This is a genomic window from Pseudomonas boreofloridensis (assembly GCF_030580795.1).
GTDB lineage: Bacteria > Pseudomonadota > Gammaproteobacteria > Pseudomonadales > Pseudomonadaceae > Aquipseudomonas > Aquipseudomonas boreofloridensis.
The window spans coordinates 1-114,821 of sequence record NZ_JAUQOQ010000005.1 but is presented as its reverse complement, the minus strand read 5'-3'; the positions used below and the strand labels follow the sequence as shown (position 1 = coordinate 114,821).

The 114,821-nt window shown below is 63.5% G+C and carries 107 protein-coding genes (1 of these 107 running past the window's edge); 56 read left to right on the top strand and 51 right to left on the bottom strand.

The features are described 5' to 3' along the window. On the bottom strand, positions 1–431 hold the 5' end (the start) of the coding sequence (gene zwf, locus Q6A47_RS08035) for a glucose-6-phosphate dehydrogenase (RefSeq protein ID WP_029613366.1). It extends 1,039 nt beyond the left edge of the window; only the first 431 of its 1,470 coding nucleotides appear in the window; it begins with the start codon at positions 429–431; the stop codon falls past the left edge of the window. A gap of 210 nt (positions 432–641) precedes the next feature. On the opposite strand from zwf, the gene hexR reads away from it, so the two are divergent. Continuing rightward, positions 642–1,505, top strand: a complete 864-nt coding sequence (gene hexR, locus Q6A47_RS08030; protein WP_295484247.1) for a DNA-binding transcriptional regulator HexR — start codon at positions 642–644, stop codon at positions 1,503–1,505. Here the strand turns inward: hexR and Q6A47_RS08025 are convergent. The 11 genes from Q6A47_RS08025 to edd all read right to left on the bottom strand — a co-directional run bounded on the left by Q6A47_RS08025 (position 1,498) and on the right by edd (position 14,698). Then, the gene (locus tag Q6A47_RS08025; RefSeq protein WP_304483882.1) at positions 1,498–2,352 is read right to left on the bottom strand and encodes a D-hexose-6-phosphate mutarotase; all 855 of its coding nucleotides are present in this window, start codon (positions 2,350–2,352) and stop codon (positions 1,498–1,500) included. The two genes, hexR and Q6A47_RS08025, sit on opposite strands and share 8 nt — an antisense overlap. A gap of 114 nt (positions 2,353–2,466) precedes the next feature. After that, on the bottom strand, positions 2,467–3,810 hold the full coding sequence (locus tag Q6A47_RS08020) for a carbohydrate porin (protein ID WP_304483880.1): 1,344 nt from the start codon (positions 3,808–3,810) through the stop codon (positions 2,467–2,469). Positions 3,811–3,851: 41 nt separating this feature from the next. Then, entirely contained in the window at positions 3,852–5,006 is a 1,155-nt protein-coding gene (locus Q6A47_RS08015) for an ABC transporter ATP-binding protein (RefSeq protein ID WP_304483878.1), read from the bottom strand. Positions 5,007–5,009: 3 nt separating this feature from the next. After that, positions 5,010–5,855 carry a carbohydrate ABC transporter permease gene (locus Q6A47_RS08010; RefSeq protein WP_029613367.1) on the bottom strand — a complete coding sequence of 282 codons (846 nt, stop codon included), beginning with the start codon at positions 5,853–5,855 and terminating at the stop codon, positions 5,010–5,012. Further along, a complete protein-coding gene (locus Q6A47_RS08005) occupies positions 5,848–6,756 on the bottom strand; it encodes a carbohydrate ABC transporter permease (protein ID WP_029613368.1) in 909 nt (302 codons plus the stop codon). The genes Q6A47_RS08010 and Q6A47_RS08005 overlap by 8 nt, the downstream gene beginning before the upstream one ends. Positions 6,757–6,829: 73 nt before the next feature. After that, entirely contained in the window at positions 6,830–8,116 is a 1,287-nt protein-coding gene (locus Q6A47_RS08000; RefSeq protein ID WP_029613369.1) for an ABC transporter substrate-binding protein, read from the bottom strand. Positions 8,117–8,220: 104 nt separating this feature from the next. After that, positions 8,221–9,477 (bottom strand): D-mannose isomerase, encoded by a 1,257-nt coding sequence (locus tag Q6A47_RS07995; RefSeq protein WP_304483875.1) that lies wholly within the window; start codon positions 9,475–9,477, stop codon positions 8,221–8,223. Positions 9,478–9,613: 136 nt separating this feature from the next. Then, positions 9,614–11,008, bottom strand: coding sequence for an ATP-binding protein (locus Q6A47_RS07990; RefSeq protein ID WP_369811446.1), 1,395 nt, complete (start codon positions 11,006–11,008; stop codon positions 9,614–9,616). 52 nt (positions 11,009–11,060) lie between these two features. Continuing rightward, positions 11,061–11,834: a response regulator gene (locus Q6A47_RS07985; protein WP_369811437.1), complete on the bottom strand. Its 774-nt coding sequence runs from the start codon at positions 11,832–11,834 to the stop codon at positions 11,061–11,063. 84 nt (positions 11,835–11,918) lie between these two features. Then, a complete protein-coding gene (locus Q6A47_RS07980) occupies positions 11,919–12,875 on the bottom strand; it encodes a glucokinase (protein ID WP_295484162.1) in 957 nt (318 codons plus the stop codon). After that, positions 12,872–14,698, bottom strand: coding sequence for a phosphogluconate dehydratase (edd, locus tag Q6A47_RS07975; RefSeq protein WP_304483870.1), 1,827 nt, complete (start codon positions 14,696–14,698; stop codon positions 12,872–12,874). The genes Q6A47_RS07980 and edd overlap by 4 nt, the downstream gene beginning before the upstream one ends. Positions 14,699–14,964: 266 nt before the next feature. Here edd and gap point away from each other — a divergent pair, with 266 nt between their 5' ends. Next, positions 14,965–15,966 (top strand): type I glyceraldehyde-3-phosphate dehydrogenase, encoded by a 1,002-nt coding sequence (gene gap / locus Q6A47_RS07970; RefSeq protein WP_304483868.1) that lies wholly within the window; start codon positions 14,965–14,967, stop codon positions 15,964–15,966. 6 nt (positions 15,967–15,972) lie between these two features. Here gap and Q6A47_RS07965 read toward each other — a convergent pair whose 3' ends face one another. The 3 genes from Q6A47_RS07965 to Q6A47_RS07955 are packed head-to-tail and all read right to left on the bottom strand — an operon-like array spanning position 15,973 to position 18,275. Then, positions 15,973–17,061, bottom strand: coding sequence for a DUF3396 domain-containing protein (locus Q6A47_RS07965; RefSeq protein WP_304483866.1), 1,089 nt, complete (start codon positions 17,059–17,061; stop codon positions 15,973–15,975). A gap of 15 nt (positions 17,062–17,076) precedes the next feature. Then, positions 17,077–17,778, bottom strand: a complete 702-nt coding sequence (locus Q6A47_RS07960) for a VRR-NUC domain-containing protein (protein WP_304483864.1) — start codon at positions 17,776–17,778, stop codon at positions 17,077–17,079. Then, positions 17,775–18,275 carry a PAAR domain-containing protein gene (locus Q6A47_RS07955; RefSeq protein ID WP_304483863.1) on the bottom strand — a complete coding sequence of 167 codons (501 nt, stop codon included), beginning with the start codon at positions 18,273–18,275 and terminating at the stop codon, positions 17,775–17,777. Before Q6A47_RS07955 ends, Q6A47_RS07960 begins: the two co-directional genes overlap by 4 nt. 361 nt (positions 18,276–18,636) lie before the next feature. Between Q6A47_RS07955 and Q6A47_RS07950 the strand changes: the two genes are divergently transcribed. The 6 genes from Q6A47_RS07950 (at position 18,637) to Q6A47_RS07925 (ending at position 25,545) form a co-directional block, all read left to right on the top strand. Next, positions 18,637–19,149 (top strand): RNA polymerase sigma factor, encoded by a 513-nt coding sequence (locus Q6A47_RS07950; RefSeq protein ID WP_029613376.1) that lies wholly within the window; start codon positions 18,637–18,639, stop codon positions 19,147–19,149. 62 nt (positions 19,150–19,211) lie between these two features. After that, positions 19,212–20,171 (top strand): FecR family protein, encoded by a 960-nt coding sequence (locus Q6A47_RS07945; protein ID WP_029613377.1) that lies wholly within the window; start codon positions 19,212–19,214, stop codon positions 20,169–20,171. A 146-nt stretch (positions 20,172–20,317) separates the two neighbouring features. Beyond that, complete coding sequence (locus Q6A47_RS07940) at positions 20,318–22,906, top strand: TonB-dependent receptor (protein WP_304483861.1); 2,589 nt, start codon at positions 20,318–20,320, stop codon at positions 22,904–22,906. A 159-nt stretch (positions 22,907–23,065) separates the two neighbouring features. Next, entirely contained in the window at positions 23,066–23,671 is a 606-nt protein-coding gene (locus tag Q6A47_RS07935; protein ID WP_304483860.1) for a biliverdin-producing heme oxygenase, read from the top strand. Then, positions 23,646–24,140: a DUF454 family protein gene (locus Q6A47_RS07930; protein ID WP_029613378.1), complete on the top strand. Its 495-nt coding sequence runs from the start codon at positions 23,646–23,648 to the stop codon at positions 24,138–24,140. The genes Q6A47_RS07935 and Q6A47_RS07930 overlap by 26 nt, the downstream gene beginning before the upstream one ends. 55 nt (positions 24,141–24,195) lie before the next feature. Continuing rightward, a complete protein-coding gene (locus Q6A47_RS07925) occupies positions 24,196–25,545 on the top strand; it encodes a CoA transferase (protein WP_304483858.1) in 1,350 nt (449 codons plus the stop codon). 18 nt (positions 25,546–25,563) lie between these two features. Here the strand turns inward: Q6A47_RS07925 and arcD (Q6A47_RS07920) are convergent, their stop codons facing one another. Continuing rightward, positions 25,564–26,991 (bottom strand): arginine-ornithine antiporter, encoded by a 1,428-nt coding sequence (arcD, locus tag Q6A47_RS07920; protein WP_304483857.1) that lies wholly within the window; start codon positions 26,989–26,991, stop codon positions 25,564–25,566. Between the two features lie 446 nt (positions 26,992–27,437). On the opposite strand from arcD (Q6A47_RS07920), the gene arcD (Q6A47_RS07915) reads away from it, so the two are divergent. From arcD (Q6A47_RS07915) to Q6A47_RS07865, 11 genes are all read left to right on the top strand, one after another. Then, positions 27,438–28,865 (top strand): arginine-ornithine antiporter, encoded by a 1,428-nt coding sequence (arcD, locus tag Q6A47_RS07915; RefSeq protein WP_304483855.1) that lies wholly within the window; start codon positions 27,438–27,440, stop codon positions 28,863–28,865. Between the two features lie 26 nt (positions 28,866–28,891). Next, complete coding sequence (gene arcA / locus Q6A47_RS07910; protein WP_039575671.1) at positions 28,892–30,145, top strand: arginine deiminase; 1,254 nt, start codon at positions 28,892–28,894, stop codon at positions 30,143–30,145. A gap of 51 nt (positions 30,146–30,196) precedes the next feature. Next, a complete protein-coding gene (locus Q6A47_RS07905) occupies positions 30,197–31,207 on the top strand; it encodes an ornithine carbamoyltransferase (protein WP_304483853.1) in 1,011 nt (336 codons plus the stop codon). Between the two features lie 88 nt (positions 31,208–31,295). Further along, the gene (gene arcC, locus Q6A47_RS07900; protein WP_295484273.1) at positions 31,296–32,225 is read left to right on the top strand and encodes a carbamate kinase; all 930 of its coding nucleotides are present in this window, start codon (positions 31,296–31,298) and stop codon (positions 32,223–32,225) included. A 55-nt stretch (positions 32,226–32,280) separates the two neighbouring features. Then, positions 32,281–32,649, top strand: coding sequence for a DUF5064 family protein (locus tag Q6A47_RS07895; RefSeq protein ID WP_029613575.1), 369 nt, complete (start codon positions 32,281–32,283; stop codon positions 32,647–32,649). Positions 32,650–32,737: 88 nt separating this feature from the next. Further along, a complete protein-coding gene (gene gcsR / locus Q6A47_RS07890) occupies positions 32,738–34,246 on the top strand; it encodes a transcriptional regulator GcsR (protein ID WP_039575665.1) in 1,509 nt (502 codons plus the stop codon). Positions 34,247–34,526: 280 nt separating this feature from the next. Then, complete coding sequence (gene gcvH / locus Q6A47_RS07885) at positions 34,527–34,910, top strand: glycine cleavage system protein GcvH (RefSeq protein ID WP_039575662.1); 384 nt, start codon at positions 34,527–34,529, stop codon at positions 34,908–34,910. An 11-nt stretch (positions 34,911–34,921) separates the two neighbouring features. After that, positions 34,922–37,777, top strand: coding sequence for an aminomethyl-transferring glycine dehydrogenase (gene gcvP, locus Q6A47_RS07880; RefSeq protein WP_304483851.1), 2,856 nt, complete (start codon positions 34,922–34,924; stop codon positions 37,775–37,777). Positions 37,778–37,868: 91 nt separating this feature from the next. Further along, entirely contained in the window at positions 37,869–38,990 is a 1,122-nt protein-coding gene (gene gcvT / locus Q6A47_RS07875) for a glycine cleavage system aminomethyltransferase GcvT (protein ID WP_304483849.1), read from the top strand. A 344-nt stretch (positions 38,991–39,334) separates the two neighbouring features. Continuing rightward, a complete protein-coding gene (locus Q6A47_RS07870; RefSeq protein ID WP_029613578.1) occupies positions 39,335–39,547 on the top strand; it encodes a cold-shock protein in 213 nt (70 codons plus the stop codon). Between the two features lie 89 nt (positions 39,548–39,636). Beyond that, on the top strand, positions 39,637–40,125 hold the full coding sequence (locus Q6A47_RS07865) for an RDD family protein (protein WP_304483848.1): 489 nt from the start codon (positions 39,637–39,639) through the stop codon (positions 40,123–40,125). A 283-nt stretch (positions 40,126–40,408) separates the two neighbouring features. Here the strand turns inward: Q6A47_RS07865 and lptG are convergent, their stop codons facing one another. Next, entirely contained in the window at positions 40,409–41,470 is a 1,062-nt protein-coding gene (lptG, locus tag Q6A47_RS07860; RefSeq protein WP_304483846.1) for an LPS export ABC transporter permease LptG, read from the bottom strand. Further along, on the bottom strand, positions 41,463–42,578 hold the full coding sequence (gene lptF, locus Q6A47_RS07855; protein WP_029613581.1) for an LPS export ABC transporter permease LptF: 1,116 nt from the start codon (positions 42,576–42,578) through the stop codon (positions 41,463–41,465). Before lptF ends, lptG begins: the two co-directional genes overlap by 8 nt. Positions 42,579–42,912: 334 nt before the next feature. Between lptF and Q6A47_RS07850 the strand changes: the two genes are divergently transcribed. The 5 genes from Q6A47_RS07850 (at position 42,913) to rlmF (ending at position 49,325) form a co-directional block, all read left to right on the top strand. Then, positions 42,913–44,406, top strand: a complete 1,494-nt coding sequence (locus tag Q6A47_RS07850) for a leucyl aminopeptidase (RefSeq protein ID WP_304483845.1) — start codon at positions 42,913–42,915, stop codon at positions 44,404–44,406. A 54-nt stretch (positions 44,407–44,460) separates the two neighbouring features. Continuing rightward, positions 44,461–44,889 (top strand): DNA polymerase III subunit chi, encoded by a 429-nt coding sequence (locus tag Q6A47_RS07845; protein ID WP_304483844.1) that lies wholly within the window; start codon positions 44,461–44,463, stop codon positions 44,887–44,889. Positions 44,890–44,894: 5 nt separating this feature from the next. Beyond that, complete coding sequence (locus Q6A47_RS07840; protein ID WP_304483843.1) at positions 44,895–45,257, top strand: DNA polymerase III subunit chi; 363 nt, start codon at positions 44,895–44,897, stop codon at positions 45,255–45,257. A gap of 138 nt (positions 45,258–45,395) precedes the next feature. Next, complete coding sequence (locus Q6A47_RS07835) at positions 45,396–48,242, top strand: valine--tRNA ligase (protein ID WP_304483841.1); 2,847 nt, start codon at positions 45,396–45,398, stop codon at positions 48,240–48,242. Positions 48,243–48,371: 129 nt separating this feature from the next. Next, positions 48,372–49,325, top strand: coding sequence for a 23S rRNA (adenine(1618)-N(6))-methyltransferase RlmF (gene rlmF, locus Q6A47_RS07830; RefSeq protein ID WP_295484303.1), 954 nt, complete (start codon positions 48,372–48,374; stop codon positions 49,323–49,325). A gap of 50 nt (positions 49,326–49,375) precedes the next feature. On the opposite strand, the gene Q6A47_RS07825 is transcribed toward rlmF, so the two are convergent. Then, positions 49,376–49,657 (bottom strand): HU family DNA-binding protein, encoded by a 282-nt coding sequence (locus tag Q6A47_RS07825; protein WP_029613585.1) that lies wholly within the window; start codon positions 49,655–49,657, stop codon positions 49,376–49,378. A gap of 390 nt (positions 49,658–50,047) precedes the next feature. Here Q6A47_RS07825 and yejK point away from each other — a divergent pair, with 390 nt between their 5' ends. Next, positions 50,048–51,055: a nucleoid-associated protein YejK gene (yejK, locus tag Q6A47_RS07820; protein ID WP_039575640.1), complete on the top strand. Its 1,008-nt coding sequence runs from the start codon at positions 50,048–50,050 to the stop codon at positions 51,053–51,055. Here yejK and Q6A47_RS07815 read toward each other — a convergent pair. The 13 genes from Q6A47_RS07815 to Q6A47_RS07755 form a co-directional block, all read right to left on the bottom strand. Then, on the bottom strand, positions 51,036–51,356 hold the full coding sequence (locus tag Q6A47_RS07815; RefSeq protein WP_029613587.1) for a GIY-YIG nuclease family protein: 321 nt from the start codon (positions 51,354–51,356) through the stop codon (positions 51,036–51,038). The two genes, yejK and Q6A47_RS07815, sit on opposite strands and share 20 nt — an antisense overlap. An 11-nt stretch (positions 51,357–51,367) precedes the next feature. Next, complete coding sequence (locus Q6A47_RS07810) at positions 51,368–51,835, bottom strand: nuclear transport factor 2 family protein (RefSeq protein ID WP_304483836.1); 468 nt, start codon at positions 51,833–51,835, stop codon at positions 51,368–51,370. Between the two features lie 99 nt (positions 51,836–51,934). Next, positions 51,935–53,215: a CynX/NimT family MFS transporter gene (locus tag Q6A47_RS07805; protein ID WP_304483834.1), complete on the bottom strand. Its 1,281-nt coding sequence runs from the start codon at positions 53,213–53,215 to the stop codon at positions 51,935–51,937. Continuing rightward, positions 53,212–54,261, bottom strand: a complete 1,050-nt coding sequence (gene hisC, locus Q6A47_RS07800) for a histidinol-phosphate transaminase (RefSeq protein ID WP_029613590.1) — start codon at positions 54,259–54,261, stop codon at positions 53,212–53,214. The genes Q6A47_RS07805 and hisC overlap by 4 nt, the downstream gene beginning before the upstream one ends. Positions 54,262–54,263: 2 nt before the next feature. Further along, positions 54,264–55,586 (bottom strand): histidinol dehydrogenase, encoded by a 1,323-nt coding sequence (gene hisD, locus Q6A47_RS07795; protein WP_304483831.1) that lies wholly within the window; start codon positions 55,584–55,586, stop codon positions 54,264–54,266. Between the two features lie 127 nt (positions 55,587–55,713). Beyond that, entirely contained in the window at positions 55,714–56,349 is a 636-nt protein-coding gene (gene hisG / locus Q6A47_RS07790; protein ID WP_029613592.1) for an ATP phosphoribosyltransferase, read from the bottom strand. A gap of 102 nt (positions 56,350–56,451) precedes the next feature. Then, positions 56,452–57,717, bottom strand: a complete 1,266-nt coding sequence (gene murA / locus Q6A47_RS07785; protein ID WP_039575629.1) for a UDP-N-acetylglucosamine 1-carboxyvinyltransferase — start codon at positions 57,715–57,717, stop codon at positions 56,452–56,454. Positions 57,718–57,742: 25 nt separating this feature from the next. Then, positions 57,743–57,982, bottom strand: a complete 240-nt coding sequence (locus tag Q6A47_RS07780; protein WP_029613593.1) for a BolA family protein — start codon at positions 57,980–57,982, stop codon at positions 57,743–57,745. Positions 57,983–58,101: 119 nt separating this feature from the next. Next, positions 58,102–58,404 (bottom strand): STAS domain-containing protein, encoded by a 303-nt coding sequence (locus tag Q6A47_RS07775; RefSeq protein WP_304483828.1) that lies wholly within the window; start codon positions 58,402–58,404, stop codon positions 58,102–58,104. Further along, a complete protein-coding gene (locus Q6A47_RS07770; protein ID WP_304483826.1) occupies positions 58,401–59,054 on the bottom strand; it encodes an MlaC/ttg2D family ABC transporter substrate-binding protein in 654 nt (217 codons plus the stop codon). Before Q6A47_RS07770 ends, Q6A47_RS07775 begins: the two co-directional genes overlap by 4 nt. 9 nt (positions 59,055–59,063) lie before the next feature. Then, positions 59,064–59,549: an outer membrane lipid asymmetry maintenance protein MlaD gene (gene mlaD, locus Q6A47_RS07765; RefSeq protein ID WP_039575620.1), complete on the bottom strand. Its 486-nt coding sequence runs from the start codon at positions 59,547–59,549 to the stop codon at positions 59,064–59,066. After that, complete coding sequence (gene mlaE / locus Q6A47_RS07760) at positions 59,549–60,346, bottom strand: lipid asymmetry maintenance ABC transporter permease subunit MlaE (protein WP_039575617.1); 798 nt, start codon at positions 60,344–60,346, stop codon at positions 59,549–59,551. The genes mlaD and mlaE overlap by 1 nt, the downstream gene beginning before the upstream one ends. Next, on the bottom strand, positions 60,346–61,155 hold the full coding sequence (locus Q6A47_RS07755; protein ID WP_029613597.1) for an ATP-binding cassette domain-containing protein: 810 nt from the start codon (positions 61,153–61,155) through the stop codon (positions 60,346–60,348). The genes mlaE and Q6A47_RS07755 overlap by 1 nt, the downstream gene beginning before the upstream one ends. A gap of 245 nt (positions 61,156–61,400) precedes the next feature. On the opposite strand from Q6A47_RS07755, the gene Q6A47_RS07750 reads away from it, so the two are divergent. The 10 genes from Q6A47_RS07750 to Q6A47_RS07705 all read left to right on the top strand — a co-directional run bounded on the left by Q6A47_RS07750 (position 61,401) and on the right by Q6A47_RS07705 (position 68,403). After that, positions 61,401–62,375, top strand: coding sequence for a KpsF/GutQ family sugar-phosphate isomerase (locus tag Q6A47_RS07750; protein WP_029613598.1), 975 nt, complete (start codon positions 61,401–61,403; stop codon positions 62,373–62,375). A 1-nt stretch (position 62,376) separates the two neighbouring features. Then, complete coding sequence (locus tag Q6A47_RS07745) at positions 62,377–62,901, top strand: KdsC family phosphatase (RefSeq protein ID WP_116887625.1); 525 nt, start codon at positions 62,377–62,379, stop codon at positions 62,899–62,901. Between the two features lie 8 nt (positions 62,902–62,909). After that, on the top strand, positions 62,910–63,482 hold the full coding sequence (gene lptC, locus Q6A47_RS07740; protein ID WP_304483822.1) for an LPS export ABC transporter periplasmic protein LptC: 573 nt from the start codon (positions 62,910–62,912) through the stop codon (positions 63,480–63,482). Beyond that, positions 63,469–63,993 carry a lipopolysaccharide transport periplasmic protein LptA gene (gene lptA / locus Q6A47_RS07735; protein ID WP_029613600.1) on the top strand — a complete coding sequence of 175 codons (525 nt, stop codon included), beginning with the start codon at positions 63,469–63,471 and terminating at the stop codon, positions 63,991–63,993. Before lptC ends, lptA begins: the two co-directional genes overlap by 14 nt. A gap of 3 nt (positions 63,994–63,996) precedes the next feature. Further along, entirely contained in the window at positions 63,997–64,722 is a 726-nt protein-coding gene (gene lptB, locus Q6A47_RS07730; protein WP_029613601.1) for an LPS export ABC transporter ATP-binding protein, read from the top strand. A gap of 174 nt (positions 64,723–64,896) precedes the next feature. After that, positions 64,897–66,390 carry an RNA polymerase factor sigma-54 gene (locus Q6A47_RS07725; RefSeq protein ID WP_039575611.1) on the top strand — a complete coding sequence of 498 codons (1,494 nt, stop codon included), beginning with the start codon at positions 64,897–64,899 and terminating at the stop codon, positions 66,388–66,390. A gap of 79 nt (positions 66,391–66,469) precedes the next feature. Next, complete coding sequence (hpf, locus tag Q6A47_RS07720; protein ID WP_029613602.1) at positions 66,470–66,778, top strand: ribosome hibernation-promoting factor, HPF/YfiA family; 309 nt, start codon at positions 66,470–66,472, stop codon at positions 66,776–66,778. Between the two features lie 12 nt (positions 66,779–66,790). After that, positions 66,791–67,255: a PTS IIA-like nitrogen regulatory protein PtsN gene (ptsN, locus tag Q6A47_RS07715; protein ID WP_039575609.1), complete on the top strand. Its 465-nt coding sequence runs from the start codon at positions 66,791–66,793 to the stop codon at positions 67,253–67,255. A gap of 2 nt (positions 67,256–67,257) precedes the next feature. Then, on the top strand, positions 67,258–68,112 hold the full coding sequence (gene rapZ, locus Q6A47_RS07710; RefSeq protein ID WP_029613604.1) for an RNase adapter RapZ: 855 nt from the start codon (positions 67,258–67,260) through the stop codon (positions 68,110–68,112). A gap of 18 nt (positions 68,113–68,130) precedes the next feature. Continuing rightward, a complete protein-coding gene (locus Q6A47_RS07705) occupies positions 68,131–68,403 on the top strand; it encodes an HPr family phosphocarrier protein (protein ID WP_029613605.1) in 273 nt (90 codons plus the stop codon). Between the two features lie 24 nt (positions 68,404–68,427). On the opposite strand, the gene Q6A47_RS07700 is transcribed toward Q6A47_RS07705, so the two are convergent. From Q6A47_RS07700 to pmbA, 6 genes are all read right to left on the bottom strand, one after another. Beyond that, positions 68,428–69,321 (bottom strand): ZIP family metal transporter, encoded by an 894-nt coding sequence (locus Q6A47_RS07700; RefSeq protein ID WP_295484349.1) that lies wholly within the window; start codon positions 69,319–69,321, stop codon positions 68,428–68,430. Between the two features lie 11 nt (positions 69,322–69,332). Then, entirely contained in the window at positions 69,333–69,944 is a 612-nt protein-coding gene (locus tag Q6A47_RS07695; protein ID WP_304483818.1) for a superoxide dismutase, read from the bottom strand. 1 nt (position 69,945) lies between these two features. Continuing rightward, positions 69,946–70,407 carry a DUF2753 family protein gene (locus tag Q6A47_RS07690; RefSeq protein WP_029613607.1) on the bottom strand — a complete coding sequence of 154 codons (462 nt, stop codon included), beginning with the start codon at positions 70,405–70,407 and terminating at the stop codon, positions 69,946–69,948. Positions 70,408–70,434: 27 nt separating this feature from the next. Beyond that, positions 70,435–71,811: a class II fumarate hydratase gene (locus Q6A47_RS07685; RefSeq protein WP_304483816.1), complete on the bottom strand. Its 1,377-nt coding sequence runs from the start codon at positions 71,809–71,811 to the stop codon at positions 70,435–70,437. Next, a complete protein-coding gene (locus Q6A47_RS07680) occupies positions 71,804–72,205 on the bottom strand; it encodes a FagA protein (RefSeq protein ID WP_304483815.1) in 402 nt (133 codons plus the stop codon). The genes Q6A47_RS07685 and Q6A47_RS07680 overlap by 8 nt, the downstream gene beginning before the upstream one ends. Before the next feature lie 127 nt (positions 72,206–72,332). After that, positions 72,333–73,679, bottom strand: coding sequence for a metalloprotease PmbA (gene pmbA, locus Q6A47_RS07675; RefSeq protein WP_304483813.1), 1,347 nt, complete (start codon positions 73,677–73,679; stop codon positions 72,333–72,335). A 109-nt stretch (positions 73,680–73,788) separates the two neighbouring features. Here pmbA and yjgA point away from each other — a divergent pair, with 109 nt between their 5' ends. Next, the gene (gene yjgA / locus Q6A47_RS07670) at positions 73,789–74,310 is read left to right on the top strand and encodes a ribosome biogenesis factor YjgA (protein WP_037027981.1); all 522 of its coding nucleotides are present in this window, start codon (positions 73,789–73,791) and stop codon (positions 74,308–74,310) included. A gap of 113 nt (positions 74,311–74,423) precedes the next feature. Here yjgA and tldD read toward each other — a convergent pair whose 3' ends face one another. From tldD to mreB, 8 genes are all read right to left on the bottom strand, one after another. Then, complete coding sequence (tldD, locus tag Q6A47_RS07665) at positions 74,424–75,863, bottom strand: metalloprotease TldD (RefSeq protein ID WP_029613611.1); 1,440 nt, start codon at positions 75,861–75,863, stop codon at positions 74,424–74,426. Between the two features lie 2 nt (positions 75,864–75,865). Further along, positions 75,866–76,717 (bottom strand): carbon-nitrogen hydrolase family protein, encoded by an 852-nt coding sequence (locus tag Q6A47_RS07660; RefSeq protein ID WP_304483812.1) that lies wholly within the window; start codon positions 76,715–76,717, stop codon positions 75,866–75,868. A gap of 14 nt (positions 76,718–76,731) precedes the next feature. After that, positions 76,732–80,541 carry a YhdP family protein gene (locus tag Q6A47_RS07655; protein WP_304483811.1) on the bottom strand — a complete coding sequence of 1,270 codons (3,810 nt, stop codon included), beginning with the start codon at positions 80,539–80,541 and terminating at the stop codon, positions 76,732–76,734. A gap of 79 nt (positions 80,542–80,620) precedes the next feature. Further along, positions 80,621–82,078 (bottom strand): ribonuclease G, encoded by a 1,458-nt coding sequence (gene rng / locus Q6A47_RS07650; RefSeq protein ID WP_039575586.1) that lies wholly within the window; start codon positions 82,076–82,078, stop codon positions 80,621–80,623. A gap of 59 nt (positions 82,079–82,137) precedes the next feature. After that, positions 82,138–82,728 (bottom strand): Maf family protein, encoded by a 591-nt coding sequence (locus Q6A47_RS07645; protein ID WP_304483809.1) that lies wholly within the window; start codon positions 82,726–82,728, stop codon positions 82,138–82,140. A 29-nt stretch (positions 82,729–82,757) separates the two neighbouring features. Continuing rightward, positions 82,758–83,246 carry a rod shape-determining protein MreD gene (gene mreD, locus Q6A47_RS07640; protein ID WP_039575581.1) on the bottom strand — a complete coding sequence of 163 codons (489 nt, stop codon included), beginning with the start codon at positions 83,244–83,246 and terminating at the stop codon, positions 82,758–82,760. After that, a complete protein-coding gene (gene mreC, locus Q6A47_RS07635; RefSeq protein WP_369811436.1) occupies positions 83,246–84,247 on the bottom strand; it encodes a rod shape-determining protein MreC in 1,002 nt (333 codons plus the stop codon). Before mreC ends, mreD begins: the two co-directional genes overlap by 1 nt. 224 nt (positions 84,248–84,471) lie before the next feature. Further along, complete coding sequence (mreB, locus tag Q6A47_RS07630) at positions 84,472–85,509, bottom strand: rod shape-determining protein MreB (protein ID WP_039575577.1); 1,038 nt, start codon at positions 85,507–85,509, stop codon at positions 84,472–84,474. Positions 85,510–85,711: 202 nt separating this feature from the next. Between mreB and gatC the strand changes: the two genes are divergently transcribed. The 5 genes from gatC to Q6A47_RS07605 all read left to right on the top strand — a co-directional run bounded on the left by gatC (position 85,712) and on the right by Q6A47_RS07605 (position 90,482). Further along, positions 85,712–85,999, top strand: a complete 288-nt coding sequence (gatC, locus tag Q6A47_RS07625) for an Asp-tRNA(Asn)/Glu-tRNA(Gln) amidotransferase subunit GatC (protein WP_029613616.1) — start codon at positions 85,712–85,714, stop codon at positions 85,997–85,999. A 15-nt stretch (positions 86,000–86,014) separates the two neighbouring features. Then, a complete protein-coding gene (gene gatA, locus Q6A47_RS07620) occupies positions 86,015–87,466 on the top strand; it encodes an Asp-tRNA(Asn)/Glu-tRNA(Gln) amidotransferase subunit GatA (protein ID WP_039575575.1) in 1,452 nt (483 codons plus the stop codon). 11 nt (positions 87,467–87,477) lie between these two features. Then, the gene (gene gatB / locus Q6A47_RS07615; RefSeq protein ID WP_039575572.1) at positions 87,478–88,923 is read left to right on the top strand and encodes an Asp-tRNA(Asn)/Glu-tRNA(Gln) amidotransferase subunit GatB; all 1,446 of its coding nucleotides are present in this window, start codon (positions 87,478–87,480) and stop codon (positions 88,921–88,923) included. 77 nt (positions 88,924–89,000) lie between these two features. Beyond that, entirely contained in the window at positions 89,001–89,378 is a 378-nt protein-coding gene (locus tag Q6A47_RS07610; protein ID WP_039575570.1) for a septal ring lytic transglycosylase RlpA family protein, read from the top strand. Positions 89,379–89,438: 60 nt separating this feature from the next. Further along, positions 89,439–90,482 carry a calcium/sodium antiporter gene (locus tag Q6A47_RS07605; RefSeq protein WP_295484396.1) on the top strand — a complete coding sequence of 348 codons (1,044 nt, stop codon included), beginning with the start codon at positions 89,439–89,441 and terminating at the stop codon, positions 90,480–90,482. 18 nt (positions 90,483–90,500) lie between these two features. Here the strand turns inward: Q6A47_RS07605 and Q6A47_RS07600 are convergent, their stop codons facing one another. The 4 genes from Q6A47_RS07600 to Q6A47_RS07585 all read right to left on the bottom strand — a co-directional run bounded on the left by Q6A47_RS07600 (position 90,501) and on the right by Q6A47_RS07585 (position 94,855). Further along, positions 90,501–91,862 carry an amino acid permease gene (locus tag Q6A47_RS07600; RefSeq protein WP_116887619.1) on the bottom strand — a complete coding sequence of 454 codons (1,362 nt, stop codon included), beginning with the start codon at positions 91,860–91,862 and terminating at the stop codon, positions 90,501–90,503. 52 nt (positions 91,863–91,914) lie between these two features. After that, positions 91,915–92,856: an AEC family transporter gene (locus tag Q6A47_RS07595; protein ID WP_039575563.1), complete on the bottom strand. Its 942-nt coding sequence runs from the start codon at positions 92,854–92,856 to the stop codon at positions 91,915–91,917. A 182-nt stretch (positions 92,857–93,038) separates the two neighbouring features. Continuing rightward, positions 93,039–93,599: a response regulator transcription factor gene (locus Q6A47_RS07590; protein ID WP_029613619.1), complete on the bottom strand. Its 561-nt coding sequence runs from the start codon at positions 93,597–93,599 to the stop codon at positions 93,039–93,041. Continuing rightward, entirely contained in the window at positions 93,596–94,855 is a 1,260-nt protein-coding gene (locus tag Q6A47_RS07585; RefSeq protein ID WP_039575560.1) for an ATP-binding protein, read from the bottom strand. Before Q6A47_RS07585 ends, Q6A47_RS07590 begins: the two co-directional genes overlap by 4 nt. Positions 94,856–95,070: 215 nt before the next feature. On the opposite strand from Q6A47_RS07585, the gene Q6A47_RS07580 reads away from it, so the two are divergent. From Q6A47_RS07580 to Q6A47_RS07530, 11 genes are all read left to right on the top strand, one after another. Beyond that, positions 95,071–95,787, top strand: coding sequence for an SIMPL domain-containing protein (locus tag Q6A47_RS07580; RefSeq protein ID WP_039575557.1), 717 nt, complete (start codon positions 95,071–95,073; stop codon positions 95,785–95,787). A gap of 366 nt (positions 95,788–96,153) precedes the next feature. Next, the gene (locus Q6A47_RS07575) at positions 96,154–97,782 is read left to right on the top strand and encodes an ABC transporter substrate-binding protein (RefSeq protein WP_029613620.1); all 1,629 of its coding nucleotides are present in this window, start codon (positions 96,154–96,156) and stop codon (positions 97,780–97,782) included. A gap of 200 nt (positions 97,783–97,982) precedes the next feature. Then, positions 97,983–99,590 (top strand): ABC transporter substrate-binding protein, encoded by a 1,608-nt coding sequence (locus Q6A47_RS07570; protein WP_369811434.1) that lies wholly within the window; start codon positions 97,983–97,985, stop codon positions 99,588–99,590. A 147-nt stretch (positions 99,591–99,737) separates the two neighbouring features. Then, positions 99,738–101,120, top strand: a complete 1,383-nt coding sequence (locus Q6A47_RS07565; RefSeq protein WP_304483802.1) for an OprD family porin — start codon at positions 99,738–99,740, stop codon at positions 101,118–101,120. A gap of 68 nt (positions 101,121–101,188) precedes the next feature. Further along, positions 101,189–102,784 carry an ABC transporter substrate-binding protein gene (locus Q6A47_RS07560; RefSeq protein WP_304483801.1) on the top strand — a complete coding sequence of 532 codons (1,596 nt, stop codon included), beginning with the start codon at positions 101,189–101,191 and terminating at the stop codon, positions 102,782–102,784. A 73-nt stretch (positions 102,785–102,857) separates the two neighbouring features. Continuing rightward, entirely contained in the window at positions 102,858–103,868 is a 1,011-nt protein-coding gene (locus tag Q6A47_RS07555) for an ABC transporter permease subunit (protein ID WP_039575547.1), read from the top strand. A 10-nt stretch (positions 103,869–103,878) separates the two neighbouring features. After that, the gene (locus Q6A47_RS07550; protein ID WP_029613623.1) at positions 103,879–104,805 is read left to right on the top strand and encodes an ABC transporter permease subunit; all 927 of its coding nucleotides are present in this window, start codon (positions 103,879–103,881) and stop codon (positions 104,803–104,805) included. A gap of 10 nt (positions 104,806–104,815) precedes the next feature. Next, positions 104,816–105,784, top strand: coding sequence for an ABC transporter ATP-binding protein (locus tag Q6A47_RS07545; protein WP_039575545.1), 969 nt, complete (start codon positions 104,816–104,818; stop codon positions 105,782–105,784). Next, positions 105,784–106,752, top strand: a complete 969-nt coding sequence (locus Q6A47_RS07540; protein ID WP_304483799.1) for a peptide ABC transporter ATP-binding protein — start codon at positions 105,784–105,786, stop codon at positions 106,750–106,752. Before Q6A47_RS07545 ends, Q6A47_RS07540 begins: the two co-directional genes overlap by 1 nt. A 596-nt stretch (positions 106,753–107,348) precedes the next feature. Continuing rightward, positions 107,349–108,203, top strand: a complete 855-nt coding sequence (locus tag Q6A47_RS07535; protein WP_304483798.1) for an alpha/beta fold hydrolase — start codon at positions 107,349–107,351, stop codon at positions 108,201–108,203. A 306-nt stretch (positions 108,204–108,509) separates the two neighbouring features. Then, positions 108,510–109,340 carry an MBL fold metallo-hydrolase gene (locus tag Q6A47_RS07530; RefSeq protein WP_304483797.1) on the top strand — a complete coding sequence of 277 codons (831 nt, stop codon included), beginning with the start codon at positions 108,510–108,512 and terminating at the stop codon, positions 109,338–109,340. A 284-nt stretch (positions 109,341–109,624) separates the two neighbouring features. Here the strand turns inward: Q6A47_RS07530 and Q6A47_RS07525 are convergent, their stop codons facing one another. Beyond that, positions 109,625–110,560: a hypothetical protein gene (locus Q6A47_RS07525; RefSeq protein WP_304483796.1), complete on the bottom strand. Its 936-nt coding sequence runs from the start codon at positions 110,558–110,560 to the stop codon at positions 109,625–109,627. Between the two features lie 228 nt (positions 110,561–110,788). On the opposite strand from Q6A47_RS07525, the gene Q6A47_RS07520 reads away from it, so the two are divergent. The 4 genes from Q6A47_RS07520 to Q6A47_RS07505 all read left to right on the top strand — a co-directional run bounded on the left by Q6A47_RS07520 (position 110,789) and on the right by Q6A47_RS07505 (position 114,598). After that, positions 110,789–111,613, top strand: a complete 825-nt coding sequence (locus Q6A47_RS07520; protein ID WP_304483794.1) for a helix-turn-helix domain-containing protein — start codon at positions 110,789–110,791, stop codon at positions 111,611–111,613. A gap of 67 nt (positions 111,614–111,680) precedes the next feature. Beyond that, the gene (locus Q6A47_RS07515; protein WP_304483793.1) at positions 111,681–113,087 is read left to right on the top strand and encodes an NAD(P)/FAD-dependent oxidoreductase; all 1,407 of its coding nucleotides are present in this window, start codon (positions 111,681–111,683) and stop codon (positions 113,085–113,087) included. A gap of 33 nt (positions 113,088–113,120) precedes the next feature. Beyond that, complete coding sequence (locus Q6A47_RS07510; RefSeq protein WP_029613627.1) at positions 113,121–113,462, top strand: cupin domain-containing protein; 342 nt, start codon at positions 113,121–113,123, stop codon at positions 113,460–113,462. 56 nt (positions 113,463–113,518) lie between these two features. Next, positions 113,519–114,598 carry a polyamine ABC transporter substrate-binding protein gene (locus Q6A47_RS07505; RefSeq protein ID WP_304483790.1) on the top strand — a complete coding sequence of 360 codons (1,080 nt, stop codon included), beginning with the start codon at positions 113,519–113,521 and terminating at the stop codon, positions 114,596–114,598. Positions 114,599–114,821 lie beyond the last annotated feature (223 nt).

The window sequence follows — 114,821 nt, the reverse complement described above, 5'->3', positions numbered from 1 at the left end:
TCCAGCACCACGCGGGTGCGCTCGGCCAAACCGACCTTGTCGAGGTTTTCGCAGATGGCGCCATACACCGCTGCCGCCGTGGCGAAATAGGCGATCAGCGGCAGGCCCTCGCCGGCCTGCTCGGCCAGCGCGGTATAGCCCTCGGCCTGGACGAAATCCAGGTGCAGGTAACTCAGGCGCGCGATGAAGCGCTGCAAGGTCTGGGGGTCGATATCGGCATCCGGCACGAAGCGCCGCAACTGGGCTTCGATGGTCGCCAGGTGATCGTCGGCGCTGCCCGGCTCACGGGCCAAGGCCAACAGGCGCGTGTCGGCGTGCAGCAGGCCGGCGCGATCGAGCTGATAGAGGGCAGGAAACAGCTTGCGCAACGCCAGGTCGCCGAGGGCGCCGAATAGGGCGAAAGTGCAAGGTTCTACGCTAATGGCCGCCATGATGTTGGTTCTTTTATTAAAGTGGACGTAGGAATACCGTTTTCAGGCGTACTTTTCAAGAAGAATGTAGTAAAAACAACAACATTACCCCTAAGTGGTACAGACGTGTGGTATGACACACCCACCCTCAGTACGATAGACAACCCTGCAACATGCCGGCAGTTCCCGCAGCCGGCCGCGTTTCCGACCCAAGGACAACCCATGGACCGTGTGCGAAACCTCCTGGAGCAGATCCAGGGACGCCTCGACGAGCTGAACAAGGCCGAACGCAAAGTCGCCGAGGTCATCCTCCTCAACCCGCAGCAGGCCACGCGCTTCAGCATCGCCGCCCTGGCCCAGGCGGCCAAGGTCAGCGAACCGACCGTCAACCGCTTCTGCCGCTCCTTCGGCGTCAGCGGCTATCCCGAACTCAAGCTGCAACTGGCACAGAGCCTGGCCAGCGGCGCGGCTTACGTGAGCCGCGCGGTGGAAGCCGACGACGACCCGGCCGCCTACACCCAGAAGATCTTCGCCAGCGCCATCGCCTCGCTCGACAGCGCGTGCCAGCAGATCGATCCGCAGCAGGTCAGCCGCGCCGTGGACATGATGATCCAGGCGCGCCAGATCCACTTCTTCGGCCTCGGCGCCTCGGCCCCGGTGGCCATGGACGCGCAGCACAAATTCTTCCGCTTCAACCTGGCCGTGTCGGCCCACCCCGATGTGCTGATGCAGCGCATGCTGGCATCGGTCGCGCACACCGGTGACCTGTTCGTGATCATCTCCTACACCGGACGCACCCGCGAACTGGTGGAAGTAGCCCGCCAGGCTCGGGAAAACGGCGCCTCGGTGCTGGGCATCACCGCCGCCGGTTCGCCGCTGGCCAGCGCCTGCAGCCTGAGCCTGCACTTGCCGCTACCGGAAGACACCGACATCTACATGCCCATGACCTCACGCATCATCCAGTTGACCGTGCTCGACGTCCTGGCCACCGGCATGACCCTGCGCCGGGGCTCGGACTTCCAGCCGCACCTGCGCAAGATCAAGGAAAGCCTCAACGCCAGCCGCTACCCCGCCGAGGACAACGAGCTCAACTGAGCCGATGGGCCTGCAGCGTCAACTGTGCGCGCTGCCCTGGCGCCAGTCTCAGCCCCTCGGCGCTGCCGCTGGCGGCCTCGACGCAGACGAAACCCTGGCTCTCGCGACCGCTAACCCCCATCAGCGGCCGATTGCCGGGATGCCAGACCACGGTGTCGTCGCTGTCGCTGGTGTCGATGTACAGTTCGCGCTCCCAGGCCGGGTCGTGCAACTGCACCTTCGGCGTGCCCGGATACACCTTCTGGCAGCCCCCGTTGAGGGTCAGCGCGCCTTCTTCGCGGCAGGCCTGGCGGTTGAGCCGGTCATAGCCGTCGATGTCCTCAAGACCCGACAAGGCGACCTGCGACACGTCGCTGATGCGCCAGAACGCCAGCAGCGCATGGCTCAACTGGCATGGCTGGCTGTCCTGGTGCTCGGTGCTCAAGCGCAGCTCCATGCTCGCACCCAGCCGCGCATGCAGGTCCACCTGCCAATCGCACAGGTCCAGGCGCCAGGTGAGACTCACCCCCTGCTCGTCCTCGCAACTGTCCAGCAGCTTCCAGTCCAGCAGCCGGCCCCAGCCGTGGGCCGGCCACAAGTCCTCGCTGGGATGACGGCCATACCACGGCCAGCACACCGGTACCCCACCCCGAATCGCACCCACCTGCGGCCACTGCTCGGCGCACCACAACCACGGCTTCTCACCGGTCGGCTGGAAGTGCAACAACTGCGCACCCTGGCGACTGAACACCGCCTGGCAGCGAGGATGATCGATGATCAGGACATCGCGCTGCTGGTGACGCTCCCACTCGAAAACCGGTCTCGGCCGTTGCGAGGTGAAGAAGCGCTGGAGCGGATGTTCGGACATTTCAGAGACACTCTTGTTGTTGAGACAGCGCTATCTCGGAGGTGAAAAAACATCCACTGCCAGGCAGTGGATGTTGGGGTGAGAGGCGATGGCGTAAATTTACAACAATCGGTCTCAGAATGACGACTGAATCTTCAGGCCGGCGACCAGTACGTTGTCGACTTCGTCCACGCCGCCCGGACGCTTGATGTACTGCAGGTTCGGGCGCACGGTCAGCCAGTTGGTGACGTGGAAGCCGTAGTACAACTCAGCGTTGTACTCGGTGCGCTGCAGCGGCAGGAAGGCCGGGTTGTCATAGTCGTCGATGCCGTTGAAGGCATTGATCTGCTCGGCGCGCTTCTTCACATCGTCGTTGACATGGATGCGGGCGATGCCGAAGCCGATGTCATCCTTGGGCCGTGCATCGAAGGCGCCTTTGTAGACCATGCCCACTTGCTGGTAGTTGTCGACCACGTTGGTGGCCTTGTCGTGCACGGTGAAGTTGGCGAACAGGTTCAGGCCGCGGCTGGCGTCGCCGTTGTGCGCAGTGACCTGTTGCTGGGCCACCACCCACCAGCCATGCTTGCTGGAATGCGACTTGAAGTCGGTGCCCGAGATGCCCTGCGGGTTGCCATTGATGTCCTTGTACACGTCGGTGGCGTCGGCGGTGCTGTAGTAGTAGCCCAGGCGGTACTCGCCCGGCAGACCATTGACCTTCGGCGACCAGACCATCTCCACCGGCAGGATCGCGCCCTTGGTGCCACTGCCGCTGAGCTTGAAGCCGTTGCCGGTCTCCAGGTTCGAAGGGTTCTGCTCGAAGGCGCCGACCTGAACGAAGAACTCCGGGGTGATGTTGTACTTCACGCGCAGCGCCCACTGGCTCACCGGCCAGTTGTACCAGATGCCGCCCACCCAGTTGCCCACCTGCGAGCCGCAGAACGCCAGGTTCTGGAAGTCGCAGGGGAAACTGTTGAAGTCTTCGCCCGGACCGTAGCGCCCGAATTTGACGTCCAGCGCGCCGTCGAAGTACTTCTGCTTGACCCACATCTGGGTCAGGCGCCAGGTCTGGCCACGGCCCCAGACTTCCTGCACCGAGCTGAACTGCCCGGCGCGTGGATCGCTGATGCGGTCGTTGGACAGGTTGCGCCCGCTGCGCTCGGTGATCGCCAGCTTGAACTCGGCGTCGTGCCAGCCCAGGATCTTCTGCAGGTCCAGGTGCGCGCCGAGGGCGAACTGGTCGCTGTAGCGCGCGGTCTTGTCGTGGTTGTAGCCACCGCGCAGATTGCCGGCCACCTCGCCGACATAGTCCACACTGAAGTCATAGCCTTTTTCCAGCAACTCGGTGCGCGTGCCGCCCCAGTCGCCGGTCATCCATTTCGAGTCGCTGGAAAACGCCTCGGCGGCGTGCGCGCCGGTGCTGCCGAACAGGGCAAGCAGGGTCAGCGATCCCAGGGCCTTGATACGTTTGCGATGTTCCATCCGTTGGTTCCTCTTTTCTTGTTATCGATGGGGGGTGTACTTCAGCGGCCTTTGAAACGCGCGACGTTGTCCTTGATCGTCGCGTCGGCCGCCGGCAGATCCAGGCGCTGGCCGGTGCCTGCGTCGAACAGCAGGACCCGTGCCGGGTCGAACTGCAGGTTGAGGCTGTCACCGACACGGCAGGCGACATCCGGCGCCAGTCGGCAGCAGACCTTGGTCTGGTTGAGGGTGACGAACACCAGCAGGTCCGGGCCGGTGGGCTCGAGTACCTGCACCTCGGCGCGCACGGCCGGCAAGCCATTGCCCTCGGTGGCGCCCAGGGCGATCTGTTCAGGCCGTACGCCGAGAATCACCTCGCGTCCTTCCAGCCCATCGCCGTGCACGCCCAACGGCAGTTCGCAGCGGGCCTGGCCGCTGTCGAGCTGGGCGAACAAGCGACCGTCCTGGCGGCTCAGATGCACCGGAATGAAGTTCATCGGCGGCGAACCGATGAAACTGGCGACGAACAGGTTCGCCGGATCGTTGTAGATTTGCTGCGGGGTGCCGAACTGCTGGATGATGCCGTCCTTCATCACCGCCACCTTGTCGCCCAGGGTCATGGCCTCGATCTGGTCGTGGGTCACGTACACCGTGGTGGTCTTCAGGCGCTGGTGCATCAGTTTCATTTCGGTGCGCATCTCGACCCGCAGCTTGGCGTCGAGGTTGGACAGCGGCTCGTCGAACAGGTAGATCTTCGGTCGCCGCGCCAGCGCCCGGCCCATGGCCACGCGTTGCTGCTGACCACCGGAGAGCTGGCTCGGCTTGCGCGTGAGCAGGTGCTCGATCTGCAGCAGCTTGGCCACCCGCGCCACCTCTTCGTCGATGGCGGCCTGGGGCATCTTGCGAATCTTCAGGCCGAACTCGATGTTCTCGCGCACGCTCATGGTCGGGTACAGCGCATAGGACTGAAACACCATGGCGATGTCCCGGTCCTTGGGGCTCATGCCACTGACGTCCTCGCCATCGATCAGGATCGCACCGCCGGTGATCTGCTCGAGCCCGGCGATGCAGTTCATCAGCGTCGACTTACCGCAGCCGGAAGGGCCGACCAGGATCAGGAACTCTCCGTCGCCGATGGCCAACTGGATGTCCTTGAGGGTATCCGGCAGGCCGCTGCCGTAGGTCTTGTTTACATTGCGAAGTTCGAGCGTTGCCATGACTTACCCCTTGACTGCGCCGGCGGTCAGGCCGCGCACGAAATACTTGCCCGCCACCACGTAGACCAACAGCGTCGGCAGCGCGGCGATCATCGCGGCGGCCATGTCGACGTTGTATTCCTTGGCGCCGGTGCTGGTGTTGACCAGGTTGTTCAAGGCCACGGTGATCGGCTGCGAGTCGCCGCTGGAGAACACCACGCCGAACAGGAAATCGTTCCAGATCTGGGTGAACTGCCAGATCAGGCAGACCATGATGATCGGCGTCGACATCGGCAGGATGATGCGCCGGAAGATGGTGAAGAACCCGGCACCATCCAGGCGCGCCGCCTTGACCAGCGCCTCGGGAATGCTCACGTAGTAGTTGCGGAAGAACAGTGTGGTGAAGGCCAGGCCGTAGACCACATGCACCAGCACCAGACCTGACGTGGTGCTGGCCAGGCCCAGCTTGCCGAGGGTGAACGAGGCTGGCAGCAGCACGGTCTGGAACGGCAGGAAGCAGCCGAACAGCAGCAGACCGAAGAACAGCTGCGAGCCGCGAAAGCGCCACATCGACAGCACGTAGCCGTTCAGCGCGCCGATGGTGGTGGAAATCAGCACGGCCGGCACGGTGATCAGGATCGAGTTGAGGAAATAGCCGTTGACCGTGGCCCAGGCCTTGGTCCAGCCGATGGCCGTGAACATCTGCGGCCAGCTCAACAGGTTGCCGGTGCTGATGTCTTCCGGGGTCTTGAAGCTGGTCAACAGCATGACCACCAGCGGCACCAGATACAGCAGCACGGCCACCAGCAGCACCGCGTGGATGGCCACGCGCCCCAGGCTCAGGCCGGGTTTGGCGACGACGTCAGTCATGGCGTTTGCTCCGCAGCTCGGAATACAGGTAAGGCACGAGGATCGCGAGGATCGCCCCGAGCATCAGGATCGCGCTGGCCGAGCCCATGCCCATCTGCCCACGGCTGAAGGTGAACGAGTACATGAACATCGCCGGCAGGTCGGAGGAGTAGCCCGGACCGCCAGCGGTCATGGCCGCCACCAGGTCGAAACTCTTGATGGCGATGTGCGAGAGGATCATCAGCGAGCTGAAGAACACCGGGCGCAGACTCGGCAGCACCACGGACCAATAGATGCGCGGCAGGCTCGCGCCATCGATCTGCGCGGCGCGGATGATCGAGGGGTCGACGCCGCGCAGGCCGGCGAGAAACATTGCCATGATGAAGCCCGACGCTTGCCACACGGCAGCGATCACCAGGCAGTACACCACTCGGTCAGGGTCGATCAGCCAGTCGAAGCGGAAACCGTCCCAGCCCCAGTCGCGCAGCAGCTTGTCCAGGCCCATGCCTGGGTTGAGCAGCCATTTCCAGGCGGTGCCGGTGACGATCATCGACAGCGCCATGGGATACAGGTAGATGGTGCGGATCATGCCCTCGCGGCGGATGCGCTGGTCGAGAAATACCGCCAGCAGCACACCGATCACCAGGGTGACGCCGATGAACAGGCCACCGAACACCAGCAGGTTCTTGCTCGCCACCCACCAGCGGTCGTTGTCGAACAGCCGCATGTACTGGGCCAGGCCCGCCCATTTGTAGGTGGGCAGGAAGGTCGAGGTGGTGAACGAGAGAACGAAGGTCCACAGGATGTAGCCGTAGAAACCCACCAGCACGATGAACATGCTCGGCGCCAGCACCAGCTTGGGTAGCCAGCGCTGCAACGCGTCCAGGGGTGAGGCCCGCAGGCGGGCGGTGGTCGTGGTCATGGAAGGGATACCCCGATGGAAGAAAGCACGCACGCTGCAGGCGCGGCGATTGGCCGCCCCTGCACAGCCTCAGCTATTGGGCAGACTTGATCGCTGCCGCCAGCTTCTTCGCCGCGTCGGCCGGCTCGGCTTTCGGGTCGTTCATGTAGTTGGTGATGACATCGAAGAAGGCGCCCTGCACGGCGAGCGTGGTCGCCATGTTGTGCGCCATGCTCGGCTGTAGGCCACCGGACTTGGCATCGGCCAGGAAGTCCTTGGCAGCGGTCTGCGCGCAGCTGTCGAAGCCGAACGTGTCCATGTGCTCGAGCATGTCGTTACGCACGGGGATCGAGCCCTTGTTGATGCTGAAGGTCTTCTGGAAGTCCTCGCCCAGCACCTTGCGCGCGATGTCTTTCTGGCCCTCGGCGGTGCCTTTGTCTTTCTGCTTGAACACCGCCAGCGAGTCGATGTTGTACAGGAAACCCTTGCCGGTACCGGGGAATGGCACGCACTGGTAGTCCTTGCCCGCGACCTTCTTGGCCAGGGTCCACTCGCTTTTGGCCCAATCGCCCATCATCTGCATGCCGGCCTTGCCGTTGATGACCTTGGCCGCTTCCAGGTTCCAGTCTTGGCCCTTGCCGTCCGGGTCCATGTAGCTGGCGACTTTCTTGAGTTCGGTGAGCGCCTTGATCATCTCAGGGCCAGTGAGGGTCTTCTCGTCGAGGTCGACCATCGCCTTCTTGTAGCCGTCCGCGCCCATCACGGCGAACACGACGGTCTCGAACACGGTGCTGTCCTGCCACGGCTGGCCACCGTGGGCCAGGGGAATGAAGCCTGCGGCCTTGAGCTTGTCGGCGGCGGCATAGAACTCTTCGAGGGTCTTGGGCGGCTGTTCGATGCCGGCCTTCTTGAACACTTCGGGGTTGATCCACAGCCAGTTGATGCGGTGGATGTTGACCGGAACGGCCACGTAGTCACCGTCGTACTTGACGGTGTCGGCGACCTTTTTGTCGAGCAGGCTATCCCACTTTTCTTCCTTGGCCACATCCTTGAGCACGTCGGTGTCGAGCAGGCCCGTAGACGCCCATTCCTGGATGTCGGGACCTTTGATCTGGGCGACGCCGGGCGGATTGCCGGCCACGGCGCGGCTCTTGAGCACGGTCATGGCCGTGGCGCCACCGCCACCGGCGACCGCGCCGTCCTTCCAGGTGAAACCGTCCTGCTCGACCTGGGCCTTGAGGACATCGACGGCGGCTTTTTCACCGCCCGACGTCCACCAGTGAACCACCTCCACACTCCCTTTGGAGTCGGCGGCCTGGGCACTGAGCGGCAGAAGCGAGGCGAGGGAAATAGCGGCGGCGAGACAGAGCTTGGAATTCATTGGAGTACCTTTCTTCTTGTTATGCAGTGCAAGACTGGCGCTTGCGTTGCATCGATTCTAGAGAGCGAGGCCGCCCCGTCAGGTAACGAAGCGATGCCTGAATGTCATCGTTTGGTGACATTCGCCTGGGCCAGGGCTGTAGTCAGGCTTGGCGCCAGGGCCAGGCGCGGCAGCAGCACGGCCTGATAGGCATGGTACAGGTCCGGTTTTCCGCCCCAGATGCTTGCGCCAGGGCGGTTCTGCGGATCCAGCTCATGGTGCCAGCTACCGTGGACCAGATCGATGAAATGCACCGCGATGAAATCCCAGAAGCGGCGATACCACTGCTCATAGTCGGTTTGTCCGGTACGGCGCAGCAGCGCGGCGGCGGTGGCGCAGGCTTCGGCGTGCACCCAATGCAGACGCGCGCGCACCACCGGGCGATTGTGCCAGTCGAGGGTGTAGACCAGCCCTGGCGCACCATCGACGTTCCAGGCGTGGCGGCAAGCCCCGGCGAACAGTGACCGGGCAGCCTCGCACAGCCAGGCCGGCACTTGCAGCCCGGCGCGCTGGCGCGATGCCTCCAGGTGCAGCAGCAGGCGTGCCCATTCGAAGGCATGGCCCGGCGTGCTGCCAAAGGGCCGGAAGCCGTCGGCGGGATTGTCGTGGTTGTAGTCCGGCAGCGGCTGCCAGTGGGCATCGAAGTGCTCGACCACCACGAAGTCATGAGCCGCGGCGTGATGCTGGATCAGCCGCTCGGCGATGCGCAGGGCGCGATCCAGCCAGCGGGTCTGGCCGGTGACATCGGCCAGGGCGAGGAACGCTTCGGTGGCGTGCATGTTGCTGTTGGCGCCCCGATACGCCTCGGCCTGCGACCAGTCCTCGGCGAAGGATTCGCACAGTGCGCCCTCCTCCTCGCGCCAGAAGTGCGCCTCGATCACCGCGATGGCATCGTCCAACAAGGGCCGGGCACCGGCAGCACCGGCCACCACCGCCGAACTGGCGGCCAAGGCGACGAAGGCGTGCAGGTAGGCGGTCTTGCTGCGCTCGCCTTGCTCACGCGCATCGATGTACCAGCCGTCGTGGCGCGTATCGCGCAGCGGGCCATCGAGCAACTCGGCCACGCCGTGGGTGACCAGCGGCAGGCAGCCGGGAATGCCCTGCACGTGGGCCATGGCGAAGCAGTGGATCATGCGGGTGGTGTTGAGGGTATCGGCCATCGCTGCGCCGGGCAGCGCACCGCGGGCATCGAGGCCGGCGAAGCCGCCGGGCAGGCGCGAGGCCTTGGCGAAGCTGACCAGACGCTGGCCTTCGCCCAGCAGCCAAGCCTGGTGGGCCGGCGAATCGAGCCAGCGGCCGGTGGGAAAATCGAGGCTGTCCATCAGCGGCGTGGTCCTTGCCAGGGACAGGCCGGGTGCCTGTCGTCAGCGGATTCTAGCCAGCCCTCTGCGCGAGCATGTCACGAAGGCCAGCGCGAATGTCACCAGGTCGTGACATCCACGCCTCGCCCCTGTCAGCTCACTCCATCAGCCGCGGCAGGCACAGCGTCACCCGCAGCCCGCCTTCGCGCAGGTTCAGCAGGCTTACCTCGCCGCCGTGGCTGTGGGCGATATTGCGGGCGATGCCCAGGCCCAGGCCATAGCCCTGCTGCTGCGCCGCCAGGCGAAAGTGCGGCTCGAATACCTGTTCCAGGCGCTGTTCCGGCACGCCCGGGCCCTGGTCGTCGACCTGCAACACGAAAGCCTCCGGGCCGTCGATGATCCGCAGGTGCGCGCGCTCGCCGTACTTGATGGCGTTATCGATGAGGTTGCCGATGCAACGGCGCAGCGCCAGTGGCTTGCCCTGATAGGGCGCCAGCACTTTTCCCTCGACGGTGATGCGTCCGTCGCGCAGGTAGGGTTCGGCAAGAATCTCCAGCACCTGGTTGAGGTCGACCGGCTCGATGTTCTCGTGAATGTCGGTGTCCTTGACGCACTGCAGCGCCCCCTTGACCAGCAGCTCCAGCTCGTCGAGGTCACGGCTGAACTTGGCCTGCAGCGCCTCGTCCTCGAGCAGCTCGACACGCAGGCGCAGGCGGGTGATCGGCGTACGCAGGTCGTGGGAGATGGCGCTGAACAACTGCGAGCGTTCGGTCAGGTAACGGCTGATGCGCTCGCGCATGGCGTTGAACGCCCGCCCCACTTCCACCACTTCGCTGCCGCCCGCCTCGGCCACCGGCGGCACGTCGGCGCCCAGCGACATCTCCCGGGCGGTACGTGCCAAGCGCTTGAGCGGCAGGCTCTGCCAGTGCACCAGCAAACCGATGAACAGCAGCAGCAAGGCGGTGGTCAGGACGATGAAACCGATCTGCTGACGCGGCAGGCCCTGGGGTTCGAGCCCCGTGTAGGGCTCGGGCAGCAACGAAGCGATGTACAGCCACTCGCCCTCGTCCAGGCGAATCTGGGTCACCAGCACCGGTGGATTCAGCGGTTCCAGGGTCAAGGCGTAGTGCGCCCAGGAGCGCGGCAGCTCATCGAGCTTCAGACCGCTGTTGAAGATGCGCAGGTCATCGGGGCTGACGAATTCGACGGAGATTTCCATGCCCTGGCCCAGGCGCTCATGCAGCACCTCACTCACCACTTCGATCACCGCCTGCTTGCGCGAGGTGACGGGCAGCACCGACATGTCCAGCGGTTTGTCGTTGAGCGAAACGAAGAAACGCGTGCCGCCCATGCTGCGCAGTTGATCGAGCACCATCGGCCGGTAGGCCACCGGCAAGGAGCGGAAATAGCTGACGCTGGCGCTCATGGAATGGGCCAGGCTGCTGGCGCTGGCGCGCAGCCCCTGTACCTGGCTGGCGCGCAGTTGGGCCAGCCAGATCAGGCTCGACAGGCCTTGGGCGATCAGCACCACCAGCAAGGTGAGCAGCAGCATGCGCCCCAGCAACGAGCGCGGCAGCAGGCGCCAGCGGCGCTCGACGCCCTGTTCAGCCGGCACAGCAGACATTCGCCGCGAGCAGGTAGCCACTGCCGCGCACGGTGCGGATCAGCCGAGGCGGTTTGTCGGTGTCGCGCAGCCGTTGGCGCAGGCGGCTCACCGCCATGTCGACGATGCGGTCCAACGGCATCGGTTCACGGCCACGGGTGGCATTGCCGATGGTGTCGCGGTCGAGGATCTGCTGGGGATGATCGAGAAACAGCTTGAGCAGGGCGAAGTCGGCACCGGAGAGAATCACCTCCTCGCCGTCGCGGTGGAACAGCCGGTGGCTGACCGTGTCCAGGCGCCAGTCGTCGAAGGCCAGCACTGCGCTGACGGGGCTCGCCGTGGTGAAGTCGCAGCGGCGCAGCAAGGCTTTGATCCGCGCTTGCAGCTCGCGCGGGCTGAACGGCTTGCCCAGGTAGTCGTCGGCGCCGAGCTCTAGGCCGATGATGCGGTCGGCCTCATCGGAACTGGCGGTCAGCATGATGATCGGCACCCGCGACTGGCGTGGATGCTGACGCACCCAGCGGCACAGGCTGAAGCCGTCTTCGTCGGGCAGCATTACGTCGAGGATCAGCAGGTCGTAGTTCCCGGCCTCCAGGGCACGGCGAAAACCCTGTCCGTCGGGTTCGGCCTGCACCTGCAAGCCGCAGCGGCTGAGGTAGGTTTGCAACAGCTCGCGAATATCCTGGTCGTCGTCGACCATGAGGATGGTCTTACCGGCAGTGCTCACAATGGAATCCCTTTGGTGGGGGCAGGTCTTGGTGCCTGCTGGGGGCATTGTATAAGCGCTGAGGCGGGCGCGGGGCAAGTCCGTGCGGTGTTGCGCCGCCAAGGACCGCCCCGCGCGATGGGGTTCACGGCATCAGTGGGCGAGCACCTGCTGCAACGCGACGCCGGCGCCGAGAAGCCCCGAGAACTCGGCTGTCACCAGCCACACCGGTACGCCGGGGAAGTAGCCGCTCATGCAGCCTTTGTCGGCGAAACTGGTGGCGAAGCCACTGCGCAGGAACAGCTCGACGAAGCGCGGGATCACGCCGCCGACGATGTACACGCCGCCCCGCGCGCCCAGGGTCAGCACATTGTTGCCCGCCACCCGGCCGAGGAAGCGCGAAAACTGCTCGATCACCGCCAGCGCGCGCGGCTCGCCGCCCAGCGCCGCCTCGGTGATCTGCGCTGGGGTCTTGTGCTGCGCCACGGCGCCGTCCAGCGCGCAGATCGCCTGGTACAGGCGCACCAGTCCGCCACCGCTGAGCACGGTTTCGGCACTGACGTGACCGATCTGGCCCTGGATGTGCTGGTGAATCGCAGCCTCACGGGCGTTGCCCACCGGCAGGTCGACGTGGCCGCCCTCGCCCGGCAACGCCATCCAGTGCTTGTTCAGGTTGAGCAAGGTGCCCACCCCCAGGCCAGTGCCCGGTCCGATGATGAGCGCCGGACGCGCCTGATCGGCCTGGCCCGGACACACCTCGACGAACTCGCCCGGCTTGAGCCGGGTCATGCCCAGGGCCATGGCGGAAAAGTCGTTGAGCAGCAGCAGGCGCTGGACCTGCAAGGTGTTGCAGAACGCCGTGCGGTTCAGCCGCCAATGGTTGTTGGTGAAGCGAAAGTCGTCGCCGTCCACCGGCCCGGCCACCGACAGGCAGACATCCGACACGCCGCCACGGGCGATGCCCTGCTCGTGCAGATAGGCCTCGATGGCCTGCTCGGGGCTGGAATAATCCGCCGTGGCCAACACCTGCACCGCGTGCAGGTCGTTGTCGCGCCACAGGGCAAAGCGTGCGTTGGTCCCACCAATGTCGCCGACCAGCAAGGCCTTCATTTGAATCGCTCCAAAGCCGAGGTAAAGGCGCTGGCGCCCTGCTCTGCCGGGCTGAATGCCATGCGCATGAAGCCGAACAGCTCGCGGCCGCAGCCCAGGTCATTGCCCTGGGGTGCTTCAGGCTGATCGCGCCCGGCCAGTTCTTCGGCCGACACCATCAGTTGCAGCGTACCTTCGACACCGTCGACGCGCACGATATCACCGTCGCGCACCTTTGCCAGCGGGCCGCCATCGAAGGCTTCCGGGCACACGTGGATCGCTGCCGGGATCTTGCCCGAGGCGCCGGACATGCGCCCGTCGGTGACCAGCGCGACCTTGTAGCCACGGTCCTGCAGCACCCCGAGGAACGGCGTGAGCTTGTGCAGCTCAGGCATGCCATTGCAGCGCGGGCCCTGGAAGCGCACCACGGCGACGAAATCACGCTCCAGTTCGCCGGCCTTGAAGGCATCGGCCAGCGACTGCTGGTCGTGGAAAATGCGCGCGGGGGCTTCGACCACCTGGTGCTCCGGGGCAACGGCGGAGACTTTCATCACGCCACGACCAAGGTTGCCCTCCATGACCCGCAGCCCGCCCTCGGCCGAGAAGGGACGGGCCACCGGGCGCAGGATGCTTTCGTCCAAACTCTGCAACGGACCCTCGCGCCAGACCAGCGTGCCGTCCTCCAGGAACGGCTCCTGGGTGTAGCGACGCAGACCATGTCCGGCCACGGTATTGACGTCCTCGTGCAGCAGCCCGGCATCGAGCAGCTCGCGGATCAGCAAGCTCATGCCGCCGGCCGCCTGGAAGTGATTGATGTCGGCCTTGCCGTTGGGGTACACGTGCGACAGGGTCGGCACCACCTCGGACAGGTCGGCCATGTCCTGCCAGGTGAGCTGGATACCCGCGGCCTGGGCGATGGCTGGAATGTGCAGGGTGTGGTTGGTCGACCCCCCGGTGGCATGCAGCGCGACGATGGAATTGACCAGCGCCTTCTCGTCGACGATTTCGCCCAAGGGCATGAAGTTGCCGCTGGCCTTGGTCATGCGCGTGACCTGCTGCGCCGCCTCGGCGGTGAGGGCATCGCGCAGCGGCGTGTAGGGGTTCACGAACGAGGCGCCCGGCAGGTGCAGGCCCATCACCTCCATGACCAGTTGGTTGGTGTTGGCGGTGCCGTAGAAGGTGCAAGTGCCGGGACTGTGGTAGGACTTCATCTCCGATTCCAGCAGTTCTTCGCGGCTTGCCTTGCCTTCGGCGTAGCGCTGGCGCACGTCGGCCTTTTCCTTGTTGGAAATGCCCGAGGGCATCGGCCCGCCTGGCACGAAGACGGTCGGCAGATGACCGAAGCGCAGCGCGCCCATCATCAGCCCAGGCACGATCTTGTCGCAGATGCCAAGCATCAGCGCGGCATCGAACATGTTGTGGGAAAGGGCGATGGCCGTGGACATGGCGATCACTTCGCGGCTGGCGATCGCCAGCTCCATGCCTGGCTCGCCCTGGGTGACGCCGTCGCACATGGCCGGCACGCCACCGGCGAACTGACCGACCGAGCCGATCTCGCGCAGGGCCTGTTTGATCTGTTCAGGGAAATGCTGGTAGGGCTGGTGCGCCGAGAGCATGTCGTTGTAGGCCGAGACGATGGCGACGTTGGCCGCGTTCATCATCTTCAGACTCTGCTTGTCCTGGCTGCCACAGCCGGCCACGCCGTGGGCGAAGTTGGCGCATTGCAGGCTGGCGCGCATCGGTCCTTCGCTGGCCGCGCCGCGAATGAGCTGAAGGTAGCGTTCACGGGTGGCACGGCTGCGTTCGGTCAGCCGGGCGGTGACCTCGAGGATGCGCGGATGCATGTACTGAACTCCAGGCTAGGGTAAGGGCGATCTGAACCGATCTCGGCGCTGGCGGCCATTGCCACCTAGGCTCAAGGCAGGGGCGAAAGGCTCGCCGGGACGCCCGGCTCGATCACTCGTTGTAGATTTACAAAAATATTGCCACTAAAAATGCTTGTTTTCTATCAGGGAGTGAATAATCTTGTAATTCCTATAACAAAACCGTTTCAGTGAGGCTGTCGCGTCTTTGTGCCACAAGCTTCACCCGAACTGCCAGAGGTAATGCCATGACCCTTCGCATCGCGATCAACGGATTCGGCCGCATCGGACGCAACGTCCTTCGCGCACTCTATACCCAAGGCTACCGTCAGGACCTGCAGGTCGTCGCCATCAACGACCTGGGCGACAGCGCCATGAACGCCCACCTGCTCAAGTACGACAGCGTTCACGGCACCTTCGACGCCAGTGTCGAGGCCGACCACGAAAGCATCACGGTCAACGGCGACCGCATCAGCGTGAGCGCCATCCGCAACCCTGCCGAACTGCCCTGGAAAGCCGAAGCCATCGACGTCGTGTTCGAATGCACGGGGCTGTTCACCGAACGCGAAAAAGCCGCTGCGCACCTGAGCGCCGGCGCCGGCAAGGTCATCATCTCGGCACCGGCCAAGGGCGTGGATGCCACCGTGGTGTATGGCGTCAACCACGACGTGCTGCGCGCCTCGCACCAGATCATCTCCAACGCGTCGTGCACCACCAACTGCCTGGCGCCGATCGCCCAGGTGCTGCAGCGCGAGTTCGGCATCGAACAGGGCTTGATGACCACTATCCATGCCTACACCAACGATCAGGTACTCACCGACGTCTACCACAGCGATCCGTACCGCGCGCGTTCGGCCAGCCAATCGATGATTCCGAGCAAGACCGGCGCCGCCGAGGCCGTGGGCCTGGTACTGCCGGAGCTGGCAGGCAAGCTCACCGGCATGGCCGTGCGGGTGCCGGTGATCAACGTGTCGCTGGTGGACCTGACCGTCAACCTCAAGCGCGAGGTCTCGGCCGACGACGTCAACGCGCTGTTCCTGGAAGCCAGTCGCCATTCGCGGGTGCTGGGTTACAACAACCTGCCGCTGGTGTCGTGCGACTTCAACCACAACCCGCTGTCGTCGATCTTCGACGCCAACCACACTCGCGCCAACGGGCGCATGCTCAAGGTGCTGGCCTGGTACGACAACGAATGGGGCTTCTCCAACCGCATGCTCGACAACTGCCTGGCACTGTTCAACGCGCGCTGAGTCGCATCACGGGCTGGCAATCAAGCTGTTCGACGCGTCCAAGGCTGGCTCGCGGTCGAGCAGCTTGCTGCGCCAAGCTGGAATAGCGGCGTCTTCTACATCCAGGCGTTTCAGCCACTGGTCCGCGGCCCAGCCCACCAGCCGCAACTCACCATCGTGGGAACCGCCGTGCAACGGGCCGACGGTTTCACAGCGGATGCCTTTCAACAAGTGGTTGAGCAAGACGTAAGGCGCCGGGCGCGGGTCTTCGGCGTCGCCGGCCAGGTAGGGGTAGGCGCCGGATTGGATGATCGATCCGGCACCGTAGTCATAGAAGGCGAAGTGACTCGGCGGCAATTGCGCGCGCAGCGCCGAGACGCCTCCGGCGCGCTCCAGACGTGCATGGTCGAGCACGGTCAGCCAACTGACGGTTTTGATGCTGACCGGCTCGAACCCTGGGGTCGTCGTCAACAGAGCGGCCGTGCCGGCATCCAGCCCCGGCATACGTTCGGCCATGAACGCTTCGGTGGGTTGATTGGCGTCGCGGCGCGTTGGGGAAAGGTTGTAGGCGTGTCCTGCGTGGCCGTGTTCGGGTGCGAGTCGATGGCAGAATTTATGCATGAGATTCAAAAAGTGCAGGGGGTGCTGCTCTTGATAAAGCAACGGTACCGAGAACTCCATGACACTGAGGTCGTCCCCCATGGCTGCTTGCCATGCGGCCTGTGCAAAAATACTGAAGCGCCAAAATGGGGCATCTAAAGATTGCTCACCGCTACTGTAGTAAACGCTAAATGGATGATGCTCACTGAGCCCAGCCAATAGCTTCCGTAACGGCTTGGCCTTACTATAGTCAAGCAGGGGTTTTCCATCTAACGGTTCTTCTCGCCATAACCATTTCAAGTGCGGCTCGGCGTACTGCCTGAAATCATCTAAACATTGGCACAATGCCTCGCGCACGATGAGCATGTGTGCACCCTTGAAGTAAAGTGTGCCCCTCAGGCAGAGCGCAGCCCCCACATAATCTTGGCGACCACTCTTCATCAAGAGACTGCCTGGCAGTTGCAGCAAGTGCGCATGCACAGAAAGAGCTTCAGCGAGATTGAATTCAGATTGCATAGAGTCGTCTCTCAGTTAGTAAGCGGGAGCTGTACGGCTAGGAAAACGCCCACGTGTGAGAATAAAGAGTAAGCTGCCAGCCACGGCAGCCGCCCAACCCATTTCTTTGATAGGTATTTCAGAAAGTTGTTCTCTCCGTCCACAGTTACACTCATCTGAACTCACTTGGACCACACGCCTTGGGCTGCCACTGATTTGCGCATAAATTTGAATCTGCCGCTCATCAAACGGGTCAGGCGGAAACTTCATTTCCACCACCTGCTTGATATTGTCCTGCGTCGGTGGGTTTCTAGGGTCTCTGACAATCACCACATCAGGACGCCGAATCATCCCGCTCCCCGGCACGAAGGGCGGATGCTCCGGATCTTCATCCCAATACTTGCGAATCCATCCCGGAATCCAGCCATGGGGAAGCTGCCCCGTCTGGCTGTCGAGAATCGGCTGCGGTGGCTGCTTGGTCATGTCGTAACTGACCTCGGGCTTGTAGGGGCTGCGCTGTTGCAGCACATCGTCCAGCGCCCGCAGGTGCTGCGCCACGCACACTTGCTTGAGGTTGCGACCGTCACGGCTGATGGCGGGCGCCGCCGAGCAATGACAGACCGCCGAACACAGTACGGTCTTGTCGTTCTGATCGAGCTGAGGCGCTTGCAGGCGAACAGGATTGACGCGCTCGCCCACCGCCGTATCGCCCTGGTCGAGACTGGGCCTGTCGCTCATGCCTCGTCGTCTCGCAGCAGAGCGATGTAGAGCGTCTCGGGGCGGCTGTGAACGCGCGAAACCGTACGACCTTCTGCATCCGTGGTGTCAACCAGGTCCCACCCATCGTCCGACCACAGCCTGACCCTGCGCCCGGCAATGGGCTTACCCGTCATCTGGTCTATCAGTTGAAAGTGCCCGCGATAGCAGTCAGGCGAGTCGTCAGAAGCCGCAGGTACGGCTTTTGCCGCCCCGCCGATATTGACGTTCCCGGATCCGCCAATCACTAGGCCACCATGACCGCCGCCACTGCCCTGTAACGCAGCCGGTTTGCCATTGATGAACACGGAGGTGGAAAAGCCGGTGCTCAGGGTGTCGCCACAAGCGCACTCATCGCCTTCGCGAGCGGCGGGACGACCGTTGATCAAGACGTTGGAGGAACCGGAAACAAGCGTGCTGTCGCCATGCACCGGGCACTTGATCGCGTCTCCTTTGCGGGCGGCTGGCTTGCCAGTCATGACAGTCCTCCTCGCTCAGCGCTCGGTCCCAAACGCTCGATGAGCACCGCAAATTCGGCGAAGTAAATGGGCGAAATGCTCCGAGCCGCCTGATGGGCCATGGTGTCTCCCGATCGTCATCGCGTGAGGTTGGAGCCACAAAACTAGGCACCTCCGTCCGGCAAGACAACGCTTGATCGAGAAACCAGAAAATCCCTACTTATAGAAACAATTAGAAACTCAATAGCTGATTATCAACGTAGATTTCTCACATTGAAAATCATCCTGGGCTCCAAAGAGGATGGCGCCATGACATTTCCCGGCTTGACCTTTAGCGCGAATGATACGCATCATCAAAAATCCCATTCGGTCAGGTTTTCTCGTGAGTCAGTCCCGCTTCACTGCCCTGTTTCTCAACCAGCGCCTGAGCTTGCTGCGCACGCTACAGCGCATGGTCGGCAACCCGAGTACAGCTGAAGACCTGGTGCAGGAAACCTACCTGCGGGTGACCCGCGCTTTGGGCGAGCGCCCCGTGGAACACCTCGAACCTTTCGTCTTCCAGACCGCGCGCAACCTGGCGCTCGACCACCTGCGCGCACGTCGCGTCCAGGCGCGCACGCTGGTGGACGACGTCTGCGAGCAGGTCCTGCACAATGTCGCCGCGCCGCTGAGCAGCCGCGAAGATGCCCTGCACGCCGAACAACTGCTGGAGCGTCTGAGCCTGAGCCTCGGCCAGCTCAGCGAGCGGCAACAACGCATCTTCATCCTCAGCCGCTTGCAGGGCGCCAGCTACCAGGAAATCGCCGAGCAATTGCAGGTCTCGGCCAGCACGGTGCAGAAGGAACTGAAACTGATCATGGCGATCTGCGTGAGCGTGGCCGAGCGCCTCGCCTGAGCGCTTGCCAGCCCTGGCGCCAGCACCGATCATCTGCAGCAGCCATCGCCCAAGGACATGCCGTGACCGACTCCGCCTCTCGCCCATCGCTCGCCGCGCCAGACGCCCGCGCCCGTGCCCTGGACGAGGCCCAGGACTGGCTGATCCGTCTGCAATGCCCGAGCGCCGAAGACACCGAACACTTCCAGGCCTGGCTGAGCGCCAACGACCATAACGCCCACGCCTACGTGGAGGCCGAAGCGCTATGGAACGGCGCGCAGGTGCGGCGACTCGCCGGCGATCTGCACCAGCGCCGTCGCGCGTCCCTGCGCGGTCGCCTCCGTCGCCACTGGAAACCGCTGGCCACGGCTGCGTTGCTGTTGGTGGGGCTGTTCACCTTCGGCAATCTGCCGGTGCGCCTGCAAGCCGACCACCTGACTCAGGTCGGCGAACGCCAGCGCTTGCAACTGGACGGTGGCGCCCACGTGCTGCTGAACACCGATTCGGCATTCGCCAGTCACGCGCGCGACGGCCAGCAAGTCGCACGCCTGCTGCAAGGCGAGGCCTACTTCGAAGTGCCTGGCGGCGACCAGCCGGCGCTGGAGGTCCAGGCTGGCCCGCTGCGTGCGCAGGCACGCGATACCCACTTCGCCGTGCGCTACCTCGACGGCCAGGCGCAGGTGCGGGTACAGCGCGGTGATGTCGACCTGCAGGCCGCCAGCGACCAGCGCATTCGTCTGCGTGCTGGCGACAGCATCGCGGTCGGCCCCGAAGGCTTCGGCCAGCGCCAGCGGGTCGATCCGCAGAAGGACCTGGCCTGGGTCGAGGGTCGTCTGGTCTTCGAGAATTGCCCCATGAGCCAGGTGCTCGACGAATTGCGCCGCTACTACCCCGGCTGGATCATCAATCGCAACCCGCGCCTGGAAACCGTAGCGGTGACTGGCAACTACCGCCTGGACCAGCCACTGGAGGCGCTACGGGCCCTGGCGCACATCACTTCGGCGCAAGTGCATGAGTACCCGAACGTGGTGATTCTCAACTGATCGCCGCACTCCCGCGCAGTCCATCCCACTATTTTTTACGCAATCGCGATCCTGGCACGTCTCGTTATAGCCAATGCAACTGATTCTTGTTCAAAAACAAGAACTGCACTCACTCATAACGGTTCGCGCGACAGGGAGCGCTTTCGATGTCCTCAGGTCCAACCCGTCTTCATTCCTCCCCCCAACGCCGGGGGCAGTTGTCCCTATTGACCTTGGCCTTGATCGCCAGTGGCGTCGGCTGCCTGCCTGCGCTGGCCGCCGAGCCCGCCCAGGTCAGCAGCCCGCGCAGCGGCGAATACCGCTTCGCCATCGCCCAGCAGCCACTGGTCTCAGCCATCAATGCCTTCAGCCAGACCACCGGCTGGCAGGTCGGCTTTTCCGCCGAACTGGCCCAGGATGTGGCCTCCCCCGGCGCCCAAGGCGCGCTGGCGCCTGAGGCCGCGTTGCGCCAGTTGCTCGCCAATACCGGTCTGGACTTTCGCATCCTCGGCCCCGGCAACGTGGTGCTCGAACGTCAGCGCGCCGGCACGGTGATCGCCTTGCAGCAGATGACCGTCAGCGCCACCCGCAGCGCCCAGGATGCCAGCCAGGTGCCCAGCAGCGTCAGCGTACACACCCGCGAACAACTGGACCGGCAGAACGTCGGCGACATCAAGCAACTGGTGCGCTACGAGCCCGGCGTGTCGGTGGGTGGCACTGGCCAACGCAGCGGCCTGAACGGTTTCAACATCCGCGGCATCGACGGCGAGCGCATCCTTACCCAGATCGATGGTGTGTCGATCCCAGACAGCTTCTTCTACGGCCCCTACGCCCAGACCCAGCGCAACTACGTCGACCCTGAAATCGTCAAGCGCGTGGAAATCCTGCGTGGCCCGGCCTCGGTGCTCTACGGCAGCAATGCCATCGGCGGCGCGGTGAGCTACTACACCCTGGACGCGGACGACATCATCAAGCCCGGCAAGGACATCGGCGCGCGCCTGAAGACGGGCTACAGCTCGGCCGACGAGAGCTGGCTGACCTCCGCCACCGTCGCCGGCCGCCAGGGCGACGTCGACGGCTTGCTGCACCTGAGTCAGCGCAACGGCCACGAGACCGAGTCCTACGGCAGCCACGGCGGTACGGGCCTGGCCCGGACCGAAGCCAACCCCGAAGACGTGCGCACCACCAACGTGCTGGCCAAGCTGGGCTGGAACTACGCCGACGACGCGCGCCTGGGCCTGACCTACGAGCACTACAAGGACGACCGCGATCAGAACATCCGCAGCGCCGTGGGTGGGCCGTTCATCCCAGGCTTCGGCGCCATGAACAGCTACCGCCTGCGCCAAGGCAACGATACCGTCACCCGCGAACGCGTGGGCATCAACCATGAGTTCGGCCTCGACAGCCTGCTGGCAGATCACGTCAAGTGGAGCCTGAACTACCAGATCGCCAAGACCGACCAGCGCACCGACGAGCTGTATTTCGCGTCCGGGCGCCAAGTGGCGCGCGATCGCCAGACCACCTACAAGGACCGCCAGTGGGTGCTCGACGCGCAATTGGACAAGGCCTTCAGCCTCGGTGAGACCGAGCACCTGCTGACCTACGGCACCACCTTCAAGCATGAGAAAGTCAGCGGCTCACGCAGCGGCAGCGGCGTTTGCCTGAATGTCGGCGGCACCTGCCGCGCCATCGGCCAGGTCAGCACGAACGACGGTCAGGCACGGGTCAGTGACTTCCCCGACCCCACCGTCGACACCTACAGCCTGTTCGCCCAGGATGAGATCCGCTGGAACGACTGGACCTTCCTGCCCGGCGCCCGCTACGACTACACCCGCCTGTCGCCGAAGATGACCGACGAATTCCTGCGCGGCATCCAGGGCAACGGCGCGGCGGCCGCCGGTATCGACGACAGCGACAAAAAGTGGCATCGGGTCTCGCCCAAGTTCGGCATCACCTATGCCTTCGACGATCACTACACCTGGTACGGCCAGTACGCCGAGGGCTTCCGCACACCGACCGCCAAGGCCATGTATGGCCGCTTCGACAACCCGACATTGGGCTATCGGGTCGAGCCCAATCCGAACCTGGAACCGGAAAAGAGCAAGAGCTACGAGACGGGCCTGCGCGGCCAGTTCGAGGCCGGCCAGTTCGATGTCGCGGTGTTCTACAACAAGTACCGCGACTTCATCAACGAAGACGCTGTGCAGTCGGCCAACCTCGGCTCGACCTTCCAGGCCAACAACATCCGTCACGCCACCATCAAGGGTGCCGAACTCAAGGGCCGTCTGAACCTGGACAGCTTCGGCGCCAGCCAGGGCCTCTACACCCAGGGTTCGCTGGCCTATGCCCATGGCCGCAATGACGACAATGGCCAGCCGCTGAACAGCGTCAACCCGCTCACCGCCGTACTGGGCCTGGGCTACGAGCAGCCGCAGTACGGTGGCCTGCTGAGCTGGACGCTGGTCAAGCGCAAGACCCGGGTCGACGACAGCACCTTCTTCGCCCCGGACGGTACCAGCTCGCAGTTCCGCACCCCAGGCTACGGCGTGCTCGACTTGACCGGCTTCTACAAGGTCACCGACGACGTGACCGTCAACGCAGGCCTGTACAACCTCACCGACAAGAAATACTGGCAGTGGGATGACGTGCGCGGCTACGACGGCCTGGGCGAAGCGGCCGTGACCCAGCCGGCCAACCTCGACCGCCTGACGATGCCCGGTCGCAACTTCGCCATCAATGTGGTGTGGGATATCTGATTCGGGGCTGTTCCGCGTGAGCCCTGCGCGCGCAGTGGCTCACTCGCCCCTCTGAATATCGATGCGAATACGTCCTACCCGCAGGTGAGGTTTTTTTACTGCCCTGCGTCTTCTCTTTCGTCTTTTACCTAGACAGCCCCATTTCCCAAGGATGCCTCCATGACCCAAGCCCCTTCCGAGCGCCCTGCCCTGCGCTCGCAGCGCCTGAACCAGGTGACCCACGCCCCGCATACCGAGCTCGATGCCTTGGTCAAGTCGCATGCGCCGTTCGACAGCCGCGACAGCTTCGCCCGCTTCGTCGTCGCCCAGTACCTGTTCCAGTCCGAACTGCAGGCGCTGTACAACGACCCGGCGCTGATCTCGCTCTTCCCGGACCTCGCCGCCCGCTGCCGGGCCGAACAGGCACGGCTGGATCTGGCAGACTTGAATACCGCTGTGCCGTCACCCGTTCCCGGCGCCGTGACCGCGCCGACGCTGGGCCAGGCGCTGGGCTGGATCTTCGTCTCCGAAGGCTCCAAACTGGGCGCCGCGTTCCTGATCAAGCGCGCGCAGGCGATGGGCCTGTCCGACAGCTTCGGTGCCCGCCATCTGGGCGAGCCCGAAGGTGGCCGGGCCGAGGGCTGGAAACAGTTCATCCGCACGCTGGACGGCTTGCAGTTGTCGCCAGAACAGGACGCCGCCGCCGAGCGCGCCGCCGTGGCAGCCTTCGAGCGCTTTACCGAGCTGCTCAGGCACGCCTATGCCACCGATGCCGCGCTGGCTTGAAATGCCTTTGCCGGCCACCCTCCCGGTGGCCGTATCGCCTTGCAGTGAGACCATGACGACCCGACTTGCCCGCTCCCGAGTGTCACGCCTGCTGTATGCGCTTCTGGCCTATGTCAGCCTCGGGATAGGCCTGGTCGCCATCGTGATACCCGGCCTGCCCACCACCGAGTTCATCCTCCTCGCCGCCTGGGCCGCGACCCGCAGCTCGCCCCGCTTGGCAGCGTGGCTGGACAACCATCGGCTGTTCGGACCGATCCTGTGGAACTGGCGCAATGGCAAGGTCATCCAGCGCCGCGCCAAGATCAGCGCCACCCTGAGCATGCTGTTGTGCGCCAGCCTGATGCTGATCGTGCTCGAGCACCGCTGGCCGGTGTTCCTGGCCATCGCCGGCATGACCCTGGGCAACCTGTGGATCTGGTCGCGTCCAGAGCATCCCACTGCGCCACTTCCCGCCGAACTGCAACGCTGACATTGCATCGACGCGCCGGATGTACTGCAATGACCCCCAGCACGGAGGATCCTGCATGCATCAGATGCTCGACACCATCGCCCAAGCACTCGACCTGGACAGCAGCGCCCTGCGTTGGCACGGCATCGGCGCGCTGCCCTCGACCTTCGCCGTCACCGACCTGGCCGCCGCCAGTGTGGCAGCTGCTGGTCTGGCCCTGGCCAGGCTGCTGCAACAACAGACCGACCAATGCCCGTTGGTCAGCGTCGATCGGCGCCTGGCTTCGTTTTGGTTCGCCACCAGCCTGCGTCCCCACGGCTGGCAGACACCGCCGTTGTGGGACGCCATCGCGGGCGACTACCCCACCCGTGACGGCTGGGTTCGCCTGCACACCAACGCCGTCCATCACCGTCAGGCGGCATTGGCTGTGCTGGGTACCCCCGCCGAACGCCAGGCCGTCGCCGCCGAGGTCGCGCGCTGGGATGCCGAAGCGCTGGAAAGCGCCGTGGTCCAGGCCGGCGGCTGCGCGGCGAAGATGCGCAGTTGGGCGCAGTGGTGCGCGCATCCCCAGGGCCTGGCCGTCAACCAGGAGCCGCTGGTGCTGCGCGAAGGCTTCGAAGCCTGCCCGATCCTGACCTGGCAGGGCACACCGACGCGTCCGTTGGCAGGGCTCAAGGTACTCGACCTGACCCGCATCATCGCCGGCCCCACGGCCAGCCGCCTGCTGGCCGGCTTCGGCGCCCAGGTCCTGCGTATCGACCCGCCAGCCTGGGAAGAGCCCTCGCTGGTCGCTGAGGTCACCCTCGGCAAGCGCTGCGCGCGTCTGGACTTGCACGCCCCCGCAGACCGCGAGACGTTCGCTGCCCTGCTTGCCGACGCCGACGTCCTGCTGCACGGCTATCGCGCCGATGCTCTGGAGCGTCTGGGCTTCGGCGCGCGGTATCGGCGCCAGCTCAACCCCGGCCTGATCGACGTCAGCCTCAATGCCTACGGCTGGAGCGGGCCGTGGCAGGATCGCCGGGGTTTCGACAGCCTGGTGCAGATGAGTAGCGGTATCGCCCGTGAAGGGATGCGCTGGCAGCAGGCGGAAAAGCCCATACCGCTGCCAGTGCAGGCGCTCGACCACGCCACCGGTTACCTGATGGCCGCCGAAGCGATTCGGGGCCTGCAACAGCGCCTGCACAGCGGCGCCGGTTGCCGCGCGCGCCTGTCGTTGGCACGCACCGCCGCCTTGCTGGTCGAGCACGGTACGGTCGGCGATGACCTGCCGCTGGCCGAAGAAAGTGCCGACGATCTCGATCCCCACTTGGAGCACACGCCCTGGGGCGTGGCGCAGCGGCTCAAGGGCCCGTTGAGAGTGGGCTGCGCGCAGTTGGAGTGGGCACTGGGCGCCAGCGAGCTGGGTTCGGCCCGCCCGGCCTGGTGACCGCCACAGGGCGGGACGCTAAAGACTCAGCAGCCCCACGGAAAGCGCCCAGGCCGCCACCCCGGCGCCCAGCAGCACCACGGCGAAGATCAGCGTCTCCCATCGGCTGAACAGCGCCCGGCCCTGCTCTCGGCGAGCCCGTGCGAACAGGATTGCCCCAGGGGCATACAGCAGCGCCGAGAGCAGCAGGTACTTGGCGCCACCGGCGTACAGCAACCACAGCGCATACACCAGGGCCAGCAGACTAATCATCAGGTCCTTGCGCCGCGCGGCCGACTGCCCGGCATAACCCTCGCCGCACCAGGCCAACTTCACGGCATAGGCGGCCGACCAGAAGTACGGCATCAGGATCATCGACGAGGCGAGGTAGATCAGGCTGGTGTAGGTGCCGGCAGAAAACAGCGTGATCAACAGGAAACCCTGGATCATGCCATTGGTCAGCCACAGCGCATTGGCCGGCACCTGGTTGGCGTTCTCCTTGGCGAGAAAACGCGGCATCGTGCCGTCACGGGCCGTGGCAAACAGGATCTCGGCACAGAGCAACGCCCACGACAGCAAGGCGCCGAGCAGCGACACCGCCAGGCCGACGCTGATCAGCAGCGCGCCCCAGGGGCCTACCAGGTGCTCCAGTACCGAAGCCAACGATGGGTTCGGCAATCCTGCCAACTGGCCACGACTCATCACCCCCAGCGACAGCACATTGACCAGCACCAACAGCGCCAACACGCCGAGAAAACCGATCAACGTCGCCCTGCCGACATCCGAGCGACGCCGCGCGCGCCCGGAATAGACGCTGGCGCCCTCGATGCCGATGAACACGAACACCGTCACCAGCATCATGCTGCGCACCTGCTCCAGCACGCTGCCCAACTGCGGCGTATCCAGGCCCCAGACATCGCGGGTGAAGACATCGGCGCGAAAAGCGCAAGCGGCGATGACGATGAAGATCAGCAGCGGCACGACCTTCGCCACGGTCGTGACCAGGTTGATGAACGCCGCCTCCTTGATGCCGCGCAGCACCAAGAGGTGCACGCTCCAGAGCAACAGTGAGGCACAGCCAATGGCCAGGGGCGTATTGCCCTCGCCGAACAACGGAACGTAGAACCCCAGCGTGCTGAACAGCAGGACGAAATAGCCGACATTGCCCATCCAGGCACTGATCCAGTACCCCCAAGCCGAGCAGAAACCCAGATAGTCGCCGAACCCGGCCTTGGCGTAGGCATACACGCCCGAGTCGAGTGTCGGCTTGCGATTGGCCAGGGTCTGGAACACGAACGCCAGCGCCAGCATGCCCACGGCGGTGATCGACCAACCGATCAGCACCGCGCCCACTTCGGCACGGGCGGCCATGTTCTGCGGCAGCGAAAAGATACCGCCGCCGATCATCGACCCCACGACCAAGGCGACGAGCGCGCCCAGGCCCAATTTGTGTCCTTGCTCGCCCATCAAGGAGCACCCTCACCGTGCGCACGGCAGTTGAACGATCGAATTGCAGCGTCAGATTTCATGACAGTCATATCAACTAAAACCATTAAATTTAAATGACTCATAACGAATCTGTCTATCGGTGAGCGCTTATCCAGAAGCCGAGTGCCAAACGTTTCACATCCTGAGCACTTATCGCCTTTGAAGACGAGAAAAATGGGCGAAGCCCCAGGAAACGACTAGGTTGAAAGTTCGCTTGGCAAACGCTGTGTTTTTCTGGCGGCCGACCTCAAAGCCTTGTGGCACATGGCCTTCATGCAGAGGGATGGATCGCTTTCGTCTTCAATTTCGAACTAGCGAGCGGGAAGTTTCTGACGACGAATCCTCAACGACTGATCCAAATCAGCGAATGTCGAACGCGTCGGATTTATTATTTCAGCAACTTCCTCCTGACGTGGAGTCGTTAAATGTCTGATGCTCCCGGAAAACTCAAACTTGGTGCATTAGTTGCCCTCGTAGTGGGTTCGATGATCGGCGGCGGTATCTTCTCGCTGCCGCAGAACATGGCCGCCAGCGCCGGGGTCGGCGCGGTGCTGATCGGCTGGGCAATCACCGCCGTGGGCATGCTCACCCTCGCCTTCGTGTTCCAGACCCTGGCCAACCGTAAGCCCGACCTGGACGGCGGCGTCTACGCCTACGCCAAGGCCGGGTTCGGCAACTACATGGGCTTCTCTTCGGCCTGGGGCTACTGGATCAGCGCCTGGCTGGGCAATGTCGGCTATTTCGTCCTGCTGTTCAGCACCCTGGGCTATTTCTTCCCGATCTTCGGCCAGGGCAACACGCCCGCGGCCATCGTCGGCGCCTCGCTGTTGTTGTGGGGCGTGCACTTTCTGGTGCTGCGCGGCATCAAGGAGGCGGCGTTCATCAACTTGGTCACCACGGTGGCCAAGGTGGTGCCGTTGCTGCTGTTCGCCTTGATCTGTCTGTTCGCCTTCAAGCTCGACGTGTTCACCGCCGACATCTGGGGACTGGGCTCACCCGACCTGGGCGGGGTGATGAGCCAGGTGCGCAACATGATGCTGGTGACCGTATGGGTGTTCATCGGCATCGAAGGCGCGAGCATCTTTTCCTCACGGGCGCAAAAACGCGCCGACGTGGGCAAGGCCACGGTCATCGGCTTCGTCACCGTGTTGCTGTTCCTGGTGCTGGTGAACGTGCTGTCGATGGGCGTGATGACCCAGCCGGAACTGGCCAGGTTGCAAAACCCATCGATGGCCGCCGTGCTCGAACACGTCGTCGGTCACTGGGGGGCGCTGTTGATCAGTGTCGGCCTGATCATTTCGCTGCTGGGAGCGCTGCTGTCGTGGGTGCTGCTGTGCGCGGAAATCATGTTCGCGGCCGCCAAGGACCACACCATGCCGGCGTTCCTGCGCCGTGAGAACGCCAACCATGTGCCGGCCAATGCCCTGTGGCTGACCAACGCCATGGTGCAGATCTTCCTGGTCATCACCCTGTTTTCCAACAGCACCTACCTGTCGCTGATCTACCTCGCCACCTCGATGATCCTGGTGCCCTACCTGTGGTCGGCGGCCTATGCGGTGCTGCTGGCGGTGCGCGGGGAAACCTACGCGCAGGCCCTGGCCGAACGACGCAAGGACCTGGCCATCGGCACCATCGCCCTGCTCTACGCCATCTGGCTGCTGTACGCCGGCGGCGTGAAGTACCTGCTGCTGTCGGCATTGCTCTACGCACCGGGCGCGATCCTGTTCGCCAAGGCCCGGCACGAAGTGGGCCAACCCATTTTCAGCCGCCTGGAAAAACTGATCTTCGCCGCCGTGGTCCTGGGCGCCCTGCTGGCAGCCTACGGCCTGTACGACGGCTTTCTGACCCTGTGAATCACCTTTTGCTGGAGGAACACCTCATGTCCGCGGACAAAGCGAAATACGGCGTCCATTCAGAAGCCGGCAAACTGCGCAAAGTGATGGTCTGTGCACCGGGGCTGGCGCACAAGCGTCTGACCCCAAGCAACTGCGACGAACTGCTGTTCGACGATGTGATCTGGGTCGACCAGGCCAAGCGCGACCATTTCGACTTCGTCACCAAGATGCGCGAGCGCGGCGTCGAGGTGCTGGAGATGCACAACCTGCTGACCGACATCGTGCAGGACAAGGCGGCGCTGGCCTGGATCCTCGACCGCAAGATTTCGCCGGACACCGTCGGCGTCGGCCTCACCAACGAAGTGCGCAGTTGGCTGGAGGGCCTGGAGCCGCGCCACCTGGCCGAATTCCTGATCGGCGGCGTGGCCGGCCAGGACCTGCCGCAGAGCGAAGGCGCGGCAGTGGTGAAGATGTACAACGACTACCTGGGCCATTCCAGCTTCATCCTGCCGCCGCTGCCCAACACCCAGTTCACCCGCGACACCACCTGCTGGATCTACGGCGGCGTCACGCTCAACCCCATGTACTGGCCGGCGCGCCGCCAGGAGACCCTGCTGGCCACGGCCATCTACCGCTTCCACCCACAGTTCACCCAGGCCGACTTCCAGGTCTGGTACGGCGACCCTGACAAGGAGCATGGCCAGTCCACCCTCGAGGGCGGCGACGTGATGCCGATCGGCAACGGCGTCGTGCTGATCGGCATGGGCGAGCGCACTTCGCGCCAGGCCATCGGCCAGTTGGCGCAGAGCTTGTTCGCCAAGGGCGCGGTGGAAAAAGTCATCGTCGCCGGCCTGCCCAAGTCGCGCGCAGCGATGCACCTGGACACGGTGTTCAGCTTCTGCGACCGCGACCTGGTCACGGTCTTCCCGGAGGTGGTCAGCGAAATCGTGCCGTTCATCATTCGCCCCGACGAGAGCAAGCCCTACGGCATGGACGTACGCCGGGAACATAAATCGTTCATCGACGTGGTCGGCGAACACCTGGGGGTGAAGCTGCGAGTCGTGGAAACCGGTGGCAACAGCTTCGCCGCCGAGCGCGAGCAGTGGGACGACGGCAACAACGTGGTGGCCCTGGAGCCCGGCGTGGTCATCGGCTACGACCGCAACACCTACACCAACACCTTGCTGCGCAAGGCCGGCGTGGAAGTGATCACCATCAGCGCCGGCGAACTGGGCCGGGGTCGCGGCGGCGGCCACTGCATGACCTGCCCGATCGTGCGCGACCCGATCGACTACTGAGAGCCGTCATTCCCGGCCACACGAGCCTACCGAACCCAAGGAGACACCGTCATGGCGTTCAACATGCGTAACCGCAACCTGCTCAGCCTCGAACACCACAGCACCCGCGAACTCAAGTACCTGCTGGACCTGTCGCGCGACCTCAAGCGTGCCAAGTACACCGGCACCGAGCAGCAGCACCTGAAGGGCCGCAACATCGCGCTGATCTTCGAGAAGACCTCCACCCGCACCCGCTGCGCCTTCGAGGTCGCCGCCTATGACCAAGGCGCCAACGTCACCTACATCGATCCGAATTCCTCGCAGATCGGCCACAAGGAAAGCATGAAGGACACCGCCCGCGTGCTCGGGCGCATGTACCACGCCATCGAGTACCGCGGCTTCAAGCAGGAGATCGTCGAGGAGCTGGCCACATTCGCCGGCGTGCCGGTGTTCAACGGCCTGACCGACGAATACCACCCCACGCAGATGATCGCCGACGTGCTGACCATGCGCGAGCACAGCGACAAGCCGCTGCACGACATCAGCTATGCCTACCTGGGTGATGCGCGCAACAACATGGGCAACTCGCTGCTGCTGATCGGCGCCAAGCTCGGCATGGATGTGCGCATCGCCGCGCCCAAGGACCTCTGGCCCCACGACGATCTGGTGCAACGCTGCAAGCAGTACGCCGAAGCAAGCGGCGCACGCCTGACCCTGACCGAAGACCCGCGCGCGGCCGTCAAGGGCGTGGACTTCATCCACACCGACGTGTGGGTGTCGATGGGCGAGCCGATCGAAGCCTGGGGCGAGCGCATCACGCTGCTCAAGCCTTATCAGGTCAACGCTGCGCTGATGCAGGCCAGCGGCAACCCGCGGACCAAATTCATGCACTGCCTGCCCGCCTTCCACAACTGCGAGACCAAGGTCGGCAAGCAGATCGCCGCGCAGTACCCGGAGTTGACCAACGGCATCGAGGTGACCGACGACGTGTTCGAGTCCCCGGCCTGCATCGCCTTCGAACAGGCCGAGAACCGCATGCACACGATCAAAGCGATCCTGGTCTCGACCCTCGCCGATCTTTGAGCGTCAAGCGGCGAGCCTCCGCCAGAGCGCGCGTCTACTGGCCGCTCGACGCTGACGGCTCGCAGTAGCTCACCAAAGGAGATTCCCCATGCGTATCGTGGTTGCACTGGGCGGCAACGCCCTGCTCCGCCGCGGCGAACCGATGACCGCCGACAATCAGCGCGCCAACATTCGTACCGCTGCCGAGCGTATCGCCCGCATCCATCCGGGCAACGAGCTGGTCATCGCCCACGGCAACGGCCCGCAGGTTGGCCTGCTGTCGCTCCAGGGCCAGGCCTACAAGCCTGACGAGGCCTATCCGCTGGACGTGCTGGGCGCTGAGACCGAAGGCATGATCGGCTACATGATCGAGCAGGAATTGGGCAACCTGCTCGACTTCGACGTGCCCTTCGCCACCCTGCTCACCCAGGTCGAAGTCGATGCCGACGACCCGGCCTTCAAGGACCCGACCAAGTTCATCGGACCGGTCTACGAGCGGCAGGAAGCCGAGCGCCTGGCGCAGGAAAAGGGCTGGGTGGTCAAGGCCGATGGCGACAAGTACCGCCGCGTGGTCGCCAGCCCCAAACCCAAGCGTATCTTCGAGATCCGCCCGATCAAATGGCTGCTGGAAAAGCGCACACTGGTGATCTGTGCCGGGGGTGGCGGCATTCCGACCATGTACGATGCCCATGGACGACTCAAGGGCATCGAGGCGGTGATCGACAAGGACCTGTGTTCCGCGCTGCTGGCCGAGCAGCTCGACGCCGACCTGTTGATCATCGCCACCGACGTCGATGCCGCTTATGTGGACTTCGGCAAGCCGACGCAAACCGCCATCGCCCAGGCGCACCCGGACGCGCTGGACACGCTCGGTTTCGCCGCCGGCTCCATGGGCCCCAAGGTCCAAGCCGCCTGCGAGTTCGCCCGCAATACCGGCAAGGTCGCAGTCATCAGCTCGCTGGAGAACATCGAGGACATCGTCAAAGGCACCGCCGGTACACGCATATCGACCGGCCTGCCCGGGATCAGCTACCGTTGAACGCAGTTGGCCGGTGCGCCCCACCGGCCGTTTTCGATTTACAGGAGGACGCCCCATGGCCCAGTTCCATCCTGGTCACGTGCACATCGAGCGTGTCGCGCTCAACAGCCACGACCACAGCTACGACCTCGCCATCGAGTACGAGGCCACCCAGGACCCCAAGGAAGGGCACGGCATCCAGTTCCACATGCATGGCAGCATCGAAGGCAAACCGGTGGACGAACGTTTCTTCCTGGCCAAGGACCAGGTCCTGCCGAGCTTTCTCATGCAACTCACGCGCAGGGCGCAGGCACACCTTCCGGCGCCGAAGAAGTTCGAGAGCCTGAACTCGCCGCACAAACTCTACGACCACATGTTCGAAGACATTCGCCAGACGCTGGCGGTGAAGTCCGGCGATCCGATCAAGCCTGAACATTTGCAGTGACCCCAGCGCCGACCATGCACCGTTCGTGTGGGCGCGCCAGGCATCTCGAGGCATACTGCTGCCTCTCGTCCCAAGACCGCTCGCCCCCATGCGCATCCACGTCAGCTTCATCGACCGCGTCGGTATCACCCAGGAAGTCCTGGCCCTGCTCGGCGCCCGTCACCTCAACCTCGATGCGGTGGAAATGGTTCCGCCCAACGTCTACATCGACGCACCGACCCTGAGCCCTGCCGTGCTCGAAGAACTGCACGATGCGCTGTTCGAGGTCCACGGCGTGCAGGCGGTGGAGGTGGTCGACATTCTGCCCGGCCAGCGCCGTCACCTGCAGCTCGACGCCCTGCTGGCGGCCATGAGTGATCCGGTGCTGGCCGTGGACAGCGCCGGCAAGGTGCTGCTGGCCAACCCGGCACTGATCGCCCTGTGCGGGCGCGAATCGGCCGGCCGCTCGGTGGGCGAGCTGTTCGGCGACGACAACCTGCTCCAGGCCCTGCTGGACAACAACTTCCACCTGCCCATGCGCGAAATGCAGCTCAATGGCCAGAGCCTGCTGCTCGACGCCACACCGATCACCCAGGCCGGTGGCCTGCTCACGCTGTATCCGCCGAACCGCATGGGTGAGCGCCTGTCGGCGCTGCGGCACGACCGCGCCGAAGGCTTCGATGCACTGCTCGGTGAGTCGCCGGTCATCCGCACCCTCAAAGCCCGCGGCCTGCGCGTGGCGACCTTGGATGCGCCGCTGCTGGTGCATGGCGAAACCGGCACCGGCAAGGAACTGGTGGCCCGCGCCTGCCATGCGTTGAGCAGCCGCCAGGCCGCGCCATTCCTGGCACTCAACTGCGCCGCGCTGCCCGAGAGTCTGGCCGAGAGCGAGCTGTTCGGCTATGCCCCCGGCGCCTTCACCGGCGCCCAGCGCGGCGGCAAGCCCGGTCTGATGGAGCTGGCCAACAAAGGCACGGTGTTCCTCGACGAGATCGGCGAAATGTCGCCGTACCTGCAAGCCAAGTTGCTGCGCTTTCTCAGTGACGGCAGCTTCCGTCGGGTTGGCGGCGACCGTGAGGTCAAGGTCGACGTGCGCATCATCAGCGCCACCCACCGCGACCTGGAGCGCATGGTCGCTGAAGGCAGCTTCCGCGAAGACCTGTTCTATCGGCTGAACGTGCTCAACCTGCAAGTGCCGCCCCTGCGCGACCGCGGGCAGGACATCCTGATGCTGGCCCACTACTTCATGCAGCAGGCTTGCACCCAGATCCAGCGCCCGCCCTGCCGCCTGGCGCCCGCCACCCACCAGGCGCTGCTGGCCAACCCCTGGCCGGGCAACGTGCGCCAGTTGCAGAACGTGATTTTCCGCGCCGCCGCCATTTGCGAAAGCCACCTGGTGGACATCGGCGATCTGGACATTGCGGGCACGTCGGTCGCGCGCGGGCAGGATGGCGAAGTGGCTAGCCTGGAACAGGCCGTCGGCGATTTCGAGCGCAGTTTGCTGCAACGGCTCTATGCCAGCTACCCCTCGACGCGCCAACTCGCCGCGCGGCTGCATACCTCGCATACCGCCATTGCGCAGCGCTTGCGTAAGTACGGCATCTCTGGAAAGTCCTGAAGCCGACCACAGCCGTACTGTTTTCAATACACCGTAATGAAATCAGTACAAACCCTGTTGCGCTTGTCTTTGCAAAGGTTTGATTGGTCGATCTTTTGTTCCCACTTTTGCGCCGTAGCGTTTTCATTCCATCTCCACGCTCCCCCGCACCCACAAAAAGCTCCCAACCCATTGAATTGAGGGGCTTCCATTCGAGTGGCCGCATTATTGCTAGGTGAAATCCCATCTCAAGAGCGCGGAACCACCGCGCCCATCGACCCCTGCGTTACGAGGATTTCCCATGAGCGAGTTGCGTTTCACCGAAGATCACGAATGGCTGCGCGTCGAAGCTGACGGCAGCGTCACCGTCGGCATTACCGCCTACGCCCAGAACGCCTTGGGCGATGTGGTCTTCGTGCAACTGCCGGAGCTGCAGCACTACGACAAAGGTGCCGAAGCCGCCACCGTCGAATCGGTCAAAGCCGCCAGCGGTGTGTACATGCCGCTCACTGGCGCAGTGGTCGCCGTCAACGAAGACCTCAACGACAGCCCAGAACAGGTCAACGAAGACCCACTGGGCCAAGGCTGGTTCTTCCGCTTCGTCCCCGCCGACATGGCTGAAGTGGCCGCCCTGCTCGACCAGGATGCCTACGACCGCCTGCTCAACGCCAACGCCGACGCCTGAGGATCACCACCATGACCAGCAACCTCGGCACCGCCAACGAATTCATCGCCCGCCACATCGGCCCGAATAGCGCCGACGAACAGGGCATGCTGCACACCCTGGGCTTCGATTCGCTCGAAGCCATGACCGATGCGGTCATCCCCGAAAGCATCAAGGGCACCAGCGTGCTCGGTCATGCCGATGGCCAAAGCGAAGCCGACGCGCTCGCGGCCCTCAAGACCATCGCTGCACGCAATGTGCTGTTCAAGAGCTTCATCGGCCAGGGCTACTACAACACCCACACGCCGGCGCCGATCCTGCGCAACTTGCTGGAAAACCCGGCTTGGTACACCGCCTACACCCCCTATCAGCCGGAAATTTCCCAGGGTCGCCTGGAGGCGCTGCTGAACTTCCAGACGCTGATCAGCGACCTGACCGGTTTGCCGATCGCCAACGCCTCGCTGCTCGATGAAGCCACCGCTGCGGCCGAGGCCATGACCTTCTGCAAGCGGCTGTCGAAGAACAAGGCCAGCAATGCCTTCTTCGCCTCCGTGCATTGCCATCCGCAGACCCTCGATGTACTGCGCACCCGCGCAGAGCCGCTGGGCATCGACGTGGTGGTGGGCGATGAGTTCGCGCTGCAGGACAGCAGCGCCTACTTCGGTGCGCTGCTGCAGTATCCGGCCAGCCATGGTGCAGTGTTCGACTACCGCGAAGTGGTCCAACGCCTGCACGACGGCAACGCGTTGGTGGCGGTAGCCGCCGACCTGCTGGCCCTGACCCTGCTCACCCCGCCGGGCGAGTTCGGTGCCGACGTGGCCATCGGCAGCGCCCAGCGCTTCGGCGTGCCGCTGGGCTTTGGCGGTCCACACGCGGCGTACTTCGCCACTCGCGACGCATTCAAGCGCGACATGCCGGGCCGCCTGGTCGGCGTGTCGATCGACCGCTTCGGCAAAACCGCCCTGCGCCTGGCCATGCAGACCCGCGAGCAGCACATCCGTCGCGAGAAGGCCACCAGCAACATCTGCACCGCCCAGGTGCTGTTGGCCAACATCGCCAGCATGTACGCCGTCTATCATGGCCCCGCCGGCCTCAAGCGCATCGCCGAACGCACGCACACGCTGACTGCCGTGCTCGCTGCCGGCCTCGACAGCCTCGGCGTCCCGGTGCTCAACAGCACCTGCTTCGACACCCTGACCCTGAACACCGGCGCCGCCACCGCCACGCTTCACGAAAAAGCCCGGGCACAGCGCTTCAACCTGCGCCAGATCGACGCCACGCACGTGGGCCTGTCGCTGGACGAAACCAGCACCCAAGCCGATGTCGAAGCGCTGTGGGGGCTGTTCGCCGAGGGCGGTCGCCTGCCCGACTTCAACGCCCTGGTCGCAGTCCCCGTTTCGCGCCTGCCGCAGGCCCTGCTGCGCCGCTCGGGCTACCTCGAACACCCGGTATTCAACCGCTACCACAGCGAAACCGAATTGATGCGCTACCTGCGCCGCCTGGCCGACAAGGACCTGGCCCTGGACCGCAGCATGATCCCGCTGGGCTCGTGCACCATGAAACTCAACGCGGCCAGCGAAATGATGCCGGTGACCTGGGCCGAATTCGGCAACCTGCACCCGTTCGCCCCGGCCAGCCAGAGCCAGGGTTACCAGCAACTGACCGACGAATTGCAGGCCATGCTCTGCGCTGCCACCGGCTACGACGCGGTGTCGCTACAGCCCAATGCCGGCTCGCAAGGCGAGTATGCCGGCCTGCTGGCGATCCGCGCCTATCACCGAAGCCGCGGCGACAGCCACCGCGACATCTGCCTGATCCCCTCTTCGGCCCACGGCACCAACCCAGCCACGGCCCACATGGCCGGCATGCGCGTGGTGGTGACTGCCTGCGACGCGCGCGGCAACGTCGATGTCGACGATCTGCGGGCCAAGGCCAGCCAGCACCGCGAGCACCTCGCCGCCCTGATGATCACCTACCCGTCGACCCACGGCGTGTTCGAAGAAGCCATCGGTGAGATCTGCGCGCTGATCCACGACAACGGTGGCCAGGTGTACATCGATGGCGCCAACATGAATGCCATGGTCGGGCTGTGCGCCCCAGGCAAGTTCGGCGGCGATGTCTCGCACCTGAACCTGCACAAGACCTTCTGCATCCCCCACGGCGGTGGCGGGCCGGGCGTCGGGCCGATCGGCGTCAAATCCCACCTGGCACCGTTCCTGCCCGGCCATGCGGCGCTGGAGAACACCACTGGGGCGGTCTGCGCTGCACCGTTCGGCAGCGCCAGCATCCTGCCCATCACCTGGATGTACATCCGCATGATGGGCGGGGCTGGGCTCAAGCGCGCTTCGCAGATGGCCATTCTCAACGCCAACTACATCGCCCGCCGCCTGGAAGAGCACTATCCGGTGCTGTACAGCGGCAGCAATGGCCTGGTGGCCCACGAATGCATCCTCGACCTGCGCCCGCTCAAGGACGCCAGCGGCATCAGCGTCGATGATGTGGCCAAGCGCCTGATCGACTTCGGTTTCCATGCCCCGACCATGTCCTTCCCGGTGGCCGGCACGCTGATGATCGAGCCGACCGAAAGCGAGTCGCGCCAGGAACTGGACCGCTTCTGCGAAGCGATGATCCAGATCCGCGAAGAGATTCGCGCGGTAGAGAACGGCAGCCTGGACAGGGACGACAACCCGCTGAAGAACGCCCCGCACACCGCAGCCGAGTTGGTCGGGGACTGGGCACACGGCTACAGCCGCGAGCAAGCGGTGTATCCGGTGGCCAGCCTGATGGACAACAAGTACTGGCCGCCGGTGGGTCGCGTCGACAACGTGTACGGCGACCGCAACCTGGTCTGCGCCTGCCCGTCGATCGAAAGCTATCAGGACGTCTGAGGCCGCGAACGTCGCCGCTTCAGCAAGGCCTGCGCGCGAATGCCACTTGCCGCTCGCGCGCAGGGCTGGACCACATTCCAAGGAGTCATCGATGTCCGCCACACTGCTCAAGACCCCGCTGCACGCCCTTCACCTGGAACTGGGCGCACGCATGGTGCCGTTCGCCGGCTACGACATGCCCGTGCAGTACCCGCTGGGCGTACTCAAGGAACACCTGCACACCCGCAGCCAGGCGGGATTGTTCGACGTCTCGCACATGGGCCAGATCCTGCTGCACGGGCCTGAAGCGGCGACCGCCCTGGAAGGCCTGGTGCCAGTGGACATCGTCGACCTGCCGGTCGGCACCCAGCGCTATGCGCTGTTCACCGACGAACAGGGCGGCATCCTCGATGACCTGATGGTCGCCAATCTCGGCGACGACACGCTCTTTCTGGTGGTCAACGCCGCCTGCAAGGAGCAGGACCTGGCCCATCTGCGCGAGCATCTGGGCGCCCGTTGCGAGGTGCAACCGCTGTTCGAGACGCGCGCCCTGCTGGCACTGCAAGGCCCGGCAGCGGCCTCGGTGCTGCAGCGCCTGGCACCTGAAGTGGCGCAGATGACCTTCATGCAGGTGCGGCGCGTGACGCTGCTCGAGGCGGATTGCCTGATCAGTCGCTCTGGCTACACCGGCGAAGACGGCTACGAGATCTCGGTACCCACGGAGCACGCCGAAGCCTTGGCGCGGCGCCTGCTGGCCGAACCCGAAGTGCAGCCGATCGGCCTCGGCGCCCGCGACTCGCTGCGCCTGGAAGCCGGGCTGTGCCTGTATGGACACGACATGGACCCTGACACCAGCGCAGTGCAAGCCAGCTTGTGGTGGGCCGTGTCCAAGGCCCGTCGCGCCGACGGCGCGCGTGCGGGCGGTTTCCCAGGCGCTGAGCGGGTGTTCGAGCAGCAGCGTGAGGGCGTGGCCCGCAAGCGCGTCGGCCTGCTGCCACAGGAGCGCACGCCGGTTCGAGAAGGTGCCGACATCGTCGATGGCACCGGCAAGACGGTCGGAAGGGTGTCCAGTGGCGGCTTCGGACCGACATTGAATGCCCCTGTGGCGATGGGGTATGTCGATAGCGAACACAGTGCATTGGAAACGCCGCTGTTCGCCGTGGTGCGGGGCAAACAAGTTGCCTTGAGGGTCAGCAAAATGCCTTTCGTTGTACCGCGTTACTACCGAGGTTGAAGGTAATTCATTAAGCGCTCGCTTATTCGATTGCGAACCCATTTAATAACTTTCGAACATGGCGCCAGCCCAGGCGCCATGCTGTTTGCGACCATTGTGTCGGTAATCGGCAAAAGCCTGATCTGGAGGCGATTCGGGGCTTGTTTTTGTCGCGAGAGTTGGCGTAGAGTCGGCTCACTGTGTTTGCATGGGTCGCAACAGTTCGTGACCTGGGCCAGTAGCCGAATTTTGCTACAACCCGTCTGACGTCTCTTACTTTCCTGCAACCCAGCCCAGTACTCTTTCGTCCTTCCAAAACGAAAGAAACTGAAATCACTATCTAAAGATTCATAGGAAGCAAGAAAATGGCTGAGCGTCAGAACGGTACCGTCAAGTGGTTCAATGACGAGAAAGGTTACGGCTTCATTACCCCCGAAAGCGGTGCGGATCTGTTCGTTCACTTCCGCGCGATCGAAGGCAATGGCTTCAAGAGCCTGAAAGAAGGCCAGAAGGTCACCTTCGAAGCCGTGCAAGGCCAGAAAGGCATGCAAGCTGACAAGGTTCAGGTTGCAGAGTAAGCCGATCCGGCTTCGAAAAAGCCCCTGCCAAGTGCAGGGGCTTTTTTTTAACCGTAGAATGGCGGCTTCGTCTTTCGGAGCCACTGTGCATGACCAAGCCCTTGCTCAATCCACAGGGTGAATTCCCGCCTGTCGGCCTTGGCCGACGCCTGGCAGCGATGTTCTACGACTTCCTGCTCTGCACGGCCCTGCTGATCGTGACGGCGGGCGTCTACAAGCTGATCCAGATGTCGATCATCGGCGAGGCTCGCATGCGATCGCTCACCGAGGCGGGCGCGCTGGATGGCGACCCGCTGCTGTCCACGGTACTGCTGTTCGCACTGTTCGGCTTCTTCGCCAAGTTCTGGACCCACGGCGGCCAGACGCTGGGCATGCAGGTCTGGGGAGTGCGCGTACAGAATGCCGACGGCAGCGCCATCACATTGTGGCAGGCTCTACTGCGCTTCGTGGTCTCGATCGCGTCCTGGCTGTGCCTGGGCCTGGGCTTTATCTGGTCGCTGATCGACAAGCACAAACGCAGTTGGCATGACATCTACTCCGAAACCCGGCTGGTACGCGTACCAAAATCGAAGAAATGACTGCGGCCAGCCTAGGCTCTGCGCAGCGGCCAGCAAATAGCCGACCCTAGGGTCGTAATGCTGTTCACTTAAAGAATGCTGGGTCCGCTTCGCGGCCCTTTCGCGGCACAAGGCCGCTCCCACAAAGTCCGCGCAAACCCTGAAACATGGGGCTGTACGGACCCTGTGGGAGCGGCCTTGCGTCGCGATGGGCTGCGCAGCAGCCCTAATTCCAGCAATACAGATATTAAGTGAACAGCATTAGACCCTAGGGTCGGCTTTTTCATTTACGCCAAGGCTAGGCTCATCCCGCCCTTCGTAGCAGCCATACCCCTGCAAGGGCGCAGACCCCTGCCGGTATCACCACCGCCAGCAACGGCGGGAAGCCGAATACCTGGCTCGAGGGACCGAGCAAATCCTGGGCGATGCGGAACACGAAGCCCACCAGCACCCCGGTGAACACGCGCTGACCCAAGGTCACCGAGCGCAGCGGACCGAAGATGAAGGAGATCGCCATCAGCACCAATGCGGCGGTCACCACCGGCTGCAGAATCTTGCTCCAGAACGCCAGCCAGTAGCGGGCATTGTTGAGACCCTGATCGGCCAGGTAATGGATGTACTCCCACAGCCCAGTCATCGACAGCGATTCGGGCGGCAGCACCACGGTATTGAGCAGTTCCGGCGTCACCGAAACATCCCAGAGTTCTTCCGGCACCTGCACCACTTCGGTGTGATCGCCCTTGAAGAACGTGGTGTTGACGTCATGCAGCACCCAGCGCTCATCCTTGTAAAAGGCGCGACGGGCGAAGCTGGAACTGAGAATCTTGCGCTCGTCGTCGAAACGGTAGCGAGTCACGCCCAGCAGCAGGCCGTTGGGCTGCACCGAGTTGATGTGCACGAACTCGTCGCCCTGGCGGTGCCACATGCCTCGCTTGGAGCTCTGCGCCTCGCCACCGCCCTGGGCCAACGAACGCTCGGCCTGGGCCTTGTTCTCGGTGACCGGGGCGACGTATTCGCCAATCAACAGGCCGACCAGCATCAGCACCAGCATCGGCTTCATCACCGCCCAGACGATGCGGCCGATGGACACGCCAGCGGCACGCATGATGGTCAATTCGCTGCTGCTGGCCAGGCTGCCCAGGCCAATCAGGCAACCGATCAGTGCGGCCATCGGCAGCATGTCGTAGAGGCGGCGCGGCGCGGTGAGCAGCACATAGCTGCTGGCATCGAGCAGGCTGTAGGTGTCGCTCAGGTCACCCATCTCGTCGATGAAGGCGAACAGCGAGGCCAGGCCGAGGATGATCCCCAGCACGGCGAGAATGGCCAGCAGTACGCTCTTGCCAATGTAGCGGTCGAGTTTAACCACGGCTCACCCCCGCACGGCGCGAGGCCATCTTCAAGCGCAGCGGCTCCCAGTACATCAGCGCAAGACCGATGAGCAGGAACAGCGTGTGTACCCACCAGAAGCCAAGGGAAATCGGCAGCTTGCCTTTCTCCAGGGCACCGCGAACGGAAATCAGCATCGTCAGGTAGGCCATGTACAGAAGAATCGCCGGCAGCAGCTTGAGGAAGCGACCCTGGCGTGGATTGACCCTGGCCAGCGGCACCGCCAGCAGCGTCACGATGAAGACCAGCAGCGGCAGCGACAGCCGCCATTGCAGCTCGGCGCGCTCGCGCAGACCGTCGTGCCCGATCAGGTCGGAGGTCGGGATGGCTTCGCGCTCGGTGACCTCCTGGCTGACTTCCGGCTTGGGCAATTGCACACCGTAGGTCTCGTACTTGATCGCACGATAACCGGCCTCGCCTGGGTTGCCATCGTAGCGATAGCCGTTTTCCAGGATCAGGTAGCGGTTGCCGTCGGCCTGGACTTCCTGATGGCCCTTTTCGGCGACCAGTACCGAAGGCGCACGGTCCTTGGTCTTGTCTTGATTGAAGCGCTTCTCGGAGATGAACACGCCACCGAGATTGACCCGATCGTCGGACATCGTTTCGGCATAGGTGACACGGGTGCCGTCACGCAGGCTCTGGAAGCGACCGGGCACCAGGGTATCGAACTCGGTCAAGGCATCTTGCTGGGCCACGATCTTCTGCACCTGGGCGACGCCCAACGGCGCCAGGCTCAGACTCAGCCACGCCACCAACAGCGCGACCAGCGCAGCCGGCGCCATGGTCAGCGCCAACAGGCGCTGCTGGCTCATGCCGGTGGCCGAAAGCACGGTCATCTCGCTTTCCAGGTAGAGCCGGCCATAGGCCAGCAGGATGCCGAGGAACAACCCAAGCGGCAGGATCAGCTGCAGAAAGCCCGGCAGGCGGAAGCCCATGATCAGGAACAGCACACCCGGATCGAGTGCACCCTGGGCCGCCTGGGCCAGGTACTTGATGAAGCGCCCGCTCATGATGATCACCAACAGCACGGCGCTGACGGCGCTCAAGGTGACCAGGACCTCGCGGGACAGATAACGAAAGACGATCAAACCAGACACTCCTGGGTTGTCAGGGGCGGATTGCCAGGACACTGACTGAAAGGACAGTCAGGACCCGCGCCGGTTCGCCAGCAGCGAACCTCCATTCAAAAGTGCGCGCATTATCCTGTGATTGGGGGCGCCTGTCACTTGGCGGCGCATCACAGCGAATGTCCTGACTGGCGAAAGCCGGACGCCCCCCTGCAAAAGCGGGCTCCGGGGTTGTCAGCGAGGCGCCGGCAGGCTCAAACTGGCAGCTTTTCCACTGGCCCGCGACAGCGCCGCCAGGCCGGGCGCGTCGCTTGCGCGGCCGTCGCCACTCTACAGATCATTCGGGGACCCTCACATGCAACTGGTTGTAAAGACCGTAGCCGCAGCATCCGTGAAAACCGCCACTCTGGTCGTTCCGGTCGGTGAAGGCCGTCAGCTTGGCGCCGTCGCCAAGGCCATCGACCTGGCGACAGAAGGCGCCCTGGCAGCCATCCTCAAGCGCGGCGATCTGGTCGGCAAGCCGGGTCAGACCCTGTTGCTGCACAACCTGCCGGGCCTCAAGGCCGAGCGCGTACTGCTGGTCGGCTGCGGCAAGGAAGAGGCTTTGGGCGACCGCACCTGGCGCAAGCTGGTCGCCAGCGTCGCCGGGGCTCTGCGCAACCTGGCCGGCACCGACGCCGTGCTGGCCTTGGACGACATCGCCGTGACCAATCGTGACGGTCATTACGGCAAATACCGCCTGCTGGCAGAAACCCTGCTCGACGGCACCTACGTGTTCGACCGTTTCAAGAGCCAGAAAGCCGAGCCGCGCGCCCTGAAGAAGGTCACCCTGCTGGCCGACAAGGCCGGCCTGTCCGAGGTCGAGCGCGCGGTCAAGCACGCCACCGCCATCACCAGCGGCATGGCGCTGACCCGCGACCTGGGCAACCTGCCACCGAACATCTGCCACCCCAGCTTCCTCGCCGAGCAGGCCAAGGATCTGGGCAAGGCGCACAAGGGCCTGAAGGTCGAAGTGCTCGACGAGAAGAAGATCAAGGACCTGGGCATGGGCGCGTTCTACGCCGTCGGCCAGGGCAGCGATCAGCCGCCACGACTGATCGTCATGCAGTACCAGGGCGCCAAGAAGACCGACAAGCCGTTCGTGCTGGTCGGCAAGGGCATCACCTTCGACACCGGCGGCATCAGCCTCAAGCCGGGCGCCGGCATGGATGAAATGAAATACGACATGGGTGGTGCGGCCAGCGTGTTCGGCACCCTGCGCGCGGTGCTCGAACTGCAACTGCCGATCAACCTGGTGTGCCTGCTGGCCTGCGCCGAGAACATGCCCAGTGGCGGCGCGACCCGACCTGGCGACATCGTCACCACCATGAGCGGGCAGACCGTGGAAATCCTCAACACCGATGCCGAGGGCCGTCTGGTGCTGTGCGATACCCTGACCTACGCCGAGCGCTTCAAGCCGCAGGCCGTGATCGATATCGCCACCCTCACCGGTGCCTGCATCGTCGCCCTGGGCAGCCACACCTCCGGCCTGATGGGTAACAACGACGATCTGGTCGGTCAACTGCTCGACGCCGGCAAGCGCGCCGACGACCGCGCCTGGCAACTGCCGCTGTTCGAGGAATACCAGGAACAACTGGACAGCCCGTTCGCCGACATCGCCAACATCGGCGGCCCGAAGGCGGGCAGCATCACCGCCGGCTGCTTCCTGTCGCGCTTCGCCAAGAACTACAGCTGGGCGCACCTGGACATCGCCGGCACCGCCTGGACCAGCGGCGGCAAGGACAAAGGCGCCACCGGGCGTCCGGTGCCCCTGCTGACCCAGTACTTGCTGGACCGCGCGGGCGTTTGATGGCAGCGAGGCGATGGCGTTGCCGTCGCCTCGTCGCTGACGACCTGACCGACCATGAGCAAAGTCGACTTCTACATTCTGCCCACCGACTCGCTGTCGGCGCGCCTGGACTTCGCCTGCAAGCTGTGCGAGAAGGCTTGGCGCCTGGGCCATCGGGTCTACCTGCATTGCCAGGACGAGGCGCAGCGCGTGGATCTGGACGAACGCCTGTGGCGCTTCAGGGGCGAGGCGTTCGTCCCCCACGACCTGGCCGAGCAGCACTCTGAAGCCCAGGTGGCCTTGGGCATCGACGCCAGTGCGGGCGAACATCGCGACCTGTTGATCAACCTCGGCGCCAGTGTGCCGGCCTTCGTCGGCCAGTTCGAGCGGGTGGCGGAAATCGTCGTCGAGGACGCAGCCATCCGCCAGTCGGCCCGAGACCGATTCCGTTTCTACCGTGAACAGGGCTATGCTCTGCAAGATCACCGCTTACAGCGACTTTGACGACGATGGACAAACCCACTTCCCAGAACCCATCCGCCCACCTGCTCGACGACCTCGAGTCGATTCGCCAGCTGTTGGGCGACGCCGACCTGCAGCCGCCGCTGCTCACCGAAACCGTCGAGCAGATGCCCCTGCACCTCGACGAGCCGTTGCCCGTTTCCGAGACAAGCGCCGAACCGGCACCGGCGCCAGCCGAAGACTCGCAAACCCGCCGCCAGGACACCCTGTTGCACCTGGACGCCGAGTTGCGCGCCGCCGCGCAATCGATCATGCAAGACGTGATCAACGACTACACCCCGCACATCGAAGCCGAAATCAAGCGTCGCCTCGAGGCGCGCATGGAACGCCTGATCAAGCGTTCGGAGTAAGCCGCTGCGCGCTGCGCGTTGCGCTCATCGTGGTCCAGCTTCGATGAGCCTGACGCGCGCCCTCCTTGTCGCTTGCAGCTCGCAGCTTGGTTATACTTCCCGGCTTTCCCGAATTAATGCCTAAGGGTCCCGCCGCGCATGGATAAGACCTACCAGCCGCACGCCATCGAAACTTCCTGGTACAACACCTGGGAGTCGGAAAACTATTTCGCTCCGCAAGGTGCAGGCGAGTCCTACACCATCATGATCCCGCCGCCGAACGTCACCGGCAGCCTGCACATGGGCCACGGCTTCAACAACGCGATCATGGACGCCCTGATTCGCTTCCGCCGCATGCAGGGCCGCGACACCCTGTGGCAGCCGGGCACCGACCATGCCGGCATCGCGACGCAGATGCTCGTCGAACGCCAGCTCGAAGCCAAAGGCCAGAATCGTCACGACTTGGGCCGCGAGCAGTTCCTGGAAAAAGTCTGGGAGTGGAAAGACCAGTCCGGCGGCAACATCAGCCGTCAGATTCGTCGCCTGGGTTCGTCGGTCGATTGGAGCCGTGAGCGCTTCACCATGGACGACGGCCTGTCCGAAGCAGTGAAAGAAGCGTTCGTGCGCCTGCATGAAGACGGTCTGATCTACCGCGGCAAGCGCCTGGTCAACTGGGACACCAAGCTGCACACCGCCATTTCCGACCTCGAAGTGGAAAGCCACGACGAAAAGGGCCATCTGTGGAACCTGCGCTACCCGCTGGCCGATGGCGCCACCACGGCCGAAGGCAAGGACCACCTGGTGGTGGCCACCACCCGTCCGGAAACCCTGCTGGGCGACGTCGCCGTTGCGGTCAATCCGAACGATGAGCGCTACCAGGCCCTGATCGGCCAATTCGTCGAGCTGCCGCTGGTCGGTCGCCGTATCCCGATCATCGCTGACGATTACTGCGACCCTGAATTCGGCACCGGCTGCGTGAAGATCACCCCAGCCCACGATTTCAACGACTACGAAGTCGGCAAGCGCCACGACCTGCCGCTGCTGAACATCTTCGACAAGAACGCCAGCGTGCTCGCCGCCGTGCAGGCCTTCAACCTCGATGGCAGCGTCAACGAGGGCGTCGATACGTCCCTGCCGGCCCAGTACGCCGGGCTCGACCGTTTCGTCGCGCGCAAGCAGATGGTGGCTGATCTGGATGCCCAGGGCCTGCTGGTGAGTGTCGACGACCACGCCTTGAAGGTGCCCAAGGGCGACCGCTCCGGCACCATCATCGAACCTTGGCTGACCGACCAGTGGTACGTCTCCACCAAGCCCCTGGCCGAGCCTGCCATCGCTGCCGTGGAGGATGGCCGGATCCAGTTCGTGCCCAAGCAGTACGAGAACATGTACTTCTCCTGGATGCGCGACATCCAGGACTGGTGCATCAGCCGTCAGCTGTGGTGGGGCCACCGCATCCCAGCCTGGTATGACGAAGCTGGCCAGGTGTATGTCGGGCGCAACGAACAGGAAGTGCGCAGCAAGCACAACCTGGGTGCCGACGTGACCCTGCGCCAGGACGACGATGTCCTGGACACCTGGTTCAGCTCGGGGCTGTGGACCTTCTCCACCCTGGGCTGGCCGGAACAGACCGAGTTCCTGAAGAAATTCCACTCCACCGACGTGCTGGTCACAGGCTTCGACATCATCTTCTTCTGGGTCGCCCGGATGATCATGCTGACCATGCACCTGATCAAGAACGAAGACGGCACCCCGCAGGTGCCGTTCAAGACCGTGTACGTGCACGGCTTGGTGCGTGACGGTCAGGGACAGAAAATGTCCAAGTCCAAGGGCAACGTGCTCGACCCGCTGGACATCGTCGACGGCATCACCCTCGAGGCGCTGCTGGAGAAACGCACCAGCGGCATGATGCAGCCCAAGCTGGCCGAGAAGATCGCCAAGCAGACCAAGGCCGAATTCCCCGAGGGCATCGCCAGCTACGGCACCGACGCCCTGCGCTTCACCTTCTGCTCCCTGGCCTCCACCGGTCGCGACATCAAGTTCGACATGGGCCGTGTCGAAGGCTATCGCAACTTCTGCAACAAGATCTGGAACGCCGCCCGCTACGTGCTGGACAAGGGCGAAGATTGCGGCCAGAACGGCGAAGCCTGTGAGCTGTCGCTGGCCGATCGCTGGATCATCTCGCAGTTGCAACGCACCGAAGCCGAGGTGACCCGCCAGCTCGAGCAGTTCCGTTTCGACCTGGCCAGCCAGGCGCTCTACGAGTTCGTCTGGAACCAGTACTGCGACTGGTACCTGGAGCTGTCCAAGCCGGTGCTGTGGGACGAGAACGCGCCAATCGAGCGTGCTCGCGGCACGCGTCGCACGCTGGTGCGCGTGCTGGAAGTGGTGCTGCGCCTGGCCCATCCGTTCATGCCCTTCATCACCGAAGAAATCTGGCAGCGCATCGCGCCGCTGGCCGGTGTTCAGGGCAAGACCATCATGCTGCAGTCGTGGCCTGTGGCCAACGAAAGCCGCATCGATACGGTCGCAGAGGGCGATATCGAGTGGCTCAAAGAATTGATGGTGGGCCTGCGCAACATTCGCGCCGAAATGAACATTGGCCCAGGCAAGCCGCTGCCGCTGTTCCTGAAGAACGCCAACGCCGACGACCAGCGTCGCCTGCAGGACAACGAAGCCCTGCTCAAGAAGCTGGCCAAGGTCGAGTCCTTCACCGTGCTCACCGAGCAGGACGAAGCGCCGCTGTCGGCGACCGCCCTGGTAGGCGATCTGCAGGTGCTGGTGCCCATGGCTGGCCTGATCGACAAGGATGCCGAGCTGGCCCGCCTGAATAAGGAAATCCAGCGCCTGCAGGGCGAAGTCCAGCGGGTCGGCGGCAAGCTGTCCAACGCCGCCTTCGTCGACAAGGCACCGCCGGCGGTGATCGAGAAGGAGCGCGCCAAGCTGGCTGAGTCCGAACAGGCACTGGCCAACTTCACCGAGCAACACGCGCGGATCGCTGCGCTGTAATCAACACACCGTTGGGGCCGCTTGGCGGCCCTGTCGCGGCACGAGGCCGCTCCTGCACGCCACTAGGCGCTTGCCGGAGCGGCCTCGCCGCGACAGGGCCGCGAAAGGTTCGCAACACCGGATGCGACCATGATCGACAAACCTACCCTGCACCCACGCAACCGCCATCAGGGCCGCTACGACTTTCCCCGGCTGATCGAGGCACACCCCGATCTGGCCCGCTTCACCCTCACCAATCCCCATGGCAAACCCAGCATCGACTTCGCCAATCCCGAAGCCGTGCGCGTGTTCAACCGCGCGTTACTCAAGGCCCAATACGGCATCCAGCACTGGGACATTCCCGCCGATTACCTCTGCCCGCCCATCCCAGGCCGCGCCGATTACATTCATGTGCTGGCCGATCTGCTCGCCGAAGACAGCAGCGGACAGATTCCACGCGGCCCGAAAGTGCGCGCACTGGACATCGGCGTCGGCGCCAACTGCATCTACCCACTGATCGGGCACAGTGACTACCGCTGGTCATTCCTGGGCTCGGACATCGATCAGGTGGCACTGGCCTCGGCCAAGACCATCGTCCAGGCCAATGGCCTGAGCAAGGCCATCACGCTGCGCCAGCAACCTGAGCGCACCCGTATCCTCAGCGGCCTGCTGCAGGCCAGCGAACGCTTCGACCTGACCCTGTGCAATCCGCCCTTCCACGCCTCGCGCGAAGAAGCCACGCGCGGCAGCCAGCGCAAATGGAAGAACCTCGGCAAGCAGGACCCCAAGCGCCGGTTGCCGGTGCTCAACTTCGGTGGGCAGAACAATGAGCTGTGGTGCGAAGGGGGCGAGATTCGCTTCGTCAGCCAGTTGATCAGCGAAAGCGTGCAGTACGCCAGCCAAGTGCTGTGGTTCACCAGTCTGGTGTCCAAAGTCGGCAACCTGCCCGGGATCGAAGCAGCACTGAAGCAAGCGGGCGTCAGTGACCAACGCGTGGTCGCGATGGGCCAAGGGCAGAAGCAAAGCCGCATGGTCGCCTGGAGCTTCCACGACGACAGCGCCCGGGCTGCCTGGTCCAGCGGTCGAGACAAAACGCGGGCATGAAAAAAACGCGCCCGGACAAGCCGGGCGCGGTTTCAACGAAGCATCGACAATTACTTGTTGACGGCGTCGGTCAGCACTTTTGCAGGTACGAACTTGACGACTTTCTTGGCCGCGATTTCGATGGCAGCGCCAGTCGAAGGGTTACGGCCGGTACGGGCAGGACGCTCGGAGACTTTCAGCTTGCCGATGCCCGGCAGAGTGATTTCAGCGCCGTTTTCCAGTTGGTCGGCAACGATCTGGCCCAGTTGCTCCAGGGCGTTGCGCGCGGTGGTCTTCGGCGCATCGATGGCTTCGGCGATGTCGGCAATCAGTTGGTCTTTGGTCAATGCCATGGTGGTGTTCCTTCCCTATCAAATCAGAGGTATGCAGCGTGCTTCATCGTTATCGGGCCTGCACGGAAGTCCCGGCTAGCCTCGCCAATCGCGAATGTAGATGCGCAAATCGACGTTTGGTTCGACACGAGGCAAGCGAGCTGCCAGCAATGCGCCACCCCAAGGGGCGCAAGACGGCGCAAAACTAACACAGGCCTGCGGAAATATCCGCTGCCGACACTGTTTTTATTCAGGTTTTTCGGGGGTTTTGCCGAAAAAACCGACTTTTGATCAAAAAACATACAGCACCGTGTATCTGCCACGATCTGACCACTGCATCGCCCCCGCCCTGCGGTAAACTGCGAGACTTTGCAGCGCGGCGTTCCACCGCCCCTTTTTTCAGAGAATTCCATGCCAATCCGTCATTGCATCGTTCACCTGATCGACAAGAAGCCCGATGGCAGCCCCGCCGTGCTCCATGCACGAGACACCGAACTGGCTGCATCGGATGCCATCGAAAATCTTCTGGCTGACCTCAACGACAGCTACAACGCCAAACAGGGCAAAGCCTGGGGCTTCTTCCATGGCGAGTCCGGCGCCTATCCGCTCAGCGGCTGGCTCAAGCAGTACCAGGAGCAGGAAAAAGACTTCGCCACCTTCAGCCGCGTGGCGGTCGAGCACCTGCAGAAGCTGATGGAGGAGTCCAACCTGTCCACGGGTGGTCATGTGCTGTTCGCCCATTACCAGCAAGGCATGACCGAGTACCTGGTCATCGCCTTGCTGCACCACAGCGAAGGCGTGGCAGTGAACGCCGAACTGGACGTCACGCCATCGCGTCACCTGGACCTGGGGCAACTGCATCTGGCGGCGCGTATAAATCTGTCCGAATGGAACAACAACACGCACTCACGCCAGTACATTTCCTTCATCAAGGGCAAGAACGGCAAGAAGGTTTCGGACTACTTCCGTGATTTCATCGGCTGCCAGGAAGGCGTCGACGGCCCTGGCGAAACCCGTACCTTGCTCAAGGCCTTCAGCGACTTCGTCGAGAGCGAGGATCTGCCTGAAGAAGCGGCGCGGGAAAAGACCCAGACCCTGGTCGACTACGCCACCAGTCAAAGCAAGCAGGGCGAGCCGATCACCCTGGAAGAACTGTCGAGCCTGATCGACGAAGACCGCCCCAAAGCGTTCTTCGACCATATTCGCAACAAGGATTACGGGCTATCGCCGGAAATCCCAGCGGATAAGCGCACCCTCAACCAATTCCGTCGCTTCACCGGCCGGGCCGAGGGCTTGTCGATCAGCTTCGAAGCGCACCTGCTGGGCTCGAAGATCGAGTATGACGAAGCGGCCGGCACGCTGGTGATCAAAGGCCTGCCCACGCAGTTGGTCGATCAGCTCAAACGTCGCAAGGACTGAGTTCGGTTGCGACCTGCTCACTGACATAGGAGGCCACCAGGGCCTCCTTGGCGCACTTGCGCAGCTTCTTCACCAGCCGCTCCTGTTGCAGCGCCTGGCGCCTGTCGGGCCACTGCTCCACATACACCAGCGCCTGCGCAGGGCTGGTCTTGAAATAGCGCGCGCCCTGCCCGCTGCAGTGCTTGAGAAAGCGCCGCTGGGGATCGTCGCTGATACCGCAGTACAGCGAGCCATTGGCCGCCCGGACCAGATAGACGAACCAAGGCTTGCCTGGCGCCTCGGCTATCGACTCACCTTCCACGACGCTACGCCTCAGCGCGCCTGGAACGCGCGCAGGCCATTCAACGCCTGCTGACGCACCTTGTTGCGCAGCATCGGACTCCAGCCCAACAGCAGGCCTGGCGTACCCAGTGCCTGACGCGACCAGCGCCACACATCGAAGCTGTCGTCATGCTGGCAGATCAAGCCGTCGCGAATCACGAAGCAGGCCTGGATATCGTTGACCACCGTACGGCCGGTCTGGCCAAACACATAGGTGGCGACCCAATGCGCGCTGCCGCCGCGCGTGTCGGCGCGCACATGGTCGAAGGTCAGGGAGAAATCCTTGGCGCGGCTGACCAACATTCGCCACATATCGCCTGCATCCTTGCCCCTCAGGGTACCGAAGGCCGGATCGCTGAAGACGATGTCGTCGCTGTAGCAGGCCACCATGGCCTCGGCGTCCAGGCGCTGGAAGGCCTGGTAGAAACGGGTGATCAAGGCGCTGTTGGCGTCGCTCATGGGGCAGATCCGTGAAAGGGATTGAAGGCTGCACGATAATCCGCGCAACCTGCGGGCGCCATGCCCATCATTGCGGTGAACAAGCCAATGAGCGGGCGTTCAGCGCTGCACACGCTCGCTGACCACCTGCACATGCAGGGCCCGCCCGGCACCCAGCCCGAAGACGATAGCGCCCAGGCCCAGCACGCCGAAGATCCAGCCCACCGCAGCCCAGCCGCCGGTCAGGTCGTGCACCAGGCCAACGGCGAACGGCCCCATCGATGCCAGGGTGTAGCCCACGCCTTGAGCCATGCTAGACAGGTTGGCGGCGACGTGGGCGTCCTTCGAACGCAATACGATCAGGGTCAAGGCCAAGGCAAAGGTGCCGCCCTGCCCCAGCCCCAACAACACGGCCCAGCCCCAGAGCCCGGAAACCGGGGCGTACAGACAGCCGAACAACCCGCACAGGGTAATCAGCATGACCAGCACGATCGCCAGCCGCTGATCCTTGCCTCGGGTGGCCAGCCACGGGGCGCTGAGCGAACTGATCAGTTGCACCAGCACCGATCCGGACAGCACCAGCCCTGCTTCGGTCGGGCTCAGGCCACGGCCGATGAGGATGGAGGGCAACCAGCCGAACACGATGTAGGCCAGCGACGACTGCAGGCCCATGTACAAGGTCACCTGCCAGGCCAGCGGATCGCGCCAGAGGCCCCGTACCCGGTAGGCGACCTTATGGGCGCCGTGCCCCTGGCGAGCCTGCGGCATCCACACCAGCATCGCCAGCAGCGCAGGCACGGCCCAGAAGCCCAGGCCCAGCGCCCAACGGTCGTCGAAGACATGACTGAGCGGCACGGTACTGCCCGCCGCCATGGCCGCGCCCAGGCACAAGGCCATGGTGTAGACCCCAGTCAGCGTGCCGGCATGGGCGGGGAAATCCCGTTTCACGATGCCTGGCAGCAACACGCCGATGATGCCGATACTGGCACCGGCGATGAGACTGCCGATGAAGACTCCAGCGACACCCAACGCACTGCGCACCACGATACCCAGGGCCAGCATCAGCAGAATGCCGAGAATTACCCGTTCGCTGCCCAGGCGCCGCGCCAGCACGGGTGCCAACGGCGCGAAAAGCCCCAGGCACAAGACTGGCAGGGTAGTCAGCAGACCTGCCGCCGAAGCGTTCAAGCCCAGGCCATCGGACACCTGCCCCAGCACCGGCGCCATGCTCGACAGCGCCGGGCGCAGGTTCAGAGCGACCAGCACCAGGCCCAGCAACAGCAGCCAGGGGCGCTGCAGCGTCACCGGCTGCTGCTGGACCTGCTCGTCATCGGCCTCGGCATCGATCAGCCACTCGTCGGCTTCGTGCTGTTCGGGCTCGGCCCCGTTAACCCGCTTCAAGCGGGCAACGCGTCGAGCAGCGCCTGGTTCATCTCCGGCGTGCCGATGGTGATGCGCAGGAACTGGTCGATGCGGGTCTGCTTGAAGTGACGCACGATCACCCCGTGTTCACGTAGACGCGCCGCCAGTTGTGCAGCGTCCTGTTGCCGATGGCGAGCGAAGATGAAGTTGGCCGCCGAGGGCAGCACCTCGAAGCCGCGCGCGGTCAGTTGCTCGACCAGTGCCTCGCGGCTGTCGATGACCTTTTGGCACGTCTGTGCGAAATAGGCCTCGTCCTCGAACGCTGCAGCCGCGCCGGCAATGGCCATGCGGTCCAGCGGGTAGGAGTTGAAGCTGTTCTTGATCCGCTCCAGGGCTTCGATCAGATCGGGATGCCCGACGGCCAGACCGACCCGCAGCCCAGCCAGCGAACGCGACTTGGACAAGGTCTGGGTGACCAGCAGGTTGTCGTAGCGCGCGACCAGGCTGATCGCCGTCTCGCCGCCGAAGTCGATATAGGCTTCGTCCACCACCACCACCGAGTCACGATTGGCCTGCAGCAGTTGCTCGATGGCCTGCAATGGCAGCAGACAACCCGTGGGCGCGTTGGGATTGGGGAAGATGATGCCGGCATTGGGGCGCTGATAGTCCTCGATGCGGATCTGGAACGCCTCGTCCAGCGCCACGGCTTGGTACGCAATGCCGTACAGACCGCAGTACACCGGATAGAAGCTGTAGCTGATGTCCGGGAACAGCAGCGGCCCCGGGTGCTGGAACAGTCCGTGGAAGATGTGTGCCAGCACCTCGTCCGAGCCATTGCCGACGAACACCTGCTGCGCGCTGACGCCATAGTACTCAGCGACTGCCTGCTTGAGCCGATCACCGTTGGGGTCCGGGTACAGGCGCAGGTCATCGTTCAACTGCTCGCGCATGGCCTGCAAGGCCTTGGGTGATGGGCCGTAGGGGTTTTCGTTGGTGTTGAGCTTCACCAACCGTGCGAGCTTGGGTTGCTCGCCTGGGACATAGGGCACCAGATCCTTGACGAAGGGGCTCCAGAATCGACTCATGTTCAGTTCCCCTTGTTGTCGAGAATACGGAATTCGGCGCTGCGCGCGTGGGCGGTCAACGACTCGCCACGGGCCAGTACGGATGCGGTATGCCCCAACTGCGAGGCACCCTGCTCGGAGCAGAAAATGATCGAGGAGCGCTTCTGGAAGTCGTAGACGCCCAGCGGTGAGGAGAATCGCGCCGTGCCGGAGGTAGGCAACACGTGATTGGGGCCAGCGCAGTAGTCGCCCAGTGCTTCGCTGGTGTGACGTCCCATGAAGATCGCTCCGGCATGGCGGATCTGCCCCAGCCAGGCCTGCGGGTCGGCCAGCGAAAGCTCCAGGTGTTCGGGCGCGATGCGATTGGCCACCTCGATGGCCTGCTGCATGTCGCGCACCTGGATCAGCGCACCCCGACCATTGATCGATTTCTCGATGATGTCGGCGCGCTCCATGGTCGGCAGCAGTTTTTCGATGCTGGCGGCGACGCGGTCGAGGAAATCGGCATCCGGGCTGACCAGGATCGCCTGGGCATCTTCGTCGTGCTCGGCCTGGGAGAACAGGTCCATGGCGATCCAGTCCGGATCGGTCTGACCATCGCAGACCACGAGGATCTCCGAAGGGCCGGCGATCATGTCGATGCCGACCTGACCGAACACATGGCGCTTGGCAGTGGCCACGTAGATGTTGCCCGGGCCGACGATCTTGTCCACCTGCGGGACGCTTTCGGTGCCGTAGGCCAACGCTGCGACTGCCTGTGCACCGCCAACGGTGAACACCCGATCGACCCCGGCAATGCAGGCCGCGGCCAGCACCAGCTCGTTCAGCTCGCCCCGTGGCGTCGGCACCACCATGACCACTTCGCCAACCCCGGCAACCTTGGCAGGAATCGCGTTCATCAGTACCGACGAAGGGTAGGACGCCTTGCCGCCCGGCACGTACAGCCCGGCGCGGTCCAGCGGAGTGACTTTCTGGCCCAGCACCGTGCCATCGGCCTCGGTGTACTGCCAGGAGTCCTGTTTCTGCCGCTCGTGGTAGCTACGTACCCGATTGGCAGCGGTTTCCAACGCCTCGCGCTGCGCTGGAGTGATGCGCGTGAGCGCCAGTTCCAGGCGCTCGCGGTCGAGGATCAGGTCATCGATGCTGCTGGCCTGAACGCCATCGAAGCGCTGGGTGAACTCCACCAGCGCGGCGTCGCCTCGCTCACGCACGGCCTTGATGATGTCGAGCACCCGCTGATTGACCGCGTCGTCGGACACGCTCTCCCAGCTCAGCAGATGATCCAGATGGCGTGCGAAATCCGGATCGGCAGCGTTGAGACGGGCGATTGCAGTGGACAGCGTCATGACGAGGGCCTCGTTTTAGTGGCGAATGCTCAGGCGCCCTAGGCTACCAGTCGATCCGCGCGGGCACCCGAGAAAAGTGGCAATGACGCGGATCGACGGGCGCGACAGCGAAGGTCGCGCGCAGAGGTCAACCGCGGTGTCGCGACTCGACAGCCTTGCGCAAGGTGTCGATGAGGGTCTGGATGCGGGCGTGCTGCATCTTCATGGAGGCCTTGTTCACCACCAGTCGCGAGCTGATCGTGGCGATCAGTTCCTGGGGTTCGAGACCGTTGGCGCGCAAGGTGTTGCCGGTGTCCACCACGTCGATGATCTTGTCGGCGAGGTTGATCAGCGGTGCCAGTTCCATGGAGCCGTACAGCTTGATGATGTCGACCTGACGGCCCTGCTCGGCGTAGTAACGCTTGGCGACATTGACGAACTTGGTGGCTACGCGCAGACGCCCCTTGGGCTCCGGCGCACCCACCACACCGGCGGTCATCAGCTTGCATTGGGCGATCTGCAGGTCCAGCGGCTCGTAGAGCCCCTGGCCGCCGTATTCCATCAGCACGTCCTTGCCAGCCACGCCCAGGTCGGCAGCGCCGTGCTCGACATAGGTCGGCACATCGGTGGCGCGCACGATCAGCAGGCGCACGTCGTCCTGCGTGGTTGGGATGATCAGCTTGCGGCTCTTGTCCGGATTCTCGGTCGGCACGATACCGGCCTCGGCCAGCAACGGCAGGGTATCGTCGAGAATACGGCCCTTGGAAAGCGCGATGGTCAACATTGCAACGTCGGTCCTTAAGCAGCTACGGCCGGCCGGGTCCTGGACCCGACCGCGTTCGATTCGGCTGGCACGTCCTTGTGCCGATCACAGGCAGAAGCCGGATTAACCCGGTACGCGACGGATCTTCGCGCCCAGCATCTGCAGTTTTTCTTCGATGCACTCGTAGCCACGGTCGATGTGGTAGATGCGATCGATCAAGGTATCGCCTTCAGCCACCAGCGCAGACAGCACCAGGCTGGCCGAAGCGCGCAGGTCGGTGGCCATGACCGGAGCACCCTTGAGCGCAGTGACGCCGGTGACGATGGCGGTGTTACCTTCGACCTGAATCTGCGCGCCCATGCGGTGCATCTCGTACACGTGCATGAAGCGGTTTTCGAAAATGGTCTCGATCACGGCACCGGTGCCTTCGGCGATGGCGTTCAGGGAAATGAACTGCGCCTGCATGTCGGTGGGGAACGCCGGGTACGGGGCGGTACGCAGGTTGACGGCCTTGGGCCGCTTGCCGTGCATGTTCAGCTCGATCCAGTCTTCGCCAGTGGTGATCTCGGCGCCGGCTTCCTTGAGTTTCTCCAGGACCGCTTCGAGGATGGTCGGATCGGTGTCCTTGACCTTGACCCGACCACCGGTGACGGCGGCGGCGACCAGGTAGGTGCCGGTCTCGATACGGTCGGGCATCACCCGGTACGTGGCCGAGTGCAGGCGCTCGACGCCATCGATGGTAATGGTGTCGGTGCCCGCGCCCTGGATCTTGGCGCCCATGGCGATCAGGAAGTTGGCCAGGTCGACCACCTCAGGCTCGCGCGCCGCGTTCTGCAGCACGCTGCGACCCTTGGCCAGCGCAGCGGCCATCATGATGTTCTCGGTACCGGTCACACTGACGGTATCGAAGAAGAAGTGCGCACCGCGCAGGCCGCCTTCAGGCGCCTTGGCCTTGATGTAGCCGCCTTCGACCTCGATCTTCGCGCCCATGGCTTCCAGGCCACGGATGTGCAGGTCGACCGGACGCGAACCAATGGCGCAACCGCCTGGCAGGGCCACTTCAGCCTCACCGAAGCGAGCGACCATCGGGCCGAGCACCAGGATCGAGGCGCGCATGGTCTTGACCAGCTCATACGGCGCGACCAGGGTCTTGATGGTGCGCGGGTCGATTTCCACGGCCAGCTTTTCGTCGATCACAGGCTCGATGCCCATGCGCCCGAACAGCTCGATCATGGTGGTGATGTCGTGCAGGTGCGGCAGGTTGCCGACGGTAACCGGGCCATCGGCCAGCAGTGTCGCCGAAAGAATCGGCAGTGCCGCGTTCTTGGCCCCGGAAATGCGGATTTCGCCGTCGAGACGTGCGCCACCCGTGATAATCAGTTTGTCCATTTCAATCTCGCCGCCAACTGTTGGCTCAGGTGCGCTCAGCCCAGGCTGCGCTGCTGAAAAATTTCATGGTTACCGCATGGATGCTGCCGTCGGCGATCCACGGATTCAGGTGAGCATAGATCGCCTGCTGGCGCTTGACCGGGCTCTGGCCGGCCAGCTCGTCGCTGATCACGTTCAACTGGAAGTTGCAGCCTTCGCCCTCAACTTCGACCCGGGTTCCCGGCAGTTTTTCTTCAAGGAAGCTCTTAACTTCTACGGCCTGCATGCTCAACCTCAATCGGCGCCCAGTGCGCGCGGGTCGGCCATCATACAAAAAAGCCCCTCGCCTGCGAAGCCCAATAGCTGGACGCGCTGACCGAGGGGCGTTTTCGGCGAGGCGGGCTATCAGCCCGCCAATACCTCGTCGAGACCATAGACCTCGGCGATTTCCCGCATATCAGCGGGCATGTTCCGGACTTCGCATGCCTTGCCGAGGCCTTGCCCATCACGGATGAACGCCAGCAGCAAAGACAGCCCCACGCTACTGGATTTGCTCACCGCCGCGCAATCGAGCACCAGCCGCGGCTCACGGCTGGCGGCGATCAGCGCCTTGCCCTGTTTGCGCAAGACGGGCCCGCTGCGATAGTCCAGCACGCCGGCCAGGCTCAGCACGCCCGGCTGGGCCATGCTTACCCCGGACTCGCTCATTTGACCGCCTTCTCGGGCGAGTTGTCGGCAGTTTCCTTGGCCTTGGCCACTTCGCCAGCCCAGCCGTCGATGGTCTTGTCCAAGTCGTTGCGGTTGCGATTCATGGCATCGGCGAACTGGTCACGGAACAGTTTGCCGATATTGATACCGTTGACGATGACGTTACGCACCTTCCACTCGCCACCCAGGTTTTCCAAGGTGTAGGACACCGGATAGATAGCCCCGTTGTTGCCGGAAACCTTCATGCCGACCGTTGCGCGATTATCTTTAACGGCACTGCCCGGATCGACGGTAATACCCTGATTGTCGTAATCGAGCAGCGCATTGCCGTAGAACTGGAACAGGCTGCGACGGAAGTTATCCTGGAAGCGCTGCATTTGCTCAGGCGATGCCCTGGGCGAGTACTTGACCGTCATGATGCTTCTGGAGATGCCGTCGGCATCGACCACAGGGCCAAGGATGCGGTTGAGCGCCTCATAAAACGCCGTGGGGTTGGAGCGGTACTGTGCCTTGTTGGCCTTTAGGTCGGACAGCAGCTCATTCGTGGTGCTTTGCACCACATCGCGCGGGGACTGCCCGGGAGCCGCCAGGGCCATCAAAGGGAGAGTCGCCAGCAACACCAGCAGACCACGTCGCAGGATCGAAATCATGGAAATTCCTCAATTAGCTGGTTGGGCTTCTTTGGGTTCCTTGCCAACGGAGTTGAGCAGGAACTTGCCAATCAGATCTTCAAGCACCAGGGCCGACTGGGTGTCGTGAATCGTGCTGCCCTCTTTGAGCACAGCTTCCTCGCCGCCCACGCTGATACCGATGTATTTCTCGCCGAGCAACCCAGCGGTCAGGATCGACGCCGTGGAATCGGTCGGCAGGTTATTGACCGACTTGTCCAACTGCAGCGTGACCCGACCGGTGAAGGAGTCGCGATCCAGATCGATGGCGGTGACCTTGCCAATGGTCACACCGGCCATGGTCACCTTCGCTCTGACAGTCAAACCGGCGATATTGTCGAAGTAGGCATAAACTTTATAGGTGTCGGTGCTCGGGCTGGCCGACAGCCCGCTGACGCGCAGAGCCAGCAGCAACAGCGCCAGGATCCCGGCCAGGAGGAACAGGCCGACACCGATTTCCAGGGTGCGGTTTTGCATCAGAAATCTCCAAACATCAAGGCGGTCAGAATAAAGTCCAGACCCAGGACGGCCAGCGAGGCATAGACCACGGTCCTGGTGGTGGCACGGCTGATCCCTTCTGAGGTGGGTTCGCAGTCATACCCTTGGAATACGGCAATCCAGGTGACGACGAAGGCGAACACCAGGCTCTTGATCAGCCCGTTGATCACGTCGTCGCTGAACGACACGCTGTTCTGCATGTTGGCCCAGAACGAGCCTTCGTAGACGCCCAGCCAGTCGACGGCCACCCAGGAGCCACCCCAGATACCGACCACGCTGAAGATCAGGGCCAGCAGCGGCAACGAGATGAAGCCGGCCCACAGACGCGGCGCCACGATGTACTTGAGCGGATCGACGCCGATCATCTCCAGGCTGGAGAGCTGCTCGGTCGACTTCATGTTGCCGATTTCGGCAGTGAGCGCGGAGCCTGCACGGCCGGCGAACAGCAACGCGGTGACGACCGGACCCAGTTCACGCAGCAGCGTAAGCGCGACCATCTGGCCCACGGCCTGTTCCGAGCCGTACTTGGTGAGAATGCTGTAGCCCTGCAGAGCCAGCACCATGCCGATGAACATGCCGGAAACGACGATGATCGCCAACGACAGCACACCGACCGAGTACAACTGCCGGGTGAGCAGTTGAAAGCCGCCGCCGATACCGCCACGCCCGGCCAGAGCATGGAAGAGGAACAGGCAGGAACGCCCAAGCACGGCCAGCACGTCGATAGCCGCGCGACCGAACAGGCGAATGCGTTCGAGTAAGGATTTTCTGCGCATCAACGCGCTCCCAGCAGATCGGCGCGGTAGTCTGGCGCGGGGAAATGAAAGGGTACCGGCCCGTCCGGATCGCCCTTCATGAATTGACGAATGCGCGGGTTGTCCGAGCCCATCAGTTCGTCGGGCGTGCCCTGCCCCAGCACCTGACCGTCACCCACGACATAGAGATAGTCGGCGATGCTCGCCGTCTCGGCCAGGTCGTGGGACACCACGATACTGGTGATACCCAAGGCATCGTTGAGCAGGCGGATCAGTCGTACCAGGACGCCCATGGCGATGGGGTCCTGACCGACGAAAGGTTCGTCGTACATCAGTATCTGCGGATCGAGCGCGATGGCACGGGCCAGCGCGACACGGCGCTTCATGCCGCCGGAAAGCTCGTCGGGCATCAGGTCGATGGCGCCGCGCAGGCCCACGGCCTGCAGCTTCATCAGCACGATGTCGCGGATCATCTCGTCGGGCAGTTCGGTGTGTACCCGCAGGGGGAATGCCACGTTCTCGAAGACGTCCAGATCGGTGAACAACGCACCGCTCTGGAACAATACGCCCATCTGCTTGCGGGCATCGAACAGATCGCTGCGCGACAGCGCAGGCAGGTTCTGACCGGCGACCCAGACCTCGCCGCTGGAAGGACGCAACTGCGCGCCCATCAGGCGCAGCAGCGTGGTCTTGCCGCACCCGGAAGGCCCCATGATGCCGGTGACCTTGCCATGGGGGATACGGATGTCGACGTTGTTGAAAATGCTGCGCGAACCGCGTTTGAAGGTCACACCCTTCAACTCGACCGCGTAGGCGCTATCCGAACTCATCTAGACTCCTTGCTAGGTGGCCTCGTCAACATGGACGCCGCTCCTCATGAGGAAGACACGTGCGTCCCGGCGGGCCAAACAGCGGCGAACTATAGCACTGCGTACAAGGCTCCCCAAGGTACTTTCCCAGGGTCGTTCAGGCGCCATACAGCAACCGGCGCGTGTCTCTACGACAACTCGAAGGTGAGGGTTTCTCACATTGTCGCTATAATCGGCGCCTTTTCATCAGGCATTGCTTTTTCGACATGAGCCAATCCAGCGAGCTGATCCACTCCGCCCAGCGTACCCTGAGCCTGGAACTCGAGGCCGTACAAGGCCTGCGGGCGCGTATCGACGACAATTTCGTCAAGGCTTGCGAGCTGATTCTGGGCAGCAAGGGGCGCGTCGTGGTGGTCGGCATGGGCAAGTCCGGCCATATCGGCAACAAGATCGCCGCCACGCTGGCCAGTACCGGGACACCCTCGTTCTTCGTGCACCCGGCCGAGGCCAGCCACGGCGACATGGGCATGATCACCCGCGACGACATCATCCTGGCCCTGTCCAATTCCGGCAGTACTGCCGAAATCGTGACCTTGCTGCCGCTGATCAAACGTCTGGGCATCTGCCTGATCAGCCTGACTGGCAAGGTGGACTCGCCGCTGGCCCAGGCCGCCGAAGTGAATCTGGACGCCAGCGTCGCCCAGGAAGCCTGCCCGTTGAACCTGGCTCCGACGTCGTCAACCACCGCGGCCCTGGTGCTGGGCGACGCGCTGGCCATTGCCTTGCTCGAGGCCCGCGGCTTCACCGCCGAGGACTTCGCCTTCTCCCATCCGGGGGGGGCACTGGGACGTCGCTTGCTACTCAAGGTCGAGCACGTCATGCATGCCGGTGACGAATTGCCGCAGGTACAACGGGGCACCCTGCTCAAGGACGCGCTGCTGGAAATGTCGCGCAAGGGCCTGGGCATGACGGTGGTCATGGAGCCCGACGGCCGGCTGGCCGGCGTCTTCACTGACGGTGACCTGCGCCGCAGCCTGGATCGCAACATCGACGTGCATCGCACGCTGATCGACGAAGTGATGACTGTCCATGGCAAGACCGCCCGCGCCGAAATGCTCGCCGCCGAGGCCCTCAAGATCATGGAAGACCACAAGATCAGCGCGCTGGTGGTGGTCGACGAGCAGGATCGCCCGACTGGCGCGCTGAACATGCACGACCTGCTGCGTGCTGGAGTGATGTGAAATGAACCAAGACCTGATGCAACGGGCCAAAGCCGTCAAACTGGCCGTTTTCGATGTCGATGGCGTGCTGACCGACGGCCGCCTGTATTTCCTGGAAGACGGTAGCGAGTTCAAGACCTTCAACACCCTGGATGGCCACGGCATCAAGATGCTCATGGCTTCTGGCGTCACCACCGCTATCATCAGTGGACGCAAAACTCCGGTGGTCGAGCGTCGCGCCCGCAATCTCGGCATACCGCACCTGTTCCAGGGGCGCGAGGACAAACTGGTGGTGCTCGATGGCCTGCTCGCCGAACTGGGCTTGCGCCACGACCAAGTGGCGTACCTGGGCGACGACCTTCCCGACCTGCCGGTGATTCGCCGGGTTGGCCTGGGGATCGCCGTGGCCAACGCCGCAGCCTTCGTGCGCGAACATGCCCACGGCGTCACCCAGGCCCGCGGCGGCGAAGGCGCCGCCCGCGAGTTCTGTGAACTGATCATGCAGGCCCAGGGCACCCTGGACGCTGCCAACGCCCATTACCTGTAGGCCACGCCATGTTCAGCAAGAAAATTCGCAATGCCCTGCTGTTGACGGCCATCGCCGCCGTCCTGGTCGCAGTCGGCTACTGGAACATCAGTCCGGAGAGCTTCCTCGACGAGCCTGCGGCCCAGGTCGACGAGAGCGCCATCGACTACTATGCGATCAACGCACACAGCGTCCAGTTCTTGCCCGATGGCAAGCTGCAGTACGAAATGACCGCCGACAAGGTCGAACACCTCAAAGCCAGCGAAATCACGCTGGTGACCACGCCAGACATGCATATTTTCCGCGGCACCGCTTACCCCTGGCATGTCCAGAGCGTGCGCGCAGAGGTCAATCCGGACGGCAGCGAAGTTGAACTGATCGACAACGTACGTATTGCCCGCACCGACGAGAAGCAGCGTGACACCCTGATTACCAGCCGCCGCATGACGGTGTTCCCGCAGAAGCAATATGCGCAGACCGATCAAGCCGTTAGAATCGACGGCGCCGGTGGCACGACCACGGGCGTAGGAATGAAAGCGTACTTGGAAGACGGCAGGATGGACCTGCTGTCCAACGTAAGAGGACAGTATGAGGCTCGTTAAAACCCTCCCCCTTTTGCTCAGCCTGAGCGCAGCACTGGGAAGCGCGAGCGCCTTGGCCCTGCCGAACGACCGTGATCAGCCGATCCGCATCCAGGCTGACAACGCGCACCTGGACGACAAGCAGGGCGTGGCCACCTACACCGGCGATGTCATCATCACCCAGGGCTCGATGGTGATCAAAGGCAACACCGTGACCATGACCCGTGCGCCCTCCGGCGATATCGACGTGGTGACTTCGGTGGGTAACCTGGCCTACTTCGAGCAACAGCAATCGGCCGCCAAGCCCGACAAGATGAAAGGCTGGGCAGTGACCATCCAGTACCAGGCGCAGAAGGACATGGTCATCCTCACCGACCGCGCCAAGGTCGAGAACGAAGGCAACACCACCGAAGGCGAGAAAATCGTCTACAACACCAAGACCCAGGTGGCAACCGCCGGTCGTGGTGGCAAGGTGACCCAACCTCGTCAGCGCATCGACATGGTCATCCAACCGAAGAAAAAGGCCGAATAACAGATGGCAACCCTCAAAGCTCAGCACCTGGCCAAGAGCTACAAGGGCCGCCAGGTCGTACGCGATGTCAGCCTGTCCATCGACAGTGGCCAGATCGTCGGCCTGCTCGGCCCCAACGGCGCCGGCAAGACCACCTGCTTCTACATGATCGTGGGCCTGGTGCAGGCCGACCAGGGCCGCGTGCTCATCGACAGCCTTGATGTCAGCCACCAGCCCATGCATGGTCGTGCGCAGGCAGGCATCGGCTACCTGCCGCAGGAAGCCTCGATCTTCCGCAAGCTGTCGGTGGCCGACAACATCATGGCCATCCTCGAGACCCGCAAGGACATCGACCGCGACGGTCGTCGCAAGGAGCTGGAAAGCCTGCTGCAGGAATTCCACATCAGCCACATTCGCGACAACCTGGGCATGAGCCTGTCCGGCGGCGAACGACGCCGGGTCGAGATTGCCCGCGCCCTGGCCACTTCGCCGAAGTTCATCCTGCTGGACGAACCCTTTGCCGGCGTCGACCCGATTTCAGTGGGTGACATCAAGCAGATCATCCACCACCTCAAGGCCAAAGGCATTGGCGTCCTGATCACCGATCACAACGTGCGTGAAACGCTCGACATCTGCGAGACCGCCTACATCGTCAACGACGGTCAACTGATCGCTGAGGGCGACGCCGAGACCATCCTGGCCAACCAGTTGGTCAAGGAAGTTTACCTGGGTCATGAGTTCCGCCTCTGACAGCCAGGCAACGGCCTGGAGCGCTGTTAAAACCTGTTGAAACGGGCTTAAGTGTTACAGCGCTCTAGGCAAACGCTACAATTTCAGGCATATAACTTGCTTAAGATTTGGCGCTCCGGCGCCCTGTAGTGGATGGCGCATGCGCGCCGGCGAACAAGGTATTAAGCCCCAGCCATGAAACCATCGCTCGTCCTAAAAATGGGCCAGCAACTGACGATGACCCCTCAGTTGCAACAGGCCATTCGTCTGCTCCAGCTTTCCACCCTGGACCTCCAGCAGGAAATCCAGGAAGCGCTGGAATCCAATCCGATGCTCGAACGCCAGGAAGAAGGCGACGACTTCGACAACAGCGACCCGATGGCAGAAAACGGCGAGAGCAAACCGGTCGCCGAAGCCCAGGACAGCAGCTTTCAGGAAAGCAGTGGCAATGCCGAGTCCACCGACGAAGGCGAGTGGAGTGAACGCATCCCCAACGAACTGCCAGTAGACACGGCCTGGGAAGATATCTACCAGACCAGCGCCAGCAGCCTGCCGAGCAACGATGACGACGAATGGGACTTCACGACCCGCACGTCCGTAGGCGAGAGCTTGCAAAGCCACCTGCTGTGGCAACTCAACCTGGCCCCGATGTCGGACACCGACCGACTGATCGCCGTCACCCTGATCGACAGCATCAACGCCCAGGGCTATCTCGAAGACAGCCTCGAGGAGATCTGCGCCGGTTTCGATCCTGAGCTCGACATCGAGCTGGATGAAGTCGAAGCGGTTCTGCACCGCATCCAGCAGTTCGAACCTGCCGGCATCGGTGCCCGCACACTCGGCGAATGCTTGCTGCTGCAACTGCGCCAGTTGCCCGCCGGCACGCCGTGGATGGCCGAAGCGCAGCGCTTGGTCAGCGACTACATCGACCTGCTCGGCAGCCGCGACTACAGCCAACTGATGCGCCGCATGAAGCTCAAGGAAGACGAGCTGCGCCAGGTCATCGAGCTGGTACAGAGCCTCAATCCACGTCCAGGCTCGCAGATCGAGTCCAGCGAGCCGGAGTATGTCGTTCCCGACGTCATCGTGCGCAAGGACAGCGATCGCTGGCTGGTCGAGCTGAATCAGGAAGCGGTGCCGCGGTTGCGGGTGAACCCGCAGTACGCCGGCTTCGTGCGCCGCGCGGATACCAGTGCCGACAACACCTTCATGCGCAACCAGTTACAAGAGGCTCGGTGGTTCATCAAGAGCCTGCAGAGTCGCAACGAGACGCTGATGAAGGTGGCCACGCAGATCGTCGAGCACCAGCGCGGTTTCCTCGACTATGGCGACGAGGCCATGAAGCCGCTGGTACTGCACGATATCGCCGAAGCGGTCGGTATGCATGAGTCGACCATTTCGCGGGTCACTACGCAGAAGTACATGCATACGCCGCGCGGCATCTATGAGTTGAAATACTTTTTCTCCAGCCACGTCAGCACTGCCGAAGGCGGCGAATGCTCGTCCACGGCAATCCGCGCGATCATCAAGAAACTGGTTGCTGCGGAAAATCAGAAAAAGCCATTGAGTGACAGCAAGATCGCTGGTTTACTGGAGGCACAAGGCATCCAGGTAGCCCGTCGCACGGTCGCCAAGTACCGCGAGTCGCTCGGCATTGCACCTTCCAGCGAACGCAAGCGACTGATGTAAAGCCCGGATGTGCCACGGCGTTTCAGTGGCAGGTGCAACACCTGCCTCTTACATGCACGGCAACAAAAGGAGAAGCTGTATGCAAGTCAACATCAGTGGACACCATGTAGAAGTCACCGAGCCCCTGCGCGACTATGTACTCGATAAACTTGCCCGGGTGGAGGGTCACTTCGACAAGATCACCAACGTGCAGGTCATCCTGAAAGTCGAGAAGCTGCAGCAGAAGGTCGAAGCCACCCTGCAGATTCCGGGCGGTGAAGTGGTTGCCAACGCAGAACACGAAGACATGTATGCAGCCATCGACGCCCTGGCCGACAAGCTCGACCGCCAATTGAAAAAACACAAGGAAAAACAGCAAAGCCTGCTGCAAGGTGCAGCCGCACGCTGATACCCCTCATCCATGACCCGACTTGAATCCATCCTGACCCCCGGCCGTTCCTTGGTGAACGTGCCGGGCGGCAGTAAGAAGAGCGCCCTGGAAAAGGTCGCCAACCTGATTGCCCAGCAAGTACCCGAGCTGAAGATGCAGGACGTCTTCGAGAAGCTTCTTGCCCGCGAGAAGCTGGGTTCCACTGGGTTCGGCAACGGCATTGCCATCCCCCACTGCCGCCTCAAAGGTTGCAGCGCCCCCGTAAGCGCATTACTGCATTTGGATGCGCCCATCGACTATGACGCGATCGACGGAGCGCCGGTCGACCTGCTCTTCGTGCTACTGGTCCCAGAAGCCGCCACTGACGCGCATCTCGAATTGCTGCGCCAGATCGCCAGCATGCTCGACCGCAAAGATGTTCGTGACCGTCTGCGTGCCGCCGACAGCAACGAAGCGCTTTATCAGGTCGTCTTGAACGTCCAGAACGAGCTCTGAACATGCGCCTGATCATCGTCAGCGGCCGATCCGGCTCCGGCAAGAGCACCGCGCTCGATGTGTTGGAAGACAACGGTTACTACTGCATCGACAACCTGCCCGCCGGGTTGCTGCCACAACTGGCCGAAAGCGCACTGATCAACACCGAGCTGTCGCAGCCCAAAGTCGCCGTCTCAATCGACGCGCGAAACCTGCCCAGCCATCTGTCCCGTTTCCCCGAGTTACTCGAGGATGCCCGCGCGCGACATATCCAGTGCGACGTGGTCTACCTCGATGCCGACGAAGATACGCTGCTCAAGCGCTTCTCGGAGACCCGCCGGCGCCACCCCCTGACCAACGCCAACCGTTCACTCGCCGAAGCGATTCGCGTCGAGACCGAATTGCTCGGGCCGATCGCCGACCTCGCCGACCTCAAGATCGACACTACCAGTCTGAACCTTTATCAACTGCGTGATTCGATCAAGCTTCGCCTACTCAACCAGCCCGAACCCGGCACCGCATTCCTCGTCGAATCCTTCGGTTTCAAACGTGGCATGCCAGTGGACGCGGACCTGGTGTTCGACGTACGCTGCCTGCCCAATCCGTACTGGAAGCCCGAATTGCGTGAGCATTCTGGGCTCGAGCAGCCGGTCATCGATTACCTGGCGGCCCAGCCAGATGTCGAGGAGATGTACCAAGACATCTCCAGCTACCTGCTCAAATGGCTACCGCGTTTTGCGGCCAGCAACCGCGCCTACGTGACCATCGCCATCGGCTGCACCGGCGGACATCATCGTTCGGTGTACATCACCGAGCGGCTGGGGCAATTGCTACAGCGCACCCTGAAAAACGTCCAGGTTCGCCATCGCGACCTCTAATACAGGATCCACCCGACAATGCCGGCCCGCGAAATCACCATCATCAACAAGCTGGGCCTGCATGCCCGCGCGGCAGCCAAGTTCGTCGGCGTGGCCGGGAAGTTTCCCTGTCAGGTACGTGTCGGGCGCGCCCCAGACAAGCTGGTGGACGGAAAAAGCATCATGGCAGTGATGATGCTGGCAGCCGGCAAGGGCACCCCGGTGCACCTGCACACCGAGGGAGAGCAGGACGAAGAAGCCCTGCAAGCCCTGGTGGCGCTGATCAACAATTATTTCGACGAGGGCGAATGAACCCAAGCCTGGCGCAAACCAGGCTCAGGACATCGCCGTATCCATCACCATCATCAGGCAGAAGCCGATACACAGGCCCAGGCTGGCCAATCGGTGATGACCATTGCTGCGCGACTCCGGAATGATTTCCTGAGTCACTACCAGTAACATCGCCCCTGCCGCACAGGCCAGCCCAAGCGGCAGCAGCAACTGTGCGACATTGACCAGCCAGGCGCAGATCAGCGCCGCCACCGGCTCCACCAGCCCTGACGCCGCACCGATCAAGAATGCCTTGAACCGGTGCATGCCAGCCCCCGCCAAGACCAGCGCAATGACCAGTCCCTCCGGCACATCCTGCAAAGCGATGCCCATCGCCAGGCTGTCGGCATCGGGCATGCCTCCTCCAGCGGAGACGCCTATCGCCATGCCTTCAGGAATGTTGTGTGCGACGATGGCGGCCACGAACAACCAGACCCGCGCCGCGATCACTGGCTGATGCCCCTGCCCTGCCAGGGACTCGGGCGAAACCCGAGCGATACGCAGGTCGATCAGGAACAGGCACAGGGCCCCGGCAAGCAAGCCGGCACTGACCAGCGCCCCGGCGCCCCAGGGATCGAAACCGATGGCCCGCGCGGCTTCCAGGCCAGGCATGATCAGCGAAAACGCGGTTGCAGCCAGCATCACCCCGGCACCGAAACCCAGCAACGTATCAGCGATGGCCACCGGCATCTTGCGGATCACCAGGACCGGCACCGCGCCCAATGCCGTGCCCAAGGCGCACAAGGCACCGCCCTGTAGCGCACGCAACATCCGTGGCTCCAATTCCAACCAGGCGATGCCTCGTGCCACCAGCAGCGCAGTGCCGGCCAAGAGCAGCAAGGTCCCAAGCGCCATGCGGAACAGGCGCACACTCCCGACAGACATCACGTCAGTGCGCATCGCGGATCGACTCACTTGAGGGCTTCGAGATAACGACGTTCCACGTCCGCCCAGTCGATGACGTTATAGAAGGCGCCAATGTACTCCGGTCGGCGGTTCTGGTACTTCAGGTAATAGGCATGCTCCCACACATCCAGCCCCAGGATTGGCGTATTGCCGTGCATCAGCGGGCTGTCCTGATTGCCGCTGCTTTCCACCACCAGACGCTTGTCCGGCGTGACGCTGAGCCAGGCCCAGCCGCTGCCGAAGCGCGTCAACGCGGCCTTGGTGAACGCCTCTTTGAAGGCATTGAAACCACCCAGTTCGCGCTCGATAGCCTGCGCCACCTGCCCTGATGGCTGACCGCCGCCCTGCGGCGACATCACGGTCCAGAACAGGCTGTGGTTGGCATGCCCCCCGCCCTGGTTGATCACCGCGCCTTGCAGCTTCTCGGGCAGTTGCTTGACCGCCCCCACCAGACGCTCCACCGGCCATTCGGCCCACTCTGTGCCTTCAAGCGCCGCATTGAGATTGTTGATGTAGGTCTGATGGTGCTTGCTGTGGTGGATCTCCATGGTCTGGCCGTCGATGTGCGGCTCCAGGGCATCGTAGGCGTAGGGCAAGGCAGGCAAGGTGTGGGGCATATCAGTGGATTCCGTAGGCAGATGGACGGGAGAAGGTGTCTGGTCGAGCCGTCAGCTCGCTCGCTTCGGCAGCTTGGCGGTGGAGCAGGCGCTCGGTGCGGGGGTATTGGCCGTATTCGCCGATGAAATTCAGCAGCTCGGTGTAAGTGCGCCCACTGTGCCGCAGCGCGGCCTCTCGCAGCGCTGCGGGCAGACGCTGCTCCTGACTGGCCTGGAGCAAGCGCTGATGCGCCGCACACAGGTAGTCGGCGCTTTCATGGGGTTGGTTCAGACGTACGTGCAGGTCGGCCAGGTTGTGATGAGCGATGACGAATGCCGCCACCGCCTGATCGACGTCATGCCAGCGCTCGAACAGCACCTGCGCCAGGGCCAGCGCTTGCAGGTAGTGCTCTCGGGCGTCTATCAGCTCGCCCTGTGCGAACAGCCGATTGGCGATGTCCGTGGTGCGTTTCCAGTGTTGCATGACGTGTCTCCTGATGAAGAACGCGAGTCAGATACCGCCCGCAGTGAGCTTCTCCGGATCCAGCAAGGCCTCCAGTTGATCGCGTGACAGATCGGTGTGCTCCAGAGCCACATCGACGATCGGTCGTCCCTGCTTGTAGGCAGTCTTGGCGATGTCGGCCGCTTTCAGATAGCCGATGATCGGGTTCAAGGCGGTGACCAGGATCGGGTTGCGCGACAGGGCCTCCTTGAGCTTGGGCTCGTTGACCTTGAAGCTGGCGATGGCTTTGTCCGCCAGCAATCGACTGACGTTGGCCATCAGTTCGATGCTCTCGAGCAGGTTGCGGGCGATCACCGGCAGCATCACGTTGAGCTCGAAGTTGCCCGACTGACCCGCGATGGCGATGGTGGCGTCATTGCCTATCACCTGCGCGGCGACCATGGCGGTGGCCTCGGGAATCACCGGATTGACCTTACCGGGCATGATCGAGGAGCCCGGTTGCAGGCCTTCCAGTTCGATCTCGCCAAGCCCGGCCAGAGGGCCAGAGTTCATCCAGCGCAGATCGTTGGCGATCTTCATCAGCGCCACGGCGGTGGTCTTGAGCTGCCCGGACAGCGCAACGGCCGTGTCCTGAGAGCCGATCAGCGCGAACAGGTTTTCGCCTGGCGTGAACGGGATGCCGGTCAACGCGCTCAATTCACGGGCAAAACCGGCTGCGAACTGTGGATGGGCGTTGATTCCGGTGCCGACGGCGGTGCCGCCCTGAGCCAGCGCTTGCAGCGCAGGCAGGCTGGCGTGCAGGTGCGCCTGTGCGCCCTTGATCTGCGCGGCCCAGCCGTCGAGCACCTGACTCATGCGCACCGGCATGGCGTCCATCAGGTGAGTGCGGCCCGTCTTGACGAAGCGATGCACCTCCAGCGATTTTTTCTCGATCACTTGCACCAGATGCGTCAACGCCGGCAGCAGTTGCTCATGCAGGGCCAAGGCCGCACTGACATGGATCGTGGTGGGGATGATGTCATTGCTGCTCTGCCCGCAGTTGACATGGTCGTTTGCATTGACCTGATCGCCCAGCACGCGACTGGCGAGCGTAGCGATCACCTCGTTGGCATTCATGTTGGAACTGGTGCCGGACCCGGTCTGGAAAACGTCGACCGGGAAGTGCTGGATGAAGTCTTCACCCAACAGTTGCTCCACCGCACGGACGATCGCCCCGCCCTGCTGCGCGCTCAATTGGCCCAGTTCGATGTTGGCCTTCGCAGCCGCCGCCTTGGCCAGCAGCAAGGCACGGATGAACTGCAGCGGCATGCGCTGGCCGCTGACCGGAAAGTTATCGACCGCACGCTGGGTCTGCGCCCCATACAGGGCCTGGGTCGGGACCTGCAACTCGCCCATGCTGTCACGCTCGATACGGGTATCACTCATCATCGAATCCTTGCATCAGTTCATCGGGAGAAATCGAAGGCAGCAGCACACAATTGGCCAACTGCAGGGCATAGGGCTGCCAACGCTGGTTGCCGTCGCGGCGATCGAGATTGCGCAGGTCGAGCAACGGACGCCACGCCTGGTCCAGGCAGTGGCAGCGCCAGTGCCACGGCAGCATGCGGTCGCAAGCGGTATCGAGCAGAAGGCGCAGGGAAGTCAGGGCCACGGTCCGGGCCGAGGTCTCGGTGCAGCACACCAGGTAGCGCCCCTCGGCGAGGTAGTGTTCGACCAGACGCGGCTCGTCGGGATCGAGCGCGCAACGAATACGCCGGCTCAGCCAGCGCCAGTTTTCCAGGTAGGGCAGTTCGTGGAGAACGGTTTTCATGAACATCATCGCCGGAGTTGCCGTGTAATGATATTCATTATTAATTGATAAATAGAATCACTTCAAGCTCGAAAGCGGACATAAAAAACCCGGCGCTTCGTCCGGGTTTTGTACATCATCGCTTCACTTCAGACAGTCAACTGCCCGCGACGGTCATGCGCTCGATCAGCACGGAACCCGTGTGAATGTTGCTTCTGGTCTCAAGATCGCCACCGATGGCAACAATTTGCCGGAACATGTCCTTCATGTTTCCGGCGATGGTCACCTCCTGCACAGGGAACTGAATTTCGCCGTTCTCCACCCAGTAACCCGCCGCGCCGCGGGAATAGTCACCGGTGACCATGTTCAGCCCGTGCCCCATCAGTTCGGTCACCAGCAGACCACGGCCCATGCGTCGGATCAACGCAGCCTGGTCTTCTGAACCATGGGTCACGAACAGGTTGTGCACGCCCCCGGCATTGGCGGTGCTCGGCAGTTTCAGCTTGCGACCGGAGTAGGTGCCGAGGATGTACGACACCAGCTCACCTTTATCGACGAACGGTTTGGCATAGGTCGCCAGCCCGTCGCCATCGAACGCGGCGCTGCCCAGCGCCCGTGGAATATGCGGGCGCTCGTCCAGCGTCAGCCAGGTGGGGAACAATTGCTGACCGAGCGTGCCCTCGAGGAAGGACGACTTCCGATACAAACTGCCGCCGGAGATAGCCGAAAGAAAGCTGCCGAACAGTCCACCGGCCAGCTCTGCGGCGAACAGCACGGGCACTTCGCAGGTAGGCACCGGACGCGCGCCCAGTCGGCTGGCGGCCCGCTGTGCCGCACGCCGACCAATGTTTCGTGGATCGTCGAGCAGTGGGCCTTGGCGGCTGACGTCGTACCAGTAATCACGCTGCATCTGCCCTTCGCCCTCGGCGATCATCACGCAACTCAGGCTGTGCCGGGTCGAGGCGTAGCCACCCACGAAACCATGGCTATTGCCGTACACGCGCACACCCTGGTGGGTATTGAGGGTGGTGCCATCGGCGTTGAGGATACGCGGGTCGGCATCGAAGGCCGCCGCCTCGCACTCCAGGGCCATCTCGATGGCCCGCTCCGGCTCGATATTCCAATCGTGGTAGAGGTCCAGATCAGGTAGCTCACGTGCCATCAAGGCCGCATCGGCAAGGCCCGAGCACTCGTCTTCGGACGTGTGCTTGGCGATCGCCAGGGCAGCGGCCACGGTCTCGCGGATGGCCTCGGCGCCGCTGGCCGAGGTGCTCGCCGAGCCCTTGCGCTGACCGACATAGAGGGTAATGCCGAAGCCCTGGTCGCGGTTGAATTCGACCGTTTCCACTTCGCGCTGGCGCACACTGGTCGACAGACCCTGCTCCAGCGAAACCGCCACCTCGCAGGCGCTGGCGCCCTGGCGTCGTGCTTCGGCGACGATCGCTTCGACCTGCTCCTGCAACGCCGGCAGGTCCTTGGGGCCTATGCTCTGGACTGCACTCATGGTGTTCTCCACTCAAATTCTGCGTTCGGCGAGGGTCGTTGTGCGACCGGGCCGGACAAAGCGGCCCCCGACTGGTTATCATGGCGGCGATTTCCTGCGGACTGCCACCATGGTTGATTCATACGACGACGCCTTCGACGGCGAAAAAAGCAAGACCCAGATCAAGCGCGAGCTGCATGCACTGGTCGAACTCGGCGAGCGCCTCACCACGCTCAAGCCCGACACCCTTGCGCGCCTGCCGCTCACCGACGAGCTGCGCAAGGCCCTGGAGGAAGCCTCCCGGCACACTGCCCACGGCGCTCGCAAACGCCACATGTCGTTCGTCGGCAAGCTGATGCGCGTGCAGGATGTGGACGCCATCCAGGCGCTGCTGGAACAGATCGACAGCTCCACACGCCAGTACAACGAACGCTTCCATGGCCTGGAACGCTGGCGTGACCGGCTGATCGACGGCAACGACGAAGACCTTGAGCGTTTCGTCAGCGAATTCCCCGAAACCGATCGCCAGCACCTGCGCTCGCTGATTCGCCATGCCCAGCACGAAAAAGCACGGAACAAGCCGCCCGCCGCAGCGCGCAAGGTATTCAAGTACATTCGCGACCTCGACGAACTGCAACGCGGCCTGCGCTGAGCGCACGCGCAGGAGCGGGCTGGCCCGGCGAACGCGGGCGAAACCGCTGCCGGCCGGCAGCGCATCGCCCAGGTCGCGACACGGCGCCGCGCCTGCACCGCGCCCAGAATACGTCAAGCCCCGGTCCCACCTACGGTAATCGCATCGAGCTTGAGGGTCGGCTGGCCTACGCCCACCGGCACCGACTGCCCGTCCTTGCCGCAGGTGCCCACGCCACTGTCCAGTGCCAGGTCGTTGCCGACCATCGACACCCGGCTCATCGCCTCCGGACCATTGCCGATCAGCGTCGCGCCCTTGACCGGTGCGGTGATCTTGCCGTCTTCGATCAGGTAGGCCTCGCTGGTGGAAAACACGAACTTGCCACTGGTGATGTCCACCTGTCCGCCACCCAGGTTGGCGCAGTAGATGCCCTTCTTGACCGAGGCGATGATCTCCTGCGGATCGCTCTGGCCAGCGCGCATGTAGGTATTGGTCATGCGCGGCATGGGCAGGTGCGCATAGGATTCGCGTCGGCCGTTGCCGGTCACCGCCATGCCCATGAGGCGAGCGTTGAGCTTGTCCTGCATGTAGCCTTTGAGGATGCCGTTCTCGATCAGCGTGGTGCACTCGGTGGGCGTGCCTTCGTCGTCGACGCTCAGCGAGCCGCGACGATCCTTGAGCGTGCCATCGTCGACGATGGTGCACAACTTCGACGCCACGGCTTCGCCGATGCGACCGCTGTAGGCCGAACTGCCCTTGCGGTTGAAGTCGCCCTCAAGACCGTGCCCAACCGCCTCGTGCAGCAGCACACCTGACCAGCCTGGACCGAGCACCACCGGCAGTGAGCCAGCCGGCGCCGGTCGGGCATCGAGATTGACCAGCGCCTGACGCAACGCCTCGCGCGCATAGTCCATCACGCGCGCCTCGGTGAAGTAGCGGTAGTCGGTGCGCCCGCCCCCGCCGTGACCACCGCGCTCGCGGCGACCGTTGTGCTCGACGATGACGCTGACGTTGAAGCGCACCAAGGGCCGCACATCCGCCGCCAGACTGCCATCGGCCGCCGCCACCAAAATACGCTCCCAGACGCCCGCCATGCTGACGCTGACCTGCTGGATACGCGGATCGAGGGCACGGGTGGCGGCATCGACGCGCTTGAGCAACTCGACTTTGTCGGCGCGGCTCAGCACGTCAAGTGGGTTGTCCGGCGCATACAACGCGGCCACGTCCTGGCTGCGGAACGCCTGAACCTTGCCGTTCTGGCCGGCGCGTGAGATCGACCGGGCGGCACGGGCGGCCGAGGTCAGCGCTTCAAGGTTGATCGCATTGCTATAGGCGAAGCCTGTCTTCTCGCCGGACAGCGCACGCACACCCACGCCTTGGTCGAGGTTGAAACTGCCTTCCTTGACGATGCCGTCCTCCAGCGCCCAGGTTTCCGAGATCTGTCCCTGGAAATACAGGTCGGCCGCGTCGATGCCGGGCCCGGCCAACTCACCCAACACAGCTTGCAGGCTGTCGAGGGTCAGTCCGCCCGGTGCCAGGAGCTGATCGCTGACGGTCGATAACATCTGGCTCATAGTCACTCCACGGTGAACGCAGGCCGCAAGGCGTCCTGCGAGAAAAAGCGCCGGTGCGAAGTCACCGGCATGCGCGCCCGAATGGACGCTTGTTCGTCAATATCGCGCGCAGCGAGCAGCACACCTTCGCCGCGCGCCTGTTCGGCCACGATCCGCCCCCAGGGGTCGACGATCGCCGCTTGACCATGGGTCTGACGCCCTCCGGGATGAGTCCCGCCCTGGGCGGCTGCCAGCACGTAGCACTGGGTTTCGATCGCCCTCGCACGGATCAGCACTTCCCAGTGCGCCGCACCGGTCACGGCGGTGAACGCCGCAGGTGCGCTGATCAGCTCCGCTCCTGCCTCGCGCAGGGCGCTGTAGAGCTCGGGAAAGCGCAGGTCGTAACACACCGACAGGCCCAGTTTGCCGACCGGGGTATCGGCCACCACCACGCGCGCACCCGGCGCATAGTCGTCTGACTCCCGGTAGCGTCCGCGATTGTCAGCCACATCCACATCGAACAGATGCAGCTTGTCGTAGCGGGCAACGATTTCACCCTGCTCGTCGACCAGCAACGAACAGGCGTGGGCCTTGGCCTCGGGCGAAGCGACCGGTGGCAACGGCAACGTGCCCGCCACTACCCATAACTTGAGGTCGCGGGCGGCACGTTTCAACCAGGGCAGTATCGGCCCCTGGCCCAGGGCCTCGGCACGGCCGATGGCGGCGGCATCGTGCCGACCCATGGCCGCGAAGTTTTCCGGCAACACAGCCAAGCGAGCGCCGTCGGCGGCAGCCTGCTCCAGCAGCGCGTGCGCCCGCTGCAGGTTGGCCAGGACATCATCCTGACTGACCATCTGGATCACCGCTGACTTCATGACCGCTCCCGAAGCTATTTGTCGAAGGGTTTCACAAATGTGATCTTAGGCTCTTTGACCGGACCTTGAACCCGATAATGCACGCTGGCGAAGCGCGCAACGCGGTCGCCGATCAGACGATCTACCAGGAACAATGCCCCACCCACCGCCGGAGCACCGACGATCAACGCAGCCAGTGGCAGGTTGTTGGTGACCGGCAGGGTCACCTGCAGATTGGCGTCGATGCGGTCACGGACAAGATCGAGCGTACCGTCGAGTTCGAAATTGCTCGAAGGTCCGGTCACCGCGATCGGCTTGCGGGTCACATAGACGCCTTCGCTGGCCACCAGCAAGCCCTTGACCCGATCATAGGCCAGGCCCTGACCGAACAGGTCGGTGAAGTCCAGGCGCAGACGGCGACCGATCGAGTTGAAATTCAACAGGCCGAATACGCGAAGGGCTTGGGCACCGCCCTCGACCTCGACGAACTGCCCGGTGCGCAGTGCAGCATCGAGGCTTCCCGAGAAGCGCTTGAGACTGACCCAGGCTGGCGAGCCTGGCCAGCGACCGTCGACGTCCATGCGGAAGCTGCGGCTGGTGACGGTCGGCGCAAAGCCCCAGGCCTTGAGCACATCACCGAGATTCGCGCCCTGCACGCGGCCTTTGTACCAGCTGGCGCTGCTGTCGGGCGTGCCCTCCCAGCCAGCGCTGCCATCGACACGCAGGCCCTTCAGATCGAGGTTGATGTCATTCACCGAAACGCCGCGTGCCGTTGGGCGTAGCTTGACCGCCGCGCTGCCGAACAGATCGTCGCCGCGGTAGAGCTTGTCGATGCTCAGGTCGAGCATGGGCGCCTTGCGTGGATCGAAGGAGGCCAGCGGGTCCGGCGCATCGTCGGCCGCTTCCTGCTGCGGATCGGCCGGGGGCAGACGCAGGGTCTGCAGTGTAACCACCATCGGTGCCGCCTTGGCGTCGGGCAGGCGGGCGTTGCCCATCACTTCGCGGCTGTCCAGCCGCAGGTCCCAGGCGCTGGCCACCCGCGCCAGGCGCACCACGGCCTGATTGAGTTCGGTGCCGAAAGCGCTCAGCCGGCCGATGCTCAAGTCGACGCTCTGCAAGGTCTGGCGCGCGCTGCCGCCAGGGTCCTGCCCTGCATATTTGCCCATCTGCTGCTGCCAGGGCTCCAGGTCCAGCGTCTCCAGCCGGCCCCGCACTCGCAGGCCTTGAGCACCGGGTACGTTGGCCGAACCACCGCCGAGCACCAACTCGCCGCGGCCCTGTTCGGGCTTGTCCAAGGTGGTGGCATAGGCCAACTGCGCCAGGTCGGCATACCGCGCATCGAAGCGTCGCTCGGCGCCTTGCAGGGTCATGCCGAAGCTGCTGTCGCGCACCGTGGTCATGGCCTTGCCGAACGGCGGCGGCAAGTCGATGATCAGCCCCTTGAGCGACGAGTTGATGTCCAGACGGTTGTCACGACTGCCAAGGCTGAGTTGCAGTTGGTAGGGCAGATCGCCCGAAGCCGGCAATGGCTGCTTGAACTGCAGCCACTCGGTCAACGCCTTGAGTGCCACCTGACCGCTGGCCTGGATACGGGTCTGGATCTGGCCGCCCTGCCCTTCGGCGAAAATCTGCGCCGAGACCGGTTTACCGAAGGCCTGCAGGCTGATGTCTTTACCGCTCAAACCCTTGTCCAGATCGAAGTTGAAGTCGCCCTTGAGGCGGCTCAATTCAAGCGCAGGCGGCTCCACTTTCAGTCGCGCATCATGGGTGGCGAAATCGACGTTCACCTTGGGCTGCATGCCGTGCTCCAAGGGAATGTCCAGCTTGACCTTGCCCCGCAGCGGACCCTCGCCCTCCCAGCCGGCGAAGATCTCGCCAGTGCCGATGGGCGCCTGCTTGAGGATCTTCAGACCGTCGCCCAGGCTGCCGTCGAACTTGCCGTCCAGATACAGGTGGCTGTGCTGGTCGCCCTCGACGTGAGGGATATCGACGCGCACGTCGCTGACTTTGGTATCGAGCAACAGGCCCTGGTTGGCCTGGATATGCACGCCGCTGTCCTGAATGCGCACCTTGCCGTCCACCTGCCGCACCTGCGGCCAGCCGGGCTGGAAATCGAGGGTGGCGTCGTGGACGTCGAAGAACAGGCTGATGCTGCGCGAATGATCCGGCGCATCGTGGTTCAACGAACCCTGGTACTGGAAATAACCCTCATCGACCGCGCCCTTGACGATGGCGCTGCGCAACCACTGATCCAGCGCCGGGCTGAGCACCTGCGGCAGGTACTTGGCCGTGTAGCGCCCGTCGCCGTCGGTCAGACCGACGCGCAGGTCCATGTAGTCGGCCTGTTGCTCGTGGAAACGGAAGCGAATGAGGAAGTCGGCGGCGATCTTGCCTTCATCGCCGAGCACTTTGATGTAGGGCGCGATCAGGGTGAACCCGTCGTCGTCCAGCGCCCAGGTCAGGCGAGCATTGGCTTTCTGGTAGTGCCAGGGCTTGGCGAAGATCGGGTAGAGGTGAAGCATGAAGGCATCGCTGTCCAGGCGCAGCTCGCCCTGGCCCAGATCGCCGCTGATGCTGCCGCTGACATTGCCGGCCGCCGGAGCGCCGTGGTAGGCGTCGAAGCCGACGTTGTCGAGGTTGGCGGCGAACGCCAGGCGTTGGTCGCCTTCGGCCTGGGGGCGGATGTCGAGTCGCACGTTGCGCAGGGCACCGGTAACCTTCAGCGCATCGACTACGGTCATCAGTTTGTCGGGCAGCGGCGCCAGTGCGTCGATCAACGGGGTGATCGGCGTCAGGTCGAGGCGGTCGGCCTGAACGTGCCAAGTGTCGCCTGAGTCATCCGTAGCGGGTGCTTGCTGCGCCTGCAGGTGGCTTTCCCAGCGAGTGTCGCCGATGTTCGCCGCCAGCGAATCGACCACCGCCTCGTACCCTTCTCGCCCTTGGCGAACCCAGGCAGACAGGGCCAGATTGTCCAGGGTGATCATCTTGCGGTCCGCGTAGGCACCTCGCAATGTCGGTGCGTTGAGCCGAGCGACGCCGCGCTGCAAGCGCCCTTCGCGCCAGTCGACCCAGAACTCGCCGCCTGCACGCAGGGTCTTGGCCCGCCATTGGCCCAGCACACTGGGCGGCAGCCAGCGCGCCCAGTCGCTCTGCGGCAGGCTCAGATAGGCTTGGTAGTCGCCTTCGCGCCAGGCCTCGGGTTTGGCGCGACTGCGCAGGTTGAGCGCCAGAGGCTGGCCGTCCGGTAGGGTTGCCTGCAGTTCCAGGGACTGCCGCGCGGGACTGGCCTGCAGACCGAGGCTGACATAGGTCAGGGTGAGAGGGTCGCGTCCAAACGGCTGGAGGGTAACCTGACTGTCGAACACATCGACCCGTCCCAATTGACGCAGGCGCTGCAGCACCTGGGCGGCATCGAACGGCTCGTCATCCTTTTTCGGCAGCCCTTCCAAGCGCCACTCGCCCTGTGGATTCTCGCGCAGGATCACTTGCAGGCCGCCAAACTGAATGTGCGCCAGACGCACTTCGCGGGCCTTGAGGCTGGCCCACAAGTCGGGTACCAGCTTGACCTCGTCCAGGCGCAGCGCCGACGCCCCCTCACCCAATTGCAGGTCGCTGACCCGCAGCACCGGTGCCAGGCCGCTCCAGCGTCCCTCCAGGACGCCGATATGCACGGGCATGCCCAGCGCCTGCTCGGCCTTGTCCTGCAGCTCGTTACGGTATTCGGCCACCAGCGGCGCCAATTGTCGGCCGAGACTCACATACAGCGCGAGTAACACGACCAGCAGTGCGCAGAGGCCAAGGCCCCACCGGGTCATCGCGCCCAGGACGCGGTTCAGACGTCCCATGGCCAAGGCCCTCCGAGTCGTCCATCAACTATGGCCGCACCCGCAGATTTCGCCACAGCACGGAGGTATTCAGCGCGAGTCAGAGCAGCACCACATCATATTGTTCCTGGGAATACATGGACTCGACCTGGAAGCGAATGGTTCGCCCGATGAACGCTTCCAGTTCGGCGACGTTACCCGACTCCTCATCCAGCAGCCGATCGACCACCTTCTGATTGGCCAGCACCCGATAGCCCTCGGCCTGGTAGGCGCGGGCCTCGCGCAGAATCTCGCGAAAGATCTCGTAGCAAATGGTTTCCGGGGTTTTCAGCTTGCCGCGCCCCTGGCACGCCTGGCAGGGCTCGCAGAGCACCTGCTCGAGGCTCTCGCGGGTGCGCTTGCGGGTCATCTGCACCAGGCCCAGCTCGGTGATGCCGATGATGTTGGTCTTGGCGTGATCGCGCTCGAGTTGCTTCTCCAGCGTGCGCAGCACCTGGCGGCGGTGTTCCTCATCTTCCATGTCGATGAAGTCGATGATGATGATGCCGCCGATATTGCGCAGGCGCAGTTGTCGGGCAATGGCCGTGGCCGCTTCCAGATTGGTCTTGAAGATCGTCTCTTCGAGGTTGCGATGGCCGACGAAGGCGCCTGTGTTGACGTCGATGGTGGTCATGGCCTCGGCCGGGTCGACCACCAGATAACCACCGGACTTCAGCGGCACCTTGCGCTCCAGCGCGCGCTGGATCTCGTCTTCGACACCGTAGAGGTCGAAAATCGGCCGCTCGCCCGGATAGTGCTCGAGGCGGTCGGCGATCTCGGGCATCAGCTCGCCGACGAACTGCGTGGTTTTCTGGAAGGTTTCCCGGGAATCGATACGGATCTTCTCGATCTTCGGGTGGACCAGGTCTCGCAAGGTGCGCAGTGCCAGGCCCAGGTCTTCGTAGATGACGGTGGGCGCGCCGCAGGTCTGGATCTGGCTGGCGATCTGCTCCCAGAGGCGGCGCAGATAGCGGATGTCCTGCAGGATATCCTCGGCCCGCGCGCCTTCCGCGGCGGTGCGCAGGATGAAACCGCCGGCGTCCTTGAGGTTTTCCTGGGTCATGGAGTCGCTGACCACCTGTTTGAGGCGGTCACGCTCGGCTTCGTCTTCGATCTTCAGCGAGATGCCGACATGGCTGCTGCGCGGCATGTACACCAGGTAACGCGAGGGAATCGACAACTGGGTGGTCAGGCGCGCGCCCTTGGTGCCGATCGGATCCTTGGTCACCTGCACCACCAGGGCCTGGCCCTCGTGCACCAAGGCGGTGATGGTCTCGACCGCCGAGCCTTCGCGTTGGGAGATTTCCGAAGCATGGATGAAGGCTGCGCGTTCCAGACCGATGTCGACGAAAGCCGCCTGCATACCCGGCAACACCCGCACCACCTTGCCCTTGTAGATATTGCCGACGATACCGCGGCGCTGGGTGCGCTCGACATGCACTTCCTGCAACACGCCGTTTTCCACCACTGCCACGCGTGATTCCATCGGGGTGATGTTGATCAGGATCTCTTCGCTCATGGCAGCTCTCGTCAAAGGTCTTCGGTAATCATGGATGGCGGGCGCACGTCTGGCCAGCGTTAAGCGATTTCCTCGTGCTGCCAGCAAGGGATGGCGAACTGCTCGAGCAGCTCGGCGGTTTCGCTCAGGGGCAGGCCGACGACGGCCGAGTAGCTGCCGGCGATGGCGCTGACGAATACCGCGCCAAGGCCTTGGATGGCATAACCACCGGCCTTGTCCACAGGCTCGCCGCTGGCCCAGTAGCGCCAGGCTTCGTCGAAGGAGATGGCGCGAAAACGCACTTGGGTGGCCACGCACAGGCTCAGCGAGCGTTGGCCATCGGTGAGCGCCACGGCGGTGAGCACCTGGTGCTCGCGTCCGGACAGATCGCCGAGCATGGCCAGCGCATGCTCGCGATCGTCCGGCTTGCCGAGGATCACGCCGTCGAGCACCACCGCAGTGTCGGCCCCGAGCACCACGCCGGGCGCCGTCAGCGTGGCGAAACCGGCTGCGGCCTTGGCCCGTGCCAGACGCTCGACATAGGCCTGTGACGCTTCGGCGGGCAACGGCGTTTCATCGATGGGTGCGTGAACCCGCGTGAACGGCACGCCGATCTGGGCCAGCAGCTCGCGCCGACGCGGCGAGCCGGAGGCCAGGTACAGTTGGGTCATGTGGACATCTCCCTGTCAGTGGCGACGCGTCAGTGGATGTGCAGGCGTCGGCGCAGGCCACGCAGGGCGAAGCTGATCCAGGGCCAGAGCAAGGCACTGATCACCGCCGACCAGACCAGCGCCAGGGTCGGCAGGCGGTTACCGGTCAGGGCGCTGAGCCACAGCTGGATCAACTGGGCGATGCCGAACACCACCAGGATCACCAGGCTTTGCTGCCACATGGGGAACATGCGCAGGCGCTGCTGCAAGGACAGCACCAGGAACGTGATCAACGTGAGAATCAGCGCGTTCTGCCCCAATAGGGTGCCATACAGCACGTCTTCGGCCAGCCCCAGGACGAACGCAGTGGTCATGCCGACCTTGCTCGGCACCGCCAGTGTCCAGAACGCCAGCAACAAAGCGAGCCACATGGGGCGAAACACTTCCATGAATTGCGGCATCGGCGTCACGCTGAGCAACAAGCCGATGACGAAGGTCAGCCAGATCGCCCAGCCATTTCTGCTACGGGTACTGACCATCATTCACTCCGCGGCTGGGCCGGCGCTGCTGGCGTGGCGGCCGGATGAGAGGTGGACGAGCCGTGCGCCGGCGCCGAGGAACCAGACGCAGCTGGAGCATGGCCCTGCGCGTCGCCGGTCGAGGCCGGCGCTTGGCCGGTCGCCGCGCCCGGATGAGCGTCCTTGGCACCCTGGCGATCGGCCTCCTCCTGCGCGATGGCCGCATCGGTGGCGCGTTGCTCAGGCGTGCGTCGGTCGCTGAACACCAGCAGCATGTAGCGACTGCGGTTGAGCGCGGCGGTGGGGATGGCACGAACGATGGCGAAGGGCTGCCCGGAGTCGTGGATCACTTCGTTGACCGTGGCCACCGGATAACCGGCCGGGAAACGTTGCCCCATGCCGGAGCTCACCAGCAGATCGCCTTCCTTGATGTCGGCGGTGTCAGCCACATGGCGCAGCTCCAGACGTTCCGGATTGCCCGTGCCACTGGCGATGGCGCGCAGGCCATTGCGATTGACCTGGACAGGGATGCTGTGGGTGGTGTCGGTGAGCAGCAGCACCCGCGAGGTGTAAGGCATCAGCTCGACCACCTGGCCCATCAGGCCGCGCGCATCGAGCACCGGCTGACCGAGGAACACGCCGTCGCGCTCGCCCTTGTTGATCAGGATGCGATGGGTAAACGGATTGGGGTCGACGCCGATCAACTCCGCCACCTCGACCTTCTCGTTGACCAGCGCAGAAGAGTTGAGCAGTTCGCGCAAGCGCACGTTCTGTTCGGTGAGTGCGGCCAATTTCTGCAAACGCCCCTGCAACAGCAGCGCTTCGGTCTTGAGTTTCTCGTTCTCGGCGATCAGTTCGGTGCGGCTGCCGAACTGCCCGGCAACGCCTTGCCACAGACGCTGCGGCAAATCGGTGACCCAATAGGACTCCATCAGCACCAGCCCCATCTGGCTGCGCACCGGTTTGAGCACGTCGAAGCGCGAGTCGACCACCATCAGCGCGACCGACATCACCACCAGCACGAGCAGACGAACGCCCAGCGAAGGGCCCTTGGAGAAAAGCGGTTTAATGGGCCGTTCCTCGTGGACGACGATTCAGGCGGTCATTGCACAGGGTCAATGCAACCACCTGCCTGCGGGTTGACGGAAACGACGCCCAACGGACGCCAGCCCAGCGCATACAGGTAGCACTGTGTGTGCCACCTGTAAACCGGGGGATTTTCAGCGAACAGCGACGCGCAAGCGACTCACTCGCTGGAGAGCAGGTCCATGGCGTGCTTGTCCATCATCTCCAGCGCACGACCACCGCCGCGCGCGACGCAGGTCAGCGGGTCTTCGGCGACGATCACCGGCAGACCGGTTTCCTGGGCCAGCAGCTTGTCGAGGTCGCGCAGCAGGGCACCACCACCGGTCAGCACCAGACCGCGCTCGGCGATGTCCGAGGCCAGTTCCGGCGGCGACTGCTCCAAGGCGCTCTTGACCGCCTGGACGATGGTCGCCAGGGACTCCTGCAGCGCTTCGAGCACTTCGTTGGAATTCAGGGTGAAGGCACGCGGCACGCCTTCGGCCAGGTTACGGCCGCGCACATCGACTTCGCGGATTTCGCCACCTGGGTAGGCGGTGCCGATTTCCTGCTTGATGCGCTCGGCGGTGGATTCGCCGATCAGGCTGCCGTAGTTGCGACGTACATAGGTGACGATGGCTTCGTCGAAGCGGTCGCCGCCGACGCGAACGGACTCGGCGTAGACCACACCGTTGAGCGAGATCAACGCGATCTCGGTGGTACCACCGCCGATATCCACGACCATCGAGCCGCGCGCTTCCTCGACCGGCAAGCCGGCGCCGATTGCGGCGGCCATGGGTTCTTCGATCAGGAACACTTCGCGGGCACCGGCGCCCAGCGCCGATTCACGGATGGCGCGGCGTTCGACCTGGGTCGATTTGCACGGGACGCAGATCAGCACACGAGGGCTGGGCTGCAGGAAGCTGTTTTCGTGAACCTTGTTGATGAAGTACTGCAGCATCTTTTCGCAGACGCTGAAGTCGGCGATCACGCCGTCCTTCATCGGACGAATGGCGGCAATGTTGCCAGGTGTACGGCCGAGCATGCGCTTGGCTTCGGTGCCGACGGCCACGACGCTTTTCTGGTTGCCGTGGGTACGGATGGCAACGACCGAGGGCTCATTCAGGACAATACCGCGCTCACGCACGTAAATAAGGGTGTTGGCAGTACCCAGGTCGATGGACAGATCGCTGGAAAACATGCCACGCAGTTTCTTGAACATGGGAAAGTGACCCTGGGGAAAGCGTGGGTAAAAAAGTGCGGCAAACTCTAACAATGGCAGGGATTTTGGGCAAGGAGCCAATATGGTAAATTGGCAGTTTTTCCGAGCACGCCAGCCGATGATCGCGGCCGTATGACCGCCAGAATCCCGGCATGTTCCTCAATACGGAAGCATTCTGTTTCTGTTTTTCCTGGAGATCCCCATGGCGCTTGAACGCTGTGACGTGGAAAAGATCGCCCATCTGGCCCGCCTGGGTCTCAATGAAGGCGAACTGCCACGCATTACCGATGCCCTGAACAGTATTCTCGGGCTGGTCGACCAGATGCAAGCCGTCGACACCACCGGCATCGAGCCGCTGGCCCACCCGCTCGAAGCCACCCAGCGCCTGCGTCCCGACCAGGTGACCGAAAGCAACCAGCGTGATCGCTACCAAGCGGTGGCACCCTCGACCGAGAACGGTCTGTACCTGGTTCCGAAAGTCATCGAGTAAGGGATAGAACCTGCCATGCATCAACTCACTCTGGCCGAGATCGCCCGCGCCCTCGCCGACAAGTCGTTTTCCTCCGAAGAGCTGACCCGCACGCTGCTGGCGCGCATCCAGCAGCTCGACCCCCAGCTCAACAGCTTCATCAGCATCACCGAAGAACAAGCCCTGCAACAGGCCCGCGCCGCCGACCAACGGCGCGCCCAGGGCGAGACCGGTGCGCTGCTGGGCGCGCCCATCGCCCACAAGGACCTGTTCTGCACCCAGGGCGTGCGCACCAGCTGTGGCTCGAAGATGCTCGACAGCTTCACCGCGCCCTATGACGCCACCGTGGTCGCACGCCTGGCCCAGGCCGGCATGGTCAGCCTCGGCAAGACCAACATGGACGAATTCGCCATGGGCTCGGCCAACGAGTCCAGCCACTATGGCGCGGTGAAAAACCCGTGGAATCTCGAACACGTGCCTGGCGGTTCCTCCGGTGGTTCGGCCGCCGCGGTGGCCGCACGCCTGCTGCCCGCTGCCACCGGCACCGACACCGGCGGTTCGATCCGCCAACCGGCGGCCCTGACCAGTCTCACCGGTCTCAAGCCTACCTATGGCCGGGTTTCGCGCTGGGGCATGATCGCCTACGCCTCGAGCCTCGACCAGGGCGGCCCGATGGCCCGCACCGCCGAAGACTGCGCGCTGTTGCTGCAAGCCATGGCCGGTTTCGACCCGAACGACTCCACCAGCGTCGACGAGCCGGTACCCGACTACAGCGCCAACCTGAACGCCCCGCTCGAGGGCCTGCGCATCGGCCTGCCGAAGGAGTACTTCGGTGCCGGCCTCGACCCGCGCATCGGCGAATTGGTGCACAACAGCGTCAAGGCGCTGGAAAAGCTCGGCGCGGTGGTCAAGGAAATCAGCCTGCCGAACATGCAGCATGCCATCCCGGCCTACTACGTGATCGCCCCGGCCGAAGCCTCCTCCAACCTGTCGCGCTTCGACGGCGTGCGCTTCGGCCACCGCTGCGAAAACCCCAAAGACCTCACCGACCTTTACAAGCGCTCGCGCGGCGAGGGTTTCGGCCCTGAAGTGCAGCGCCGGATCATGGTCGGCACCTACGCCCTGTCGGCTGGCTATTACGATGCCTACTACGTCAAGGCCCAGCAAATCCGCCGCCTGATCAAGAACGACTTCATGACGGCCTTCGAGCAGGTCGACGTGATCCTCGGCCCGACCACGCCGAACCTGGCCTGGAAACTCGGGGCCAAGAGCAGCGATCCGGTCGCCGCTTACCTCGAGGACGTCTACACCATCACCGCCAACCTGGCGGGCCTGCCGGGCCTGTCGATGCCGGCCGGCTTCGTCGATGGCCTGCCGGTAGGCGTGCAACTGCTGGCCCCGTATTTCCAGGAAGGCCGCCTGCTCAACGTCGCGCACCGCTACCAGCAAGTCACCGACTGGCACACCCGCGCCCCCAACGGCTTCTGAGGAATTCACACATGCAATGGGAAGTTGTGATCGGGCTGGAGATTCATACCCAGCTCGCCACCCAGTCGAAGATTTTCTCCGGCAGCGCCACCACCTTCGGCTCCGAGCCGAACACCCAGGCCAGCCTGGTCGACCTCGGCATGCCGGGTGTGTTGCCAGTGCTGAACCAGGAGGCAGTGCGCATGGCGTGCATGTTCGGCCTGGCCATCGATGCCCAGATCGGACCGCGAAACGTGTTCGCGCGCAAGAACTACTTCTACCCCGACCTGCCCAAGGGCTACCAGATCAGCCAGATGGAGCTGCCGATCGTCGGCAAGGGCCACCTGGACATCGCCCTGGAAGACGGCACGCTCAAGCGCATTGGCGTCACCCGCGCTCACCTTGAAGAGGATGCGGGCAAGAGCCTGCACGAAGACTTCAACGGCGCCACCGGCATCGACCTCAACCGCGCCGGCACGCCGCTGCTGGAGATCGTCTCCGAGCCGGACATGCGCAGCGCCAAGGAGGCGGTGGCCTACGTCAAGGCCATCCATGCGCTGGTGCGCTACCTGGGCATCTGCGACGGCAACATGGCCGAAGGTTCGCTGCGCTGCGACTGCAACGTGTCGATTCGCCCGAAAGGCCAGGCCGAGTTCGGCACTCGCTGCGAGATCAAGAACGTCAACTCCTTCCGCTTCATCGAACGGGCGATCAACAGCGAGATCCAGCGCCAGATCGACCTGATCGAGGACGGCGGCAAGGTGGTCCAGGAAACCCGCCTGTACGACCCGAACAAGGACGAAACGCGCTCCATGCGCAGCAAGGAGGAAGCCAACGACTACCGTTACTTCCCCGATCCGGACCTGCTGCCAGTGGTCATCGAGCCGAGCTTCCTCGACACCGTTCGCGCCTCGCTGCCGGAGCTGCCGACGCAAAAGGTCGAGCGCTTCCAGAACCAGTACGGCCTGTCGCCGTACGACGCCAACGTGCTGGCCAGCAGCCGCGAACAGGCCGACTACTTCGAGCAGGTGGCCAAGATCGGCGGTGACGCCAAGCTGGCGGCCAACTGGGTGATGGTCGAGCTGGGCAGCCTGCTGAACAAGCTGGGCGTCGAGATCGACCAGTCGCCGGTCAGCGCCGAACAGCTCGGCGGCATGCTGCTGCGCATTCGCGACAACACCATCAGCGGCAAGATCGCCAAGACCGTGTTCGAGGCCATGGCTGCAGGTGAAGGCGATGCCGACGGCATCATCGAAAGCAAAGGCCTGAAACAGGTCACCGACACCGGTGCCATCGACAAGATGCTCGAAGACGTGCTGGCCGCCAACGCCGAACAGGTCGAGCAGTACCGCGCCGCCGATGAGGCCAAGCGCGGCAAGATGTTCGGCTTCTTCGTCGGCCAGGCCATGAAGGCCTCCAAGGGCAAGGCCAACCCGGGGCAGGTGAACCAACTGCTCAAGGCCAAGCTCGAAGGGTGACCTTCGCAGGAGCGGCTTCGCGCCGCTCCTGCAGGTTCTGCGCCTGACCTGCCAGTACCGGAGCACCCGATCTACCCATGCGTTCGTTCATCCGTTTTCTGCCCCTCGCTGTGCTCGCCGTCCTCGGCGGCTGCGCCAACCACGCCATCGATCCGCGCGGCTATGACGAAACCGGCACGGCCTCGTACTACGGTGCACGCCACCACGGCAACCGCACCGCCAGCGGCGAACCCTTCAACCAGCATGGCCTGACCGCCGCCCATCGCTCCCTGGCGTTCGGCAGCCGGGTGCTGGTGACCAATCTGTCCAACCAACGCAGCGTTGTGGTGCGTATCAATGATCGCGGCCCGCACACCCGCGGCCGGCTCATCGACCTATCCCGGGCTGCCGCTGAAAAAATCGGCATGCTGCGTAGCGGAACGGCGCGCGTGCGGGTACAAGGATTGAGCGACTGACCTGACGGGAGCTGTACCATTTTCGACCTAGCCACCCTTCCCACCTTCAGCCTCCTGCAATTGGGCCTGGGCCTCGTGCTGCTGGTGCTCGGCGCCGAGCTGCTGGTACGCGCCGCCTTGCGCCTGGCGGTGCGCCTGCACGTCAGGCCACTGATCATCGGCCTGAGCCTGGTCGCCTTCGGCAGCACCGCGCCACAACTGACCGTCAGTCTGCAAGCCGCCTACCAGGGCGCGCCTGACGTGGCGATCGGCAGCGTGATCGGCAGCAACATCTTCAATGTCCTGGTGATCCTCGGCCTGGCCGCACTGATCATCCCGCTGCGCGTTTCGCGGCAACTGGTGCGCCTGGACATTCCGCTGATGATCGCCGCCAGTGCGCTGGTCTACCTGCTGGCCGCCAACGCAGAGCTGGGCCGTTTCGAAGGCCTGTTGCTGCTGTTGGGATTGCTCGGCTACCTGGGCATGCTGTGGCATCAGTCACGCCACTACGCACGCACCTACCCGGCCCCGGACACAGCCCACCGCAGCGCCGCACGCTTCTGGAGCTTAGTGTTACTGCAGGTGATCGGTGGGCTGGTATTGCTGAGCCTGGGCGGGCATCTGTTGTTGCAGGCGGCAGTCGAGGTCGCCACCGACCTGGGACTGTCGGAGCGCGTCATCGGCTTGACCGTGGTCGCGGTCTGCACCTCATTGCCGGAACTGGCGGCGGCGTTGATCGCCGCCTTGCGCGGGGAGCGCGAGATCGCGGTGGGCACCGTGATCGGCAGCAATCTGTTCAACCTGCTGGGCGTGTTGGGCCTGACGGCGCTGATCACGCCCGAGCCGCTGTCGATCTCGCCCAATGCCCTGGACTTCGACTTGCCAGTCATGCTCGGCGTCGCGGCGCTGAGCCTGCCGGTGTTCTATTCCGGCTATCGCATCACCCGCGCCGAGGGCCTGGTGTTCCTGGCGCTGTACCTGGCCTACGGCCTGCACGTGGTGGCCTTCACCACTGGCCTGCCGCTGGCCGAACGCCTGGAACGACTGATGCTGCTGTATGTGCTGCCGGTGCTCGGTGCCGTGCTGCTCTACACCACCGTTCGCGCCTGGCGCCGACAGCACTGAGCAGCCCGCTCGGCAGGATCAGGCGCCGCTCTGACGGCGCTTCTTCAAGCGAAACGCTACCCAAAGCGCGGCGATCCACAAGGGAATCAGCAGCACCGAAATGCGCACCGGCGGCGTCAGGTACATCACCACCAGGATCAACACGATGAAGGCCAGGCACAGGTAGTTGGTCAACGGGTGTCCCAGGCTGCGATAGAACGGCACGATGCCCGCCGCCTGCTTGGCCTTGCGGAACTTCAGGTGGGTGATGCTGATGCTCGCCCAGTTGATCACCAGCGCCGACACCGCCAGGGCCATCAGCAAGCCGAACGCTTCGCCCGGCATCACGTAGTTGATGACCACGCACAGGCCAGTGGCCAGCGCCGAAACGCCCAGCGCCACCAGCGGCACGCCGCGTCGATTGACGGTGAGTAGTTGACGCGGCGCGTCGCCTTGGCTCGCCAGGCCGAACAGCATGCGGCTGTTGGCGTAGACGCAACTGTTGTACACCGACAGCGCCGCAGTGAGCACCACGACGTTGAGCACGGTCGCCACCACATCGCTGTCCAGCGCGTGGAAAATCATCACGAACGGGCTACCGCCCTGCACCACCTTCTGCCACGGGTACAGCGCCAGCAGCACGGCCAGGGCACCGATGTAGAAGATCAGGATGCGGTAGACCACCTGATTGGTCGCCTTGGGAATGCTGCGCCGCGGGTCGTCCGCTTCGGCAGCGGTGATGCCGACCAGCTCCAGGCCGCCGAAGGAAAACATGATCACCGCCAGCGCCATCACCAATCCGGTGATGCCGTTGGGGAAAAATCCGCCGTACTGCCACAGGTTGGCCACGCTGGCATCCGGGCCGCCATGCCCGGTACTCAGCAACCAGGCACCGAAGCCGATCATGCTGACGATGGCCACGACCTTGACCAGCGCGAACCAGAACTCCATCTCGCCATAGACCTTCACCTGGGTCAGGTTGATGGCGTTGATCACCACGAAGAAGATCGCCGCCGTGGCCCAGGTCGGAAACGTGGGCCACCAGTACTGCACGTAGATGCCCACCGCCGTCAGTTCGGCCATGCCGACCAGCACGTAGACCACCCAGTAGTTCCACCCGGAGACGAAACCTGCGAACTCGCTCCAGTAGCGATGGGCGAAGTGGCTGAAGCTACCGGCCACCGGTTCCTCGACCACCATTTCGCCGAGCTGGCGCATGATCAGGAAGGCCATCAGCCCGGCGATCGCATAACCCAGCAGCACCGAAGGGCCAGCCAACTGGATGGTCTGGGCGATACCCAGGAACAGGCCGGTACCGATGGCACCGCCCAACGCGATCAGCTGGATATGGCGGTTCTTCAGCCCGCGTTGCAACCCCTCGGGCGTGCTCTGGTCTTGCATGAAGTGTCCTTTGATGGCGAAGTTCTTGTGATTGAGGATAAGGTGCCGACGGCTAGATCCATCCGCCCCACTGCAGGATGAAGATGCCGATATTGGTGGTGATCGCCGCCATCAACGTGGTGATGACGATGATCGAGGCGGCCAGTTCATGGTTGCCGCCGGCCGCACGGGCCATGACGTAGCTGGCCGCAGCGGTCGGGCTGCCAATGTAGAGGAACAGGATGCCCAACTCGGCCCCGCGGAATCCGCAGAGCCAGGCACCGAGCGTACCGAACAGCGGCAGCCAGACCATCTTCACCAGGCTGGCATCGACCGCCAGCTTGCCGCTGTCGCGCAGCGCCGCCAGCGACAAGGTGCCGCCGATGCAGATCAGCGCCAGTGGCAGGGTCATCTGCGCCAGGTAGTCGCCGGAGGTGAGCAGCCAGTTCGGCAGCGGCACCTGAGCGTAGGCCATGGGCGTGGCCAGCAGCACGCTGAGGATCAACGGGTTGCTGAAGATGCTCTTGCACAGGCTCCACGGATCGGACTTGAGGCTCGGGCTGTATACCGCCAGCACCACGGTCGACAGCGAGTTGTACATCAGGATCACCAGCCCGGCCAGCACCGCGCCGAGGGAGATACCGTAGTCGCCATACAGGCTGGCGGCCAGCGCCAGGCCGATCACCCCGTTGTTGCCGCGAAAGGCGCCCTGGGTATAGATGCCACGATCCGCAGGCGGGCTGCGCCAGATCGCCAGTCCCCAGGACAGGCCGAAGCCGAGCAAGGTGGCGACGATGAAGTAAAGGATGACGCCGGGCTTGACCGCCGAAGACAGGTCGGCGTGATAGATGCCCAGGAACAACAGCGCCGGCATGCAGGCATTGAACACCAGCGATGAGGCGACTTTGATGAAGTTGTCGTCGATCAGGTGGATGCGTCTGAGCAGCACGCCCAGGAACAGCATGGCGAAGACCGGTGCCGTGATGTTCAGCGTCTGGATGAGAAGGGCGAGCATTGCCACGATCCTGGAAGGGGTTTGCCGTTTAGGGCGCTGATGATACGCCAACGGCCGGTATTTGCGGGGATCGCGGGGCTCTAGGAAAGAAACTTCTGTCAGATTGGCAGATCTGACCTGCGCAGAATGGGCCCGGTTGGCGCAGTCCTGGCGGGCTGCACCCATCGGGCCAGAAGGCAGCCTCAGCGGCGCACAGGGCGCTTCTGCAACTTGCGCTGCAAGGTGCGTCGGTGCATGCCCAGCGCCCGCGCCGTCGCCGAGATGTTGCCCTCGTGCTCGGCCAGCACGCGCTGGATGTGCTCCCACTGCAGGCGATCAACCGACATCGGGTTTTCCGGCACCAAGGTGTCCAGGTCGGCATGCTCGGACAGCAGCGCCGCCAACACGTCGTCGGCGTCGGCCGGCTTGCACAGGTAATTGCAGGCACCGCGCTTGATCGCCTCCACCGCCGTGGCGATGCTGGAATAACCGGTCAGGATCAGCACGCGCATTTCCGGGTCCAGCTCCAGCAACTTGGGCAGCAGCACCAGGCCCGAATCGCCGTCCATTTTCAGGTCCAGCGTGGCGTAGTCGGGCAGGTCCTGCAGGGCCAGTTCCAACCCGGCCTCGGCACTGGACGCGGTGCTCACGCGAAAGCCGCGGCGGCTCATGGCGCGCGCCATGACGCGGGTGAAAGTGGCGTCGTCATCCACCAGCAGCAGGTGCGGCAGCTCTTCGCTTTCGATCTGGTTCTCGTCGCTCATCGTTCATCTCCTCGCGTGCCATGGGGCAGGCGCAGCTCGGTCAGGGTGCCGCCCTCTTCATGACTGTAGAGTTTCACCGAGCCCCCCGCGCGGGTCACGCTGGCCTTGCTCAGGAACAGGCCCAGGCCGAAGCCTTTGCCCTTGGTGGTAAAGAAGGGTTTGCCAATCGCCTCGGCAATGGCCACCGGCACGCCGGGGCCATGGTCGCGAATGCTGATCAGGATGTCCTGGGCGTCCCAGTCCAGGCGCACTTCCAGATCGTCCGGGCAGGCATCGGCGGCGTTGTTCAACAGGTTGAGCAACGCCTGGGTCAAGTCCGGAGGCGGCGTCAGCGAAGGCACCTGACCGTCGCGCAGGCGCTGGAAGCGGTAGCTGGCCTCAGGACGCATCAGGTGCCAGCGGTTGAGCGCCTCGTCGAGCCAGGCCGTCACCTCCTGCTCGGGCACGTTCATGCGCCGATTGGCTTCGGCGGCGCGCACCAATTGCTGCAGGGTCTGCTTGCACAGCTTGACCTGGTCCTGGAGCACCGCGAGGTCTTCCTGCAACTGCGCATCGCTGTGGTCCTGGCGCATCTCGTTGATCAGCACGCTCATGGTCGCCAACGGCGTACCCAATTCATGGGCAGCGCCGGCCGCCTGGGTGGCCACGGCCAGCAACTGCTCGTCGCGCAGGCTGTCTTCGCGGCGCTCGGCACGCAATTGCTCCTGTCGACGCAACTCCTCGGCCATGCGTGCGGCAAAGAAGGTGATCACCGCAGCCGCCAGGGCAATGCTCAGCCACATGCCGTAGACCTGCATGGTGTCGCGCGCCAGCGGCAGCGTTTCCAGTGGATAGAACTGCACCAGCAGCAGGCTGTAGGCGACCAGCGCGATGCCCGACAACAGCAGCGAATAGATCCACGGCAGGGTCACCGCCGCGATCGCCAACGGCACCAGGTAATAGGACACGAAGGGGTTGGTCGAGCCACCGGAGTAGTACAGCAGGGCGCTGTGGATGAGCAGGTCGCAGGCCAATTGCAGGGCATACTCGAGCTCGGTCACCGGTAAGGTCAGGCGCAGGCGCAGGGCGGTGAAGGCACACAGCAGGGACGACAAGGCCAGGGTGGCGGCCAGTGAAAACCACGGCAGTGGCAGCAGCTCGGTCCAGTAGGCGACGCCCACGGAACCTGCCTGGGCAGCCAGAACCAGAATGCGGATGATGGTCAGGCGCCAGAGGTTCTGACGCGTGGCGGACATCGGATGTGCGGGGGCGAGCATGAGCTCTCCTGATGAGTGCTCCAGGACAATCGGCTGGAGTATACCGAAGCCAGGCACTGGCCTGCAGCCATGCGGCAAACCGCCACAGGTTTAGCGCGTGCCATACTCTGTCACAAAGTCGTGATGGCATCGTTGAACCCACTGCCCGCTTTTCCAGTCTGAACGGCCATGCGGGACGCGACTGTTCCCCGCGCCTTCCATCCAAGGAGTGATACATGCAGATTTCCCGTTGCAGCGCCGCGTTCGCCCTGTCCTGTGGCCTGTTCGCCAGCCTGCCGGCCTTCGCCGCCGACGAGCCGCGTTACAACCAGGTCTCGCTGCGCGCCGAAGTCAGCAAGGAAGTGGCCCGCGACCTGATGGTCGTCACCCTCTACAGCGAAGCGCAGGACAACGATCCGGGCAAGCTCGCCAAGCAGATCACCGAAACCATGAACAAGGCCGTTCAGCAGGCGCGCGACGTCAAAGAGGTGAAGATCAGCCAGGGCAGCCGCAACAGCTACCCGATCTACGACAACAAAGGTCAGAAGATCACCGGCTGGCGCGAACGCGCCGAGTTGCGCCTGGAAAGCGCCGACTTCCCGGCCCTGTCCAAGCTCACCGGCGATCTGCTGCAAACCCTGAAAATGGGTGGCATGGACTTCTCCATCGCCCCGGCCACGCGTAAGGCCAGCGAAGACGAACTGCTCAAGGAGGCGGTCAACGCCTTCAAGGCCCGCGCCCAGTTGGCCACCGAAGCGCTCGGCGGCAGCGGCTACAAGGTGGTCAACCTCAACCTCAACAGCAGTGGCTACCCGCGCCCCTACCTGCGCAGCGCGCCGATGGCAATGAAGGCCATGGCCGCCGACGAGGCCGCCCCTTCGCCTGACGTCGAGGCGGGCACCAGCGAAGTCAGCATGAATGCCGATGGCCTGATCGAAGTGCAAATGCCCTGACCTGGGCGTGCACTCAACGCAACCTCAGGGCCGCATTGCGGCCCCGATCGTTTGACGCCCACAGCCAACATCAACCTGCTCTTACCCCGCCCCATCACTACCCATCCGAATGCCCCTACGCACGTAGAGCGCGCATCCTACATCCCCATTCCCGCCGAAACATGTCGCAAAATGCCGGTTTTTTTGTTGCGCAAACGTTCAACCACGGCAAAAGTTACAACAATGCGACATCCATGTACGCCCGTGCCACCTTTCCGGGACCGGCCATCCTGTTGAGTGTTGCAATGGGTATAGCCCCTGCATAAGTATCCGCAGGTCGGCTCACGAGGCCGCCTCAACTCAAAAAATGACAACAATGAGGCCACCATGCTCAAACACGCAGTCATTCCGTTTCTGGTAGGCGCAGGCCTGCTGGCTGGTGCAGCGCCCACCGCGCTCGCCGCATCCAACCTGGTGTTCTGCTCCGAGGGCAGTCCCGCCGGTTTCGACCCCGGCCAGTACACCACCGGAACCGACTTCGACGCCTCGGCCGAACCGCTGTTCAACCGCCTGACCCAGTTCGAGCGTGGCGGCACCGCCGTCATTCCAGGCCTGGCCACCACTTGGGACGTTTCCGAAGACGGCAAGACCTACACCTTCCACCTGCGCGAAGGGGTCAAGTTCCACACCACCGACTACTTCAAGCCCAGCCGTGAATTCAACGCCGACGACGTGCTGTTCACCTTCAACCGCATGCTCGACAAGGACATGCCGTTCCGCAAGGCGTACCCCACCGAGTTCCCGTACTTCACCGACATGGGCATGGACAAGAACATCGCCAAGCTGGAGAAGCTCGACGACCATACCGTGCGCTTCACCCTGAACACGGTGGACGCCGCCTTCATCCAGAACCTGGCCATGAGCTTCGCCTCGATCCAGTCCGCCGAGTACGCCGAGCAGTTGCTCAAGCAAGGCAAAGCGCCCGACATCAACCAAAAGCCGATCGGCACCGGGCCGTTCGTGTTCAGCAAGTACCAGAAAGACGCGCAGATCCGCTACAAGGGCAACAAGGACTACTGGAAGCCCGAGGACGTGAAGGTCGACAACCTGATCTTCGCCATCACCACCGACGCCTCGGTGCGCATGCAGAAGCTCAAGAAGAACGAGTGCCAGGTCACCCTGTTCCCGCGCCCAGCCGACATCCAGCCGCTCAAGGCCGACAAGAACCTGAAGATGCCTGAGCAGGCCGGCTTCAACCTCGGCTACATCGCCTACAACGTGATGGACAAGATCAAGGGCAGCAACGAGCCCAATCCCATGGCCCAGCTCAAGGTTCGCCAGGCCCTGGACATGGCGGTGAACAAGGCGCAGATCATCGAGTCGGTGTATCAGGGTGCCGGGCAACTGGCGGTCAATGCCATGCCGCCGACGCAATGGTCCTACGACACCACCATCAAGGACGCCCCCTACGACCCGGAAAAGGCTCGGCAACTGCTCAAGGAAGCCGGCGTCAAGGAAGGCACCGAAATCACGCTCTGGGCCATGCCGGTGCAACGCCCCTACAACCCCAATGCCAAGCTGATGGCCGAGATGCTGCAATCGGACTGGGCCAAGATCGGCATCAAGGCCAAGATCGTCACCTACGAGTGGGGCGAGTACATCAAGCGCTCCAAGGGCGGCGAAAACGGCGCCATGCTGATCGGCTGGAGCGGCGACAACGGTGACCCGGACAACTGGCTCGGCACCCTGTTCGGCTGCGACGCCCTGGAAGGCAACAACTTCTCCAAGTGGTGCTACAAGCCCTACGACGACCTCATCAAGCAAGCCAAGGCCACCTCCGACCAGGCCAAGCGCACCGAGCTGTACAAGCAGGCGCAGCACATCCTCAAGGAACAGGTGCCCTACACGCCCATCGCCCACTCCACCGTCTATCAACCCATGAGCATCAAGGTGCAGGACTTCAAGATCAGTCCATTCGCCCTGAACGCGTTCTATGGGGTGAGCGTGGAGAAGTGAGGCAGCGCCAGCCCTCTGTGCGCAGAGGGCTGGCGTATTCCAGGCAGTGCGACGGCCACGCCCGGCCATCTGCCTGAAGCCACACCGCACCGTCAGCGATACCACACCCGTGATTCGTTTTCCTGCCACCGCGAAGGCCAGGAACGGAATTCTGTTGCCGCACGTCCGGCGCACGGCAACGCACTGATGAGGATGTACCGATGAGCAAAAGGATTGCCCTACGCCGTACCACACTGCTGGGCGCCGCACTGGGCCTGGGCCTGATGAGCCAGGTCAGCGCCGCTGCCAGCAACCTGGTGTTCTGCTCCGAAGGCAGTCCGGCGGGCTTCGACACCGCGCAGTTCACCTCGGCCACCGACAACGATGCCGCCGAGCCGATCTACAACCGCCTGGTAGAGTTCGAGCGCGGAGGCACCGCCGTGCAGCCGGGCCTGGCCACCGACTGGCAGGTGTCCGACGACGGCCTGACCTACACCTTCCACCTGCGCCCCGGGGTCAAGTTCCACAGCAACAAGGCGTTCACACCGACCCGCGACTTCAACGCCGATGACGTGCTGTTCACCTTCCAGCGCATGCTCGAGCGCGATCATCCGTTCCGTAAGGCCTACCCCACCGAGTTCCCCTACTTCGTCAGCATGGGCCTGGACAAGAACATCGCCAAGGTCGAGAAGCGTGACCCGATGACCGTGGTGTTCACCCTGAACACGGTCGATGCTGCGTTCATCCAGAACATCGCCATGGCCTTCGCCTCGATCCTGTCCGCCGAATACGCCGACCATCTGCTGGCCAGCGGCAAGGCCAGCGACATCAACCAGCAACCCATCGGCACCGGCCCGTTCGTGTTCCAGCGCTACCAGAAGGATGCGCAGATTCGCTACAAGGGCAACAAGGACTACTGGGCACCGGACCGGGTCAAGCTGGACAACCTGGTGTTCTCGATCAACATCGACCCTTCCGTGCGCATCCAGAAACTGCGCCGCGGCGAATGCCAGATCACCCTGCACCCCCGCCCGGCCGACCTGCCGGCGCTCAAGCAGGACGCCAAGCTACAAGTGCTCTCGCAACCGGGCTTCAACCTCGGCTACATCGCCTACAACATCAAGCACCCGCCCTTCGACCGACTGGAAGTCCGCCAGGCACTGGACATGGCGGTGAACAAGGCGGCGATCATCGATGCGGTGTACCAGGACGCTGGCCAAGCGGCCGTCAACGCCATGCCGCCCACCCAGTGGTCCTACGACAGCAGCATCAAGGACGCCCCCTTCGATCCGGCCAAGGCCAAGCAACTGCTGGAGCAGGCCGGGGTCAAGCCGGGGACCGAAATCACCCTGTGGGCCATGCCGGTACAACGCCCCTACAACCCCAACGCCAAGCTCATGGCGCAGATGCTCCAGGCCGACTGGGGCGCGCTCGGCTTCAAGGTCCGCATCGTCAGCTACGAATGGGGCGAGTACCTCAAGCGCATGAAGAATGGCGAGCACGACATCGCCCTGCTCGGCTGGACCGGCGACAACGGCGATCCGGACAACTGGCTCGGCACCCTGTTCAGTTGCGACGCCATCGGCAGCAACAACTACTCGCAGTGGTGCGACCAGCCCTACGACGCGCTGGTCAAGAAAGCCAAGCAGGTCACCGACCGAGCCCAGCGCACCGAGCTGTACCAGCAGGCCCAGCGCCGCCTCAAGGCACAAGTGCCGATCACGCCCGTGGCGCACTCCACGGTCAACCAGCCGCTGAGCCTGCGCGTCAAGGACTTCAAGGTCAGCCCCTTCGGCCGCAACGTTTTTTCCGACGTCGGCATCGATTGACGCCATCACGGATCCGGGCGTGCCACGCACGTCCGCGAACCCGTGCAGCCCGAATTTGCCCGGCGACCCCAGGCAGATACCCGCAACACCGTGACAACACTGGCCCCTGAGGCCGGCTGATAACTAGAAAAGAGAAAGGGAGCTTTCATGTCGATACGAACCAGAACCACTGCACTGGCCTTGTCCGTCGGCGCCTTCTGCGCCTTCGCCCAGGCCGAACCCGCCAGCCAGGACTACATGCCCATCACGCTCAAGTCCGCCAGCGACCAGGCGCAGGCCACCGGCTTCTTCGAAGGCCAGAGCTTGAGCGGCAGCACGCGCAACTGGTACGCACGCGAACACGCCGCGCGCGGCCCGCTGTGGCGCTACTACAAGAGCGACGGCACCCGCCACGACACCCACAGCCGCGAGAACTGGGTGCAGGGCACCATCCTCAACTACAGCTCCGGCTTCACCCAGGGCACCATCGGCTTCGCCACCGAAGTGGCGGCCTACAACGCCGTCGCCCTGCTGCGCGACCGCGAATCCATCGCCGGGCCGAACAACCGCACCCTGACCCACAGCGACGGCGATCCGGTCGACCAGTGGAGCAAGGCGGGCCTGGCCAACGTCAAGGCGCGCATTTCCAACACCACCCTGACCGTTGGCCGCCAGTCACTGGACACGCCGATGATCGCCTACATCGGCAACCGCGCCCTGCCCTCCAGCTTCCAGGGCGTGGCCCTGCACAGCGCCGAGTTCGACAACCTGACCTTCGACCTGGGCACCTTCGACCGCGTCTCGCCGCGTACCGAACAGAGCCTGAGCAAGTTCCGCAGCGAATACGGCGCCCTGGGCGTGGAAACCGACCGCGCCAGCACCGCGGGCCTGAGCTACCAGCCGTTCAAGAGCCTGACCACCAGCCTGTACGCCACGCGCGTGGACGACTTCTGGAACCAGTACTACTTCGGCGCCAGCCACGTGCTGGGCGACAGTTCGGTGCTGAGCCTGAACACCGGCCTGAACTACTACAAGACGGTGGACACCGGCAGCAAGAAGATGGGCGAGATCGACAACGACACCTACAGCCTGTCGCTCGGCCTCACCCACCAGGCCCACACCCTCACCGCGTCCTGGCAGCAGGTCAACGGCAACGAGTACTTCGACTACCTGCACGAAACCAACGGCATCTACCTGGCCAACTCGCTGCTGTCGGACTTCAACGGCCCGAACGAGAAATCGCTGCAGATCGCCTATGTGCTGAACATGGCGCAATACGGCGTGCCGGGCTTGAAATTCAACCTGTACAACGCGCGCGGCTGGGGCATCGACGGCACCCACTACCGTGGCACCGCCTATGACGTGCGCGGCATGGACGGCGAAACTCACTACGAGTGGGGCTTCGGTACCAGCTACGCGGTGCAGAGCGGCCCGCTGAAGGACACCAGCATCCGCGCCACCTACACCGCGCACCGGGCGAGCCAGGCCCAGGCCGACGGCAGCCTGGACGAGTTCCGCGTGGTGACCACCATTCCATTCAACATTCTCTGAACCGCACCCCATGCCCCGGACCCGCGGGGCCATGGGGTCTACGCTGAAGACATACGCAGGGAGGTTCCATGCATTCGCTACCGCTACGCGCTGCCCTGGCAGCGATCATTCTCGGCGCCGCCGGTCAGCTCGCGGCCAAGCCGCTGGTGGTGTGCACCGAGGCGAGCCCGGAAGGGTTCGACATCGTCCAGTACACCACGGCGGTCACCGCCGACGCCTCGGCCGAGACGGTGTTCAATCGCCTGGTCGATTTCAAGCCCGGCACCACCGACATCGAACCGGCCCTGGCCGAACGCTGGGAGATCAGCGACGACGGCCTGACCTACACCTTCAACCTGCGCCAGGGCGTGAAGTTCCACAGCACCGACTACTTCACCCCTACCCGCGCATTCAACGCCGACGACGTGCTCTGGAGCCTGAACCGCCAGCTCGATCCCGCGCACCCGTGGCACGACAAGACCAGCGTCGGCTACCCCTATTTCGAGAGCATGGCCTTCAAGGACCTGCTCAAGTCGGTGACCAAGACCGACGACCACACCGTGGTCATCACCCTCACCCGTCCCGAAGCGCCATTCCTGCGCGACATGGCCATGGCCTTCACCTCGATCTACTCGGCCGAGTACGGCGACCAATTGCTCAAGGCCGGCAAGACCGGCGAGCTCAACAGCAAGCCGATCGGCACCGGCCCATTCGTCTTCCAGCGCTACAACAAGGACGCCCAGGTCCGCTACAAGGCCAACCCGGACTACTTCCGCGGCAAGCCGCCGAGCGAAACCCTGGTGTTCGCCATCGCCACCGACAACAACGTGCGCCTGCAAAAACTGCGCGCCAACGAGTGTCAGATCGCCCTGTACCCCAAACCTGACGACGTACCCGGCATCAAGACCGATGCCAGGCTGAAAGTGGCCGAGATCGAAGCCCTGGTGACCGGCTACATCGCCCTCAATACCGAGCACAAGTACCTGAGCGACGTACGCGTGCGCCAGGCGATCAACATCGCCTTCGACCGCCAGACCCATGTCGATCAACTGTTCGGCAAAGGCAATGCGCTGGTGGCGGTCAATCCTTACCCGCCGACCCTGATCGGCTACAACACCGACAACCGCAATCCGCCCCGCGACCTGGACAAGGCCCGCGCCTTGCTCAAGGAAGCCGGCGTGCCCGAGGGCACCACCTTCACCCTGTTCACCCGCAACGGCGGCGGGCCGACCAACCCCAATCCGCGCCTGTCGGCGGAAATGCTCCAGGCGGACCTGGCCAACATCGGCCTGAAGCTCGACATCCGCGTGATGGAGTGGGCCGAGATGCTGCGCCGCGCGAAAAAAGGCGAAGCGGACCTGGTGTCCGCCGGCTGGGCCGGCGACAACGGCGACCCGGACAACTTCCTCGGCCCCATGCTCAGTTGCGAGGCGGCCAAGAGCGGAGAGAACTATGCGCGCTGGTGCAACCCTAAGTTCCAGGAGCTGATCACCCAAGCCCGTCTGATCATCGACAATGAGCAGCGTGCAGCACTCTATCGCCAGGCCCTGGCGGTGTACGATGCCGACCTGCCGTGGATCGCCATGGCCCACCCGAAGATGTTCACGGCCCTGCGCCAGAACGTGGAGGGCTATGTCATCAGTCCCCTGACCAATAACAACTTCGCCACCACCCAGGTGAAGTAGAAGAAACGACCGCCGCCGACCTGCTCGCGCAGCCGGCGGCCGCCTTGACCGGCCCGACGAGGTACCTTCGACGATGTTGAGTTTTATTGCCCGGCGCCTGGGTCTGCTGATTCCGACCTTTTTCGGTATCACCTTGCTGACCTTCGCGCTCATACGCCTGATCCCCGGCGACCCGGTGGAAGTGATGATGGGCGAGCGCAGGGTCGACCCCGAGATGCACGCCCAGGCCATGGAGCGCCTGGGCCTGAACAAGCCGCTGCCTGCCCAGTACCTGGACTACATCGGCAAGCTCGCCCAGGGTGACCTGGGTGAGTCGCTGCGCACCCGCGAGAGCGTGTGGAACGAGTTCACCACGCTGTTCCCCGCCACGCTCGAACTGGCCTTGTGCGCCCTGCTGTTCGCCGGTGTGTTCGGCCTGCTCGCCGGGGTGATCGCCGCGCTCAAGCGCGGCTCGCTGTTCGACCATGGGGTGATGGGCATTTCCCTGGCCGGCTACTCCATGCCGATCTTCTGGTGGGGCCTGATCCTGATCATGTTCTTCTCCGTGAGCCTGGGCTGGACCCCGGTATCCGGGCGCATCGACCTGCTCTACGACATCGAGCCGAAGACCGGCTTCATGCTCATCGACACCCTGCTCAGCGACGAAGAAGGCGCGTTCAAGGACGCGCTGATGCACCTGATCCTGCCGTCCATCGTGCTCGGCACCATCCCGCTGGCGGTGATCGCGCGCATGACCCGCTCTTCGATGCTCGAAGTGCTGCGCGAGGACTACATCCGCACCGCCCGCGCCAAGGGCCTGTCGCCATCCCGCGTGGTGTTCATCCACGGCCTGCGCAACGCGCTGATCCCGGTGCTGACCGTGTTCGGCCTGCAGGTCGGCACCTTGCTGGCTGGAGCGGTGCTCACCGAGACCATCTTTTCCTGGCCGGGCATCGGCAAATGGCTGATCGAAGCCATCGGCGCCCGCGACTACCCCGTGGTGCAGAACGGTATCCTGCTCATCGCCTGCCTGGTGATCCTGGTCAACTTCGTGGTGGACATCCTCTACGGCCTGGCCAACCCCCGTATCCGTCATCAGCGCTGAGGACCTCGTCATGTCTCATCCGATTTCCGACGCTGCGACGCCGGCTACCGCCGCCGACCACAGCGCACTCTACCCCTCCCCCTACAAGGAGTTCTGGCAGGCCTTCTCGCGCAACAAAGGCGCAGTGGCAGGCCTGGCCTTCATGTGCCTGATCGTGTTCTGCGCGCTGTTCGCCCCCTGGGTCGCGCCGCATAACCCCAGCGAGCAGTACCGCGACTTCCTGCTGACGCCGCCGGTGTGGCTCGAAGGCGGCACCTGGCAGTTCGTGCTGGGCACCGACGAGCTGGGACGCGACCTGCTCTCGCGGCTGATCCAGGGCGCCAGGCTGTCGCTGCTGATCGGCCTGTCGTCAGTGGTGATGTCGCTGATTCCAGGCATCCTGCTGGGCCTGTTCGCCGGCTTCTTCCCGCGTCTTCTTGGCCCTTCGATCATGCGCCTGATGGACGTGATGCTGGCGCTGCCATCGCTGCTGCTGGCCGTGGCGATCGTCGCCATCCTCGGCCCTGGCCTGATCAACACCGTGATCGCCATCGCCGTGGTCTCGCTGCCGTCCTACGTGCGCCTGACCCGCGCCGCCGTGATGGGCGAGCTGAACCGCGACTACGTCACCGCCGCACGCCTGGCCGGCGCCAGCCTGCCGCGCCTGATGTTCGTCACCGTGCTGCCCAACTGCATGGCGCCGCTGATCGTGCAGGCAACCCTGAGCTTCTCCTCGGCGATCCTCGACGCGGCGGCCCTGGGCTTCCTCGGTCTGGGCGTACAACCGCCAACGCCGGAATGGGGAACCATGCTGGCGTCGGCGCGCGACTACATCGAGCGCGCCTGGTGGGTGGTGAGCCTGCCCGGCCTGACGATCCTGCTCAGCGTCTTGGCAATCAACCTGATGGGCGACGGCCTGCGCGATGCGCTGGACCCGAAACTCAAGAACGCCGCCTGAGGAGAACGCCATGTCACTGTTGCAGATCAACAACCTCAACGTGCGCTTCGGCGACGCCGATGCCGTCCCCGTGGTCGACGGCCTGGACCTTGTGGTGGATGCCGGCGAGATTCTCGCCATCGTCGGCGAGTCCGGCTCGGGCAAGTCGGTGACCATGATGGCCCTGATGGGGCTGATCGAAGCGCCCGGCCGCATCACCGCCGACGCGCTCACCTTCGACGGCACCGACATGCTCAGGCTCAGCGCCCGACAGCGGCGCAAGGTGGTGGGCAAGGACATCGCCATGGTCTTCCAGGACCCGATGACCGCACTGAACCCCAGCTACACCGTGGGCTACCAGATCGAAGAAGTGCTGCGCCAGCACCTGGGCCTGAAAGGCAAAGCGGCCCGCCAGCGCGCCCTGGAGCTGTTGCAGAAGGTCGAGATTCCGGCGCCCGAAAGCCGCCTGGACGCTTACCCGCACCAACTCTCCGGCGGCATGAGCCAGCGCGTGGCGATCGCCATGGCGATTGCCGGCGAGCCCAAGCTGCTGATCGCCGACGAACCGACCACCGCGCTGGATGTGACCATCCAGGCGCAGATCATGGAACTGCTGGTCAACCTGCAGCGCGAGCGCAACATGGCGCTGATCCTGATCACCCACGACCTGGCGGTGGTCGCCGAGACCGCCAAGCGCGTCTGCGTGATGTACGCCGGCCAAGCGGTGGAGGTGGGTCAGGTGCCGGAACTGTTTGACCTGCCCGCCCACCCCTACAGCGAAGCGCTGCTGGCGGCGATTCCCGAGCACAGCCTGGGCGCCGAGCGCCTGGCGACGCTGCCGGGCATCGTGCCCGGTCGCTACGACCGGCCCCAGGGCTGCCTGCTGTCGCCGCGCTGCCCTTACGTGCGTGACAATTGCCGGGCCCAGCGTCCGGCCCTCGATCCCCAGGCCCACAGCCTGGCACGTTGCTTCTATCCGCTGAACCAGGAGGTGGCGTGATGAGCGTCGTGCTGTCTGCCCGTGAACTGACCCGTCATTACGAAGTGTCCCGTGGCCTGTTCAAAGGCCATGCCCTGGTGCGTGCGCTCAATGGCGTATCGTTCGAGCTGGAGGCTGGCAAGACGCTGGCCGTGGTCGGCGAGTCCGGGTGCGGCAAGTCCACCCTGGCCCGCGCCCTGACCTTGATCGAGGAGCCGTCCTCCGGCTCGCTGCAGATCGCCGGCACCGAAGTCGCCGGCGCCAACAAGGCCCAGCGCCGGCAATTGCGCCGGGACGTGCAAATGGTCTTCCAGAGCCCCTATGCCTCGCTCAACCCTCGGCAGAAGATCGGCGACCAGTTGGCCGAGCCGCTGTTGATCAACACCTCGCTCAGCCGCGCCGAGCGCCGCGAGCGGGTGCAGCAGATGATGCAGCAGGTGGGGCTGCGCCCCGAGCATTATCAACGCTACCCGCACATGTTCTCTGGCGGCCAGCGCCAGCGCATCGCCCTGGCCCGGGCGATGATGCTGCAACCCAAGGTGCTGGTGGCGGACGAGCCCACGTCGGCGCTGGACGTGTCGATCCAGGCGCAGGTGCTGAACCTGTTCATGGACCTGCAGCAGGAGTTCAACACCGCCTATGTGTTCATTTCGCACAACCTGGCGGTGGTGCGGCACGTGGCCGATCAGGTGCTGGTGATGTACCTGGGGCGACCGGCGGAGATGGGGCCGAAGGCCGATATCTACGACAAACCCCTGCATCCCTATACCCAGGCACTGCTGTCGGCGACGCCGGCGATTCATCCCGATCCGCTCAAACCGAAGATTCGCATCGCCGGCGAGTTGCCCAATCCGCTGAATCCGCCGGATGGCTGCGCGTTTCACAAGCGCTGCCCGTATGCGACGGAGCGATGTGCCAAGGAGGTGCCGGCGTTCAGGCAGGTCAGTACCCGGCAGGTGGCCTGCCATTATGCGGAACAGTTTCTCTAACGGTTGCAAAACTGGGCGGCCCTCGCTGCGAAAAGTAGCCGTAGAGTACGCTGCCCAGTGACGACTCCTGACGAAAGACAAGCGTCCCCGGATAGCCGCCAGTGCTGCGATCCTTGTCGAACAGAACGTTCAGGACTTCGATAACTCAGAGACGGCCAACAGGCCGATGCGAATCTCACCGCCCCTCGATAACGCTCCGACCACCTCAGTCCAGGCCATGTGCTCGATGCTGAGGTGTTGGGAGAAGTCTCTATCTTTATCCGAAAAAGCTTACACCGATGACGGCGCATTGAAACATGCCTGGAGAAGCACTGGCATAACTATGGCGTCTCGATCCAGACGCTGGGTTTTGCGTAAGTCGAACGAGAGCGTGGTTGAGATAAAACGAATCTACAGTTCGATTTTTCAATACTTTCCTTCTGGAAATATCTTCAATACGCTCATCGAGATGAAACAGTCATCACTGGTCGGCATTTCATCAATGTCTGTACTCATCCGAAGGCTCGCAGTTGCGCATCTGACCGACAATGTCGCGTCTTTACGTCACAAGAAGACCTACGCGCAAAGCCCGCCTCCCGCACCCTAAAGGTATGATGATGAAAGGCTATACAGTTCATGCAAACGGCATACGGCAGTTCGTTGTGGAAGAGGGCGAAGGCGTCCCCGTGGTCCTGCTTCACGGGTTTCCGGAAACCCATTACGCCTGGCGATACCAGATCCCCGCCCTGTCCAAACATTTTCGTGTGATTGCGCCTGACCTTCGAGGTTATGGAGAGACAGATAAACCAGCCTCCGGCTATGACAAGCGAAACATGGCGCTCGACATCCGAGCATTGCTTCATGCACTCGACATTCCGAAAGTCGCCTTGGTTGGTCATGACCGCGGCGCACGTGTCGCCACTCGGTTCGCCAAGGATTATCCTGATTTGATTGACCGTTTGGTGGTCATGGATAACGTGCCGACACGCATCGTGGCACGCGATCTCAACGCCTCAATCGCCAAGGCGTACTGGTTCTTCTTGTTCCACCTCGTACCCGATCTACCGGAGACGCTCATCAGTGGGCGCGAGGCGGTCTGGCTCAGGCACTTTTTCTCGGACTGGACGTACGATCCATCGTGCATCAGTGGTGAAGCGTTTGACACCTACGTGCGTGCTTACCAGGCGCCAGGGGCAGTGCGTGGTGCCATGGCAGACTATCGTGCGAACGCCCAGGATGTTGAGCAGGACTTGGCCGACGCCGAAGTGAAAATCAGTTGCCCGGTGATGTCGCTATGGGGGGCGGATTTTCATGCGGTTGGCAAGCTGTTCGACATGAAAAAGGTATGGGCGGAAATGGCCGACGACCTTCAGACACACGCCATTGAACAGTGTGGTCACCTCCCACAAGAAGAGCAGCCAGAGACAGTCAATAAACTGCTGCTCGATTTTCTGGAATCCTGGCGTGGCTGAGAGTGCTTCAGTCATGAGTGGGTGCTGACCAGCCTCAGCGAAACCACGCCGGCTCACGTGTTTTTCAAGCAACTAAGCAGCAGAAAAAAACCTCTGCAATCGTCAGCCTACATTCGCACTTTAATAAGGCTCGAACTTGGATCGTCAACTGCACAGGGCGAGACACGCTGTCCTTTGATCTTTAGGAGCAAGACAATGAGATACCCAACTTTTAACAAGGCTGCACTTTGGCCCCTCGTCTTTATACTTTCCCTCTCGGGAGGGGTGTCTGCTGCCACACCTCCAGCAGCCCCTGCGAGTTACACCATGCACGTCGGCAAACTGAAAGTGGTCGCTTTAAATGACGGTTATTTACCAGCAGACATGATGAAGATTCTGGAAGGCGGTGATGGAAAGCGGATCACTGAGCTACTGAAAGAAGCAAATCTGGATAAAGACGCCGGAATATCTGTCAACGTTTATCTGGTGGATACGGGTGACAAAAAGATACTCGTGGATACGGGCGGTGGTACGCTCACCGGCAAAACAGCGGGCCATTTGCAGGAGAGTCTGAGGGTCGCCGGTTACACACCCGAGCAGATTGATGTGGTGTTAATGACTCATCTGCATGCAGATCATATTGGCGGCCTTCTGAATGGAGAGCAGCGGGCATTCAAGAACGCCGTAGTTAAAGTCAACGATCAGGAGTTGACCTACTGGATGTCGGACGCATCCGCTGCCTTGGGCAAAGAGGACAAGCCCAGCGCATTCTCTGCTGTCAAACACTACTTGAAGCCTTATCAGGACGCTGGCCGTGTTTCCACATTCAAGTGGGGGGACAACGTCATGCCGGGAATCGAGGCTGTGGATCTGCGAGGCCATACGCCGGGGCACACCGGTTTCAAGATCGGAGCGCAGGACGACCAACTACTCTTCTGGGGTGATGTTATCCATGTAGAACCCGTGCAATTTCCTGAGCCTGAAGTCACCGTCATTTACGACACCACTCCAAGCCAAGCAGTGAAAACCCGAAAAGCCGCCTTGGATATGGCTCCCAAGGCAGGCTATTGGGTCGCGGACGCCCATATTGACTTCCCAGGTATTGGCAAGGTCGAAACTCACGATGGCAACTACATCTGGAAGCCAATCGAGAAATAGCAGTTCAGATCGATGACGGGGCACACCCGGACTGAGTCGGAAGATGCGGATGACGCGAGAATGGACATTCGCTCATCGGTACCAGCGTCTCAGAGGACATGCGTGGGGCATTCATCGACATGAACGCCCCCAGCATGAGTTTGAAACACGATGGAGCTGCTTTTGCAGCTCCATCGGTTACATCAGTGCATGAAGATCGCGATCAGGATGATCACTGGAATTGGGACGCCGAGCATCCAGAGCAGAATCGAGCGCATGATGAGTTCTCCAGTAGTGAATGCGGATTAGCGCACGACGGTGGTCGAGGCGTGAACGTGGTGGTCTTCTTCGATCCAACGTGCGCGGTCACGCAGGCGACCGCCGAACAACGCGGCGAAGCTGGCGAAGAAGGCGCCGCACAGCAGGGAGATGAAGGTCCAGATGGCGGTCCAGGCGGCTACTTTGGCTGCAGTGTCAGCGGCTTGCTGAGCGGCCTGCTTGGCCTGGGCGGCATCCTGACGTGCTTCCTCATAAACCTGCTCGACGCGCGATTGCGCTTCGGCCTGGGTCAGGCGGGTGCGCTGGGCAACCATCTGCGCCAGGTAGGTCCGATCTTCGGCGGACATGCCATTGTCGGCAGCCAGGCCACGCAACAGGATGCGGCTGGCCACGCCGTTGGCAGCATCTTCGCTCACACCCACCGGGCCTTCGCTGCGGAACAACCGATCGACGTAGTAGCCCATCGGGTCGGCGGCGCCGGACGGCTTGCTCTTGTCATCGCTCATCGACACGCTGGCCACGGCGCCCGAAGCAGCGGCGGCACCGGCCGACGCGCCCGCACTGGCCAGACCGCCTGCCGAGGACACCACCAGCACGGCAGTGACCAGCGTCGCGACAGCCCAGGACAGGAAGCCATGCGCCGTGTCGCGGAAGTACACTTCGTCACCGTGCAAGTTGGCCCACTTCACGCGTAGACGACCGGCCATGTAACCACCCAGGCCAGAGGCCAGGATCTGCGTGATCAGCAGCCAGACGATGGTGGAAATGCCCAATGCCTTGGCGCTGGCCCCCTCGTTCGCCCACGGCGAGGAGGCCGCGAAGCCCAGGCCTGCGCCCAGAATGATGAGGATCAGTGACAAGGCAGCCGCAGCAGCGGCACCGGCGAAGATGGCGGCCCAGGAAACGCCCGAGCGATTCGGGGCCTCGGAGACAGCGGTTGGCAGATCGGCAGTGGTTATCATGATTCGGCGCCTTATGAAGGTGAGCAAAACTTCCGTTGGTTTGCACGAGGGTCGGTGCACTGCCCGTGCCAGATGTGTCAAAAAATAACCTCGCTATAAATCAACGACTTGCAGAATCGACGAATCTTAGGATCGTGCGAAACGCCCGAAGTCCGATAAAACAGGTGGGCGTTATGCAGTGCCATGCGCTCAACCTCGGCCACCGGGCTTGCCCGTCGAACAGCGACGATGCACTATCGCGCCATGACCGCGCCCATGCTGATAGACGGCCCCGAACAGACTCCGCTGACTGCGCAGATCGTCTTGCGCTACCACCTGTGCTGGAAGCATCGCGACCTGGACGGAGTGATGGCGCTTTACCACCCGCAGGTGCGTTACCACGACTTCTTCCAGAACCGCGTGCTCGGCTACGCCGAACTGCGCGAGTACGTGGCCGCCTGCCTGCCCCACCAGCAGGGCGAAGACATCGTCCACAGCGATCGCATTCGCGTCGATGGCTGCACGGCGTTCATCCAATACCAAGTGACGGTCCAGGGCGGTGATGGGCTGGTGGCCTTTCAGTCCAGCGAAGCGATCACCGTGCGCGACGGGCTGATCTGGCAGGTCAACGAATATGCCACGCTGGTGCGCCAGGACGGGCGCGTGGGCAACGGTGGGCGGACGCGTCCGGCCACTAGCCGGCTCGGTTTGTCGCCGCGTCAGTTGAGGACCATGGCGCAGGACTTGGAGCACTACTTCCAGCAGCGCCGGCCGTATCTGGATCCCCAGCTCAACCTGCAACAGGTCGCACAGCACAGTGGCTACAGCCGTAACCAGATCTCCTACCTGTTCAATCAGGTGCTGGGACAGAGCTTCTATCGCTACGTCAATCAGGCGCGGCTCCAGCACCTGCTGGCTCAGCTCAGCGATACCGACATCCAGACGCCGGTCGACGAACTGGCGTTCAGTGCCGGCTTCAACTCGCTCTCGGCCTTCTACAAATGCTTTCGCGAACAGACCGGCCTGTCTCCCAAGGCGTACGTGAAGCAGATTTCTCTGCGTGCACGCACGTAAGACAGTGGAGCGGACCTGCCACTAGCATCGAGCACAACCCAACCTTTTTTTCCGGGAGCCGTACTCGATGCAAGCCTGGCGCACGATCAGCCTGTGGATGGACCAGCTCGACGAGCCTCTGGACGCGCGACCGTCCCTCGCCCAAGACATCGATGTCGACGTGTGCATCATCGGCGCCGGCTACACCGGGCTGTGGACAGCCTATTACCTCAAGCGCCAGGCCCCGCACCTGCGCATCGCCATCCTTGAAGCGAACACGGCCGGTTTCGGTGCATCCGGTCGTAACGGCGGTTGGCTGATGGGCAACCTGCTGGGTGAGGATCGTCTGCTCGCCACACTGTCCCCGCTACAGCGCCGCGACAGCATCGACCTGCTGCACGACATTCCCGACGAAGTGCAGCGTGTGTTACAGCGCGAAGGCATCGACTGCGATTACCGCAAGGGTGGAGTCATTTACTGCGCGGCCCGTTACCCGGAGCAGGAGCGTAGCCTGCGTGCCTACCTGGACGACCTGTACCGCCAAGGCATGAACGAGGACGACTACCGCTGGCTCACGCCCGAGGCACTGGCCGGACAACTGCGGGTCAGCAATGCCTATGGCGCAATCTTCAGCCCGCATGTGGCGACGATTCAGCCGGCCAAGCTGGTGCGGGGCCTGGCACGGGTGGTGGCGGGCCTGGGCGTGGCGATCTACGAAAACACTCCGGCTCTCGATTGGCAGAGTGGCGAGGTGCGCAGCGCCCAGGCCAAGGTGCGCTGCCAGTGGGTGGTGCCTGCGGTGGAAGGCTACGCAGCCAGCTTGCCACCGCTGGGGCGGCATCAACTGCCCGTGCAGAGTCTGCTGGTGGCCACTGAGCCGCTGCCCGACTCCGCCTGGGAGCAGATCGGCCTCAGCCAGGGCCAGGCCTTCAGCGAAGGCAGCCGTCAGGTCACCTACGGCCAGCGCACCCTCGACAACCGCCTGGTATTCGGCGCCCGCGGCGGCTACCGCTTCGGCGGTCGCCTGCGCGAAGACTTCAATCTCACCGACGCCGAAATCGAGTTGCGCCGCTACCTGTTCGGCGAGCTGTTCCCGCACCTGAAGCACGTGCGCATCACCCACTCCTGGGGCGGCAACCTGGGCATGGCGCGGCGTTTCCGCCCGCATATGCTGTGTGACCGTCAACGCGGCCTGGCGCTATCGGGCGGCTATGGCGGCGAAGGCGTCGGAGCCACCAACCTCGGCGGACGCACGCTGGCGGCCTTGATCCTCGGCCAGCAGAACGTACTGACCGCCCAGCCCTGGGTGCACGACAACCGGGCGCTGTCGAGCCTGGCCAGTTGGCCGCCCGAGCCCTGCCGCTGGCTGGGCTACAACGCCATCATTCGCAGTTTCGTCCATGAAGACCGCGTTCTCGCCGACCCGGCCAGCCCGGCCTGGCGACGCAACCTGGCCAGTGGCCTGGCCGACTTCATGGAAGGTTTCATGCACTAAGTTTCACCCACTCCCACACGAGAATCCGCCGTCATGAGCATCACCCAGTTCAAAGACACAGAACGCGCCGTCCTGGAGACTTCCAACCCGGTCGCCGTGCCCCTTGGCGAACCCGTTGCCGTGACCTCGGTGACCTGCGTCGAGCGCAGCGATGGCGTCGAAACCGGCATCTGGGAATGCACCCCAGGCCGCTGGCGCCGGCAGATCGTGCAACAGGAGTTCTGCCACTTCATCAAGGGCCGCTGCACCTTCACGCCAGACGGTGGCGAGCCGCTGCTCATCGAAGCCGGAGACGCCCTGATGCTACCGGCCAACAGCACCGGTACCTGGGACATTCAGGAAACCGTGCGCAAGACCTATGTGTTGATTTTCTGATCCGCTGATCGCCTGCCGCTCCTCGACAACAACAAACTCAGCAAGGTAAACCGGACATGCGCACACTTCTCATCGCTCCCCTGATACTGGCGGCCGGCGTGGCCAGCGCCGCCGACTCGGTGAAGATCTACAACTGGTCGAGCTACGTCGCGCCCGACACGCTGAAGAATTTCCAGAAGGCCACCGGCATCGCCCCCACCTACGACGTCTACGACAGCAACGAGACCCTCGATGGCAAGCTGATGACCGGCAACTCCGGTTACGACGTGGTGTTTCCCTCCAACCACTTCATGGCGCGGCAGATCCAGGGCAAGGCGCTGAAGAAGCTCGACAAAAGCCAGTTGCCGAACTGGCAGAACCTCGACCCGCGCCTGCTCAAGGTGCTCGAGGTGAACGATCCGGGTAACCAGTATGGTTTCCCCTACCTGTGGGGCAGCACCGGCATCGGTTACAACATCGACAAGGTCAAGGCCGCGCTGGGTGCCGACGCGCCAGTGGATTCCTGGGACCTGATCTTCAAGCCCGAGTACCTGAGCAAGCTCAAGAGCTGCGGCGTGGCGGTGCTGGACAATGGTCCGGAGCTGCTGCCCATCGCTCTGAATTACCTGGGCCTACCGCACCACAGCCAGAAACCCGAGGATTACGAGAAAGCCAAGGCGCTGCTGATGAAGGCTCGTCCGTACATCAGTTACTTCCATTCGTCCAAGTACACAGGCGACCTGGCCAATGGCGATGTGTGCGTGGTGGTGGGTTTCTCGGGCGATGTATTGCAGGCCAAGAACCGCGCCGAGGAAGCGAAGAATGGGGTCAAGGTGGGCTATTCGATCCCGAAGGAAGGTGCGCCGCTGTGGTTCGACATGGTCGCCATGCCCGCCGACGCCCCGGACGAGAAGGCCGGCTACGCCTACATGAACTACCTGCTCGAGCCTGAGGTGATGGCCAACATCAGCAACTACGTGCAGTACGCCAACGGCAATGCCAAGGCCGACGCCTTGGTCGATCCGGCGCTCAAGCACAACACCATGATCTACCCCAGCGACGATGTGATGAACAAACTGTTCGCCCTGGAAGCGATGCCCGCCAAGATCGATCGCCTGCGCACCCGCATCTGGACCAGCGTCAAAGCGGGCAACTAGCGGCTTGCCGCTAGTTGCAAGCTGCAAGCTGCAAGCAAGAGCAAGAGCAAGAGCAAGAGCCCTACGCGATCTGCTTTTCTCTTGCCGCTTGCCGCTTGCCGCTTTTGTTTGCCGCTTGCAGCTCTGAGTCGGGGGGGGGGGGGGGGGGGGGGGGGCGGGGGGGGGGGGGGGGGGGGGGGGGGGGGGGGGGGGGGGGGGGGGGGGGGGGGGGGGGGGCCGGCCG

Bases quoted from the DNA above. Each gene is read 5' to 3' on its own strand.
- Q6A47_RS07685 (WP_304483816.1), bottom strand. From the start codon at position 71,811: ATGAGTGATACCCGTATCGAGCGTGACAGCATGGGCGAGTTGCAGGTC.
- Q6A47_RS07870 (WP_029613578.1), top strand. From the start codon at position 39,335: ATGGCTGAGCGTCAGAACGGTACCGTCAAGTGGTTCAATGACGAGAAA.
- Q6A47_RS07690 (WP_029613607.1), bottom strand. From the start codon at position 70,407: ATGCAACACTGGAAACGCACCACGGACATCGCCAATCGGCTGTTCGCA.
- rng (WP_039575586.1), bottom strand. From the start codon at position 82,078: ATGAGCGAAGAGATCCTGATCAACATCACCCCGATGGAATCACGCGTG.
- lptA (WP_029613600.1), top strand. From the start codon at position 63,469: ATGAGGCTCGTTAAAACCCTCCCCCTTTTGCTCAGCCTGAGCGCAGCA.
- Q6A47_RS07825 (WP_029613585.1), bottom strand. From the start codon at position 49,657: ATGGCATTGACCAAAGACCAACTGATTGCCGACATCGCCGAAGCCATC.
- Q6A47_RS07810 (WP_304483836.1), bottom strand. From the start codon at position 51,835: ATGAGCGACGCCAACAGCGCCTTGATCACCCGTTTCTACCAGGCCTTC.
- Q6A47_RS07725 (WP_039575611.1), top strand. From the start codon at position 64,897: ATGAAACCATCGCTCGTCCTAAAAATGGGCCAGCAACTGACGATGACC.
- Q6A47_RS07555 (WP_039575547.1), top strand. From the start codon at position 102,858: ATGTTGAGTTTTATTGCCCGGCGCCTGGGTCTGCTGATTCCGACCTTT.
- Q6A47_RS07985 (WP_369811437.1), bottom strand. From the start codon at position 11,834: ATGCCCCCAGCAGGCACCAAGACCTGCCCCCACCAAAGGGATTCCATT.
- Q6A47_RS07550 (WP_029613623.1), top strand. From the start codon at position 103,879: ATGTCTCATCCGATTTCCGACGCTGCGACGCCGGCTACCGCCGCCGAC.
- gatA (WP_039575575.1), top strand. From the start codon at position 86,015: ATGCATCAACTCACTCTGGCCGAGATCGCCCGCGCCCTCGCCGACAAG.
- Q6A47_RS07645 (WP_304483809.1), bottom strand. From the start codon at position 82,728: ATGACCCAACTGTACCTGGCCTCCGGCTCGCCGCGTCGGCGCGAGCTG.
- Q6A47_RS07780 (WP_029613593.1), bottom strand. From the start codon at position 57,982: ATGCAGGCCGTAGAAGTTAAGAGCTTCCTTGAAGAAAAACTGCCGGGA.
- Q6A47_RS07540 (WP_304483799.1), top strand. From the start codon at position 105,784: ATGAGCGTCGTGCTGTCTGCCCGTGAACTGACCCGTCATTACGAAGTG.
- Q6A47_RS08000 (WP_029613369.1), bottom strand. From the start codon at position 8,116: ATGAATTCCAAGCTCTGTCTCGCCGCCGCTATTTCCCTCGCCTCGCTT.
- Q6A47_RS08005 (WP_029613368.1), bottom strand. From the start codon at position 6,756: ATGACCACGACCACCGCCCGCCTGCGGGCCTCACCCCTGGACGCGTTG.
- yejK (WP_039575640.1), top strand. From the start codon at position 50,048: ATGCCAATCCGTCATTGCATCGTTCACCTGATCGACAAGAAGCCCGAT.
- yjgA (WP_037027981.1), top strand. From the start codon at position 73,789: ATGGTTGATTCATACGACGACGCCTTCGACGGCGAAAAAAGCAAGACC.
- Q6A47_RS07600 (WP_116887619.1), bottom strand. From the start codon at position 91,862: ATGCAAGACCAGAGCACGCCCGAGGGGTTGCAACGCGGGCTGAAGAAC.
- Q6A47_RS07700 (WP_295484349.1), bottom strand. From the start codon at position 69,321: ATGCGCACTGACGTGATGTCTGTCGGGAGTGTGCGCCTGTTCCGCATG.
- Q6A47_RS07955 (WP_304483863.1), bottom strand. From the start codon at position 18,275: ATGACTGGCAAGCCAGCCGCCCGCAAAGGAGACGCGATCAAGTGCCCG.
- pmbA (WP_304483813.1), bottom strand. From the start codon at position 73,679: ATGAGTGCAGTCCAGAGCATAGGCCCCAAGGACCTGCCGGCGTTGCAG.
- tldD (WP_029613611.1), bottom strand. From the start codon at position 75,863: ATGAGCCAGATGTTATCGACCGTCAGCGATCAGCTCCTGGCACCGGGC.
- hisD (WP_304483831.1), bottom strand. From the start codon at position 55,586: ATGACGCTGTCCACTGCAATCGCCCGTCTCAACGCTGCCGATCCGGAT.
- Q6A47_RS08015 (WP_304483878.1), bottom strand. From the start codon at position 5,006: ATGGCAACGCTCGAACTTCGCAATGTAAACAAGACCTACGGCAGCGGC.
- Q6A47_RS07895 (WP_029613575.1), top strand. From the start codon at position 32,281: ATGGCCCAGTTCCATCCTGGTCACGTGCACATCGAGCGTGTCGCGCTC.
- arcA (WP_039575671.1), top strand. From the start codon at position 28,892: ATGTCCGCGGACAAAGCGAAATACGGCGTCCATTCAGAAGCCGGCAAA.
- arcD (WP_304483857.1), bottom strand. From the start codon at position 26,991: ATGGGCGAGCAAGGACACAAATTGGGCCTGGGCGCGCTCGTCGCCTTG.
- Q6A47_RS07515 (WP_304483793.1), top strand. From the start codon at position 111,681: ATGCAAGCCTGGCGCACGATCAGCCTGTGGATGGACCAGCTCGACGAG.
- Q6A47_RS07905 (WP_304483853.1), top strand. From the start codon at position 30,197: ATGGCGTTCAACATGCGTAACCGCAACCTGCTCAGCCTCGAACACCAC.
- Q6A47_RS07750 (WP_029613598.1), top strand. From the start codon at position 61,401: ATGAGCCAATCCAGCGAGCTGATCCACTCCGCCCAGCGTACCCTGAGC.
- gap (WP_304483868.1), top strand. From the start codon at position 14,965: ATGACCCTTCGCATCGCGATCAACGGATTCGGCCGCATCGGACGCAAC.
- gcvP (WP_304483851.1), top strand. From the start codon at position 34,922: ATGACCAGCAACCTCGGCACCGCCAACGAATTCATCGCCCGCCACATC.
- ptsN (WP_039575609.1), top strand. From the start codon at position 66,791: ATGACCCGACTTGAATCCATCCTGACCCCCGGCCGTTCCTTGGTGAAC.
- gatB (WP_039575572.1), top strand. From the start codon at position 87,478: ATGCAATGGGAAGTTGTGATCGGGCTGGAGATTCATACCCAGCTCGCC.
- Q6A47_RS07680 (WP_304483815.1), bottom strand. From the start codon at position 72,205: ATGATGTTCATGAAAACCGTTCTCCACGAACTGCCCTACCTGGAAAAC.
- Q6A47_RS07585 (WP_039575560.1), bottom strand. From the start codon at position 94,855: ATGCTCGCCCCCGCACATCCGATGTCCGCCACGCGTCAGAACCTCTGG.
- Q6A47_RS07530 (WP_304483797.1), top strand. From the start codon at position 108,510: ATGCACGTCGGCAAACTGAAAGTGGTCGCTTTAAATGACGGTTATTTA.
- Q6A47_RS07755 (WP_029613597.1), bottom strand. From the start codon at position 61,155: ATGAGTTCGGATAGCGCCTACGCGGTCGAGTTGAAGGGTGTGACCTTC.
- Q6A47_RS07705 (WP_029613605.1), top strand. From the start codon at position 68,131: ATGCCGGCCCGCGAAATCACCATCATCAACAAGCTGGGCCTGCATGCC.
- Q6A47_RS07850 (WP_304483845.1), top strand. From the start codon at position 42,913: ATGCAACTGGTTGTAAAGACCGTAGCCGCAGCATCCGTGAAAACCGCC.
- Q6A47_RS07845 (WP_304483844.1), top strand. From the start codon at position 44,461: ATGAGCAAAGTCGACTTCTACATTCTGCCCACCGACTCGCTGTCGGCG.
- Q6A47_RS07995 (WP_304483875.1), bottom strand. From the start codon at position 9,477: ATGGACAGCCTCGATTTTCCCACCGGCCGCTGGCTCGATTCGCCGGCC.
- Q6A47_RS07505 (WP_304483790.1), top strand. From the start codon at position 113,519: ATGCGCACACTTCTCATCGCTCCCCTGATACTGGCGGCCGGCGTGGCC.
- Q6A47_RS07575 (WP_029613620.1), top strand. From the start codon at position 96,154: ATGCTCAAACACGCAGTCATTCCGTTTCTGGTAGGCGCAGGCCTGCTG.
- gcvT (WP_304483849.1), top strand. From the start codon at position 37,869: ATGTCCGCCACACTGCTCAAGACCCCGCTGCACGCCCTTCACCTGGAA.
- Q6A47_RS07695 (WP_304483818.1), bottom strand. From the start codon at position 69,944: ATGCCCCACACCTTGCCTGCCTTGCCCTACGCCTACGATGCCCTGGAG.
- Q6A47_RS07570 (WP_369811434.1), top strand. From the start codon at position 97,983: ATGAGCAAAAGGATTGCCCTACGCCGTACCACACTGCTGGGCGCCGCA.
- hisG (WP_029613592.1), bottom strand. From the start codon at position 56,349: ATGTTGACCATCGCGCTTTCCAAGGGCCGTATTCTCGACGATACCCTG.
- Q6A47_RS07595 (WP_039575563.1), bottom strand. From the start codon at position 92,856: ATGCTCGCCCTTCTCATCCAGACGCTGAACATCACGGCACCGGTCTTC.
- Q6A47_RS07520 (WP_304483794.1), top strand. From the start codon at position 110,789: ATGCACTATCGCGCCATGACCGCGCCCATGCTGATAGACGGCCCCGAA.
- Q6A47_RS07660 (WP_304483812.1), bottom strand. From the start codon at position 76,717: ATGAAGTCAGCGGTGATCCAGATGGTCAGTCAGGATGATGTCCTGGCC.
- Q6A47_RS07925 (WP_304483858.1), top strand. From the start codon at position 24,196: ATGCATCAGATGCTCGACACCATCGCCCAAGCACTCGACCTGGACAGC.
- Q6A47_RS07545 (WP_039575545.1), top strand. From the start codon at position 104,816: ATGTCACTGTTGCAGATCAACAACCTCAACGTGCGCTTCGGCGACGCC.
- Q6A47_RS08010 (WP_029613367.1), bottom strand. From the start codon at position 5,855: ATGACTGACGTCGTCGCCAAACCCGGCCTGAGCCTGGGGCGCGTGGCC.
- Q6A47_RS07990 (WP_369811446.1), bottom strand. From the start codon at position 11,008: ATGCTGCTGCTCACCTTGCTGGTGGTGCTGATCGCCCAAGGCCTGTCG.
- hisC (WP_029613590.1), bottom strand. From the start codon at position 54,261: ATGAGTCGATTCTGGAGCCCCTTCGTCAAGGATCTGGTGCCCTATGTC.
- Q6A47_RS08020 (WP_304483880.1), bottom strand. From the start codon at position 3,810: ATGGAACATCGCAAACGTATCAAGGCCCTGGGATCGCTGACCCTGCTT.
- mlaD (WP_039575620.1), bottom strand. From the start codon at position 59,549: ATGCAAAACCGCACCCTGGAAATCGGTGTCGGCCTGTTCCTCCTGGCC.
- rlmF (WP_295484303.1), top strand. From the start codon at position 48,372: ATGATCGACAAACCTACCCTGCACCCACGCAACCGCCATCAGGGCCGC.
- Q6A47_RS07610 (WP_039575570.1), top strand. From the start codon at position 89,001: ATGCGTTCGTTCATCCGTTTTCTGCCCCTCGCTGTGCTCGCCGTCCTC.
- Q6A47_RS07565 (WP_304483802.1), top strand. From the start codon at position 99,738: ATGTCGATACGAACCAGAACCACTGCACTGGCCTTGTCCGTCGGCGCC.
- Q6A47_RS07980 (WP_295484162.1), bottom strand. From the start codon at position 12,875: ATGAAGGCCTTGCTGGTCGGCGACATTGGTGGGACCAACGCACGCTTT.
- arcC (WP_295484273.1), top strand. From the start codon at position 31,296: ATGCGTATCGTGGTTGCACTGGGCGGCAACGCCCTGCTCCGCCGCGGC.
- Q6A47_RS07590 (WP_029613619.1), bottom strand. From the start codon at position 93,599: ATGAGCGACGAGAACCAGATCGAAAGCGAAGAGCTGCCGCACCTGCTG.
- Q6A47_RS07655 (WP_304483811.1), bottom strand. From the start codon at position 80,541: ATGGGACGTCTGAACCGCGTCCTGGGCGCGATGACCCGGTGGGGCCTT.
- rapZ (WP_029613604.1), top strand. From the start codon at position 67,258: ATGCGCCTGATCATCGTCAGCGGCCGATCCGGCTCCGGCAAGAGCACC.
- mreD (WP_039575581.1), bottom strand. From the start codon at position 83,246: ATGGTCAGTACCCGTAGCAGAAATGGCTGGGCGATCTGGCTGACCTTC.
- gcvH (WP_039575662.1), top strand. From the start codon at position 34,527: ATGAGCGAGTTGCGTTTCACCGAAGATCACGAATGGCTGCGCGTCGAA.
- gatC (WP_029613616.1), top strand. From the start codon at position 85,712: ATGGCGCTTGAACGCTGTGACGTGGAAAAGATCGCCCATCTGGCCCGC.
- Q6A47_RS07840 (WP_304483843.1), top strand. From the start codon at position 44,895: ATGGACAAACCCACTTCCCAGAACCCATCCGCCCACCTGCTCGACGAC.
- Q6A47_RS07935 (WP_304483860.1), top strand. From the start codon at position 23,066: ATGACCCAAGCCCCTTCCGAGCGCCCTGCCCTGCGCTCGCAGCGCCTG.
- mlaE (WP_039575617.1), bottom strand. From the start codon at position 60,346: ATGCGCAGAAAATCCTTACTCGAACGCATTCGCCTGTTCGGTCGCGCG.
- Q6A47_RS07580 (WP_039575557.1), top strand. From the start codon at position 95,071: ATGCAGATTTCCCGTTGCAGCGCCGCGTTCGCCCTGTCCTGTGGCCTG.
- Q6A47_RS07510 (WP_029613627.1), top strand. From the start codon at position 113,121: ATGAGCATCACCCAGTTCAAAGACACAGAACGCGCCGTCCTGGAGACT.
- murA (WP_039575629.1), bottom strand. From the start codon at position 57,717: ATGGACAAACTGATTATCACGGGTGGCGCACGTCTCGACGGCGAAATC.
- Q6A47_RS07965 (WP_304483866.1), bottom strand. From the start codon at position 17,061: ATGCAATCTGAATTCAATCTCGCTGAAGCTCTTTCTGTGCATGCGCAC.
- lptB (WP_029613601.1), top strand. From the start codon at position 63,997: ATGGCAACCCTCAAAGCTCAGCACCTGGCCAAGAGCTACAAGGGCCGC.
- Q6A47_RS07745 (WP_116887625.1), top strand. From the start codon at position 62,377: ATGAACCAAGACCTGATGCAACGGGCCAAAGCCGTCAAACTGGCCGTT.
- Q6A47_RS07865 (WP_304483848.1), top strand. From the start codon at position 39,637: ATGACCAAGCCCTTGCTCAATCCACAGGGTGAATTCCCGCCTGTCGGC.
- mreB (WP_039575577.1), bottom strand. From the start codon at position 85,509: ATGTTCAAGAAACTGCGTGGCATGTTTTCCAGCGATCTGTCCATCGAC.
- Q6A47_RS07525 (WP_304483796.1), bottom strand. From the start codon at position 110,560: ATGATAACCACTGCCGATCTGCCAACCGCTGTCTCCGAGGCCCCGAAT.
- Q6A47_RS07560 (WP_304483801.1), top strand. From the start codon at position 101,189: ATGCATTCGCTACCGCTACGCGCTGCCCTGGCAGCGATCATTCTCGGC.
- Q6A47_RS07930 (WP_029613378.1), top strand. From the start codon at position 23,646: ATGCCACCGATGCCGCGCTGGCTTGAAATGCCTTTGCCGGCCACCCTC.
- hpf (WP_029613602.1), top strand. From the start codon at position 66,470: ATGCAAGTCAACATCAGTGGACACCATGTAGAAGTCACCGAGCCCCTG.
- Q6A47_RS07835 (WP_304483841.1), top strand. From the start codon at position 45,396: ATGGATAAGACCTACCAGCCGCACGCCATCGAAACTTCCTGGTACAAC.
- Q6A47_RS07535 (WP_304483798.1), top strand. From the start codon at position 107,349: ATGAAAGGCTATACAGTTCATGCAAACGGCATACGGCAGTTCGTTGTG.
- Q6A47_RS07775 (WP_304483828.1), bottom strand. From the start codon at position 58,404: ATGAGCGAGTCCGGGGTAAGCATGGCCCAGCCGGGCGTGCTGAGCCTG.
- Q6A47_RS08025 (WP_304483882.1), bottom strand. From the start codon at position 2,352: ATGTCCGAACATCCGCTCCAGCGCTTCTTCACCTCGCAACGGCCGAGA.
- Q6A47_RS07960 (WP_304483864.1), bottom strand. From the start codon at position 17,778: ATGAGCGACAGGCCCAGTCTCGACCAGGGCGATACGGCGGTGGGCGAG.
- lptC (WP_304483822.1), top strand. From the start codon at position 62,910: ATGTTCAGCAAGAAAATTCGCAATGCCCTGCTGTTGACGGCCATCGCC.
- Q6A47_RS07940 (WP_304483861.1), top strand. From the start codon at position 20,318: ATGTCCTCAGGTCCAACCCGTCTTCATTCCTCCCCCCAACGCCGGGGG.
- arcD (WP_304483855.1), top strand. From the start codon at position 27,438: ATGTCTGATGCTCCCGGAAAACTCAAACTTGGTGCATTAGTTGCCCTC.
- edd (WP_304483870.1), bottom strand. From the start codon at position 14,698: ATGCATCCGCGCATCCTCGAGGTCACCGCCCGGCTGACCGAACGCAGC.
- Q6A47_RS07770 (WP_304483826.1), bottom strand. From the start codon at position 59,054: ATGATTTCGATCCTGCGACGTGGTCTGCTGGTGTTGCTGGCGACTCTC.
- gcsR (WP_039575665.1), top strand. From the start codon at position 32,738: ATGCGCATCCACGTCAGCTTCATCGACCGCGTCGGTATCACCCAGGAA.